The sequence below is a fragment of the Enterovirga sp. CN4-39 genome (assembly GCF_049446235.1).
In the GTDB taxonomy this organism is placed as follows: Bacteria; Pseudomonadota; Alphaproteobacteria; order Rhizobiales; family Beijerinckiaceae; genus Enterovirga.
Genome location: NZ_JBMSEF010000002.1, coordinates 331,753 through 442,909, shown reverse-complemented (window position 1 = coordinate 442,909; position 111,157 = coordinate 331,753). Strand labels below are relative to the sequence as shown.

General features: G+C 68.0%; 113 protein-coding genes and 1 pseudogene. 62 read left to right on the top strand and 52 right to left on the bottom strand.

Features of this window, described 5'->3' with window-relative positions; translation table 11 throughout:
* Positions 1–124: 124 nt before the first annotated feature.
* Positions 125–439: pseudogene (locus ACO2SS_RS05910) on the bottom strand (MucR family transcriptional regulator); the annotation flags it as partial.
* 120 nt (positions 440–559) lie between these two features.
* Positions 560–1,030, bottom strand: coding sequence for a MucR family transcriptional regulator (locus ACO2SS_RS05905; RefSeq protein WP_423276666.1), 471 nt, complete (start codon positions 1,028–1,030; stop codon positions 560–562).
* A gap of 202 nt (positions 1,031–1,232) precedes the next feature.
* Between ACO2SS_RS05905 and ACO2SS_RS05900 the strand changes: the two genes are divergently transcribed.
* From ACO2SS_RS05900 to ACO2SS_RS05880, 5 genes are all read left to right on the top strand, one after another.
* Positions 1,233–2,405 (top strand): IS110 family transposase, encoded by a 1,173-nt coding sequence (locus ACO2SS_RS05900; protein WP_423276665.1) that lies wholly within the window; start codon positions 1,233–1,235, stop codon positions 2,403–2,405.
* Between the two features lie 342 nt (positions 2,406–2,747).
* On the top strand, positions 2,748–2,984 hold the full coding sequence (locus tag ACO2SS_RS05895; protein WP_423276664.1) for a hypothetical protein: 237 nt from the start codon (positions 2,748–2,750) through the stop codon (positions 2,982–2,984).
* Between the two features lie 95 nt (positions 2,985–3,079).
* Entirely contained in the window at positions 3,080–3,589 is a 510-nt protein-coding gene (locus ACO2SS_RS05890) for a DUF3489 domain-containing protein (RefSeq protein ID WP_423276663.1), read from the top strand.
* A 12-nt stretch (positions 3,590–3,601) separates the two neighbouring features.
* On the top strand, positions 3,602–4,075 hold the full coding sequence (locus tag ACO2SS_RS05885) for a DUF2924 domain-containing protein (RefSeq protein ID WP_423276662.1): 474 nt from the start codon (positions 3,602–3,604) through the stop codon (positions 4,073–4,075).
* Entirely contained in the window at positions 4,072–5,607 is a 1,536-nt protein-coding gene (locus ACO2SS_RS05880; RefSeq protein ID WP_423276661.1) for a recombinase family protein, read from the top strand. Before ACO2SS_RS05885 ends, ACO2SS_RS05880 begins: the two co-directional genes overlap by 4 nt.
* On the opposite strand, the gene ACO2SS_RS05875 is transcribed toward ACO2SS_RS05880, so the two are convergent.
* Complete coding sequence (locus ACO2SS_RS05875) at positions 5,608–6,345, bottom strand: CDP-diacylglycerol diphosphatase (RefSeq protein ID WP_423276660.1); 738 nt, start codon at positions 6,343–6,345, stop codon at positions 5,608–5,610. It lies immediately after the preceding gene.
* A 617-nt stretch (positions 6,346–6,962) separates the two neighbouring features.
* On the opposite strand from ACO2SS_RS05875, the gene ACO2SS_RS05870 reads away from it, so the two are divergent.
* From ACO2SS_RS05870 to terL, 4 genes are read left to right on the top strand one after another with little or no spacing between them, the layout of a single operon-like run.
* Positions 6,963–8,279: a DNA modification methylase gene (locus tag ACO2SS_RS05870; RefSeq protein WP_423276659.1), complete on the top strand. Its 1,317-nt coding sequence runs from the start codon at positions 6,963–6,965 to the stop codon at positions 8,277–8,279.
* A 9-nt stretch (positions 8,280–8,288) separates the two neighbouring features.
* On the top strand, positions 8,289–8,732 hold the full coding sequence (locus ACO2SS_RS05865; protein ID WP_423276658.1) for a hypothetical protein: 444 nt from the start codon (positions 8,289–8,291) through the stop codon (positions 8,730–8,732).
* Positions 8,729–9,394 (top strand): hypothetical protein, encoded by a 666-nt coding sequence (locus ACO2SS_RS05860; protein ID WP_423276657.1) that lies wholly within the window; start codon positions 8,729–8,731, stop codon positions 9,392–9,394. Before ACO2SS_RS05865 ends, ACO2SS_RS05860 begins: the two co-directional genes overlap by 4 nt.
* A complete protein-coding gene (terL, locus tag ACO2SS_RS05855; protein ID WP_423276655.1) occupies positions 9,391–10,266 on the top strand; it encodes a phage terminase large subunit in 876 nt (291 codons plus the stop codon). Before ACO2SS_RS05860 ends, terL begins: the two co-directional genes overlap by 4 nt.
* Before the next feature lie 14 nt (positions 10,267–10,280).
* On the opposite strand, the gene ACO2SS_RS05850 is transcribed toward terL, so the two are convergent.
* Both ACO2SS_RS05850 and ACO2SS_RS05845 read right to left on the bottom strand, forming a co-directional pair.
* Entirely contained in the window at positions 10,281–10,490 is a 210-nt protein-coding gene (locus tag ACO2SS_RS05850; RefSeq protein ID WP_423276654.1) for a hypothetical protein, read from the bottom strand.
* Positions 10,487–11,815 (bottom strand): hypothetical protein, encoded by a 1,329-nt coding sequence (locus ACO2SS_RS05845; RefSeq protein ID WP_423276653.1) that lies wholly within the window; start codon positions 11,813–11,815, stop codon positions 10,487–10,489. The genes ACO2SS_RS05850 and ACO2SS_RS05845 overlap by 4 nt, the downstream gene beginning before the upstream one ends.
* 11 nt (positions 11,816–11,826) lie before the next feature.
* Here ACO2SS_RS05845 and ACO2SS_RS05840 point away from each other — a divergent pair, with 11 nt between their 5' ends.
* Positions 11,827–12,072: a helix-turn-helix domain-containing protein gene (locus ACO2SS_RS05840; protein WP_423276652.1), complete on the top strand. Its 246-nt coding sequence runs from the start codon at positions 11,827–11,829 to the stop codon at positions 12,070–12,072.
* Between the two features lie 137 nt (positions 12,073–12,209).
* Here ACO2SS_RS05840 and ACO2SS_RS05835 read toward each other — a convergent pair whose 3' ends face one another.
* From ACO2SS_RS05835 to ACO2SS_RS05805, 7 genes are all read right to left on the bottom strand, one after another.
* On the bottom strand, positions 12,210–12,962 hold the full coding sequence (locus ACO2SS_RS05835) for an NAD(P)/FAD-dependent oxidoreductase (protein ID WP_423276651.1): 753 nt from the start codon (positions 12,960–12,962) through the stop codon (positions 12,210–12,212).
* A 207-nt stretch (positions 12,963–13,169) separates the two neighbouring features.
* Positions 13,170–13,352, bottom strand: a complete 183-nt coding sequence (locus ACO2SS_RS05830) for a hypothetical protein (protein ID WP_423276650.1) — start codon at positions 13,350–13,352, stop codon at positions 13,170–13,172.
* 7 nt (positions 13,353–13,359) lie between these two features.
* Positions 13,360–13,599: a Bug family tripartite tricarboxylate transporter substrate binding protein gene (locus ACO2SS_RS05825; protein WP_423276649.1), complete on the bottom strand. Its 240-nt coding sequence runs from the start codon at positions 13,597–13,599 to the stop codon at positions 13,360–13,362.
* 127 nt (positions 13,600–13,726) lie between these two features.
* Positions 13,727–13,897, bottom strand: a complete 171-nt coding sequence (locus tag ACO2SS_RS05820) for a hypothetical protein (RefSeq protein WP_423276648.1) — start codon at positions 13,895–13,897, stop codon at positions 13,727–13,729.
* Between the two features lie 782 nt (positions 13,898–14,679).
* Entirely contained in the window at positions 14,680–16,059 is a 1,380-nt protein-coding gene (locus tag ACO2SS_RS05815; RefSeq protein ID WP_423276647.1) for an MmgE/PrpD family protein, read from the bottom strand.
* A 101-nt stretch (positions 16,060–16,160) separates the two neighbouring features.
* Complete coding sequence (locus ACO2SS_RS05810; protein ID WP_423276646.1) at positions 16,161–16,781, bottom strand: flavin reductase family protein; 621 nt, start codon at positions 16,779–16,781, stop codon at positions 16,161–16,163.
* Positions 16,782–16,883: 102 nt separating this feature from the next.
* On the bottom strand, positions 16,884–18,110 hold the full coding sequence (locus tag ACO2SS_RS05805; RefSeq protein WP_423276645.1) for an ABC transporter substrate-binding protein: 1,227 nt from the start codon (positions 18,108–18,110) through the stop codon (positions 16,884–16,886).
* A 266-nt stretch (positions 18,111–18,376) separates the two neighbouring features.
* On the opposite strand from ACO2SS_RS05805, the gene ACO2SS_RS05800 reads away from it, so the two are divergent.
* From ACO2SS_RS05800 to ACO2SS_RS05785, 4 genes are all read left to right on the top strand, one after another.
* Positions 18,377–20,446, top strand: a complete 2,070-nt coding sequence (locus tag ACO2SS_RS05800) for a hydantoinase/oxoprolinase family protein (protein ID WP_423276644.1) — start codon at positions 18,377–18,379, stop codon at positions 20,444–20,446.
* Entirely contained in the window at positions 20,443–22,158 is a 1,716-nt protein-coding gene (locus ACO2SS_RS05795) for a hydantoinase B/oxoprolinase family protein (RefSeq protein ID WP_423276643.1), read from the top strand. The genes ACO2SS_RS05800 and ACO2SS_RS05795 overlap by 4 nt, the downstream gene beginning before the upstream one ends.
* A gap of 108 nt (positions 22,159–22,266) precedes the next feature.
* Positions 22,267–23,466: an aspartate aminotransferase family protein gene (locus tag ACO2SS_RS05790; protein ID WP_423276642.1), complete on the top strand. Its 1,200-nt coding sequence runs from the start codon at positions 22,267–22,269 to the stop codon at positions 23,464–23,466.
* A 106-nt stretch (positions 23,467–23,572) separates the two neighbouring features.
* Positions 23,573–25,000: an NAD-dependent succinate-semialdehyde dehydrogenase gene (locus ACO2SS_RS05785; protein WP_423276641.1), complete on the top strand. Its 1,428-nt coding sequence runs from the start codon at positions 23,573–23,575 to the stop codon at positions 24,998–25,000.
* Positions 25,001–25,032: 32 nt separating this feature from the next.
* On the opposite strand, the gene ACO2SS_RS05780 is transcribed toward ACO2SS_RS05785, so the two are convergent.
* Positions 25,033–27,075: an acetate--CoA ligase family protein gene (locus tag ACO2SS_RS05780; RefSeq protein ID WP_423276640.1), complete on the bottom strand. Its 2,043-nt coding sequence runs from the start codon at positions 27,073–27,075 to the stop codon at positions 25,033–25,035.
* Positions 27,076–27,081: 6 nt separating this feature from the next.
* Positions 27,082–28,266, bottom strand: coding sequence for an acyl-CoA dehydrogenase family protein (locus ACO2SS_RS05775; RefSeq protein WP_423276639.1), 1,185 nt, complete (start codon positions 28,264–28,266; stop codon positions 27,082–27,084).
* A gap of 124 nt (positions 28,267–28,390) precedes the next feature.
* Here ACO2SS_RS05775 and ACO2SS_RS05770 point away from each other — a divergent pair, with 124 nt between their 5' ends.
* Positions 28,391–29,332, top strand: coding sequence for a LysR substrate-binding domain-containing protein (locus ACO2SS_RS05770; protein WP_423276638.1), 942 nt, complete (start codon positions 28,391–28,393; stop codon positions 29,330–29,332).
* Between the two features lie 18 nt (positions 29,333–29,350).
* On the opposite strand, the gene ACO2SS_RS05765 is transcribed toward ACO2SS_RS05770, so the two are convergent.
* From ACO2SS_RS05765 to ACO2SS_RS05755, 3 genes are all read right to left on the bottom strand, one after another.
* The gene (locus ACO2SS_RS05765) at positions 29,351–30,559 is read right to left on the bottom strand and encodes an ABC transporter substrate-binding protein (protein WP_423276637.1); all 1,209 of its coding nucleotides are present in this window, start codon (positions 30,557–30,559) and stop codon (positions 29,351–29,353) included.
* 250 nt (positions 30,560–30,809) lie between these two features.
* Entirely contained in the window at positions 30,810–31,580 is a 771-nt protein-coding gene (locus tag ACO2SS_RS05760) for a CBS domain-containing protein (protein ID WP_423276636.1), read from the bottom strand.
* A 327-nt stretch (positions 31,581–31,907) separates the two neighbouring features.
* Positions 31,908–32,768: a GGDEF domain-containing protein gene (locus ACO2SS_RS05755; protein WP_423276635.1), complete on the bottom strand. Its 861-nt coding sequence runs from the start codon at positions 32,766–32,768 to the stop codon at positions 31,908–31,910.
* A 228-nt stretch (positions 32,769–32,996) separates the two neighbouring features.
* Between ACO2SS_RS05755 and ACO2SS_RS05750 the strand changes: the two genes are divergently transcribed.
* The 10 genes from ACO2SS_RS05750 (at position 32,997) to ACO2SS_RS05705 (ending at position 45,284) form a co-directional block, all read left to right on the top strand.
* Positions 32,997–34,931, top strand: a complete 1,935-nt coding sequence (locus tag ACO2SS_RS05750) for a methyl-accepting chemotaxis protein (RefSeq protein ID WP_423276634.1) — start codon at positions 32,997–32,999, stop codon at positions 34,929–34,931.
* Entirely contained in the window at positions 34,924–36,396 is a 1,473-nt protein-coding gene (locus tag ACO2SS_RS05745; RefSeq protein ID WP_423276633.1) for a chemotaxis protein CheW, read from the top strand. Before ACO2SS_RS05750 ends, ACO2SS_RS05745 begins: the two co-directional genes overlap by 8 nt.
* The gene (locus tag ACO2SS_RS05740; RefSeq protein ID WP_423276632.1) at positions 36,393–37,487 is read left to right on the top strand and encodes a protein-glutamate methylesterase/protein-glutamine glutaminase; all 1,095 of its coding nucleotides are present in this window, start codon (positions 36,393–36,395) and stop codon (positions 37,485–37,487) included. Before ACO2SS_RS05745 ends, ACO2SS_RS05740 begins: the two co-directional genes overlap by 4 nt.
* A 1-nt stretch (position 37,488) precedes the next feature.
* The gene (locus ACO2SS_RS05735) at positions 37,489–38,100 is read left to right on the top strand and encodes a HEAT repeat domain-containing protein (RefSeq protein WP_423276631.1); all 612 of its coding nucleotides are present in this window, start codon (positions 37,489–37,491) and stop codon (positions 38,098–38,100) included.
* A 6-nt stretch (positions 38,101–38,106) separates the two neighbouring features.
* A complete protein-coding gene (locus ACO2SS_RS05730; protein ID WP_423276630.1) occupies positions 38,107–38,964 on the top strand; it encodes a CheR family methyltransferase in 858 nt (285 codons plus the stop codon).
* On the top strand, positions 38,951–39,343 hold the full coding sequence (locus tag ACO2SS_RS05725; RefSeq protein ID WP_423276629.1) for a response regulator transcription factor: 393 nt from the start codon (positions 38,951–38,953) through the stop codon (positions 39,341–39,343). The genes ACO2SS_RS05730 and ACO2SS_RS05725 overlap by 14 nt, the downstream gene beginning before the upstream one ends.
* Positions 39,340–41,556, top strand: coding sequence for a chemotaxis protein CheA (locus ACO2SS_RS05720; protein WP_423276628.1), 2,217 nt, complete (start codon positions 39,340–39,342; stop codon positions 41,554–41,556). Before ACO2SS_RS05725 ends, ACO2SS_RS05720 begins: the two co-directional genes overlap by 4 nt.
* 319 nt (positions 41,557–41,875) lie before the next feature.
* Positions 41,876–42,259 carry a response regulator transcription factor gene (locus ACO2SS_RS05715; protein ID WP_423276627.1) on the top strand — a complete coding sequence of 128 codons (384 nt, stop codon included), beginning with the start codon at positions 41,876–41,878 and terminating at the stop codon, positions 42,257–42,259.
* The gene (locus tag ACO2SS_RS05710; RefSeq protein WP_423276626.1) at positions 42,256–42,900 is read left to right on the top strand and encodes a chemotaxis protein CheX; all 645 of its coding nucleotides are present in this window, start codon (positions 42,256–42,258) and stop codon (positions 42,898–42,900) included. Before ACO2SS_RS05715 ends, ACO2SS_RS05710 begins: the two co-directional genes overlap by 4 nt.
* 14 nt (positions 42,901–42,914) lie before the next feature.
* A complete protein-coding gene (locus tag ACO2SS_RS05705; RefSeq protein ID WP_423276625.1) occupies positions 42,915–45,284 on the top strand; it encodes a PAS domain-containing protein in 2,370 nt (789 codons plus the stop codon).
* 289 nt (positions 45,285–45,573) lie between these two features.
* On the opposite strand, the gene ACO2SS_RS05700 is transcribed toward ACO2SS_RS05705, so the two are convergent.
* Positions 45,574–46,167, bottom strand: coding sequence for a TetR/AcrR family transcriptional regulator (locus tag ACO2SS_RS05700; RefSeq protein ID WP_423276624.1), 594 nt, complete (start codon positions 46,165–46,167; stop codon positions 45,574–45,576).
* Positions 46,168–46,368: 201 nt separating this feature from the next.
* Between ACO2SS_RS05700 and ACO2SS_RS05695 the strand changes: the two genes are divergently transcribed.
* Genes ACO2SS_RS05695 through ACO2SS_RS05685 form a run of 3 tightly spaced genes read left to right on the top strand, consistent with a single transcriptional unit; the run spans position 46,369 to position 50,160 of the window.
* Positions 46,369–46,866 carry a (2Fe-2S)-binding protein gene (locus ACO2SS_RS05695; protein ID WP_423276623.1) on the top strand — a complete coding sequence of 166 codons (498 nt, stop codon included), beginning with the start codon at positions 46,369–46,371 and terminating at the stop codon, positions 46,864–46,866.
* A complete protein-coding gene (locus ACO2SS_RS05690) occupies positions 46,863–47,915 on the top strand; it encodes an FAD binding domain-containing protein (protein WP_423276622.1) in 1,053 nt (350 codons plus the stop codon). The genes ACO2SS_RS05695 and ACO2SS_RS05690 overlap by 4 nt, the downstream gene beginning before the upstream one ends.
* On the top strand, positions 47,908–50,160 hold the full coding sequence (locus ACO2SS_RS05685; protein ID WP_423276621.1) for a xanthine dehydrogenase family protein molybdopterin-binding subunit: 2,253 nt from the start codon (positions 47,908–47,910) through the stop codon (positions 50,158–50,160). Before ACO2SS_RS05690 ends, ACO2SS_RS05685 begins: the two co-directional genes overlap by 8 nt.
* On the opposite strand, the gene ACO2SS_RS05680 is transcribed toward ACO2SS_RS05685, so the two are convergent.
* Genes ACO2SS_RS05680 through ACO2SS_RS05665 form a run of 4 tightly spaced genes read right to left on the bottom strand, consistent with a single transcriptional unit; the run spans position 50,138 to position 53,179 of the window.
* Positions 50,138–50,950, bottom strand: coding sequence for a molybdate ABC transporter substrate-binding protein (locus ACO2SS_RS05680; RefSeq protein ID WP_423276620.1), 813 nt, complete (start codon positions 50,948–50,950; stop codon positions 50,138–50,140). The two genes, ACO2SS_RS05685 and ACO2SS_RS05680, sit on opposite strands and share 23 nt — an antisense overlap.
* On the bottom strand, positions 50,947–51,783 hold the full coding sequence (locus tag ACO2SS_RS05675) for an extracellular solute-binding protein (protein ID WP_423276619.1): 837 nt from the start codon (positions 51,781–51,783) through the stop codon (positions 50,947–50,949). Before ACO2SS_RS05675 ends, ACO2SS_RS05680 begins: the two co-directional genes overlap by 4 nt.
* Positions 51,759–52,487, bottom strand: coding sequence for a phosphate ABC transporter ATP-binding protein (locus ACO2SS_RS05670; RefSeq protein WP_423276618.1), 729 nt, complete (start codon positions 52,485–52,487; stop codon positions 51,759–51,761). Before ACO2SS_RS05670 ends, ACO2SS_RS05675 begins: the two co-directional genes overlap by 25 nt.
* Positions 52,484–53,179, bottom strand: coding sequence for an ABC transporter permease (locus ACO2SS_RS05665; protein ID WP_423276617.1), 696 nt, complete (start codon positions 53,177–53,179; stop codon positions 52,484–52,486). The genes ACO2SS_RS05670 and ACO2SS_RS05665 overlap by 4 nt, the downstream gene beginning before the upstream one ends.
* Positions 53,180–53,231: 52 nt before the next feature.
* Between ACO2SS_RS05665 and ACO2SS_RS05660 the strand changes: the two genes are divergently transcribed.
* Complete coding sequence (locus tag ACO2SS_RS05660; protein ID WP_423276616.1) at positions 53,232–54,311, top strand: substrate-binding domain-containing protein; 1,080 nt, start codon at positions 53,232–53,234, stop codon at positions 54,309–54,311.
* Between the two features lie 3 nt (positions 54,312–54,314).
* Here the strand turns inward: ACO2SS_RS05660 and ACO2SS_RS05655 are convergent, their stop codons facing one another.
* Entirely contained in the window at positions 54,315–55,529 is a 1,215-nt protein-coding gene (locus ACO2SS_RS05655; RefSeq protein ID WP_423276615.1) for an ABC transporter substrate-binding protein, read from the bottom strand.
* A 174-nt stretch (positions 55,530–55,703) separates the two neighbouring features.
* Positions 55,704–56,390, bottom strand: coding sequence for a GntR family transcriptional regulator (locus ACO2SS_RS05650; RefSeq protein WP_423276614.1), 687 nt, complete (start codon positions 56,388–56,390; stop codon positions 55,704–55,706).
* A gap of 133 nt (positions 56,391–56,523) precedes the next feature.
* Between ACO2SS_RS05650 and ACO2SS_RS05645 the strand changes: the two genes are divergently transcribed.
* From ACO2SS_RS05645 to ACO2SS_RS05620, 6 genes are all read left to right on the top strand, one after another.
* Positions 56,524–57,516, top strand: a complete 993-nt coding sequence (locus ACO2SS_RS05645) for a TRAP transporter substrate-binding protein (protein ID WP_423276613.1) — start codon at positions 56,524–56,526, stop codon at positions 57,514–57,516.
* A 166-nt stretch (positions 57,517–57,682) separates the two neighbouring features.
* The gene (locus ACO2SS_RS05640; protein ID WP_423276612.1) at positions 57,683–58,201 is read left to right on the top strand and encodes a TRAP transporter small permease; all 519 of its coding nucleotides are present in this window, start codon (positions 57,683–57,685) and stop codon (positions 58,199–58,201) included.
* Positions 58,202–58,213: 12 nt separating this feature from the next.
* Positions 58,214–59,494 carry a TRAP transporter large permease gene (locus tag ACO2SS_RS05635; RefSeq protein WP_423276611.1) on the top strand — a complete coding sequence of 427 codons (1,281 nt, stop codon included), beginning with the start codon at positions 58,214–58,216 and terminating at the stop codon, positions 59,492–59,494.
* Positions 59,495–59,505: 11 nt separating this feature from the next.
* Positions 59,506–60,342, top strand: coding sequence for a 5-dehydro-4-deoxy-D-glucuronate isomerase (gene kduI / locus ACO2SS_RS05630; protein WP_423276610.1), 837 nt, complete (start codon positions 59,506–59,508; stop codon positions 60,340–60,342).
* Positions 60,339–61,094, top strand: a complete 756-nt coding sequence (kduD, locus tag ACO2SS_RS05625) for a 2-dehydro-3-deoxy-D-gluconate 5-dehydrogenase KduD (RefSeq protein WP_423276609.1) — start codon at positions 60,339–60,341, stop codon at positions 61,092–61,094. Before kduI ends, kduD begins: the two co-directional genes overlap by 4 nt.
* Positions 61,095–61,103: 9 nt before the next feature.
* The gene (locus ACO2SS_RS05620; protein WP_423276608.1) at positions 61,104–61,445 is read left to right on the top strand and encodes a cupin domain-containing protein; all 342 of its coding nucleotides are present in this window, start codon (positions 61,104–61,106) and stop codon (positions 61,443–61,445) included.
* 550 nt (positions 61,446–61,995) lie between these two features.
* Here ACO2SS_RS05620 and ACO2SS_RS05615 read toward each other — a convergent pair.
* Positions 61,996–62,997 carry a GntR family transcriptional regulator gene (locus ACO2SS_RS05615; protein WP_423276607.1) on the bottom strand — a complete coding sequence of 334 codons (1,002 nt, stop codon included), beginning with the start codon at positions 62,995–62,997 and terminating at the stop codon, positions 61,996–61,998.
* A gap of 233 nt (positions 62,998–63,230) precedes the next feature.
* Here ACO2SS_RS05615 and ACO2SS_RS05610 point away from each other — a divergent pair, with 233 nt between their 5' ends.
* The 3 genes from ACO2SS_RS05610 (at position 63,231) to ACO2SS_RS05600 (ending at position 67,740) form a co-directional block, all read left to right on the top strand.
* Complete coding sequence (locus tag ACO2SS_RS05610) at positions 63,231–65,582, top strand: penicillin acylase family protein (protein WP_423276606.1); 2,352 nt, start codon at positions 63,231–63,233, stop codon at positions 65,580–65,582.
* Between the two features lie 101 nt (positions 65,583–65,683).
* The gene (locus ACO2SS_RS05605; protein WP_423276605.1) at positions 65,684–66,487 is read left to right on the top strand and encodes an enoyl-CoA hydratase/isomerase family protein; all 804 of its coding nucleotides are present in this window, start codon (positions 65,684–65,686) and stop codon (positions 66,485–66,487) included.
* Between the two features lie 29 nt (positions 66,488–66,516).
* Positions 66,517–67,740 carry a CaiB/BaiF CoA transferase family protein gene (locus ACO2SS_RS05600; protein ID WP_423276604.1) on the top strand — a complete coding sequence of 408 codons (1,224 nt, stop codon included), beginning with the start codon at positions 66,517–66,519 and terminating at the stop codon, positions 67,738–67,740.
* Here the strand turns inward: ACO2SS_RS05600 and ltnD are convergent.
* Complete coding sequence (ltnD, locus tag ACO2SS_RS05595) at positions 67,700–68,638, bottom strand: L-threonate dehydrogenase (protein WP_423276603.1); 939 nt, start codon at positions 68,636–68,638, stop codon at positions 67,700–67,702. The two genes, ACO2SS_RS05600 and ltnD, sit on opposite strands and share 41 nt — an antisense overlap.
* Positions 68,635–69,894, bottom strand: a complete 1,260-nt coding sequence (gene otnK / locus ACO2SS_RS05590; protein WP_423276602.1) for a 3-oxo-tetronate kinase — start codon at positions 69,892–69,894, stop codon at positions 68,635–68,637. The genes ltnD and otnK overlap by 4 nt, the downstream gene beginning before the upstream one ends.
* A 206-nt stretch (positions 69,895–70,100) precedes the next feature.
* Between otnK and ACO2SS_RS05585 the strand changes: the two genes are divergently transcribed.
* Positions 70,101–71,570, top strand: coding sequence for a protein adenylyltransferase SelO (locus ACO2SS_RS05585; RefSeq protein ID WP_423276601.1), 1,470 nt, complete (start codon positions 70,101–70,103; stop codon positions 71,568–71,570).
* Between the two features lie 10 nt (positions 71,571–71,580).
* On the opposite strand, the gene ACO2SS_RS05580 is transcribed toward ACO2SS_RS05585, so the two are convergent.
* Positions 71,581–72,333 (bottom strand): Crp/Fnr family transcriptional regulator, encoded by a 753-nt coding sequence (locus ACO2SS_RS05580; RefSeq protein WP_423276600.1) that lies wholly within the window; start codon positions 72,331–72,333, stop codon positions 71,581–71,583.
* 196 nt (positions 72,334–72,529) lie between these two features.
* Here ACO2SS_RS05580 and ACO2SS_RS05575 point away from each other — a divergent pair, with 196 nt between their 5' ends.
* The gene (locus tag ACO2SS_RS05575; RefSeq protein WP_423276599.1) at positions 72,530–72,775 is read left to right on the top strand and encodes a DUF6894 family protein; all 246 of its coding nucleotides are present in this window, start codon (positions 72,530–72,532) and stop codon (positions 72,773–72,775) included.
* Positions 72,776–72,887: 112 nt separating this feature from the next.
* On the top strand, positions 72,888–73,145 hold the full coding sequence (locus ACO2SS_RS05570; RefSeq protein ID WP_423276598.1) for a DUF6894 family protein: 258 nt from the start codon (positions 72,888–72,890) through the stop codon (positions 73,143–73,145).
* A 16-nt stretch (positions 73,146–73,161) separates the two neighbouring features.
* Here ACO2SS_RS05570 and ACO2SS_RS05565 read toward each other — a convergent pair whose 3' ends face one another.
* Both ACO2SS_RS05565 and ACO2SS_RS05560 read right to left on the bottom strand, forming a co-directional pair.
* Complete coding sequence (locus tag ACO2SS_RS05565; protein ID WP_423276804.1) at positions 73,162–73,389, bottom strand: DUF6894 family protein; 228 nt, start codon at positions 73,387–73,389, stop codon at positions 73,162–73,164.
* Positions 73,390–73,507: 118 nt separating this feature from the next.
* Positions 73,508–73,795 carry a hypothetical protein gene (locus tag ACO2SS_RS05560; RefSeq protein WP_423276597.1) on the bottom strand — a complete coding sequence of 96 codons (288 nt, stop codon included), beginning with the start codon at positions 73,793–73,795 and terminating at the stop codon, positions 73,508–73,510.
* Between ACO2SS_RS05560 and ACO2SS_RS05555 the strand changes: the two genes are divergently transcribed.
* Positions 73,785–74,117 (top strand): hypothetical protein, encoded by a 333-nt coding sequence (locus tag ACO2SS_RS05555; protein WP_423276596.1) that lies wholly within the window; start codon positions 73,785–73,787, stop codon positions 74,115–74,117. The two genes, ACO2SS_RS05560 and ACO2SS_RS05555, sit on opposite strands and share 11 nt — an antisense overlap.
* 81 nt (positions 74,118–74,198) lie before the next feature.
* Here ACO2SS_RS05555 and ACO2SS_RS05550 read toward each other — a convergent pair whose 3' ends face one another.
* From ACO2SS_RS05550 to uxaC, 3 genes are all read right to left on the bottom strand, one after another.
* On the bottom strand, positions 74,199–76,598 hold the full coding sequence (locus ACO2SS_RS05550; protein WP_423276595.1) for a transketolase: 2,400 nt from the start codon (positions 76,596–76,598) through the stop codon (positions 74,199–74,201).
* Between the two features lie 117 nt (positions 76,599–76,715).
* On the bottom strand, positions 76,716–77,798 hold the full coding sequence (locus ACO2SS_RS05545; RefSeq protein ID WP_423276594.1) for an ABC transporter ATP-binding protein: 1,083 nt from the start codon (positions 77,796–77,798) through the stop codon (positions 76,716–76,718).
* Between the two features lie 63 nt (positions 77,799–77,861).
* Positions 77,862–79,265: a glucuronate isomerase gene (uxaC, locus tag ACO2SS_RS05540; protein ID WP_423276593.1), complete on the bottom strand. Its 1,404-nt coding sequence runs from the start codon at positions 79,263–79,265 to the stop codon at positions 77,862–77,864.
* Positions 79,266–79,427: 162 nt separating this feature from the next.
* On the opposite strand from uxaC, the gene ACO2SS_RS05535 reads away from it, so the two are divergent.
* Complete coding sequence (locus ACO2SS_RS05535) at positions 79,428–79,712, top strand: hypothetical protein (protein WP_423276592.1); 285 nt, start codon at positions 79,428–79,430, stop codon at positions 79,710–79,712.
* A complete protein-coding gene (locus tag ACO2SS_RS05530) occupies positions 79,709–80,137 on the top strand; it encodes a type II toxin-antitoxin system VapC family toxin (protein WP_423276591.1) in 429 nt (142 codons plus the stop codon). Before ACO2SS_RS05535 ends, ACO2SS_RS05530 begins: the two co-directional genes overlap by 4 nt.
* On the opposite strand, the gene ACO2SS_RS05525 is transcribed toward ACO2SS_RS05530, so the two are convergent.
* The 3 genes from ACO2SS_RS05525 to ACO2SS_RS05515 all read right to left on the bottom strand — a co-directional run bounded on the left by ACO2SS_RS05525 (position 80,138) and on the right by ACO2SS_RS05515 (position 83,056).
* Entirely contained in the window at positions 80,138–81,049 is a 912-nt protein-coding gene (locus tag ACO2SS_RS05525; RefSeq protein ID WP_423276590.1) for an ABC transporter permease, read from the bottom strand.
* Between the two features lie 178 nt (positions 81,050–81,227).
* A complete protein-coding gene (locus ACO2SS_RS05520) occupies positions 81,228–82,040 on the bottom strand; it encodes an ABC transporter ATP-binding protein (protein WP_423276589.1) in 813 nt (270 codons plus the stop codon).
* Complete coding sequence (locus ACO2SS_RS05515; RefSeq protein WP_423276588.1) at positions 82,037–83,056, bottom strand: ABC transporter substrate-binding protein; 1,020 nt, start codon at positions 83,054–83,056, stop codon at positions 82,037–82,039. The genes ACO2SS_RS05520 and ACO2SS_RS05515 overlap by 4 nt, the downstream gene beginning before the upstream one ends.
* Positions 83,057–83,172: 116 nt before the next feature.
* Here ACO2SS_RS05515 and ACO2SS_RS05510 point away from each other — a divergent pair, with 116 nt between their 5' ends.
* Together ACO2SS_RS05510 and ACO2SS_RS05505 are read left to right on the top strand one after the other, a co-directional pair.
* Positions 83,173–84,552, top strand: a complete 1,380-nt coding sequence (locus tag ACO2SS_RS05510) for an FAD-binding oxidoreductase (protein WP_423276587.1) — start codon at positions 83,173–83,175, stop codon at positions 84,550–84,552.
* Between the two features lie 324 nt (positions 84,553–84,876).
* A complete protein-coding gene (locus ACO2SS_RS05505) occupies positions 84,877–85,458 on the top strand; it encodes an NAD(P)H-dependent oxidoreductase (protein WP_423276586.1) in 582 nt (193 codons plus the stop codon).
* Here ACO2SS_RS05505 and ACO2SS_RS05500 read toward each other — a convergent pair.
* Both ACO2SS_RS05500 and ACO2SS_RS05495 read right to left on the bottom strand, forming a co-directional pair.
* On the bottom strand, positions 85,455–85,808 hold the full coding sequence (locus tag ACO2SS_RS05500; protein ID WP_423276585.1) for a DUF6883 domain-containing protein: 354 nt from the start codon (positions 85,806–85,808) through the stop codon (positions 85,455–85,457). The genes ACO2SS_RS05505 and ACO2SS_RS05500 overlap by 4 nt on opposite strands.
* Positions 85,805–86,047, bottom strand: a complete 243-nt coding sequence (locus tag ACO2SS_RS05495; protein ID WP_423276584.1) for a DUF4926 domain-containing protein — start codon at positions 86,045–86,047, stop codon at positions 85,805–85,807. The genes ACO2SS_RS05500 and ACO2SS_RS05495 overlap by 4 nt, the downstream gene beginning before the upstream one ends.
* Positions 86,048–86,110: 63 nt before the next feature.
* Between ACO2SS_RS05495 and ACO2SS_RS05490 the strand changes: the two genes are divergently transcribed.
* Positions 86,111–86,899 carry a creatininase family protein gene (locus ACO2SS_RS05490; RefSeq protein ID WP_423276583.1) on the top strand — a complete coding sequence of 263 codons (789 nt, stop codon included), beginning with the start codon at positions 86,111–86,113 and terminating at the stop codon, positions 86,897–86,899.
* A gap of 76 nt (positions 86,900–86,975) precedes the next feature.
* Here ACO2SS_RS05490 and ACO2SS_RS05485 read toward each other — a convergent pair whose 3' ends face one another.
* Positions 86,976–88,313 carry a cytosine deaminase gene (locus ACO2SS_RS05485; protein WP_423276582.1) on the bottom strand — a complete coding sequence of 446 codons (1,338 nt, stop codon included), beginning with the start codon at positions 88,311–88,313 and terminating at the stop codon, positions 86,976–86,978.
* 83 nt (positions 88,314–88,396) lie between these two features.
* Here ACO2SS_RS05485 and ACO2SS_RS05480 point away from each other — a divergent pair, with 83 nt between their 5' ends.
* Positions 88,397–88,786 carry a RidA family protein gene (locus ACO2SS_RS05480; RefSeq protein ID WP_423276581.1) on the top strand — a complete coding sequence of 130 codons (390 nt, stop codon included), beginning with the start codon at positions 88,397–88,399 and terminating at the stop codon, positions 88,784–88,786.
* On the opposite strand, the gene ACO2SS_RS05475 is transcribed toward ACO2SS_RS05480, so the two are convergent.
* The 3 genes from ACO2SS_RS05475 to ACO2SS_RS05465 form a co-directional block, all read right to left on the bottom strand.
* A complete protein-coding gene (locus ACO2SS_RS05475) occupies positions 88,764–89,099 on the bottom strand; it encodes a hypothetical protein (protein WP_423276580.1) in 336 nt (111 codons plus the stop codon). The two genes, ACO2SS_RS05480 and ACO2SS_RS05475, sit on opposite strands and share 23 nt — an antisense overlap.
* 57 nt (positions 89,100–89,156) lie before the next feature.
* Complete coding sequence (locus ACO2SS_RS05470; protein WP_423276579.1) at positions 89,157–90,071, bottom strand: metal ABC transporter substrate-binding protein; 915 nt, start codon at positions 90,069–90,071, stop codon at positions 89,157–89,159.
* Positions 90,072–90,223: 152 nt separating this feature from the next.
* The gene (locus ACO2SS_RS05465; protein WP_423276578.1) at positions 90,224–90,484 is read right to left on the bottom strand and encodes a hypothetical protein; all 261 of its coding nucleotides are present in this window, start codon (positions 90,482–90,484) and stop codon (positions 90,224–90,226) included.
* 101 nt (positions 90,485–90,585) lie between these two features.
* On the opposite strand from ACO2SS_RS05465, the gene ACO2SS_RS05460 reads away from it, so the two are divergent.
* Positions 90,586–90,843, top strand: a complete 258-nt coding sequence (locus tag ACO2SS_RS05460; protein ID WP_423276577.1) for a hypothetical protein — start codon at positions 90,586–90,588, stop codon at positions 90,841–90,843.
* A 32-nt stretch (positions 90,844–90,875) separates the two neighbouring features.
* Here ACO2SS_RS05460 and leuC read toward each other — a convergent pair whose 3' ends face one another.
* The 4 genes from leuC to rplS form a co-directional block, all read right to left on the bottom strand.
* Positions 90,876–92,291 (bottom strand): 3-isopropylmalate dehydratase large subunit, encoded by a 1,416-nt coding sequence (gene leuC, locus ACO2SS_RS05455; protein ID WP_423276576.1) that lies wholly within the window; start codon positions 92,289–92,291, stop codon positions 90,876–90,878.
* 272 nt (positions 92,292–92,563) lie between these two features.
* Positions 92,564–93,025, bottom strand: a complete 462-nt coding sequence (locus ACO2SS_RS05450) for a carboxymuconolactone decarboxylase family protein (protein WP_423276575.1) — start codon at positions 93,023–93,025, stop codon at positions 92,564–92,566.
* A 23-nt stretch (positions 93,026–93,048) separates the two neighbouring features.
* Positions 93,049–93,540: an Rrf2 family transcriptional regulator gene (locus ACO2SS_RS05445; RefSeq protein ID WP_423276574.1), complete on the bottom strand. Its 492-nt coding sequence runs from the start codon at positions 93,538–93,540 to the stop codon at positions 93,049–93,051.
* Positions 93,541–93,651: 111 nt separating this feature from the next.
* Positions 93,652–94,056 carry a 50S ribosomal protein L19 gene (gene rplS, locus ACO2SS_RS05440; RefSeq protein ID WP_423276573.1) on the bottom strand — a complete coding sequence of 135 codons (405 nt, stop codon included), beginning with the start codon at positions 94,054–94,056 and terminating at the stop codon, positions 93,652–93,654.
* Between the two features lie 262 nt (positions 94,057–94,318).
* Between rplS and ACO2SS_RS05435 the strand changes: the two genes are divergently transcribed.
* From ACO2SS_RS05435 to hemH, 9 genes are all read left to right on the top strand, one after another.
* Positions 94,319–95,911 carry an ABC transporter substrate-binding protein gene (locus tag ACO2SS_RS05435; protein WP_423276572.1) on the top strand — a complete coding sequence of 531 codons (1,593 nt, stop codon included), beginning with the start codon at positions 94,319–94,321 and terminating at the stop codon, positions 95,909–95,911.
* A gap of 63 nt (positions 95,912–95,974) precedes the next feature.
* Positions 95,975–96,952 carry an ABC transporter permease gene (locus ACO2SS_RS05430; protein ID WP_423276571.1) on the top strand — a complete coding sequence of 326 codons (978 nt, stop codon included), beginning with the start codon at positions 95,975–95,977 and terminating at the stop codon, positions 96,950–96,952.
* Positions 96,952–97,905 carry an ABC transporter permease gene (locus ACO2SS_RS05425; protein WP_423276570.1) on the top strand — a complete coding sequence of 318 codons (954 nt, stop codon included), beginning with the start codon at positions 96,952–96,954 and terminating at the stop codon, positions 97,903–97,905. The genes ACO2SS_RS05430 and ACO2SS_RS05425 overlap by 1 nt, the downstream gene beginning before the upstream one ends.
* A 41-nt stretch (positions 97,906–97,946) precedes the next feature.
* Positions 97,947–98,183: a hypothetical protein gene (locus tag ACO2SS_RS05420; RefSeq protein ID WP_423276569.1), complete on the top strand. Its 237-nt coding sequence runs from the start codon at positions 97,947–97,949 to the stop codon at positions 98,181–98,183.
* Positions 98,184–98,185: 2 nt separating this feature from the next.
* A complete protein-coding gene (locus ACO2SS_RS05415) occupies positions 98,186–98,596 on the top strand; it encodes a type II toxin-antitoxin system VapC family toxin (protein ID WP_423276568.1) in 411 nt (136 codons plus the stop codon).
* A complete protein-coding gene (locus ACO2SS_RS05410; RefSeq protein ID WP_423276567.1) occupies positions 98,593–99,585 on the top strand; it encodes an ABC transporter ATP-binding protein in 993 nt (330 codons plus the stop codon). Before ACO2SS_RS05415 ends, ACO2SS_RS05410 begins: the two co-directional genes overlap by 4 nt.
* Positions 99,582–100,610 carry an ABC transporter ATP-binding protein gene (locus tag ACO2SS_RS05405; RefSeq protein ID WP_423276566.1) on the top strand — a complete coding sequence of 343 codons (1,029 nt, stop codon included), beginning with the start codon at positions 99,582–99,584 and terminating at the stop codon, positions 100,608–100,610. Before ACO2SS_RS05410 ends, ACO2SS_RS05405 begins: the two co-directional genes overlap by 4 nt.
* Before the next feature lie 65 nt (positions 100,611–100,675).
* Positions 100,676–101,467, top strand: coding sequence for a transporter substrate-binding domain-containing protein (locus ACO2SS_RS05400; RefSeq protein ID WP_423276565.1), 792 nt, complete (start codon positions 100,676–100,678; stop codon positions 101,465–101,467).
* Positions 101,468–101,544: 77 nt separating this feature from the next.
* On the top strand, positions 101,545–102,612 hold the full coding sequence (gene hemH / locus ACO2SS_RS05395; RefSeq protein ID WP_423276564.1) for a ferrochelatase: 1,068 nt from the start codon (positions 101,545–101,547) through the stop codon (positions 102,610–102,612).
* A gap of 3 nt (positions 102,613–102,615) precedes the next feature.
* Here hemH and ACO2SS_RS05390 read toward each other — a convergent pair whose 3' ends face one another.
* A complete protein-coding gene (locus ACO2SS_RS05390; RefSeq protein ID WP_423276563.1) occupies positions 102,616–103,017 on the bottom strand; it encodes a hypothetical protein in 402 nt (133 codons plus the stop codon).
* A gap of 70 nt (positions 103,018–103,087) precedes the next feature.
* Positions 103,088–103,399: a DUF1127 domain-containing protein gene (locus ACO2SS_RS05385; RefSeq protein WP_423276562.1), complete on the bottom strand. Its 312-nt coding sequence runs from the start codon at positions 103,397–103,399 to the stop codon at positions 103,088–103,090.
* A 128-nt stretch (positions 103,400–103,527) separates the two neighbouring features.
* Here ACO2SS_RS05385 and ACO2SS_RS05380 point away from each other — a divergent pair, with 128 nt between their 5' ends.
* From ACO2SS_RS05380 to ACO2SS_RS05365, 4 genes are all read left to right on the top strand, one after another.
* Positions 103,528–104,394: a LysR family transcriptional regulator gene (locus ACO2SS_RS05380; protein WP_423276561.1), complete on the top strand. Its 867-nt coding sequence runs from the start codon at positions 103,528–103,530 to the stop codon at positions 104,392–104,394.
* A gap of 84 nt (positions 104,395–104,478) precedes the next feature.
* Positions 104,479–105,474, top strand: a complete 996-nt coding sequence (locus ACO2SS_RS05375; protein ID WP_423276560.1) for an SPFH domain-containing protein — start codon at positions 104,479–104,481, stop codon at positions 105,472–105,474.
* 3 nt (positions 105,475–105,477) lie between these two features.
* Complete coding sequence (locus ACO2SS_RS05370; RefSeq protein ID WP_423276559.1) at positions 105,478–105,918, top strand: NfeD family protein; 441 nt, start codon at positions 105,478–105,480, stop codon at positions 105,916–105,918.
* 100 nt (positions 105,919–106,018) lie between these two features.
* Complete coding sequence (locus ACO2SS_RS05365) at positions 106,019–106,390, top strand: DUF2794 domain-containing protein (RefSeq protein WP_423276558.1); 372 nt, start codon at positions 106,019–106,021, stop codon at positions 106,388–106,390.
* A gap of 68 nt (positions 106,391–106,458) precedes the next feature.
* Here the strand turns inward: ACO2SS_RS05365 and ACO2SS_RS05360 are convergent, their stop codons facing one another.
* The 4 genes from ACO2SS_RS05360 to ACO2SS_RS05345 form a co-directional block, all read right to left on the bottom strand.
* The gene (locus ACO2SS_RS05360) at positions 106,459–106,776 is read right to left on the bottom strand and encodes a hypothetical protein (RefSeq protein WP_423276557.1); all 318 of its coding nucleotides are present in this window, start codon (positions 106,774–106,776) and stop codon (positions 106,459–106,461) included.
* A 102-nt stretch (positions 106,777–106,878) separates the two neighbouring features.
* A complete protein-coding gene (locus ACO2SS_RS05355) occupies positions 106,879–107,661 on the bottom strand; it encodes a Bax inhibitor-1/YccA family protein (RefSeq protein WP_423276556.1) in 783 nt (260 codons plus the stop codon).
* Between the two features lie 201 nt (positions 107,662–107,862).
* Positions 107,863–110,445 (bottom strand): ABC transporter permease, encoded by a 2,583-nt coding sequence (locus ACO2SS_RS05350; RefSeq protein WP_423276555.1) that lies wholly within the window; start codon positions 110,443–110,445, stop codon positions 107,863–107,865.
* 6 nt (positions 110,446–110,451) lie between these two features.
* Positions 110,452–111,144, bottom strand: coding sequence for an ABC transporter ATP-binding protein (locus ACO2SS_RS05345; RefSeq protein WP_423276554.1), 693 nt, complete (start codon positions 111,142–111,144; stop codon positions 110,452–110,454).
* Positions 111,145–111,157 lie beyond the last annotated feature (13 nt).

The window sequence follows — 111,157 nt, the reverse complement described above, 5'->3', positions numbered from 1 at the left end:
GATCCCGACATCGAACATTCCCAAGGTCCGCAATGGGGGCAGACCTTGCCTTCAGGAGCGTTGCTGCGTCCGCGCGCACCGCAGAGTGGACGGCCAAGCTCGGGTCTTGGCCGCCCTCTTCGCGTCAGACCATCCCGGCCGGAGCTGCTGACTTCTTCCTTCCGCGGCTTTTCCCGGGAGGAGCCGGAGCTTCTTCCTTTTTGCGGCCAAGGCCGATCGTCTTGGCGAGCTGCGAGCGCCGCTCGGAATAGGCCGGCGCAGTCATCGGGTAGTCGGACGGCAGGCCCCATTTCAGGCGGTACTCGGCCGGGGTCAGACCTTTTCCTGCAAGGTGACGCTTCAGCGACTTGTACCGGCGACCGTCTTCCAGGCTGATCAGGCAATCCGGCGTAACCGACTTTTTGATCGGGACAGGCGGAGCGAGCTTCTCAGGTCGGGCTCGCGCCAATCCTGCCCGTTGCGGAGGCGCGACTCTGGAGGAGCATTGCTGCCTTCGAACTCGTTCAGAGTAGCGGGAGCTAAGGTCCGGTGGCAGGCTACGTACCTAGCCACCGGATAATCAGGCCGTCTCGGACGTGCCGGCCGGCTTTTTCCTGGTCCGGCTATTCCCGGTCGGAGGCGACTCTTCCTTCTTCCGGCCGAGACCAAGCGTCCTGGCGAGTTGCGATCGCCGCTCGGAATAGGCCGGCGCGGTCATCGGGTAGTCGGACGGCAGACCCCACTTGTGGCGGTACTCGGCCGGGGTCAGGCCTTTGCCCGCGAGGTGGCGTTTCAACGCCTTGTAGCGGCGACCGTCTTCCATGCTGATCAGGTAGTCCGGCGTGACCGACTTCTTGATCGAGACGGGCGGGGTCAGCTTCTCAGGTTCCGCTGCCTTCGGCTGGCCCAGATTGCTCAGGGCGGCATGAACCGTCGAGATCAGGTTTGGCAGATCGCTGATGTGAACCGGGTTTTTCGCGACATAGGACGCGACAAGTTCTGCCGTGAAAAACTGAAGATCGTTCGCCGATGTTTGGTCCTGGCCCTGCAAGTATGCCTCCTTGCTGATCAAGCAGCGTTACCTTGACCCAACATCTGTGGGTCAAGGAGGTTCACTGGTCGCCAACCACGCAGATTTTTCGAGGAGGTCTGCACATTCGACTGGACTGTTGGGGCGAGCAGAGATTCCATGGGGGCCTGACCGGTTTTCGGCGATCCTTCACCTCGGACAACCCGAAGGCGGAGTTCCCATCATGCACACCAGTCGTCACGACGAACCGGTCTCGTCGACCAGCAATATCTTCGCTGCGATCGAGCTCAGCTCGACCTCATGGGTGATCGCGCTTCACATCCCGGGTCGGCCGAAGATCAGCTTCGCGCGCGTCGCGTCGGGTGATGCCGAGGCATTGCTCAACACCTTGCGAGGTGCCCAGGCTCGCGCCGCATGTGCGGGAGCGGATAAGCCGCAGGTTCATAGCTGCTACGAGGCCGGGTACGACGGCTTCTGGCTGCACCGCTTCCTCGTGGCGGAAGGCATTCACAACCAGGTGCTCGACTCGGCGAGCATCCAGGTCAGCCGGCGCCGCCGCAACGCCAAGACGGACCGCATCGACGCGGAGGCTCTGGTCCGGGTTCTCATGGCCTTGCAACGGGGGGAGGCGAAGGTCTGCAGCGTTGTGCGGGTTCCCACGCCGGAGCAGGAGGATGCGAAGCGCCTTCACCGGTCCCGTGAGAACCTCGTTCGCGAACGCGTTCGGCACGTGAACCGCATCAAGGCTCTTCTCAAGCTGCAGGGGATCTTCGGGGTGGAACCCCTCCGAGACGGCTGGCTCGGCAGCCTGTCGGACCTGAAGACACGGGATGGCCGACTGTTTCCGGTGCACCTGATGAGGGAGATCAGGCGAGAGGCGAAGCTTCTCGAGGCGGTGAGGAAGATGCTGCGCGAGGTCGTTGCCGAGATCGACGCGCTGGTCGGCAGCGTCTCAGGAAGGGTTCGCAAGCCGAAGGGTTCGGCCGCCTCTCACGCCGTCGCCGAGAGCCTGATGCGGATCCGCGGCATCGGGCCGACCTTCGCGTCGGTCCTGGCGACGGAGGTCTTCTACCGCAAGTTCGGCAATCGGCGGGCCGTCGCAAGCTATGTCGGGCTGACCCCGACGCCGTACAGCAGCGGTGGGAGCAGCCGGGACCAGGGCATCAGCAAGGCCGGCAACGCCTGCGCCCGTCACTATGCGGTCGAGCTCGCCTGGCTCTGGCTGCGGAACCAGCCGACGAGCAGGCTCGCGGCCTGGTTCAACGAGCGCGTCGCGGCCTTGAAGGGCCGAACGAGGCGTGTCGCGATCGTGGCGCCCGCCCGCAAGCTGATGATCGCGCTGTGGCGCTTCGTCGAGACCGGCCTCGTACCGGACGGCGCGGCGCTGAAGGGATAGGCGACGTCCTCGACGTCGTCTCTGCAGGGGTGGACGTGACCGGACACACGCTTGGGCTTCGTATCGGCAACAGAGATTGGTCCGTCCCCCAGGCCTGCTTCTCGTGGCATGGACGAGAGATCATGGTCTCGACCGCACGGTCGACCGGATACAAGGTTATGCGACCGTGAGGTCGCGGTGGCTCGCAGGCTTGACCCCAAGGCAGGTGGCTCATTGAGGCTGAACGCGGAGGAGAACTCGGAAAATAGAGCAGACGCAGACACTTAGGTCCGGATCGGCGCTTGACTGGTGCCCCCATACAAGCGTGTGTGGGTCCCGTCGAGGGTGACGGGAGACGAAGGTATGAGCGCTGCGGGCCTGAGCATTACGGGGTGTCTGACCGAGATCAGCGCCAGGCTGACCGAGGCGGCCGCGATCGCGAAGGGTGCGGTCGCATGTGCCGAGAGCGGGTCGGAGCGCGAGGCTGTCCGGATCGCGATGGATCTCGACGAGCTCCTTCATCAGGTCGGCACCCTGCACGGTGCCATGTGCCTGCTGGGCCGCATGGGCCGGAAGACCGACCGCACTGCTCCAACCTAGCCGCCTAGCCGCTCATTGCTCCGCCCCGCCGGTCTCCTGGCCGATTGCGGGGCCGGGGTGGTGCCGGGGCTGGTCCCGGCAGGGAAGCCACCCAGATGACCACCATCACGCTCAGCAAGACCGAGACGACCATCCTCCTTGCGGCCGCCGAACGAGGCGGCGCGATCGAGATCCCGGAGGCGACCAAGCCGGCCACCCAGCAGCGGCTCATGGGCCGCTTCGAACGGGAGAAGCTCATCCGCGCCGAGGAGGACAGGCACGTGTTGACCCTCCTTGGCTACCGGGCCATCGGGCTTCGCCCGCCGCGGCAGAAGCGGACCGAGGATGGCGCGCGTAAAGCCAGCAAGCGGACGATGGTCTTGGAACTGCTGGGGCGGGCGGAGGGGGCGAGCATCGCTGAGCTGATGAGCGCGACGGGCTGGCTGCCGCACACGACACGGGCGGCGCTCTCACGGCTTCGCTCGGCCGGCACCTTGCTCCTGAAGAGCTCGCGCGAGGACGGCACGACGGCCTACCGGATCGTGGCGGAAGAGCATGCCGCTCCGAAGCGCCGGTCGCGCGCCAAACAGGTCGAAGGAGAAGCGGCGGCGGCCGCGCTGGCCTAAGTGGCGCCAACGATGTCCCGGAACTCGGAAGATCGGCTCGAGGCCGATCTCGCCCGGCTCGCTGCGATGGACCTTGCCGGCCTGCGGCGTCGCTGGCGCACTCTGTTCGGGCGCTCGGCCCCGGACGGCCTGCCACGTTCGCTCCTGCAGCGCGCAGTGGCCTACCGGGTGCAGGCGGACGCGCTCGGCGATCTCGACCGTGAGACGGTCCGGGCCCTGGAGCGGCTCGGGCGAGGGGAGGGGGATCTGCCCCCTCCCCAGCTGCGTGGCACCAAGCCCGGCACGCTGCTCGTGCGCGAGTGGGCGGGCTATCTGCACCGGGTCATGGTGCTGGAGGAGGGCTTTGCCTGGAACGGGCAGACGTTCGAGAGTCTCTCGAAGGTTGCCCGCGCCATCACGGGCACGAACTGGAACGGCCCACGCTTCTTCGGGCTCAGACAGAAGGAGAACGCCAAGGGATCACAGGATCGGAGGACGGCATCGTGAACGTCCGCCCGACCCTCCGCTGCGCCATCTACACCCGGGTCTCGACCGAGCACGGGCTCGACCAGGACTTCAACTCGCTCGACAACCAGCGGGAGGCTGCCGAGGCCTACATCAAGAGCCAGGCCCAAGAGGGCTGGCGGCTGATCCGCGACCGCTTCGACGACGGCGGGTTCTCGGGCGGGTCGCTGGACCGACCGGCCCTTCAAAACCTCCTCGCGGACATCCAGGCCCGCCGCATCGATGTGGTGGTCGTCTACAAGGTCGACCGGCTGACCAGAAGCCTCGCCGACTTCGCAAAGCTCGTCGAGCTGTTCGATGGGCATGGGGTGTCGTTCGTCTCCGTCACCCAGACCTTCAACACGACGACCAGCATGGGGAGGCTCACGCTGAACGTGCTGCTCTCGTTCGCGCAGTTTGAGCGGGAGGTCACGGGCGAGCGCATCCGGGACAAGATCGCAGCATCCAAGAAGAAGGGTATCTGGATGGGCGGGGTGGTGCCGCTCGGGTACCGGGTCGAGGCCCGCGCGCTCCATATCGTGAAGGAGCATGCGGAGCTGATCCGCACGATCTTTGGCCGCTACCGCGAGCTTGGGTCAGTCAGTGCGCTGAAGGACAGCCTCGATCGGGATGCGATCCTCATTCCGGAGCGGACGGACGGGGCAGGGCGGCATACCGGCGGCAAGCCGTTCAGCCGCGGGCACCTCTACAGAATCCTGGCGAATCCGATCTATGTCGGGCGGCTCACGCACAAGGGCCGGGTCCATGAGGGCCAGCATCCCGCGATCTTGGATCTTGCGACCTTCGAGGCCGTCCAGGCGCAGCTCGCAGGCAGCACACGCAACCATGCCCGCCAGCGGCTTGCCTCCGATCATCTCCTGGTCGGCAGGATCCGGGACGAGGGTGGAAATGCCATGACATCCACCCATGCCCGGAAGGGTCCTAAGCGCTACCGCTACTACGTCTCGCAAGCCGTGCTGCAGGGCCGGGACCGGCAGACAATCACCCGCGTCCCGGCGCCGGAGATCGAGGCTGCCGTGGTCGGGGTTCTCAGGTCGATCATCCCAGCCCACCGGCAGCCGGAGGGTGATGCTGAACTCATCGTGCAGCACTGCAAGAGCGTGACGGTCGAATCGGAGTGCCTCGTCATCACCCGGTCTGATGATCAAAGGATCGAGGTTGCCTGGACCCCGGGCCCGTCCCGTAGGCGACGCGAGATCATCGTCCCGCCCGGGGCCGACACGAAGCTCCGTCCGATGAAGGTCGAGGACCGTACCCGCATCCTGCGTGCGATCGCCAAGGCCCGGTTCTGGACGGGCGAGCTGATCTCATCAACTGTCACCAGCACGGACGCGATCGCCAGCCGGGAGAACCTGACGGAGCGCTCGGTTCGGATGACGCTCTCGCTTGCCTTCCTGTCGCCTGCCATCGTCAAGGCGATCGTCGATGGCCGCCTGCCTCGCGGCATCGGCCTCAAGACCCTGATCGACCTGCCCGTATCCTGGGCCGAGCAGGAGCGGGCGCTCGGGTTGTGATCAGCCCTGCTTCAGGGTGCGCGCGCAGCCGTGGTCGAGGAGGCTCTCGATGCTGCGCCGGCTCGATCGCGTAGCGGCAAGGACGAGGAGGTCGCCAACCTCGATCAGCAGCGCCTTTGAGCGGGATGGATCGCCCCCGGCGCCGGGCATCGCGGCAAGCAGGGCAAACAGGTTCGTGGCGTCGAGCTCCGCTCGCGTCAGGGTGCGAAGGAGATACGGTTCACCCTCCAACGTTGCGCGAAGGCGGCCCCAGCCTGCGTTCGGCGGTGGAGCGGAGGCGCGGAGCGTCGCCAGCACGTTCGGCCGGAAGCACTCGGCATGGATGTGCAGCTGGTCCTGGCTACGGGTGTCCATCGAGTTGAGCGCAAGCCCGACGTCCCTCTCCCGGATGCGCCCGCCTGCGCTCTCGACCACGTAGCGCCGCGCCTCGAACGCTGCCCGCCAATAGGCGCCCGCATCCTCCCGCAGCAACTCCGGGCTCTCGATTCCGGGGATGTGGACGATCGGAGTCAGGATGACGTGGGTGGAGCGATCCGGCGCCCTCACGATGGCGTAGCCGGGCCCGGCGCCCTGGCCGGCATCGACCTTCAGGCAAGGGAAGGGGTTGCCGAAGGTGTCCTGCGCCACGATGCAGGAGCGGACCACGAGCCAGAGCGCATCGCGGGGGAGGGGAAGCGCTGCCGCGCCGAAGGCGAGCAGGGCGAGGCCGAGCGACAGGGGAATGAAGGCGCGTCGCATCAGCATCTTCGGAAACGGGTTTTGGGGGCTCAGAGACTGGGCCGCCGATCGGCCCCAGGAGGACCGGAACTCAGGCCCGGAGACCGCCCGGCCCGGTAAGGCCCTCGGCTAAGTCGCGGAAACCACGGCCATATTCCTGGCCGCCAGGAAACGTGGAGTTTGGGGAGATACCCTGGTGGTGGGGCCAGTCAGGATCGAAACCGTCTCTGGATCCGGCAGACGAAATGGGAACTGAAAATGCGATCGAAATGGAGGCCGGGCGGGCGCAAAGCCGAAAGGGAGGCCTCCCACGACTGATGTTGCCCACAGGATCGTTGAATTAAAGCAGAACGCCTCATTGACGACAGTCGTGCGCAAGCTCACGGTGGTCATGTGAGGCGCGTTGCTCCGGGATCGGATGCGCCTCCAGGCTGGCAGATCGCTCCGATCGGCGACACCGTCGCTCTCCGGAGGGCATTCAGCTCCGTTGAACGCTTACCGAGTAGCCGTGCTTATGCGCGGCGCGGTGATGTTTGGCGGATCGGATGCTCTCCCGGCGGAGCAACGCAATGCCGCAAGTCCCCCGGTCGCCGCGGCGACCCGTCTCTTCTCTCGTTTCCCCCAAGCGACCGTTTCAGATGGCGATCACGTATCGCGATCCGCGCGAGCTTGTACCGTCCTCGCAGACGCTGCGGAAGCCGCTGAAGCGGCGCCAGGAATTCCTGGTGCAGTCGCTGCGGCGTTTCGGAACTGTCGTGCCGGTTCTCCTGGACCCACAGGGCAAGATCGTGGCTGGCCACGGTATTGCCGAGGCAGCGAAGGTCGCGGGGCTCGAAGCGGTCCCTACGACTACCCTCGACCACTTGTCGGACGCCGAGCAGCGGGCGCTGAGGATCTCGCTGAACCGCCTGGCCGAGTTGGCGAGTTGGGATGACGAGGTGCTCAGGGCCGAGCTGGAGTTCCTCGTCGAGTTCGACATCGATCTGGCGACCCATACCGGCTTCAGCTCAGCCGAGATCGATGCTCGCCTCGATGCGCCGGCCGATCCTGACGACGCGTTGCCCTCTCTCGAGAAGGTCGCGGTCTCCCAGATTGGAGACATCTGGGTCTTCGAAGGCGGTCATCGGCTCGGCTGCCTGAACTCGCTGGAGGCGGTAAGCTATGAGGCGGTGATGGCGAGAGAGCTGGCCGCCTTAGCTCTCTGCGATCCTCCGTATTTCGTGCCGATCAAGGGCCACGTGACCAGACGCGCAGATGCGCGTGGGTTCGTCATGGGATCAGACGCGACGAGCCGCGAAGAGGCTATAGCTTTCCTCCGCATCTACCTCGGGCTTCTGCGCGAGAACTGTCGCGATGGGGCGTTGTCGCTCCAATGGATGGACTGGCGCCATATGAGCGAAATGCTGGCCGCGGGCGAGGCGGTTGGACTCGAGCTGATCAATCTAATCGTCTGGTCAAAGTCGAACCCCGGCATGGGGTCGCTCTGGCGCTCGGCACATGAGCTCCTGTTCGCTTGGAAATCAGGAACCTCGTCCCACGTTAACAACATCGAGCTGGGACGCAACGGGCGCAATCGCTCTAACGTCTGGGAATATCCCGGAGCGAACGCCTTCTCGTCGCAGGACGACCGGGAAGGTCTCGCGCACGTAACCCCGAAGAATGTCGCCATGATCCAGGACGCGATCCTGGATGTGTCTCGTCGAGGCGACATCGTGCTCGACTGCTTTGCCGGGAGCGGGACGACCCTGATCGCCGCTCACCGTGCAAAGCGGCGCGGCTTTGGGCTCGAGTTGGACCCGCTCTATGTCGATCTCGCGGTCCGCCGGATGGAGGCCCGGACAAGGGCGCCCGCTCGGCACGCCGAGACCGGGCTGACCTTTGCCGAAACCGCCACGGAGCGAGCATCAGCGCCGCCACCTGTGCCTCGCGCTCGCATGCGCACCCGCCCCCGTTGAGGTGATGCCATGGCGAAAGCGAAGCGCCGCGGCGACGCGCATCGTCGCGAGGGTGCGGTCGGGTTTTGCCGCCCGCCCAAAGAGCATCGGTTCAAGCCCGGCCATCCTGGCAACCCGTGGGGCTGCAAGGGGAAGCCGAAGGCGGACAAGGAGTTCCTGGATGAGCGGCAGCGTGTTCTCATCGACGGCAAATGGCGCTGGCTGACACGCGATCAGCTCATCGACATCGCGCTCTACAAGGCGGTCGTGAAAGACGGGAACGTCTCAGCGGCGAAGTTGCTCGATGCTCGAAAGGAAGCCCGCCTGGCGAAGCTGTCCGTCGACCAGGGGGAAGAGGAATTGTCTCCCGATGAGGAGGCAGCGCTCCTGCGGGCTGCCCAGAGAAGATTGGGCCGAACGGACGCGCAGGGCGGCGGAGAGAAGGACGATCCGGACCCGGAGGACGGCCCGTGACCGGAGATGCGCGCCTCTTTCGCTCATTGCTCCGCACGGACTTCATGGTCTTCGTCGAGCGATGCTTCGCCACCCTGAATCCAGGTGCCCGCTTCCAGGACAGCTGGCACCTTCAGGCTATCGCAGAGGCATTGCGGCGAGTGGATGTCGGCGAGATCCGGCGCCTTATCGTCAACGTGCCGCCACGGTCGGGCAAGTCGATCCTGATCTCGATCGCGTACCCGGCCTGGCGGCTCGGGCACGATCCCCGGACCCGCATCATCTGCGTGTCGAGTGACGACAAGCTGGTGCTGTCGCTCGCAGCTTCGTTCCGGGCCGTAGTCGAGAGCGTCTGGTACCGACGGGCCTTCCCGAACTTCTCGGTGAAGCGGGGCGGCAACCGGGCAACCGAGACCGTTACGACCGTGCGAGGCTACCGGTATGGGGTCTCACTCGGCGGATCGGTCCTCGGCCGAGGGGCGGACCTAATCATTGCGGATGATGCAATGAGCCCGGAAGCGGCATTGTCGGAGGCGGTCCGGCGGCGTGAGCTCGAGATGTGGACCACCAAGTTCCCATCGCGGCTCGACGACAAGGCGAAAGGCGCGATCGTGATCGTGGGCCAGCGCCTGCATCAGCACGATCTCGTCGGGTTCCTGGCGGAAGACGAGGATGAGGAATGATCCGCAAAGGCGAATGGAGCATGCTCGTCATTCCGGCAATCGCGCCCCGAGACGAGACATACCAGATCGGATCGCGCGAGAATGATTTATACCGCCGGCGAGAAGGTGAGGTTCTTCTTCCCGAACGCGAGCCGCGCAACGTGCTCGAAGCCACACGCCGAGAACTCGGCACCATGAACTTCTCTGCGCAATATATGCAGGATCCGGTGCCGCCGGGCGGGAATGTCATCGACCGGAGCTGGCTCAGCTTCTACGATGAAGAACCGGGCAGCTTCGACTACCTGCTTGCGAGCTGGGATCCGGCCTCGACAATTGGGGAGCACAGCAGCTACTCGGTCGGCACCCTCTGGGGCCAGGTCGGCCCTGATTATTACCTCCTTGAGCTCACGCGACGGAAGCTGGAGACGCCAGAGCTTCGAAAGCTGATCCTGGCCTGGGATCGTGAGCATGAGCCGCACGAGACGGTCGTAGAAGGCCCTGGCTTGGGACAAAGCCTCGTCCAGGAAATCAGGCGCACCTCGGACATGAGGATCGGGCTCTACAACCCGAGAGCCGACAAGGAAGAGCGCTTGCTGACCCAATCGGTTCGCTTCGAGGCCGGACAGGTCCACCTGCCACGCCACGCGCCCTGGCTCCGAGCATATATCGACGAGCTTTTGGCGGCCCCGTTCGGTGCATACTGGGACCAAGTCGACTCAACCACGCAGGCCTTAGATGTGCTGATGGCACGTCGAGCAAGGTCGCGGCCGCTGAGGCGGCGCGAGATCACGCGCCGCGAGGTCGCCGGCCGCGAGCCTGAGGCGCCGGAGAGCGATGGTCAGCCAGCGAGGGGCAGGATGCGCCAGTTCGACGGCCCGCCTGGTCTTGGGTAAACTCAGGTTCAACATCAACGCTTCTCGGCTCTGATCCGGCAGAGCCGCCGCTCGTCGCTGTCGCGGATGAGGCTGCATTCGCCAGGCCGGCGCTCGGCTTCGGCGATGCAGGCGCGGCGCTTGTCGGGATCCCGGATGAGCCCGCATTCGGAGCTGCCAGCGTGCGCGGTTTCAGCCGCAGCTAGGACCAGCGTGATCGCCAGGCAGGGGAGGGCGGCTCTCATGCATCCCGCTCGGCTGCAGCAGGCGAGGGAGCTTTGGCCGAAGCGTCCGGCTTGGGGTGGCGCAACTCGCCGACGAACCAATCCATGACCGCCAGGAACGCGGCCGTCGAAGCAGGCGTGAACGGCGCGAGCGGGATAGTCTTGCGCTTCGAGACGGCGTCGGGTGGCAGCCTGATCCCGGGTACGGCGTTCAGGCGGTCGAGCAGCGCTTGTCGGCGAGGGAGGGCGTCGAACACTGGCTTGCCGAGCATATACTCGAAATAGACCACGACCGACGCGTCCGAGTGCAGTCGGAGCGCCGTAATCTCAGCCGCCTCCTTGCGGAACACCGCCCCCATCGAGCCCCAGCTCGGGTTGGCATTGAACGCGACCCGATCAGACCGCGCTCTTATCCAGCTGGCGATCGCGCTCGCGGCTTCGACGACAGCTGAACTTGAGCGGGCCGCAATCTCGGACATGATGGAGACTTCGTCCCAGGCCCGGCTCTGCTTAGGGCCGCTTGCTCCGCCTCCCTTCTTTTGCGCCGCATCCTGCGTCTGCCCAAGCACGATCGGCACGAGGGTCCTCAGTCCCTGGCCTTCGTACTGCCTAAGTTCGATGGCGAGGACCTCAGCAGGATCCATCTGTCGGTTCAGGAACTCGACCACGCGCCGCAGCTCCGGCGGAATACGGTCGGCCACGAACAGGAGGCGGACGCGCCCGGCTTGCAGGTTCGTGCGCACTTGGGCCCAGAAGCCTTCCGGATCGCTGTCCTGACCGATCAGTTCGGCCAAGGCGCTCTCCGGGTCTCGCTTTTCGGCTTGGCAGCGTGAGGACAGCTGCGCCCGAATCGCTTCGACGGGCCAGTGCAGAACAGAGTTTGCCGCGTAGTCCAGCATCTGTCCGATGACCTCCCGCCGAATGCGGGTGTCGGTGCCTCGCTTGACTTCCACAAGTGTCGGGACACCGTCCTGATCCAGGAAGAGATGATCGAGCGACCAGCGGTCCCCCGCTCCCTCTTCGGCCGGTATCCCTTGCTCGCGGGCAATGAGCAGAAACCTGCGTGGCGCTGCAGCATCGATCTGGTCACCGGCTAGTAGCTCCGGGAATGACGCGAGCAGGCGCTGAAAGTCGTCCTCGGTCGCAAAGCTCGCCGCCTGCATGGCGACGAGCGTCGCCTCATCGCGCAGCACGAAGACACCTGTGCCGGCATTCATTATCCCGTCTCCGACCAGGGCAAAGACGCCCGCCCGAGCTGTCGCTCTGCTGGCCGGCGCAGTCCAGCGGAATATCTGCTTTTTGGATAAATGCGCTCGCCTTCTACTTCGCCTGCCGGTTCTCGCCAAAGCGGCCCGGCATGCCTCGATCCCTCAGCTCAGCCCGGCAGAAGCGCCTGGCAGAGCTCCTGATTCAGTACCGGGAGCAGGCTGGGCTCAATCAGGCTGAGGTCGCGAAGGCGCTCGGGCGGCACCAACCATTCGTCTCGAACCTGGAAAGCGGTCAACGACGGCTTGACGTTGTCGAACTGCTCGACCTTGGCGAGGCGATTGGCTTTGATCCGGTGCAGATGATCCAAGAACTCATACGAGTGCCTAAGAGCTAAGGCCAAACTTCAGTGAAGTCAGAGTTTGCGCTTTCCGGAAAATGCACGCCGGCTACCAGGACCGAAGTTAGCCGGAGCGGAACGGCTGCTTCCGAGCTCGCGGCCTGAGAAGTGACCGCTAGTACCAGAGCTCCACTTCAGATTTCGCCGAAACGGCGTACTCCTATTCGGCGCGCGGGATCTACTTGCTCCTGTAGTGGGTGCTGCCGGGAACCAGTGATGGCTGTGGCCACCAGCTCGCCGACGGCGGGGGAGGACATGACTCCCGCTCCCCCCAGCCCCGCCGCCCAGAAGAAGCCGGCGACCAGCGGATCTGGGCCAATGACCGGGGCGTCATCCGGCGAGAATGTTCGATGGCCTGCCCAGCCGCGGGTGACGCGCCGGACCTCGACCGTCGTGAGGCGCTCGACAGCATCGACGATCTCGGCGATCCGGAGATCATCGCTCATGCAATCTCCTGGACGGTCGAGTTCGGCATCCATCAGACTTGCAAGCAGCTGCCCGGCCTCGGGCTTCATGTAGAAGGGCCACGATGGGCAGCGGAAGAACGGCCACTCGTACGGGACGACGGTGGCGGGCAGTGGAATGGCCGCAATGTGCCGCCGCCTCGGCTCGAAGAATCGTTCGACGCCGGCTTGGAACGACCCGCTCGAGAGACCTTGCGCCGATAAGCTGAAAGCCGATGAAGGTACAACCGGTTGGCGGGCGTTCTCCTTTTTCAGGTGGGCTGGATCGCAAGCCGAGCATTCTTTCCGAAACGTCCGCGTACCACGCCCAACGACGGACGTTCGGCCGTTCAGAACGTGTAGGGCTCTGAGCAGCCGGCCCGTCCAGCTGATTGACCGAAATGGGCGCAGTGCGGCTGCCGCATGAAGGCTCCTCGGGCGCAAGCGGCCGGGGAGCCACGTTGATCAGACCTCGGTGCCTTCGGCGAGCATAAGCGCGTCCTCCACGTCTACGCCCAGGTAAGGCGAACCTCCCGGCCCGACGCGTCGCCGCATAGCACGACGCGAGCATCCAGTTCATTGAGAAACACTACTCGGCGCACATCTGGACGCATCGGAGGAACTCGCCCGGCGAGCAGTGCTCAGCATCAACTAGGTCCTGTACTCAACCGTCTTGCGGAAGGGCAGGAGGGTTTGACACAAGGTCGTCGGGAGGTGATGCGTGGGCGACCCGACGCCGGACGAGCCGAAATTCGTAGCCGACCCGGCCCGCTCCAGTGCAGCGACCAGGTCCGGCAGCGTCTTCTGCGGGTACTTTTCGCCTGGGACGATCACCTGCGGATTAGATCGTGACCAGCGTCAGGGGAGCGAAGTCCTTCTCCGGACCGTAGGGCAGCTTTGGATAGAAGCTGATATTGCTGGAATGTGTCGCCGAGGTAGCCATGAAGAGAGTGTAGCCGTCCGGCGCCGATCGCGAGGCATCGGCTGCTCCGATGTTCCCGCCCGCGCCGGGCTTGTTTTCCACGATGAACAGCTGCGCGACCGCCTTCGATCGTTCCTCGGCGATGAAGCGCGCCTGCACGTCGGCGCGTCCGCCGGCCTGAAGGGAACGACGAGGTGGAGGTTCCGGGTCGGCCAGTCCTGTGCCGCGGCGGCGGTCGCCAGAAGCGGCAAGGCAAGAGTCCAGGAAAACAAGCGCCGGAAGCAGTTCATCGGGCGGCCATCTCCAGGAAGAAGTCGAGAACGATTGCGTTGAAGAGCTCTAGTTCCGTGCGGGACAGGGCCTGCCCGCCCTTCGGCACGTAGCGCGCGCGCCCGGGATCGGCCGGGCATATTCCTCGGAGAAGTAGCGCGGCGTAAGGATCGCGTCGTTCGCGCAAAGGACCATGGTGGCAGGCCCAGCCTTCCTAGCTCCGAGCGCCGATCGAATTCCAGCATCGCTTCCATGAGTGAACCGAGCCGCTCTGGCGAATCGAGAGCGACCGAGAAGCCAATCGCTCCACCGGTCGAGTCATCAAGGAAGTGGGCCGATTCAGCCCGGCCGCATCCATCACGGCCAAGACGTAGTCCGCCCCCATCTCTTCGACCGAGTTCACGGGCACACGAGACGACGCTCCCGTCCCACGCTGGATGAGAAGCGCTCCCCCTTTGAGCCGGTACGTTGCAGTTCTCGAGGCCGTCGCGGCGGGAGAAGACCCTCCGGGCCTGAGCGAGATTGCGCAAGCGTCGGGCTTTCCGATCGGAAAGCGCCCACCGACTGGTGGCCGGCCTCCTCTCCGCGAACTTGCTCGTGACGGAGGGGACCACCCGCAAGACATATCGGCTGGGCTCCAGGCTCCTGCGCCTCGTTCACGCAGGAACGGACGAAGACAAGATCCGGGCCGCATGCCGCGGCTTCGGCGAAGGCCATCATGGCCTTCCAACCGCCCGAGTTCGTCAATGCCGTGCCGTCCTAAGTCTCGTCTCGCTCGGCCTCGCCGCCCCGAGCCGGATCCTTCGAAACGGTCTCCGCAGAGTGTGCGATGAACCTTATACGGAAGGCGGCCCAGCAGGACGTCCGTCTCTCCGGAGCCGTGAGAACGGCCGAGATTTACGTATCGGAGTAGGCCGAGACGATACAGCTCTTGCCAGACACGCTGCTTGGCTTGGAGGCGAGCGAGGATTACAGAAGGTTGGCGGACCTCAAGCTCGTCAGGGACATTGTCGCCCGCGGTTGTATTTGCGTCGGCAATTCTTCGCGTTCCCAGAGATCCGCTAGAAGCTCCCGAGCCGGCCCGTCGCCGATCACAGGCGAAACGAGTTCCAAGAATTTGTCCGACAGATCGGCGTCCGAGAGCGGCGCGTCCGGATCCCCGATGCGGGTAGGCTGGAAATGCTCCAGAACCCGACCGTCCCGGAGGGTCACCTCGACCCTAGCCGGGCGGCGCGCCGGATAGACGTCGGCGATATCTGGGTCGAGTTCGACTGACACACGGGACATGATGGCTTTGATGTCGGCAGACCTGAGATATTCCGGCCGATAGGCATCGAGTCGCACGCCTCCGCGGGTGAGCAGGATCGCCGCACAATATTGCGTGCTGAAGCGCGCCTCCTGTTCGGAGGAGACGTGGGGCCGATCACAGACCTCCTTGGTCGCGCGATAGCCGCCGATCCGGATATGCTCGATGTCAACGGCGGCGAAGGCCACCTTCCGCTGGAGATGTCGCAACCCGTCCAGCGCGGGGAAGATATGGCCGCAGCAGCCGTGGTTCTTGAAGGTGATCTCAGTGATTGCCAGGCGCTTTCCGAGGTCGGCCAGCGCGATCTCCCACCTGCCCGTACCGTCGCTCGTCGCCGCAGCAAATCCGGCTGGGCCGTCCAGCACGTCAGGATTTCCTGTGACTCCGGCCGACGCGGCGAGGGCTGCCAGACACCCCGCCTCGGCGGCGTGCCCGGCATGTAGCGGCTTGCTCATACCGCCGCCGCGAAACGCCTGCTGAAGTCCGGCCGCCATCGTGGCTGCGGTGGCGATCGCGTGCGCGATCTGTCCGGTACCGCAGCCGAGGAGTATGGCCGCGGCAGTCGCGGCGCCAAATGTTCCCACCGTGCCGGTCGTATGCCACATGCGATAATGGCTGGGCTGGACTGCCATCCCGATCCGGCACGAGACCTCGTAGCCCGCTGTGACAGCACGAAGCAGCGCCTCCATCGACGCCCCGCGCTCCTGCGCAACCGCAAGAGCGGCCGGGATGGTCGGGCAGCCCGGGTGATAGCCGGAATCCCGATGGATATCGTCAAATTCGATCGTGTGGCTCGCCACCGCGTTGAGGAGCGCAGCGGTGCGGATATCCGTCCTTGATCCGTCGACGTAACACACGGAGCGCCCGCCACGCGAGGCGGCGAGAACTGTCGCGAGGTTCGTCGCAGGTGACAGCAAGCAGCCGGGGAGGAGGGCCGCATACCAGTCGATCAGGGCCCGTCGGGCATGGTGTTGCACCTCTGGCGCCAATGGCCGCGAGTTGATGGATGCTGCCTGTTCGGACAAGGCGATCAGCGGCTGCATCTTCCTATCCATCCCGCCTCCCGATCGCGTTGGCCCGCCGGCTCGTCAAACAGCGGAGTTGGTTGACGTCAGGCGGCCCGGCCGCCGGCTACCGGCTCGGATTAGTCCGGCCTGCGCATGTTGAAGACGCTCGCCTTGTCGACGACGACGTATTCCGAATAGCCGAGCCGCCCAATCGGCTTCAATTTGCCAATGTCTAGGCGACCGTCGGTCATGGCTTCGTCCGCGATATGGATGCCGACGACTGAACCAACGACAAGCGCGTTGCGTCCGCCATCGGGATGGGCCGGCAGATCGATGATCTGATGGACGCGGCATTCCATGTTCACGCCGGAGGCGGCGACCCTGGAGGGGCGGACGAGTAGCGCCGGCACCCTTGTCAGGCCGGCCAGCTCGAACTCGTCGATCTCGGGTTCGACGCCGGCGCACGACTTGTTCATCTCTTCGCGGAGATCCCAGGTCGCAATGTTGACCACGAACTCGGGTACTTCGAGCAAGTTCGTTAGCGTATCTTTGGCTCTGCCGTCGTCGTGGTTCCCGTTGACGCAGACCATCACCATCCTGGGCCACTCAGATACGGCATTGAAGAAGCTGTACGGCGCGAGGTTTTCCACACCGGCCTCGGATACCGTGCTGATCCAGCCGATCGGCCGGGGAGTGATGCAGGCCTTGAACGGGTCTCTCGGCAGCCCATGATCATTCCTGATAGGATCAAAGAACATGAATCGCCTTTAATCGTGAGAGATGGAGATCGTCACGCCTCAAAGGTAAGCGCCGAACCTAGCGTTGGATCGCGACGACCGAGCTCGCAGCACCGTAAGAAACTAATTGGGAGCCTTGACTAGAGGGCATCCAGATGCCGACAGGGGAGCAAAGGCCTCGTCGCCCGGGACCGTGCGAACCAGCCTCTCGTAATCCCAGGGTGCTTTTGACTCGGAGGGCTGCTTCACTTGAACCAGGTACATGTCATGCACGAGCCGGCCATCGGGGCGGATCTTGCCGCTTTGGATGACGTCGTCGTCGATGCCGCGCTCACGCATTACAGGCACAACTTTAGCCGCATCGTCCGTCTTCGTGGCGGCGACTGCCTTGAGATAGGTGTAAGCTGCTGAGTATGCGGCGGCCTGAGTCATCGTGGGTGCGCGGCCGAAAGTCTTAGTGAACTTTGCCGAGAAGCTCTTCGAACGCTCGTTCAGATCAGAATAGAAGCCCGTCACGTACATCAGGCCTTGGGCCTGGGGCAGACCGATTGCGTGAACATCGGTCAGCATCATCAGCAAGGCGACGAGCCGTTGTTTCGGTGTCAACCCGAACTCGGCGGCCTGCTTCACGGCGTTTATGGTGTCGCTGCCCGCATTTGCGAAAGCCACCGCATCCGCCATTGAGCTCTGAGCCGTCAAAAGAAACGAGCTGAAGTCGGGAGTGTTCAGAGGATGACGAGACGTGCCTTTGACCTCGATGCCAGTCGCCGTGGCGGCATCCGCGGCGTCCTTTCGCAGTTGCTGCCCAAATTCGTAATCGGCTGCGAGGAAGTAGATCGACTTGGCGCCGGTACCGTTCAAAGCGCGGATGGACGAGTTTGCCAACGCATACGTATCGTACATCCAGTGAATGCCGTTCGGAACGCACGCGTCGTTGGTGAGTCTTGGAGTTCCAGGACCCGAGAACAATCCAGTCACATGCGTGTTCGACTTCAGGAGGTTTGCGACCCCGATGGCGATCGCGGAATTGGTCACGTCGAGGAAGGCATCGACTTTTTCGACGTCGATCCACTTCCGCGCGATCGTCAGGCCGAGATCCGGTTTGTTCTGGTGGTCCGCAAGAATCACCTCGATCTTCATGCCCGCGCATTCCTTGGCGAGGCAGTCGTTAACGGCGATGCGGGCCGCCGCTGCCGCTCCTTCACCGACGACGTCGCCGTATGGCCCAGTGACGTCGGTCAAAACGCCAATTTTTACCACACCGTCCGATATGCCTTGTGCATGGGCCGAGGAGAACGAGATGGAGGCGGCGAGAGCAAAGGCAGCGATTGTCGACTTGAGCGCAGTCATCCCGACCTCTCCAAAATGCGACGGCATAGCCGGTGCGAGGCGCAACGACGCCGATTCCGCTCTGTTTACATCATGAAAGTCGGAGATCGACATAACTGGAACGCATGCAGGAATGAGTTCTGGTTAGTTGTCCGACGGTTCTGGCCACCACTAACTGCGAGCCTTCCGTACCGGGCTCCCGGCGGAAGGACTTTGGAGAACCAGAGCGCGGGGCGCCTCGGCGCTGACCGAGCCGTGCCGGGCAGAGGTGCAGGGGTGCTGCCAAGATGACTAGACAGGTCGCGTTCGATGTCGGCGGCACGTTCACCGACTTCGCCGTCAGCGACGCTGGCGAAATCCTCAAGACGTTTCTGAAGGTCCCGACAACTTATCCGAACCAAGCGGACGGGGTGGTTGAGGGTTTGCAGTTGTTGATCGCCACTGGTGTGCTGGATCCCGCCGATTGCGACTTGGCTCTGCATGCGACGACGATCGCGACCAACGCGATCTTGGAACGGAAGGGCGCTCGCGTCGCGCTTGTCACCTCGGAGGGTTTTCGGGACATCCTCCTTATCGGCCGCCAGAAGCGGCACCAAACCTACGAGATTGCCGTCAACCGGACGAAGCCGCTGATCTCACGGTCGGCCATTTTTGAAATTCGCGAACGCATTGGGGCCGGTGGTGAGGTTATCACCGAACTTGATCGACATGCACTCGACGCTCTCGTCGAACGGATCCTGGCAGAGGGGTTCGATGCCGTCGCCGTGTGCCTGCTTCACTCGTATGCGAACCCTGTTCACGAACTCGAAGTGGGACAGGCGATCCGGCGCCGGGCTGGCGACCTCCGCATTTCGCTCTCCCATGAGGTCAGCCCGAAGATACGTGAGTACGAGCGGACGAGCACCACGGTTGCGGATGCCTATGTCGGACCATCAGTCGGGCAATACATCACCTCCTTGCAAGAGGCGCTTCGCGGCCTCGAAATCAAGCCAAGCCTGAGCATCATGCAGTCAAACGGCGGCCTCATCGCGACAGAGCTCGCGTGCCGCATGCCGATTCGGCTCGTAGAGTCGGGCCCAGCGGCTGGGGTGCTGCTCTGTGCAGCCATCGGCCGGGACGAGGGTCTTTCAAGCCTGCTCACCTTCGACATGGGCGGGACAACTGCAAAGCTCGGCGCCGTTGACGAAGGTGAGCCTGCCATCGTCTCAGGATTCGAAGTCGATGCGGCGGACTACAAGAAGGGCAGCGGACTACCCCTGAACATATCGAGCATCGAGCTGGTCGAGATCGGCGCGGGTGGCGGAAGCGTGGCACACCCCGTCATGGGGCTGTTGCAGGTTGGACCGAAGAGCGCATCATCATGGCCCGGTCCCGCATGTTACGGACGCGGCGGGATCCATCCGACCGTGACTGATGCCAATCTCTTGCTCGGCTATCTTGCGGCCGAGAGTTTCAACAATGGAACAATGACGCTCGATGTCGAGGCATCTAGGCGCGCAGTCGAACATCACCTAAGCGGCTCTCTTGGCCTTTCCAGTGCTGAAGCGGCCTGGGGAATACACGCGCTCGCCACCAACAACATGGAGCGCGCTCTCCGGATCATCTCGATCGAAAGAGGGCGCGACCCGCGGGAATACACACTGATCGCGTTCGGCGGGGCGGGACCGCTTCATGCCGCGAGGTTGGCCCGACAGGCCTCGGTCGGCAAAGTCCTGATCCCGGTAGGGGCGGGCGTCGGCTCGGCCGTGGGACTTCTGCGCGCCGCTCCGAAGCTCGATGCCCTTGCGACGGAAATCCTCTCGCTCGCCCCCGAAAACGCAACTCGCATGGCCGAGATATTCATCTCGCTCGAAGACAAGATCCGCGACAGCTCGAACGGGATAACCGCCGTCAAGGGCGGGTCATTTAGCCGGTCCATTTACCTGCGCTACAAAGGCCAAGGTTTCGAATTGAAGGTGCCGGTTCCGGTCGGCGCGGTCGACGACGGCTACGTCACCCACGCGCGAGCAGCGTTCGAGGAAACATATCGCCGCATCTACGGCGCGGCGGTTCCCAGTACCGAAATCGAAGCCGTCGACTGGCTCGTTGTCTGGAGTGCCGACGCCCCGGCGCGTCACATGTCGGCTGGCGAGGCGGTCGCATCACCCGCGTCGCCCACCAGGCGACCGGCCTACTTTCCCGAAGCTGGCGGATTCGTGGATTGTAACGTCTATCTCCGCGCGGCGCTGCCGCCCGGCTCGATCGTAACAGGGCCCGCGATCATAGCTGAGCCTGAGACGACGACGATAGTACTCCCGGGCGACAGGCTCGAGGTTACGCGACTAGGAAACCTTCTAATCACGATCGGAGCCGAATGATGTCTCGATCGACTAATGCACGGTCGCCTTGGTCCGCCCCGATCGACGCGGTGTCTGCGTCCGTGATCTCGAGCACGCTGATCGCGATCGCCGAGGAGATGGGAACGGCGCTGCGTAACAGCGCGTACTCGGCCGCCGTTCGCGAAGGGGACGATTTCTCGACGGCGCTCTTCGATCGAAAGGGGCGTCTAGTCGCGCAGGGGAATTTCACCCCTGGTCATCTCGGCTCCATGCCTTACGTGCTCCAGCACGTGTTACGCTTCTATCCGGGCGATGCGTTGAAGCCCGGTGACGGCGTGTTCATGAATGACGCCGCGCTGGGATCGGGGCATTTCCCGGACTGCTATCTCGTTTCGCCAGTTCACCTCGAGGCGGACCTGATCGGCTACGTTGCGAGCATCGCTCATCATGTCGACGTCGGGGGAGCGGCGCCTGGATCCCAGCTCGTCCAGGGAGTCACCGAAGCCTATCAGGAAGGCATACGCGTGCTTCCGGTACGCGCCATTCAGAATGACGAATTCAGTGACGAGTTTCTCCGCATTCTCCTCGCGAATGTAAGGCTTCCCGAGATCGTCCGAGGCGATCTTACAGCCCAGAGGAACGCCAACCACATCGGCAAATCGCGCCTCTTGGAGGTGTTTCGAAAAGTTGGGGTCGAGAAGCTGGAAGCTACGATCGACCACCTCCTCGACGTAGCCGAGGCCGCTGCTCGCGAGGAGATCCGGCGGATCCCGCAAGGGACATATCGTTTCACCGACCACTTCGACGACGCCGGGCCCGGAACCGACCCAATCCGCGTCTCCGTGGCTATTACCGTGTCTGACGGCGAAATCGACTTCGACTTCTCCGACAGCAGCGAACAGGTCGGCGCAGCGCTCAATTCCTACCTCAACTACACGAGGGCCTACTGCTTCTTCGCCGTGAAGGTCTTCACCGACCCACGCTTGCCTCAGAACGACGGCGCGATCCGGCCGATCAGAGTTCACGCGAAGGAGGGCACGTTCTTCAACCCGACCTTCCCGGCACCGAGCGGTGGACGGGCCACCATTCAGGTCCGGATCTTCGAGGCGATCAGCGGCGCCCTGGCGCAGGCTATCCCGTCTAGGGTCGTCGCCGGATTTTCCCACTGGAGCAACCCGAACATCGGCGGGATCGACGAGCGCTCGGGTAAGCCGTTCATCTATTACGATCTAATTATGGGCGGATACGGCGCGATGCAGTGCCGCGACGGCGCGGAGGCGCTTGCGGCCGTGATGAACTGCGCGAACATCCCGATCGAGATGCACGAGAACTCCGCCCCGATCAGGATCAGGCATTTTGGCTTCATTCCGAATTCGGGCGGCGCAGGACGCCATCGGGGCGGCTGCGGCATCCGCAAGGACGTCGAAATCCTAACTGGGACAGCCCGCGCGTCCCTGTTGAGCGATCGGCACGTCTACCAGCCGTACGGTCTTGAGGGCGGTGAGCCAGGCTTGCTCGGCCAGACAATCCTAATCAGGGACGGCGAGCAGATCGTCCTCGCCTCCAAAGAAACCGTCGTCCTGCGCCGGCACGACGTGATCAGCTTCCGGCTGTCGGGCGCAGGCGGGTTCGGAGAAGTCTCGCAGCGTGACGTCGATGCTATTCGACGTGACATCAAGGAAGGCTACGCGACATTGGAAGTGTCGGAGCGTGCGTATCCCCACTTTTGCCTGAATGCCTCCGGCGCCTGACCCGGGCGGATCCGATTCGACGGAGCATCGAACACCGGGCGATCGCTGTCGCCCATTGTTGGAGATCAAATGATGCTAAGCGAAGCTCAGGTTGCACGGGCTCAGGCCGTGGCGAACGGTGAAACCTATTTTCATCCGAATCTGATCCCCACGCACAAGCGATTGCCGGTTGTCTTCACGCACGGGCAGGGTGTCTGGCTCTTCGACGAGGCAAACAGGCGCTACCTCGACATGCTGGCCGGCATCGCCGTGGACACCCTCGGCCATGCCGACCCTCGGCTTGTCGCGGCGATTTCCGACCAGGCCAGCCGGATGATCCACGTCTCGAACGGCTTCCACATTCCCGTCCAGGAGCAGCTCGCTGAGCGGCTGACACGGCTGTCGGGGATGGATAAGGCCTTCTTCTGCAATTCCGGGGCCGAGGCCAACGAAGCCGCAATCAAGCTCGCCCGGCTGTACGGTCACCGCAAGGGTGTCGACTGCCCGACGATTGTCGTCATGGATAAGGCCTTCCACGGTCGCACGCTCGCGACGCTCTGGGCCGGCGGGAACACCAAGATTCAGACTGGCTTTGGCCCTCCCGTCGACGGATTCGTCCGCATTCCGTTCGGGAACGTCTCTGCGCTCGAACAGGCGCTCGGGCGTGATCCGACCATCGTGGCAGTGTTCATGGAGCCGATCCAGGGCGAGGGCGGCCTTAACCTGCTAGACCCGGCAGTGCTGGATCAGATCGCCGAGGTCACCCGATTGCACGGCGCGCTGCTGATGTTAGATGAGGTCCAGACGGGAGTCGCCCGGACGGGGCGAGCCTTTGCGTTCCAGCACAGCTCCATCAAGCCGGATGTGATGACGCTAGCTAAAGGGCTCGGAGGCGGCGTCCCCATCGGCGCCTGCGTCGTGTCTGGAGCGGCCGCGGATGTGTTCGGGATCGGCTCCCATGGCTCCACCTATGGTGGCAACCCGCTGGTCTGCGCGGCTGCCAACGCTGTCCTGGCGGCTGTCGAGGCCGACGATCTCCCGACCCGGGCGCGGGATGTCGGAGACCACATTGTGTCGCTGTTGCGAGCGCGACTCGCGATCCCCGGCGTTCGAGAGGTACGGGGCCGAGGGCTTATGATCGGCATCGAGCTCGACCGTCCGTGCGGGGACATCGTGGGTCTGGCGCTTGAGGCCGGATTGCTGCTCAGCGTCACGGCCGAGCGTGTCGTTCGCATCGTGCCGCCGCTGACGATATCGACCGGGGAAGCCGAGCACGGCGTGGAGATCCTGATCCAGGTCGTGACTGAATTTTTGCGGCGACGGCCGTAACCCGGACCCGAGGGTCCTCGCGTCCCGCTCGGCGGGGGACGAGCCTCTTCCCTTGGGCGGAGCGGCGTGACAGCCGCCGCCAAAGACCCTCCATGGAAATTCCGCGATGTACCCTGACCTGAAGCTGTTCATAGCCGGTCGCTGGAGAGGCGCAGGCAGCGGCGAGACGATGCCGGTCTACGATCCGGCTACGGAAGAGCGCCTGGGCGATTTGCCGATGGCAACCGCCGAAGACCTCGACGAGGCACTTCGGGCGATCGAAGGCGGCTTCCGGGAATGGCGTGCGACTGGTGCTTTTGAACGCGGCAAGATCCTCAGGACCGTCGCATCCCTTCTGAGGGAGCGGTCCGATGCGATCGCAGCCGTCCTGACGAGCGAGCAGGGCAAGCCGCTCTCTCAGGCCAAGATGGAGATCCTGAACTCTGCCGATCTGATTGATTGGTTCGCGGAAGAGGGCAGGAGGGCCTATGGCCGTGTCATTCCCGCGCGGCACGCCGGGGTGATTCAGCTGTCCCTTCGCGAACCGGTAGGGCCCGTCGCTGCGTTCACGCCCTGGAATTTTCCCGTCAGCCAGTCGGTTCGCAAGATTGCGGCAGCTCTCTGCACGGGATGCTCGATTATCCTGAAGGGTCCGGAAGAGACGCCTGGCAGCTGCAGCGCCCTCGTCCGGACGTTCCTGGACGGCGGCATTCCGGCGAACGTAATCTCGCTCGTATTCGGGCGACCGGCCGAAATTTCGAGCTACCTGATATCGCATCCAATCGTAAGGAAGGTGTCCTTCACCGGCTCTACGGCGGTCGGCAAGAGCATCGCGGCGCAGGCGGGACAGTATATGAAACGAGCGACGCTGGAGCTCGGCGGTCACGCGCCTGCGATCATCTTCGACGACGCTGACTACGCGAAAGCGGTCTCTGTGCTCACGACGCAGAAATTTCGCAATGCGGGACAAGTCTGCGTGTCACCGACCCGGTTTCTCGTCCAGCGTGGATTCTACGACAACTTCGTCCGTGACTTCGTCACTTATGCGAAGCAGATCCGGGTCGACAACGGGTTCGCACCGGATGTCGGCATGGGTCCTCTCGCCAATGAACGCCGGCTCACGGCAATGAGCGAGCTAGTGGAAGACGCGGTTAGGACCGGAGCGACGCTGCATTGCGGAGGGCGCCGCATCGGAAATCGAGGCTACTTCTTCGAGCCAACGGTGCTCACCGACCTTTCACCCGACTGCCGCGTGATGAACGAGGAGCCATTCGGCCCCGTCGCTCTCGTCCTACCCTTCGAAGCAGACGGCGAGGCGATCGCGGAAGCCAATCGACTACCGTACGGCCTGGCCGCCTATGCGTATACCAGGTCCACCGCTCGCGCCGAGCGGCTGAGTTCCGAGGTGGAATGCGGGATGCTGTCCATCAACCACCACGGACTGGGCTTGCCTGAGCTACCGTTTGGAGGGGTGAAGGACTCCGGATACGGCAGCGAGGGAGGTTCGGAGGCGCTGGAGGGATACCTGGCGACCAAGTTCGTGTCCCAGGCCTAACTGGCGGGCCGCCGCGGTGGTGCGCCGCCCAACTACCGGGTTGTAACAACCGCATCCACCGCAACTACGCCTTGGCCTTCGGCCAGGACAATGAGCGGATTGATCTCCGCCTCGATGATCTCCGGGCCGGCCTGCGAGATCGCCACGATGGCGTCGGCCAGGGCCGCGAGATCTCCTTTGGGACGCCCGCGATAGCCGGCGAGCGCCTGCAGGGCATTCACCTCGCCGATCATGGCCTCGGCCTCGGTCCGGTCGACCGGCGCAAGACGGAGGCTGCGATCCTCGTGGATCTCGGCCAGGATGCCGCCGGCCGCCAGCATCACGACCAGCCCCGCATCCGCATCGCGATGCACGCTGAGGAGCACCTCGCCGAGGCCACGCGCCATGGACTGAACCAGCAGGCGCTCGACCGCGAGGCCCGGCGCCGCCTTCGGGACGGCCTCGCTGATCCGCCCGACAGCGGCCCGGAACGCGTCGTCGTCGCCAATGCCGAGCACAACGCCGCCGAGCTCCGTCTTGTGCGGCACCTCTGCCGAGAGCAGCTTCACGGCCACCGGGTACGGAACCGGCGATGCCTGCGCGTCCGGCTCGACCACGGCATGCGGTGCGACGGGAAGGCCGAAGCGCGACAGAACCGTATAACCTTCAGCTTCGTCGAGCTGGCGCTCGCGGGTCCGACGGGGCACGGCCGGCGCCATCGGCTTTGCCGCGCGGCGGCCGAAGATCGCCGCCACGGCGTCGCCACAGGCCTCCGGGGTGCGGAAGCACGGGACGCCCGCCTCGGCGAGCCGTCGCAGCGCCTCGGGGGCCTCGGGGGCCGCGAAGGCGACGAGCGGACGATCGGCCTTGCTGGCGGCCCCGGCGATCGCCGGAACCAGGAGTTCGGGCTGGAAGCGCGCCGACGAGCCCGCGACCGCGACCACGAGGTCGAATTCCGGCGCTGCGAGCAGTGTCTCGAGCGCCGCCGACATGATGGCCGGCCGGGTGCCGGCGAGCGTGAGGTCGAGGATCCGGCCGCGCGGCGCCGAGACGCCGCGCTCGGCGAGGGTCACCATCGTGGCCTCGCTCGGGACGGCGACCTCGATGCCGCGCAGGCCGAGCTGGTCGACCACCATGGCGGCGCCGCCGCCGGTCGTCGTGACGACGGCCGTCCGGGGCAGGCGGGGGGCTACGCGCGTGCCGACGCGGCGCAGCAGCGGCAGCCCCTCGATGAGCCCTTCGAGCGTCTCCACGCGGGCGATGCCGCAATCCTTCAGGAAGGCGTCCGCGATGCCGTCCTCGCCGGCGATCGCCCCGGTATGCGACTGCGACAGCTCCGCCGCCTGCTTCGACCGTCCGAGCTTGTAGGCGATGACGGGCTTGCCACGCGAAGCGGCCGCGAGCGCGAAGCGGCGCAGGTCGGCGCCATGCGCGATGGATTCGAGGAACAGCGCGTAGGTCTCGATCGAAGGATCGTCGAGCGTCGCCTCGCAGAGCTCGCCCAGGGTCAGATCGAGTTCGGAGCCGGTCGAGACGAAGCCCGCGAAGCCGAGCCCCTTGCCGAGCCCGCGCGACAGGATCGCACCGATCATGCTGCCGGAATGCGACGCGACGAAGATGCCGCCCTGGCGGATCTCCGGCTCAGCGAAGGCACCGTTCGCGGTCAGCCGGAGACCGTTGGTGGCGTTGACGATGCCGATGCTGTTGGGACCGAGCAGACGGGTCGAGCCACCCGACAGGATGCGCCGCAGCTCGGCCTCGCGGGCGCGGCCCTCCTCGCCCTCCTCGGCGAAGCCACCGGCCAGCACCGTCACGACGGGCACGCCCCGCTCGACGCAGGCTGAAACGGCATCGAGCACGCCGTCGGTCGGCGCCAGGATGAAGGCGTGGTCCGGCACCTCCGGCAGGTCCGCGAGCGACGGGTAGGCGCGCACGCCCTGCACCGTCTCGCGCCGCGGATTGACCGGGTAGATCGCGCCCGCGAAACCCGCATGGCGCAGGAACGCCATCGGGCGCCCGCCGGTCTTGGCCGGATCGTCCGAGGCGCCGACGAGCGCGACGCTCCGCGGCCGAAGAAGAGACTGCCCGAGGCTCATGCCGGACTACTCGGCCGCCTGGGCGGCCGGGCGCTCTGCGCGCGGCGGGCGCTGGTCGAAGCGGCGGTCGAAGACGTGCTCGGCGATGCGATTCTTGAGCATCTCGATCGAGCCGCCAGCGATCATCCAGCCGCGCGTGCGGCGCATGCAGTATTCCGCCAGCGCCTCGGTCGAGTAGCCCATGCCGCCCATCACCTGTACGGCCTCGTTCGCTGCGTCGAACCCGGCCTGGTTGCAGGCGAGCTTCGCCATCGCGGTCTCGGCAGCCGAAGGGAGCTGGCCCTCGGGCGTCGAGGCCGCCCGGTAGAGCAGGAGCTGAGCGGATTCGATCTTCACCGCGAGGTCGGCGAACTTCCATTGCAGGCCCTGGAACTCGCAGAGCGGCCGGCCGAACTGCTTGCGCTGCAGGGCGTGGTCGCGGGCGAGATCGAAGGCGTAGCGGCCGAGTGCGAGGGCGCGGGAGGAATTGCCGAGGCGCTCGACGTTGAAGCCCGCGATCTGCCGCTTGAAGCCGCCCGGCCCGAGCAGGACGTTCTCGGCCGGGATGCGGCACTCCTCGAAATAGAGCTGCGACCATTCCTCGCCGCTCATGAAGGCGGAGGGCTGCCCGATCGTGAAGCCCGGCGTGCCGCGCTCCACGAGAACGGAGCCGATGCCGCCGACGCCGGGCCCGAACCGCACATAGACGAGGAAGACGGACGCCTCGGGGCTGTGGGTCGAGAAGACCTTGGAGCCGTCGATGATGTAGCCGCCGGCACCGTCGGGGCGCGCCGTGGTCTTCAGGTCCGTCGCGGCGGAGCCGGCATCCGGCTCGGACATTCCGAGGCTGATCACGGTGCGTCCGGCGAGGAGGTCGGGCAGGAACCGTGCCTTCTGCTCGGGGGTCGCGTATTCCTGGAAAGTCCGGATGGGCCCGAAATTCCCCGCCTGGATCGCGTCGGCGCTGCGCGGGCAGGCGGCCGCGACCTGCTCGATCGCGATCACGGCGTCCATCAGCGTGCCGCCCTGTCCGCCATCCTCGACCGGCATGGTGATGCCGAGCAGACCCTGCTCGGCGAGCAGCTTCGCGGCATCGAACGGGAAGCCCGGGCGGTGCGCCCGCTCGAGCGCGCCGGGCTTCAGGCGTTCGTCCGCGAAGCGGCGGACCGAATCCCGAAACAGGGCCTGCTCGTCGTTGAGCGCGAAATCCATGGCATCCTCCTGGCGAGGCGGCCAGCCGCCCCGCGCGATCATGCCTCCGGATTGGCGGACCGAGATTTGCCCAGCAAGAGAGCAGGCGTTATCGGGACATGACTTTTACGTAAGCCCGATTGTCATGTCGCGACGGATGCCGCCCCTGAACCCGCTGCACGTCTTCGAGACTGTGGCCCGGGTCGGAGGCTTCGGAAAGGCCGCCGCGGAACTCGGCGTCACGCAGTCGGCCGTGAGCCGCCAGATCGCCGTCCTGGAGGACTTCCTGGGCGTGCGCCTGTTCAACCGCGAGCGCGCCGGCGCGACCCTGACAGAGGCCGGAACGTCGTATGCGGCGGACATCGCCGAGCCTTTCGCCCGCATCGCTGCCGCGACCGCCCGACTGTCCGACGCCAAGACGAGCGACGCCCTGCACGTGCGGGCCTACGCGACCTTCTCGGCCAAGTGGCTCATTCCGCGGCTGCCGGCGTTCAAGGCCCGCTACCCGCGGGCGAATATCCGCGTGTCCAGTATCGTGAAGGCGGTCGATTTCAGCCGCGAGACCGTCGATGTCGCGATCCAGTTCGGCCAGGGACACTGGCCTGGCACCCAGTCGCGCCTGCTGTTCGGGGACCTGCTGCAGCCGGTCACGAGCCCCGATCTGGCTCGCCGGCTTGCCGGGGGTGGGCCGGAGGCACTGGTCCGCGAGACGCTCCTGCACTCGTATTATCGGCGGCGCGATTGGGCGGACTGGCTGAAAGCCGCGGACGTGGAGGCGGTCGACCCGGGCGGCGGGATGGTGTTCGAAAGCTCGGTCCTGACCTACCAGGCCGCCGCGGAGGGCCTCGGCATCGCGATCGGCCAGCCGCTCCTGCTCAAGGACGAGATCGCTGCGGGGAGGCTCGTCCCGCTCTTCGGGCCGCCCATTCTCCGCGACCTCGGATATTACGCGGTGTGGCCGACAGACCGCCGGCTTCCCCGGCGCGTCGAGACCTTCATCAACTGGCTGGAAGCCGTGGCGCGGGAGGACGCCGAATACGCCCTCGCCAAGGCAGGTGTCCGCCTGCCGAAGCCTGCGGACACCTGATCCTGCGGATGCGGCGCGTTACTTGGCGACCAGGGCGCAGCCGCCCTCGGCCATCGGCCGGAACGCCTGCTCGCCCGGAACCGTCGCAACGACCTTGTAGAAGTCCCACGGTCCCTTGGACTCGTCCGGGGTCTTCACCTGCAGCAGGTACATGTCGCGGACGACCCGGCCATCCTCGCGGAGGGTCGCGTTCTTCGTATAGAAGTCGTTGATCGGCTGCTTCCGCATCTCGGCCATCACGACCTTGGGATCGTCGGAATTCGCCGCCTTCACGGCCTTCAGGTAGTGGGTCACAGCCCCGTAGACGGCGGCCTGGAGGCTGCCCGGCGCCTTGCCGTTGAAGCGGGCCATGAAGCGCTTCGACCAGGCGCGGGTCTCGTCGTTCATGTCCCAGTAGAAGCTGTCCGCCAGCAGGAGCCCCTTGGCGTTCTCGAGGCCGAGTGCGTTGATGTCCGGAAGGTTCACGAGCAGGGCGGCCATGTTGACGCCGCTCTGCGGCAATCCGAACTCGGAAGCCTGCTTGATCGCGTTGATCATGTCAGTGCCGGCATTGGCGAGCCCGACGACGCCGGCTCCCGACGACTGCGCCTGCAGCAGGAACGAGGAGAAATCGGCCGATCCGAGCGGGTGGCGGGCCGAACCCTTCACGGTTCCGCCATTGCTCTTCACGACCCGCGCGGCCTGCTCCTCGAGCGCGTGGCCGAAGCTGTAATCCGCCGTGAGGAAGAACCAGTCCTTCTGCCCGCGGCGGACGACCGCGCCGGCGACGACGTTGGCGTACGCATAGTTGTCATAGGCCCAGTGCAGCCCGTTCGGCGAACAGGCCTTTCCCGTCAGGTCGGGCGTGCCGGGACCCGTGGCGAGGAAGAGCTTGTTCTTCTCGCGGGAGATCTGCTGGACCGAGAGCGCGACGGCCGAGGAGACGACCTCCGTGATCGTATCCACCTGCTCGGTGTCGTACCACTTGCGGGCAAGGCTCGAGCCGACATCCGACTTGTTCTGGTGGTCGGCCGAGATGATCTCGATCTTCGCGCCGTTGACGGTGCCGCCGAAATCTTCCGCGGCCATCTGCGCGGCCAGCACGGCTCCCGCGCCGACATTGTCGGCATAGGGGCCGCCCATATCGGTCAGCACGCCGACCTTCACGACGTTGTCGGAGATCTGGGCTGCTGCCGGGAGCGCCGACAAGCAAGCTGCCATCACACCGGCAAGTAGGGCCGCCTTCATCCATTCCTCCCGTGCAGGCGGGCGCGCAGCCTCAGCCTCTCCGGGGCTCATCCCTCGCGGGGTCGATGCGATCAAGTTCGGATCAGGAATGGCAACGTGCGCTAAACTCACATCGCTGTAGCAGGAGGAACGGCCGCGCCCTTCAGCCGCGTCGCGGCGTCCCGGCCGCGCCGTCCAATCGAATGGAGCGGAAGCACCGAGGCGGCCACCCCCACTCGGCTCCCCACACGATCCTCGGCAGGAAAGCGGGCTAGGCGGCCCGCGGCCCCTCGGCCTTCGCGGCCGCCTCGTCCTCCGCCGACGGGATCACGGTTCCCGACATGGGCTCGACCCAGGCCAGATGGTCGCGCACGGCCTTCACGCCGGGCACGTTCTCGACGGCGACTTTCGCGGCGACGCGCTCGCGATCGTCGGTGACGGCGCCGCGCAGTGCCACCACGCCGTCGGTGACGCTCACATCGATGAGCGCCGTCGGAATACAGCCGGAACGGGCGAACTCCGCCTCGATATCGGCCAGGATCTGCTCGTCCGTCCGCGGACCGGCCGGCGCGCCGGTCGCGAAAGCGTGCGCGAGGGCGCGCAGGACATCGGCACGGCTCACCATGCCGATCGGCCCCTCGTTCATCACGATCGGCACGCGCTTGATGCCCTTGCGGCTCATCAGCGCCACGATTGTTTCCAGCGGCGTGTCCTCGGTCGCGCTGACGACCTCCTGGGTCATGACCTGGTTCACCTTGCGGCCGCGGGCCTGGGTATAATCGTCCGCGAGGCGACCGGGGCTGAACAGCATCTGCAGCCAGTGCGGCCGGCGACGCTCGGTACCGATCTCGCTGCGCTGCAGGAGGTCGCCCTCCGTGATCATCCCGACCAGCTTACCCTCGGCATCGACGACCGGAAGGCCGCTGATATGCCGCTCCACCATGAGCGCGACGGCGTCATCGACACTCGCGTCCGAGCGGATCGTAACCACCCGGGGGGTCATGATGTCCCTCGCCTTGATGGCCGTCTTCGGCGCCGTCATCGCACTCTCCCTGCTGGGTCGAACGGGCGTGTCGCCGGCCGCGCCGGCGACGGTGTCAGCGTGAACCTCAATGCGCGCCGCGAGCGTAGCGCGGCCCGAAGAACAGTGTCGCACCGAACGTGGCAAAGATCAGCACGACACCTGTCACAACCACGATGCCTTCCATCGGCATGCCCGCCGCTCCTCTAGCGAGCGGACGATGCCGGGACGGGACCTTCGCGGCGTTGATCTCCCTCAATCCGGGGGCCGATCGGCCTCATTCGCAGAACGACTTGCCCCAGCACGAAGTTCGCCGGACCGCCACTTTGCGCGAACCGATCCCGATTCTCAGCCGCCGCGGCCTCCCCGGCTCCTGGAGGCGCGGACGTCCCAGCCGTGATGGGCCGAAGGCGGAAGAGGGTCTGGAGCGTCTTCCGCCGCGAGCACCCGGTTCCGCCCCGCGGCCTTGGCCGCATAGAGCGCCCGGTCGGCCGCCGCATAGAGTTCGTCGAAGCTCTGGCCGGCTGCGCGCGTCGCGAACCCGGCGGAGATCGTGACGTAGACGCGCTCGCCGCTGCAGACCATCGCGGTTTCGGCGACCTGTGCTCGGAAACGCTCGAGGCGCTCCACGAGCTGCAGCTCCTTCCCGGCGGAGGCCAGCACTGCGAACTCCTCTCCGCCGAGGCGACCGACCTTTCCCAGATCGCCGAGCGTCCGCTCCAGAATATGCGCGACCATCCGGATCACCTCGTCTCCGATGAGGTGACCGTGCCGGTCGTTGATGCGCTTGAAGCGGTCGATGTCGATGATGACGAGCGCAATGATCGCCGGTGCGCCGGCCTCCTCCTCGAACAATGCGCGCCGGTTTAGGAGGCCGGTGAGCGGGTCGGTCCGGCTGAGCTCGTCGACGGCGGCCTTGGCCCGGTAGAGTTCGAGATAGGCCCGGGCGATGATGGAAAGCACCGGCACGGCGATCCCGACGGCGACCACGATCGTGATCGCCCAGGAGCGAAAGGCCACCTCCCAGCTCTGGAAGAAGACGAGCTGGCTCAGGACGTCGACGGCGAGGGCCACCGCCACGCAGACGAGGCTCGTCCGGAAGACATACCGGCGCAGGTCCTTGTCGCTGCGAATATTCGCCCGCGCCCGTAGGGCGAGACCATTGAGGAAAGCCGCCCGGCCTTCGCGGCGGGAATCAGGAGGGAGCAACTTCGGACTATCCAGCGTGACCGGGATGGCTGGCGAAAGATGCTAGCCCACGAACATGAAGCCTTCGTGGATGCGATGACCGACATCTTCTTGCGTCGGGTGGCAGCACCCGGATGTCATCATCTTCGATTCGCCAGTCGCGGAGCGGCCGGCTTGACCAAGCTCGACCGGCCGGCGAGAAGTCGAGCAGGATCCGGCCCCTGCAGATCCCGCGAGAAGAGAGTCTAAATGGCGCTGGTTAAGCGGTCGAGCTTGAGGGCTCCGGATCCGCGGACGGACGACCAGGAGGGCCAGGCGCCGCCCAAGGCGGCCACCCCGGCGCCTGCCGCGCGGGGCGGGCGCGGCACTGGGCGGACGCGCGAGCAGCAGGCGACAGAGCGCATCTCCGCCGCGACCGAGGAACTTGCGGCCGGGATCACGGAAGCGGCGGCCGCGGCCGAGGAGCTGCGGCGCTCCATGGAGCAGATCGCGGCCGGAGCCGAGGAAGCGGCGGGCGCTTCGCAGCAATCGCTGACGGCCGTCACGACGATCGCGGCGACCCTTGGACAGGCGAGGTCGCGCGCTCAGGCCTCCGGGGAGAAGACCGGCCTCGTCCAGCAGCTCCTCGCTGCGGTCGCCAGCCAGATCACGGCCTCCGCGACGGCGATCGTCGCGAACGCGGAACGCCAGGACGCGTCCGTCACCGTGATCGACGAGCTCGAACGGCAGGCCGCCAGCATCGGCGAGATCACCGGGAGCGTCAGCTATACGGCCGACCAGACCAACCTCCTGGCCCTGAACGCCGCCATCGAGGCCGCGCGGGCCGGCGAGCACGGGCGCGGCTTCTCGGTCGTGGCGGAGGAAGTTCGCGCGCTGGCCGAGACGGCCGAGCGGAGCGCGGCCGAGATCGCCACGCTGGCGGAGGAGGTCGCGACCGAGATCCGCGGCATCGCGGGCACGATCCGGGATGGCGCCGCCGCGGCCAAGCGCGAGGCCGAGGCCGGCAGCGAGGTCGCCGAGACCCTGACGCAGGCGCGCATCCGGATGGCAGGCGTCGCCGAGGGTGCCCAGGCGATCATGCTCGCCGCCGCGGAGGCGGAAGGAGCCGCCCGGGAGGCGCAGGTCGGCTCGGAACAGGTTGCGAGCGCGGCCGAGGAGCAGTCGGCCGCCGCCGCCGAGGCGCTGCAGGCCGTCTCCCAGCAGAGCTCCTCCCTCGACCAGAGCCAGCGCGCCGCACAGTCTCTCGCCGGGATCGCGGACCACCTTCGGACCGGGCAAGGCAGTGCCGAGGGCGCGGAGGAGATCGCCTCCGCGGCCGAGGAGCTGTCGGCCACGATCCAGGAGCTGTCCGGGGCGGCGGGCCAGATCCTGGCGGCCGTCGAGCAGATCACGCGGGGGACCGAGTCCCAGAGCTCCGCCGCCCAGCAGGCGAGTGCCGCCATGGGGCAGATCGAGCGTACCGCGACGCTCGCCTCGGCCAGCGCCCGATCCGCGCTCGAGCGGGTGGATGGGCTGGGCCAGGTCCTCGTCGAGGCACGCGACGGCCTGAGCGGCCTCCTGGCCGGCCTCGAGGAGAGCGCGACGACGAGCGAGGCCTCCCTGACGCGCGTCGCCGCGCTCGCCCTGCGCGTGCGGCGCATCGACAAGATCGTCGACCGGATCGCGCTCGTCGCCGTGCAGACGACGATGCTGGCCGTCAGCGGCTCGGTGGAAGCCGCGCGGGCCGGCGAGGCTGGGCGGGGCTTCGCCCAGGTTTCGGCCGATATCCGCGAACTCGCCCGGAGTTCGGCCGACAGCGCCGACAGCATCAAGGACACCGTCCGGTCCATCCAGGACCAGATCGCCGCCGTGCGCCGCGACCTGGAAGTGGTGCTCGCCGGCGCGCGGGCCGAAAGGCAGAAGAGCGGCTCGCTCGTTTCCAGCCTCGACACGATCGGCACCCATGTGGCCGAGCTTCGGACCGGAAGCACCGAGGTGTCCGAGGGCGCGGACCGGATCCTGGCTGCCGCGCGGGAGGCGCTGAAGGGGGCCGAGCAGATCGCGGCCGCTGCCGAGGAGGCCGCACGGAGCGCCTCGGAAGCCGCCAGCGCCGCGCGCCAGCAAGCCCGCGGGGCGGAGGATCTCGCCGCCGCCATCGAGGAGATCGCGTCGCTGGCGGACGAGTTCCAGTCCGCCGATGGCTGACCGCGCCGGAGACGCCGGACAGGGCGAGCGCTTCCTCGTCTTCTCGGTGGGCGGCCGGTCGCTCGCCCTACCCGCAGGTCGCATCCGCGAGATCCTGCGCGTCCCGAAGCTCCAGCGCGTGCCGCAGGCGCCGCCAGCGCTTCTCGGGCTCGCCAATTGCCGCGGCGCCGTGCTGCCGGTCGTCGATATCGCGGGCGGAGGCAGGCCCGCCTCCACGACGGGGGCCGCGCGCCTGCTCGTGGTCGAGGCGGGGACGCCGATGGGCCTGCTCGCGGAAGGCGTCGTCGGCTTCGCGTCCGGGGGTGGCGGCAAGGCCGCATCCGGCAGCCAGGACAGCTATTCGGAGGGCCTGGTCCGTCTGGAGAACGGAGCCGCCGCCCACGTCGTGGCGCTCGACCGGCTGCTTGCCGAACTGTTCCCGGGCTTTCGCCGCCGGTCGGGACGGGTCCCGCCGCCGTCGGCCGAGGACAAGGGCGCGAGCGCGCCCGCCGCGAACCGGGTCGGGCTCGTCACCTTCGAGGTCTCCGGCCAGGATTACGGCCTGCCGCTGGAGCGCGTGGAGGAAGTCATTGCCCTGCCGGCGGATCTCGCGATCGTGCCGCGCTCCGACGATCATGTCGTCGGGGTGGTCCCGGTCCGCCAGGGGCTGCTCGCGGTCGTATCGACCGCTCGCCTCCTCGGGGTCGAGCCCAGGAAGCCGGGCCCGGAATCGAAGATCGTGGTCGCCCGTATCGGCGGCACGCGAGCGGGCCTCGTGGTCGACCGCATGAGCGCGATTCTCAGGATCGAGGAGCATGCCGTGGACCGCGTGCCGGCATTGCTGCGGGGAGACGGCGCCGAGATCCAGGCCATCTGCCGGCTCGATGGCGGCAGGCGCCTGATCTCCGTTCTCGCCACCGAAGGGCTGTTCAACGAGGCCGTCATGCGTCGGATCGCGAGCGATGCGGGAGAGCAGAGGGCCGCGGCGGAAGTCGCGGCGGACAGGATGGACGGCGGACAATTCGTGCTGTTCCGGGTCGCGGAGGACCTGTTCGGCCTCCCGGTCGAGGCCGTCGAGGAGGTGGTCCGGGTCCCGGAGACCCTGACGCGCCTGCCGAAGGCTCCCGCGTTCGTGGAAGGCGTCATGAACCTGCGCGGGACGGCCTTGCCCGTCATCGACCAGCGCAGGCGATTCGACCTCGAGCCCGCCGAGGAAATGCCGGGGCGGCGGATCATCGTCCTCTCGTTCGAGGGCACGCGCGCCGGGTTCATCGTCGACCGGGTCACGGATGTGCGGCGCCTCCCGGCTTCGGCCATCCTGGCGGCGCCCGAGATGGACGAGGATCAGGCGCGGATCGTGCCCCGCGTCGCCTCCCTGGAGGACGATACCCTCGTCCTCCTGCTGGACCCCAAGGCGCTGCTGGACACGACCGAGAGACGCCTCCTTGCCGCGCTGGGCCGCGACAAGGCGCGTCCTGCCGCGTGATCAAGCTCCTCGTCGTCGACGATTCCGCGCTCGTCCGAAAGCTGCTCGGCGGCATCTTCGCCTCCGAGCCGGATTTCAGCGTGTCCTTCGCCCGGAACGGCAGGGAGGCGCTCGAGCTCCTGCCCAAGGTCGAGCCGGATGTCGTGACGCTCGACGTCCACATGCCCGAGATGGACGGCCTGACCTGCCTCGACCGCATCATGGCGGAGCGCCCCTGCCCCGTCGTGATGGTCTCGTCCCTCACGGCCCTGGGTGCGGACGCCACCTTGCGGGCGCTCGACCTGGGCGCGGTCGATTTCGTCCCGAAGCCGTCGGGCGCGATCTCGCTGGAGATCGACCGCATCGCGCCCGTCATCGTCCAGAAGGTCCGCCTCGCGGCCGAGACGCCGATCCGCAAAAGCCTCCGGCTCGCCGAGCGCGTGCGCGCCCGCGTCCGGGCCTTCGAGAGCAGGGCACCGGAGCCGCGCATAGCGGCTGGACGCTCTCCGGCCGCCAGCCGGCCTATCCGGCCGCGACTGGAACGTGGCGCGGTGCTCGTCGGGTGCTCCACCGGAGGCCCGCCCGCCCTCGATACGCTCCTGTCGCAACTGCCGGCGGATTTCCCCCTGCCCGTCGTCGTGGCCCAGCACATGCCCTCGAGTTTCACGGCCGCGCTCGCCCGGCGGCTGGACGGCCTCTGCGCGCTCTCCGTCGTCGAAGTCACCCGGCCGATGCCGCTGGAGCCGGGCCATGTCTTCATCGCTCGGGGCGACGCCGACACGCTTCTGTCCTCGCGGGCCGGCGAGCCCTTCGTGCTGACCGCCCCCGCCAGCCCGGCCTATCTCTGGCATCCGAGCGTGGACCGCATGGTGGCGAGCGCGCTCGAGTTCATGGACCCGGCGGGGCTCGTCGGCGTTCTGATGACCGGCATGGGACGGGACGGCGCCGAGGCGATGACCCGTCTTCACCAGGGTGGCGGTCGGACCATCGCCGAAGCGGAGGAAACGGCCGTGGTGTGGGGCATGCCGGGAGAACTCGTCAAAGCCGGGGGAGCCGATTTCGTGGAGCCGGTCCACCTGATCCCGCAGCGCCTGCTCGCCCTGGTGGGCTGACATGCCGCTCGTCCGGCGGCCCTCCGGGGCGGCAGAACCGAAAGCCACTGAACCGGCCGATGCCGGCGCCGCCCTGTCGAGCCCGGATCCGGAGGTCCGCTGGAGCGCCGCCCGGAGCCTTGGCACGGATCCCTCCGCCATCGGGGTGCTCGGCCGAGCCCTGGATGCCGAAACCGACCCGCGCGTGCGGGAGGCGCTCGCCACGGCCCTGATGCGGATCGGCGGCGACGCGGCGGGCGTGCTGCTCCCACATCTCCGGTCCGAGGACGCTGCCCTCCGTACGCTCGTCATCGAGGCGTTGCAGAGCATGCCTGAGGCGGTGCTGCCGAGCATGCCGGACCTCCTCGCCGATCCCGATCCCGACGTGCGGCTCCTTTCGGCCGAACTCGCTCGCGGGATGCCGTTCGAAGAGGGAAGCACGTTGATCGCCGACGCGCTCGCGGGCGAGCAGCACCCGAACGTGGCGGCCGCCATGATCGAGGTCCTCGCCGAGATCGGGACGGCCGATGCCGTCGATGCGCTGCAGATCGCGCGGCGACGCTTCGCGAACGAAGCCTTCCTACCCTTCGCGGTCGACATCGCGCTGAAGCGGCTCGCCCGCTCTCCCGAGTAGGCCGGGATGTCGGCCCCGCCCGGTCCTCTGCTGGTCTCGGAGGAAGAGTTTCGGCGCTTCCGCGAGTTCTTCTACCGGCGTACCGGGATCGTCTTCACGGAGGCGAAGCGCTACTTCGTGGAGCGCCGCCTCGCGGACCGGTTCGGCAGCACCGGATGCGGCACGTTCGCGGAATATTTCGCCCTCCTGAGAACACGGCCGGAGGAGGTCGAGCACCTCATCAACGCCTTCACGATCAACGAAACCTATTTCTTTCGCGAAGACGACCAGCTTCGCTGCCTGACGACATCGCTTCTCGATGAGGTGGCGCTCCGGAAGGCGCCTGGCGCGACGATCCGGATCTGGTCGAATCCCTGCGCGACCGGCGAGGAGCCCTATTCCATCGCGATCTGGCTGCTCGAGCACTGGCCGAGGGTCGACAGCTTCGACATCGAGATCGTGGGGTCGGACATCGACACGCGCGCGCTCGATGCGGCCCGCCTCGGCATCTACGGAGAGCGCGCCCTGATGCGCGCGTCGCGCGATCTCCTGGACCGCTATTTCGAACCGAATGGCCCGGGGCGCCATCGCATCATCAAGGACTTGCGCGGCTCGGTGCGCTTCGAGGCCGTGAACCTGATCGACTCGAGGGCCATGGCCGCCCAGGGCCGCTTCGACATCGTGTTCTGCCGAAACGTGCTGATCTATTTCGACGATGCGTCCCGGCGCGTCGCCGCGGAGAACATCTACGAGGCTCTCAACCCGGGTGGGTTCGTCTGCCTCGGACACACGGAATCGATGAGCCGGATTTCCCCGCTCTTCGAGCCGTGCCGCTATACCGACGCGATCGTCTATCGGAGGCCTCGACCCCATGGGAACGGCTGATCGGCCCCGGAAAGTCCTGGTGGTGGACGATTCCAATCTCGTCCGGCGCTATTATCGCGCGGCCCTGGAAGGCAGCGGCTTCGCCGTGGAGGAAGCCCTCAACGGGCTCGAAGGGATCGAAAAGCTGCTTCTGGAGACATTCGATCTGGTCATCCTCGATGTGAACATGCCGAAGATGGACGGCTTCACCTTCCTGGCGGACCTGCGGGCCCGGTCTGCACCCAGTGCCGCCGTGCCGGTGCTCGTGATCTCCACTGAGGCGGGCGTGCAGGACCGGGAGGCGGCCCGGCAGGCCGGTGCGAACTACTACCTCGTGAAGCCCGTCGCGGAGGACGACCTCGTGGCCCATGCCGCGGTCCTGACGGGGCGTCCGTCGTGAAGGAGCTCCTCGAGCCGTTCCTCGCCGAGGCTCGCGAACTCCTGGAGAGCGCCGGGGAGGACCTGCTCGCGCTCGAGCGGAACCCGCAGGATGCCGCGCGCATCGAGAACCTGTTCCGCATCTTCCACACGCTGAAGGGTTCGGCCGCCATTCTCGATCTCGCGCCCATGACGGGCGCCATGCACGCCGCGGAAGACCTCCTCGCCGCGATCCGGGCCCGGGAGGTCTCGGCATCGGAGGACCTGGTCGAGGCCTGCCTCCAGGCGATGGACCAGGTCGAAATCTGGCTCGCCGCGATCGAGACCACTGGCGGTCTCCCGCCGGACGCGCAGGAATCCGGGACGGCCCTCGCGCGGCTCCTCCGCGAACCGCTCACGTCCGGGCGAAGCGACGCGAAGGACGCGGCAGCCGGGGAAGGGCTTCCCGGTTGGGCGGAAGCGCTCCTCGTCCGTCATGCCGCCGCGCTCGGGAAGCCTGCCGACGGCTCCACAAGTCTGGTCGCCGCGAAGTACTCGCCGGCGCGGGACTGCTTCCTGAACGGCGATGATCCGCTCGGGATCGTGGGCCGCATACCGGATCCGGTCGCGGTCGACGTCCTGCCTGTCGAGCCCTGGGGCAGGCTCGCCGAAATGGACCCCTTCGCGTGCAATCTCACGGTCGAGATCCTCGCCCGCTGCAGCCGCGAGGATCTTGCCGCGATCTTCCGGCTCGTCTCGGACCAGGTCGAACTCGTGGAAGTCGAGGCGGGCATCGGGCGCGGACCAGGTAAGGAGCCGGGTACCCTCGCGGCCGCTGTGATCGCCGAGCAGCGGGCGGTACTGGCGGCACCGCACGCGAGCGCCCTCCGGCAGGGCGTGGAAGATTCCGTCCTCGCAGCCGTGGCGAATGCCCTCGAGCACGAGGGTCTGAGCGGACGCGCGAAGCGGCTTCGCGCCGCGCGGGCCGAAGGAATGGCGGCCGATGCGGCGATCGACGCGGCGTTGTCCGAGCCGGAAGACGTGGAGCCCGCGCAAGCACCGGCCGTCCAGGAGCCGGGAGGCGTCGCCCGGACGCTCCGGGTGGATGTCGGCCGGCTCGACACCCTGGCCGGGCTCGTCTCGGAACTGACCGTCGCGCGCAACGGGCTCGCACATGTCGTCGCGCAGGCCGGGGCGGGTGCCGGAGCCGACACGATGCTCCGGGCGCTCCGGGAGAACGAGGCGAACATCGGGCGCCTCACGGGCGAACTCCACCGCGCCGTCATGAGCATGCGCCTCGTGCCCCTCGCTGGCGTCTTTCGCCGCTTCGGCCGGCCGGTCCGCGAGACGGCCGCGCAGCTCGGCAAGGAAGTCGACTTCATCACCTCCGGGGGCGAGGCGGAGGCGGACAGGGCTGTGGCGGAGGCGCTGTTCGAGCTTCTTCTGCACGTTCTCCGCAACGCCATCGATCACGGCCTGGAGGCGCCGGAGCTCCGGGTCCAGGCGGGGAAGCCCGCCTGCGGCCGGATCGTTCTCAGCGCTCGTCCCCTGCGGGACCGCGTCGTCCTGGAGGTGAGCGACGACGGCCGGGGGATCGATCCCGCCGTGATCCGGCAGCTGGCCGCCTTGCGGGGGCTTCTAGACCCCGAACAGGCCGCCGCCATGACGGACAGCGAGGCGATCGACCTGATTTTCGCCCCGGGTTTCTCGACGGCGTCCTCCGTCACGGACCTGTCCGGCCGAGGCGTCGGGATGGACGCCGTGCGGGCGGGAGCGCAGCGTCTGGGCGGTCGCGTGGAGGTGGAGAGCACGCTGGGACGCGGGACCACCGTCCGGCTCGTCCTGCCACAGACAATGGCCCTAACCCCGCTCCTCGCCGTCCGGTGCGGCCACGAGACCTTCGGGCTGCCCATGGAGAACGTGCTCGCGTTCCAGCGCGTCGCTCCTGCCCGGATCATCCCGGTGAAATCGGCTCGCGCGGTGGCCTGGCGCGACCGGACGATCCCGGTCGTCTCGCTGCCGGAGCGGATGGGGACCGACGGGGAAGCCCCTGAGGGGGGCGACTTCGAGCTCGTCGTGGTGCGCGCGGGCGGGGAGCCGGTCGGGCTGCTCGTCGATGGCGTGATCGGCCGCATGGAGGCGGTCGTGCGGCCGCTCGGCGGCGTGTTCGCGGGCCTTCCGGGCGTTTTCGGCACCACGGTCCTGGGGGACGGCCGCGTTCTCCTGGTCCTCGACCCCGAGGAGATCCTGCAGTGACGGTACGGCGATCGGGACCGGGGCGTATCTCGCTCGAAGGAGCCTGTCCGGTCGAGGAGGCGGAGACGTTGCTCTCGCTCCTGCTTGCCGAGCCGTCATCGGTGGTCGATCTGTCCGGCTGCACGCGCCTTCACACGGCGCTGGTGCAGGTTCTCCTTGCGGCGAGGCCCGCCACGAGCGGTCCGTGCCGTGATCCGTTCGTGTCGCGCTGGATCGAGCCATTGCTCGGCAGTTTCGGCGGGGGGGCCCTGGCAACCCGGCCCGAATGGGGCCATAGGGTTCGGCTGGCTCATGGACGCAGCTTGGGCGCGGAGCGGATATGGCGCACACGGTTCTGATCGTTGACGATAGCCGGCTGGCCCGCATCGTTGCAGCCAAGATCATTCGCCAGCTCAAGCCGGACTGGGAGATCGTCGAGGCCGCGAATGCCTCCGACGCGCAGGCTGCCATGTCGCGGCAGGCGATCGACGTCGCCCTGATCGATTTCAACATGCCGGGCCAGGACGGACTTCAGCTGGCGCAGGAGTTCCGGAGCAGCCATCCGGAGCTCCCGATCGCCGTCGTCACGGCGAACATCCAAGACGAGGTTGTCGCCCGGGCGCGGGCCGTGAACGCCGCCTTCGTGGCCAAGCCGCTGACCGAGGAGGGCCTGAGCGGCTTCCTGTCGGGCGCGGCGCTTCGTCTCAGGAAGCGCGCGTCGTGACCGAGCCGGACGTCGACCTCTCCGAGCTCGAGATCGACGCCCTGACCGAGCTCGTCAACATCGGCGTCAGCCGGGCCGCCGCAAGCCTGCGCAAGATGATCGGCGTCCAGGTGGTCCTGTCGGTGCCGTCCATCGAGATCGTGTCGCGCGACACGGCGGCCCAGCTCATCGGCGAGCGCGAGGACTCGACGCTCGTCGCCATCCACCAGGATTTCAGCGGCGCCTTTGCTGGCCAGGCCCTCCTCATCTTCCCCGAGCGGAGCAGCCTGGAACTCGTCCGCGCGGTCACGGGCGGCGAGCTGGGGCCGGACGAGTTGGTGGAGCTGGAGCAGGAGGCTCTCGCCGAGACGGGCAACATCATCCTCAACGGCTGCCTCGCCACGATGGCGAACATGCTTGAGCGCTCGCTCACGATGTCCCTGCCGGAGGTGTTGCGGGGGCGAGGGCCCGAGCTGTTCCAGATCTCGCGGGCGCAGCCGCCGGCGTCGACGGTTCTGTTTCTCTACATCAACTTCTCGGTTCGCGAACACGACATCCGTGGTTTCATCGCGATGCTGATGGACCTCCCCTCGCTGACGCAGCTCAAGCTGCTGGTTCGCAACTTCATCGAGCGGGTCGCCGGGTCCGATGCCTTCGGCTGAAAGAGCGGCCGCCCGTGTCTGACCCAACGCAATCCGGAAGCGACCGCCCCGGAATCGGTGCGTTCAGCCTGGATCACCAGCAGCTCCAGCTCGTGCTCACCGCGGCGGGCTCGGTCGGCAGCTGGGACTGGGACCTCGCCGGCGGCCGCCTCTACGCCGATGCGCGCTTCGCCCTGCTTCACGGGGTCGATCCCGCGGAGGCGGCGCGCGGCCTTCCGCCCGAGACCTTCTTCACCCGGATCCATCCCGCGGACCGGTTGAGGGTCAAGATGGCCGTGGCCGGCGTCCTGGAGGGCGCCGAGCTGTTCTCGCGCGAGTACCGCCTCCTTGCTCCCGACGGGACCACCCGCTGGGTCGAGGCGCGGGGCCAGGCCCAGCACGACGAGGAGGAACGCCCCGTCCGGTTCAGTGGCGTCCTGGTCGACATCACGGAGCAGAAGCGGACCGAAGAGCGGCTGCGGATCGCGCAATCGGCGGGCGGAATCGGCACGTTCGAGTACGTGCCCGGCTTCGCCACGGCGGAAGTATCCGAGCAGTTCTGCCGTCTTCTCGGCTTGCGGCCGAGCCGGGTCGTACCGATCCGGCTGGTCAACGCGCTCTCGATGTCGGGCGAGTCGATCTTCGCGCCAGACATGGACAGCGGCGAGCCCGGGCGCATCGTGCATGCCGAGTTCCAGGTCAGGCGTCCCGGAACCCAGGAGGTTCGCTGGGTGGCGCGGCGCAGCGAGGCCGTGGCCGACAGCGAGAATGCGGGCATTCGTCATGTCGGCGTGATCTACGACATTACCGACAGCAAGCTCGCCGAGGCGGAGCTGCGCGCCTTCAACGAGCAGCTCGGCAGCATGGTCGAGAGCCGGACGCGTGAGCGCGATCGCATCTGGCAGAACTCGCGCGACCTCATGGTCGTGGCGGACACCTCCGGGGTGCTGGAGGCCGTCAATCCGGCCTGGAGCGAGCTCCTCGGCTACGACCTGCGCGAGACGGTCGGCAAGCGCCTGCACGACTTCGTCCATCCGGAGGACGTCGAGCGGACCTCCATGGGCCTGGACGCGGCGGGCGACCGCTCGGCGGCGAGCTTCGAAAGCCGGCTGCTGCACCGCGACGGCAGCCCGCGCTGGTTCTCATGGACGGCGTCGTCGGACCGGGAAACCGTGTACGCCAATGGTCGCCACGTCACGACCGAGAGGGCGCAGGCAGAAGCGCTGCGGCAGGCCGAGGACCAGCTTCGGCAGGCACAAAAGATGGAGGCGGTGGGCCAGCTCACGGGCGGCATCGCGCATGACTTCAACAATCTCCTGACAGGCGTGATCGGTGCGCTCGACCTGCTCCAGACGCGCCTCGCACAGGGACGCACGGAGAACCTGGAGCGCTACGCGAAGGCGGCGATCTCGTCCGCCAACCGCGCCGCGGCCCTGACTCATCGCCTTCTGGCCTTTTCCCGCCGCCAGCCGCTCGACCCGAAGCCGGTCCAGGCCAACCAGCTCGTCACGGGCATGGAGGACCTGCTCAGGCGCACGCTCGGCGAGTCGATCCGGCTCGAGATCGTCACCGCGGGCGGGCTGTGGCTGACGCTGTGCGATCCCAACCAGCTCGAGAACGCGCTTCTCAACCTTGCCATCAACGGCCGCGACGCCATGCCGGAAGGCGGCACGCTGACGATCGAGACCTGCAACACGCATCTCGACCGGGCCTATGCGGCGCAGCACCAGGGCGTCTCGGCCGGCCAATACATCTGCGTCAGCGTCACCGATACCGGCACGGGGATGACCCCGGACGTGATTGCGCGTGCCTTCGATCCCTTCTTCACCACCAAGCCTCTCGGCCAGGGAACCGGGCTCGGCCTGTCCATGATCTACGGCTTCGCCCGCCAGTCGGAGGGGCACGCCAGGATCTACTCGGAGGTCGGAAAAGGCACGACGGTGAAGATCTACCTCCCACGCTATCACGGCGAGGTTCCAGACCGGGCGCCGCAAGCCTCCAATGAGAAGCTGCCGTTCTCGCCCTCCGGCGAGACCGTGCTCGTGGTGGAGGACGAGGCCGTCGTCAGGGACCTCATCATCGAGGTGCTGGAGGATCTGGGCTACCGGCCGCTCCAGGCGCCTGACGGGCCTGCCGGGTTGCGAATTCTGGAGACCGACCAGCGCGTCGACCTTCTCGTCACCGATGTCGGGCTCCCGGGGCTCAACGGGCGCCAGCTTGCGGATGCCGCGAGGGTGCGCCGCCCGAACCTCAAGGTCCTCTTCATCACCGGCTATGCGGAGAACGCAGCCATCTCCTCGGGCTTCCTCGAGCCCGGGATGGAGATGATCACCAAGCCCTTCTCCGTCGATGCGCTGGCGCTCCGCATCCGCCAGATGATCGAGGCGCCGGCCCAAAAGAGCTGATCGACGCGGGAGAGCGCATCCCGCGCCCTTCCGGAGTAGCGCCATCGCTGCGCGTACAGGCGACCGGCTTTCGGCTACCTTGGAAGCCGCGGGAAGAGCACCCGCTGGGAACTCGGCGCAGGTAAGAAGCTTGTATCCCTAAACAGATCGTGAAGGGCAGGGAGATGACAACCCTCATTCTCAAGCTGCTGACGTTTCGACGGCGCACGGGAACAGAATTCCAGCGCGACCCCGAGATCGAGCGCAAGATGCTCGAGCTACTCAGCGCCGGCTGAGCTGACCCAGGCGCTCAAACCGTAGATTTCGGGCCCCGGCACATCCCGTCGACAAAGACATCCAGAAGTTTTGTGACGCTCGCCTGCCAGCCAGGCTGGTCGTGCATGTAGCACATCCCGACAAGAGCCCGGAGCACGTCTTCCGGGCTGATATCGGCACGGATCACGCCCGCCTGCGCAGCCCGGTCCAGCAGGCTTCCGACCGAGCTCGTCAGCCGCTCGAACGAGCAGGCGGCGAGGTCGGACGTGTTGTAGGCCGCCAGCGCGAGCGTTGCTGACATCCCCTTCTTCGTCGCCACGAACTCGACGTTCGCCCGGAGCCACTGCCGCAGTGCTTCACAGGGATCGGGCGTGGATTTCAGCTGCTCCGCCAGATCTGCCAGTTGATCGACTTCGCGGCGGTACACAGCCTCGAAGAGAGATTCACGCGTGGGAAAGTGACGGTAGAGCGTGCCGATCCCGAGGCCTGCCTCCATGGCGACTGCTTCCAGAGTCGCGTCTGCGCCGCCCGCACTGAACACGGCTTTTGCGGCCTCGAGCAGACGCTCCCGGTTTCTGACCGCGTCGGCTCTCGGGCGCTTAGGCGGGGGCCTCGGTTCCGCTCTCATGCCTTTTTCCAGTTCCAGACTCTTGGAAAACGGAGGGCGCCTCCGTATCGTTTAGACATCGGGGACAGAGCGGGCAGACGCCCTTCGTCTATCCCTTGCCAGCCGGAGCGGCACTCCCGCCCCCTTACGCGCCGATCCGCACAGGACCGGCCCGTCGCCGCATCTTCTACCTCATAGCAACAGCTCTCAACGGAGCGCGAGATGACCTTACGGATCACGCTCACAGTCAATGGTGCGCAAAGATCGGTCGAGTTGGACGATCCCCGCGTCACGCTTCTCGATCTCTTACGCGAACGCCTGGACCTGACCGGCACCAAGAAGGGATGTGACCGGGGACAATGCGGCGCCTGCACCATTCTGGTCGATGGACGGCGCATCAATTCCTGCCTCGCCTTGGCGGCAAGCTATGACGGCGCCGAGATCATGACCATCGAGGGCCTCGCGCAAGGGGGAGAGCTCCACCCGGTCCAGGCAGCTTTCATCGCGCATGACGGGTTCCAGTGCGGCTTCTGCACGCCAGGCCAGATCATGAGCGCCGTCGGGCTGATCAGCGAAGGCCAGGCCGGCAGCGATCCCGAGCGGGTGCGGGAGGGCATGAGCGGCAACCTGTGCCGCTGCGCCGCCTATGCGGGCATCACGGAAGCCGTCCTCGACGCCCAGGGCGTCATGACGGCCGGCGAGGAAAGGCGTGCGGCATGAACGGGTTCGACTATCTTAGGCCCGCGACCGTCGCGGAAGCCGTCGAGGCAGGTTCGGAGCCCGGCTCGGCCTATCTGGCCGCCGGCACGAATCTCCTGGATCTCATGAAGGGCGGGATCGCCCGTCCGACCCGGCTCGTCGACGTGAACCGGCTGCCGGGGCTCGACGCCATCGAGTTCCTGCCCGACGGGGCCGTCCGGATCGGAGCCCTCGTGCGCAACGCCGACCTCGCTCACGACGCCCGCTTCGCCCGGAGCTTTCCGGCAGTCGCGGAGGCGCTGCTGTCGGGCGCGTCGGCACAGCTTCGCAACGCCGCCACGGTCGGGGGCAACCTCCTGCAGCGGACGCGCTGTGCCTACTTCTATGACCCGGCCAGCGCCTGCAACAAGCGCCAGCCGGGCTCCGGCTGCGACGCGCTCGAGGGCGAGAACAGGCTTCACGCCGTGCTGGGCTGGAGCGGAAGCTGCATCGCCACGAACCCGTCGGACTTCTGCGTGCCTCTGGTCGCCCTCGGCGCCTCCGTCGAGATCGAGGGCCGCGGCGGCCGCCGCGAACTGCCGCTGGAGAGCTTCCACCGCCTTCCGGGCGATGCTCCGCATCTCGAGAGCCTGCTCGAGCCGGGCGAGCTCATCACGGCCGTGCGCCTGCCGGCCGAGGCGGCCGGGTTCGCGTCGCATTCGCGCTACCTCAAGGTCCGGGAGCGAACCTCCTATGCCTTCGCGGTCGTCTCGGCCGCCGCCGCCCTCACGGTCGAGGCAGGCGCGATCCGCTCGGCCCGCCTGGCGCTCGGCGGCGTCGCCCTGAAGCCGTGGCGCGCAAGAGAAGCGGAGGCCCTGCTGACAGGTGCCGAGCCGGGACGGGAGGCGTTCGGCCGTGCCGCCGCCGCTGCGCTCGCCGAGGCACGCCCCTCCGGCGACAACGCGTTCAAGATCGAGCTCGCCCGCCGCATCGTGGTGCGCGCCCTGACGCTCGCGGCAGCCGGTACGCCGGACCGCATCCCCGCCCTTCCCGCCTCGCCCTTCGCATCCGGAGTTCGTCTCGATGGCTGAGCTCGTACTCACCCAGGCGCCGGCGCATGTCCGGCACGGCTCCAATATCGGGCAGCCGCTGACCCGCCGCGACGGCATCCTCAAGGTCACGGGCGGAGCGCGCTACGCGGCCGACAACCACCCGGCCGGCATGGCCTACGCCGTGATGGCCGTGAGCAGCATCGCCAGGGGCCGGCTCGTGTCGCTCGATGTCGAAGCGGCGAAAACGCAGCCCGGCGTGATCGCCGTGATGACGCCCTGGAACGCCCCGCGGCTCGCCGCCGATCCCGACGGGAAGGACATCCCCTTCTCGTTCAAGCTCGACGTGCTGCAGAGCGACGTCGTCCGCTATCCGAACCAGCCGATCGCGGTGGTCATCGCGGAGACCCTCGAGGCGGCCACGGAGGCGGCCGAGTTGCTCTCGCCCCGCTACGAAGCCGAGCCGGCCCGGGTCGGCCTCGATGCGGACGAGGCCTTCGTGCCGCCCATCGTGGGTCCCGGAAAGCCCGCGACGGTCCAGCATGGCGACCTGGAGGCGGGCCTCGCTTCCTCGTCGCGCCGGATCGAGGCCACCTACGAGACGCCGGCGCAGTACCACAATGCGATGGAAACGCACGCCGTCGTGGCCCGCTGGGAGGGCGACACGCTCTCCCTCGACCTGCCGAGCCAGGCGCTTGCGCTGACGCAGTTGCGCCTGGCGCAGCTCTTCGGGATCCCGCCGGAGAACATCCACATCCGCAGCCCGTTCCTGGGCGGGGGCTTCGGCTCGAAGGCCGGTGTCTCCGGCCCGCAGGTGCTCGGCATCATGGCGGCCCGGCTAGTGGGCCGGCCCGTGAAGCTGGCGCTGCGGCGCGAGCAGATGTTCGGCCCGGTCGGGCATCGCGCGCCCACGCGCCAGACGCTCCGGCTCGGAGCCGACGAGAACGGCACGCTCACAGCCATCCAGCACCACACGAGGACCACCTCGAGCTCGTTCGACGACTTCTTCGAGCCCGCCTCCGATGCCTCGCACACGCTCTATGCGAGCCCGGCCATCGCGACCTCCCACGACGTCGTGCGCATCGACACGGGCACGCCGCTCTTCATGCGCGCGCCCGGCGAGGCGACGGGCTCGATCGCCCTCGAAAGCGCCATCGACGAGATGGCCGAGGCCTGCGGCATGGATCCGCTCGCGTTCCGGCTGAAGAACTATGCGGAGGCGGAGCCCATCTCCGGGCGGCCCTTTTCGTCCAAGGCCCTCCGCGAATGCTACGAACAGGGGGCCGAGCGGTTCGGCTGGTCGCGGCGGCCGCTCGCGCCGCGGCAGATGCGCGACGAGGCGGGCCTCCTGGTGGGCTGGGGCGTGGGAACCGCAACCTTCCCGGCCCTGATGTTCCAGGCGCAGGCGCGGGCGGCGATCCGGGCCGACGGCACGGGCCTGATGGAGACGGGCGCGCACGACATGGGCCAGGGCGCCTGGACGGCACTGGCCCAGATCGCGGCAGACGGCCTCGGGCTCGACATCGATCAGGTCGAGTTCCGGGCAGGTACGTCAGATCTTCCGGACGCCGGCATCGCGGGCGGCTCCGGCCACACGGCGACCGCCGGCATGGCGCTGCACTCGGCGGGCGCGGACGTCATCGCGAAGCTCGCCCAGCTCGCGACCTCCGACGAGCGCTCGCCGCTCTTCGGCGGCGGCAATGCCGGCGTGATCGCCCGGGCGGGACGTCTTCACCGTCGGGACGACGAATCCCGCAGCGAGAGCTATGCCGACATCCTCGCGCGCGCCGGGCTTGCCGAGATCGAAGGCCGGGGCAGCGCTTCGGCCGATCCCTCGTCGCAGGAGAGCTACGCGATGCACGCGCATGGCGCGGTCTTCGCGGAGGTGAAGGTCGATCCCGAGCTTGGCCAGATCCGGGCCTCCCGCATCGTCGGGGCATTTGCGGCTGGCCGGATCATCAATCCGCGCCTCGCCCGCAGCCAGCTCTATGGCGGGATGATCTGGGGCCTCTCCTTCGCGCTGCACGAGCACGCGGTGACGGACCGGCGCTCGGGCCGGATCATGAACGCCAATCTCGGCGAGTACCACGTGCCCGTGAATGCCGATGTGCCACCCATCGAGGCGATCCTGGTGCACGAGGACGACCCGCATGTGAACGCGCTCGGCATCAAGGGCGTCGGCGAGATCGGCATCACCGGGTCGGCCGGCGCGGTGGCGAATGCCGTGTGGCACGCGACCGGCGTGCGGGTCCGGGACTTCCCGATCACCCTCGACCGGCTGCTCTGAGAGGCGCCGTGAAGCCGTGGCGGGCCAGGATCGCCTGGCCCTCCCCCGACAGGACGAAGAGGGCGAAACGGTAGGCCGGCTCGCTCGCGCCGGCCATCACGGCAAGGCCGTAATCGGCTCCGACCGCCAGGGGCTCCGGCAATGCCGCGACGGCAGCGCCGGGGACCTCCCGCGCGGCAGCCTGCGCATTCGTGCAGTAGGTCAAGAACAGGTCGGCATCGCCGCGCGCGACGATCTCGCCATAGAGGCTGCGGCCCGGCGACGGCTTCGGGCTGTTCGGTCCGCCGGTGAGCTGGAGCGCCTTGGCCTTCATGACGCTTCGGCTGCCGGGCCGGAGGGCCTCCATCTTGCCGAAAACCTCGAAGGCGTAATCCCCGGAGGGATCGGCCTTCGGGGTCGATGTGCCGACCTTCACGGCCGGATCCAGCAGCCGCTCGACGAGGCTTTCGGTCGAGACCTGCAGGCCCGGCCGCACGAGGGCGCAGAGGCGATTGCTGGCGAAGAGGACCGTCGGTCCGGCCTTGCCCGCGCGTGTGAGGGACGCCGGGTGCTCCATGTTGGCGGAGGCGAAGACCTCCGCCCGTTCGCCCCCCGCGATCGCATCGCGCAGCAAGCCCGATGGTCCGAACTTCGCCTCCACGGCGATCCCGCCGGGGGCCGCTTCGAACGCGCGCGCGACCTCCGTCAGGGCGTCGCGCAGGCTGCCGGCGGCGTGGAGCCGGACGGGCTCGGCGACCGCGCCCTTCGCCATGGCGAGTACCGCCAGCGCCGCAAGCGCCGCCTTGATCACGACCGGGCCGAGCCGGTCGCGTTCGGGAAGAAGAGCTGCTCGCCCTCGATCTTGTAGTCGCCGATCGCGCGCTGCCCCTCGGGCGAGACGAGCCAGTCGATGAAGGCCTGGCCTTCGGCCGTCTTCACATGCGGGTGCTTCGCCGGATTGACCAGCATCACGCCGTATTGGTTGAAGAGCCGCTGGTCGCCCTCCACCAGAACGGCGAGATCGCCCCTGTTCTTGAAGGACAGCCAGGTCCCGCGATCCGCCAGGACATAGGCGTTTTGGGCCGATCCCGCGTTCAGGGCCGGGCCCATGCCTTGGCCGATCTCCTTGTACCAATCGCCCTTCGTGGCCGCGAGATCGACGCCGGCATCCTTCCAGTAGCGGAGCTCGGCCGCATGGGTGCCGGAGCGGTCGCCCCGCGAGATGAAGGGCGCCTTGGCGGCTGCGATCTTGCGCAGGCCCTCCAGGACGTCCTTTCCGGCCGCCTTCGCGGGATCCGATTTCGGGCCGACGATGATGAAGTCGTTGTACATCACCTCCTGACGCTTCACGCCGAAGCCCTCGGCGACGAACTTCTCTTCGGCGGCCTTGTCGTGAACGAAGACGACGTCGGCGTCCCCGCGCCGGCCGACATCGAGCGCCTGCCCGGTCCCGAGCGCCACGACCTTCACGTCGATCCCCGTCTTCTGCGTGAAGCGCGGCAGGAGATGCTTGAAGAGCCCTGACTGCTCCGTCGAGGTGGTCGAGGCGACCGTGATCGAGCGCTGCGGCGCCTGGGCGAGGGCCGGCGTCGCCGCAGCGGCGAGAAGCGCGAGCCCGATCAGGCTGCGGCGAAGGCGATCCATGGCAATTCTCCCTTGATGTAGGCCCGAGCCTCGGGCGTTCTCGGCGCTTGAAGGACGGCCTGGGCGGGCCCGTGCTCGACCGCGCGCCCGGCATCCAGGACCAGGATGTCGTCTGCGAGCCGCGCGACCTGGCCCAGGTTGTGCGAGACGAGGATCACCTTCGTGCCCGCCCGGGCAGCCTGATGGACCAGGCCTTCGATCGCCTCCGTGGCGCCGGGATCGAGATTCGCGGTCGGCTCGTCCAGCAGCAGCAGTTCCGGATCGCCGACGAGCGCGCGGGCGAAGGCGAGGCGCTGCTGCTCCCCGCCCGAGAGCTTGCGGGCCGGATCGCGCGCCCTGCCCCCGAGGCCGACGCGCGCCAGAACGGCCGCGACACGCTCGCGCACGACGCTCCGCCCCAACCCCAGCGGCTGCAGGGCGAGAGCGACATTGGCCTCGACGCTGTCCCGCACAAGGGCCGGCCGCTGGAAGACGAAGCCGCGCCGCACGCGCTCCGCATCCCTCCCGCCGAAGCTGATCGCGCCTGCGCTCGGCTCCAGCAGGCCGTCGATGAGGCGCAGCGTGACGCTCTTGCCGGCGCCGTTCGGCCCCATGATGGCCGTCACGCCCCGAGAGGTGATGGTCGCCGTCAGTCCGTCCACGACGTTGCGTCCGGACGCCCGGAACACGAGGCGGCGCAGCTCGATGGGCAACACCGCGCTCATCCGTAGGCCCGCATGGCGAAGCCCCGCACCGCCGAGGCGAGTGCGTTCACGGCGAGCACGATCCCGATCAGGACGATGCCCAGCGCAAGCGCGAGCGGAAGATCCCCCTTCTGGGTCTCGAGCGAGATCGCGGTCGTCATGGTCCGGGTGGAGCCCGCGATGTTGCCGCCGACGACCAGCACGGCACCGACCTCCGAGATCGCTCGCCCGAAGGCCGCCAGCACGGCGACGACAAGGGAGAAGCGGACGTCGAGCAGCAGCGTCCTGGCGCGCTGCCAGAGGTTCAGGCGCATGGACCGCAGCTGCTCCCCGAGATCGCGGTCGGCATCCTCGACAAGCTGGCGCGTCAGCGCAGCGATCAGGGGCGTCACGAGGACGGTCTGGGCGACGATCATGGCACCCGGGGTGAAGAGCAGCCCCATGGGCCCGAACGGACCGGACCGGGACAGGAGCAGGTAGACGAGCAGGCCGACGACCACGGCCGGCAGCCCCATCATGGCATTGAGGAAGGCGACGACGGCGCCGCGGCCCGGGAAGCGGGCGAGCGCCACCAGCGCGCCTGCCGGCAGGCCGATGATGCATCCGAGCGCCACGGCCGAGAGGCTGACACGCAGCGACAGCAGCGCGATCGCTCCGACCTCCCGGTCGAGCGAGCCGATCAGCGCGACCGCCTCTCCGAGCGTTGCCAGCATGGCGCGATATGAGGAGGTGGCCCTTTAAACTTCAATATGAAACATTGTTCATATGAAGGTACGGCTCGGAATCGGCGGAAGCATCGTGGCCGAGCGAGGACAGCTCGAGATCGGACCGACCCTCGACCTGCTCGACGGTATCGCCGAGGAGCGGACCGTGCGGGGTGCCGCCATCCGGCTTGCGCTCTCCTACCGCTCGACCTGGGGCAAGGTCAGCGAACTCGAGCGGGCCACCGGCAAATCCGTGGTCGTGAAGACCAAAGGTCACGGCACGGTGCTCACGCCGTTCGGCGAGAGCCTCCGCCAGGAACTGCGCTCCACGTTCGAGCGCCTGGAGGCGGCGCTTGCGCGGGAGCAGCGGGACCTCGCGGCGAGGCTCGAGCGCCTCGACCGGCAGATCGCCCCCCGCCTCCAGGTCGCGGCGAGCCACGATCCGCTCCTCGTCCAGGCTCTCGGGGCTGTCTCGGGAATCGAGCTCAGGGTGACGGGAAGCAGCGAGGCGCTGCGGCTTCTCCGGGCGGGCGAGGCGGACATGGCGGGCTGCCATTTCGGCGCCGCGCAAGGGCGGCCCGGATCGTCCCTGGCAGCATCGGCGATGGCGGGGCTCGTCGGCTATCCGGTCTTCAACCGGGACCAGGGATTCATCCTCCCGCGCGGGAACCCGCTCGGCATCCGGTCGGTGCAGGACATCGCCCGGCTGAAGGCGCGGTTCGTGAACCGCCAGAAGGGCTCGGGGACGCGCGCCTGGTTCGATCGCCTGCTCGGACGGGCCGGGATCGGGCCGGACGAGATTGCCGGCTACTCGGTCGAGGAGTTCACGCACCAGGCCGTCGCCGCGACGGTCGCGGCGGGCGGCGCGGATGTCGGACTGGGCGTCAGGGTCGTCGCCGACGTGCTCGGCCTCACCTTCGTGCCGGTCGGCGAGGAGACCTATTATCTCGCCGCCAGGGACGACCGCGTCGCCGACGGCGTGGAGGCGATCGCGGCACAGATTGCGGCCCTGATCGGCTCGTATCCCGGTTACCGCCTGCCGGGCCCGGCCCGCGCCGGGCGAACATCCAGAGGGAAGACTGCCGCCGTTCCATCCGGCCGGGGCGAGAGCCGCCGGCTCGATGCCGGCGGCGGCGACTGAGCCCTACTTCACGAGCGGGCAGCCGCCCTCGCCAAGAGGCCGGAACGCCTGCTCGACCGGGATCGTCTCCATCAGTTCGTAGATGTCGTCCTTGCTCTTGGACTGGTCCGGGCTCTTCACCTTGAACACGTACATGTCGTGGGTCGCGCGGCCGTCAGGACGGACGACCACCTTGCCCCAGAGATCGTCGTTGATGTCCATCTTGCGCATGGCTTCCACGACCTTGTCGCCCTCAATCGCGTTCGCGGCCTTGGCGGCGCGAAGATAGGCCAGGGTCGCAGAATAGGCCGCGGCGTGGTTCACGGTCGGCATGCGGCCGCCCATCCGCTCTGCGAACCGCTTCGACCAGGCGCGGGTCTTGTCGTTCAGGTCCCAGTAGAAAGCTTCGGTCACGATCATGCCCTTCGCCTGATCGAGCCCGATCGACTGCACGTCGATGATCTGCAGGAAGAGGGCCGCGAGTTGCATCCCCTTCTGGATGACGCCGAACTCGTTCATCTGCTTGATGGCGTTGATGGCGTCGACGCCCGTATCGCCGAGCGCGATCACGTCCGCGCCAGAGGCTTGCGCCTGCAGGATGTAGGACGAGAAGTCGGTCGTGCCGAGTGGGTGCTTGACGCTTCCGACGATCGTCCCGCCGGCCTTCTTCACGGCTTCCGACGTGTCGCGCTCGAGCGCCTGGCCGAGGGCATAGTCGAAGGCGATGAAGAACCATTTCTTGCCACCCGCCTTGGTGACGGCGCGGCCGCTCGCATTCCCGAGCGCCCAGGTGTCGTGCGCCCATTGCACGGTGGTATTCTTGCAGAACTTGCCCGTCATGTCGGACGTCGCGGTCGCGGACGCCATCGTGGTGCGGTTCTTCTCGTTCAGCAGCGTCGAGATCGCGAGGCCGACGGCCGAGTTCGGCAGGTCGACCACGGCGGTCACGCCCTCCTGGTCGATCCATTTGCGAGCGATGCCAGAGCCGATATCCGGCTTGTTCTGGTGATCGGCCCCGACGATCTCGACCTTGAGGTCGCCGGCCTCCTTCTGGAAATCCTCCGCCGCCATCTTGGCGGCCGTGAGCGAGCCCTCCCCGGCCTGGCTGGCGAAGGGGCCGGACATGTCGGTGAGGACGCCGACCTTGAGGAGCTTGTTGGGGATCTCCGCCAGGGCGCCCCCGCTGCCGAGCGCGAGCATGGTCGCACCCAGGACCATCGATCGAAGCTTCGAGCCCATCCGTTTCCCCTCTGTCCTTATGCGCATCATTGTCGATGCGGGTGTCGCGTCGTGCAACGGGCCGAACTCGCTGCCGGCCGCAGTGCCGCATCGGATTTTCGGCTTAGATCGTCTGGCGGCCGGCCGGCCATGTCCCGCCCTTAGCGGCCCGGCGCGCCGGCGTGAAGAAGCCCGTCAGGGCGCCTCGAACAGATCCGGGTGTTCCGCCTCGACGCGCGGCATGGCCCGGAGAATCTCCGTCAGATGATCCCGCATGGCCTCCGCCGCTGCGTCCGGGTCGCCGGCATCGATCGCCGCGATGATCGCCCGATGCTGCGCCACCAGCCCGAGCATCGTCGGTGCATCGAACAGGGTGAGCTGGCAGAGGCGGTCCATGTGGCTCTTGATGTCCCGCACGACATCCCAGGCGAGCGAGCAGCCGGCACCCTCGGCCAGAGCCACGTGGAAGTGCTCGTCGTAGCGCTGGAACGTGTCGTGGTCGCCGGCCGCCGCAAAGCGCTCCTGCAATTCGATCAGGCCGTCGATGCGCTCGCGCGCATGCCGGTCGAAAGCCTCGCAGGCCCGCCGCACCACCGCGGTCTCCACGGCCTCGCGCACGAAGCGCGCCTGCATGAGCCGGCCGACGGAGATCTTGGTCACCACCGTCCCGCGCTGCGGCAACACCTCGACGAGGCGCATGCGCGCCAGCCCGATCAGGGCCTCGCGCGCGGGCTGCCGCGAGACGCCGTGGCGCTCCGCGATCTCGGCCTCCGACAAGCGCGCGCCGGGACGCAGCTCGAGCCCGACGATCGCCCGCTTGAGCTCGGCCTCGAGACGCTGGGCGGCTGAGGCAGCCGATCCGTTGGAGCCGCTACCGGCCAACAAACTCTCCTTGACAGTTCTCGGCATCTGTCGACACTACCATACAAGTCCGCGGCGATAATGCCAGCCGGTCCCGGCCCAGCCGGAGAGACCAAGGCAGGACGGGCCCGAGTGGCCAGGGAGGAAACGCGAGATGAAGCGCAGGACGGTTCTCTCTTTGCTCGGCGCCGGGGCGTTCGGCGCAACCTCGATCGGTCATGCGAGGGCCCAGAGCAAGCTGGTTCTCAAGGCGAGCGACGTGCACCCGCTCGGGTATCCGACGGTCGAGGCCGTGGTCCGGATGGGCAAGAAGCTCGATCAGGCCACCAATGGCCGGCTCACCGTCCAGATGTTTCCCTCCATGCAGCTCGGAGGCGAGAAGGAGGCGCTGGAGCAGGCCCAGGTCGGCGCGCTCGCCCTCGCACGCGTCAGCGTCGGCGTGGTCGGCTCCATCGTGGACGACGTGAACGTCTTCAACCTCCCCTTCGTGTTCCGCGACGTCGCGCATATGCGCAAGGTCATCGACGGGGAGATCGGCAAGGAGCTGCTCGACAAGATCAGCAGCAATCCGCAGGCGCGCCTCATCGGCCTGTGCTGGATGGATGGCGGCTCGCGCAACGTCTACAACACCAAGCGGCCCGTCCGCACGGTCGAGGACCTGAAGGGCCTCAAGATCCGGATGATGGGCAACCCGCTCTTCGTCGACACCATGAATGCGCTCGGCGGCAACGGCGTCGCGATGGGCATGGACCAGGTCTACAGCGCCCTGCAGACCGGCGTCGTGGACGGCGCGGAGAACAATCCGCCGAGCTACGACAGCTTCGGCCACTACACGATCGCCAAGCATTACTCGATGACGGAGCACCTGATCATCCCGGAGATCCTGGTGTTCTCGAAGCGGACCTGGGACGGATTGTCGAAGGACGACCAGGAGCTTCTCCGCAAGGTCGCGGTCGAGGCGCAGCAAGAACAGCGCCAGCTCTGGGATGAGCGCGTCGCGGAATCGATGAAGAAGATCAAGGATTCCGGCATCGAGGTCGTGACCTTCCAGGACAAGAAGCCCTTCCAGGACGCCGTGAAGCCGGTCTGGGACAAGTACGGCGCCAAGCACGCGGCGCTCGTGCAGCGCATCCAGGCGGTCCAGTAGCGCTCTACGCCTTCATTCCGGGGCTGCGGCACCCGGAACCCACGACCGGGTGAGCGCGACGGGGTGCGCTCCCTCACGTTCCAGGGAGCCATGGTTTCCGGGTTTTCGCCTGCGGCGAACCCCGGAATGACCGCGCGAGGCGAAGCACCAGCATGAGGAGCTTCGGTTGAAGGCCAGCTATGTCCGGGCGATGGATGCGGTCCATCGCGCCTGCATCGTCGTATGCGGCGTCTGCCTCGCCGTGATCGCGATCATCATCCCCTGGGGCGTGTTCACGCGCTACGCCCTCAACAGCGCCGCCTCCTGGCCCGAGCCGCTCGCCGTCCTCCTGATGATCGTGCTGGCCTTCCTGTCGGCGGTCGTCTGCTACCGGGAATACCTGCATATCGGGGTCGGGATCGTGCCCGGCCTCCTGAAAGGCCCCGCCAAGACCGCGCTCGGCGTCCTCATCGAGCTCTGCATGGCGGCCACGAACGTCTTCATGCTCTGGTGGGGCATCTCCCTCGTCCAGACCACCTGGCACCAGACGATCGGCGAGTTCCCGTCCGTGACGGTCGGGATGTCCTACCTGCCGGTGCCGATCGCCGGCCTGCTCACGCTCCTCTTCGTCATCGAACGGCTCTGGACCGGGGCGCTGTTCCCGGTCGAGCCCGAGGACGCGACCGCCACCGTGTCGCTCGAATAGCCGGACGCACCCATGGACATCCTGGTTCTGATCGGCGGCTTCACGATCATCTGCCTCCTCGGCGTGCCGGTCGCCTACGCGCTCGGCCTCGCCTCGATCCTGGCCGCGCTCTGGATTGACCTGCCGCTCGAGGCGGTGATGCTCAAGACCTCGGACGGGATGGACAATTTCCCGCTCCTCGCCATCCCGTTCTTCGTGCTGGCCGGCGCCATCATGGCCGAGGGCGGCATGGCGGCCCGGCTCATCAACGTCGCCAAGATCTTCGTCGGCTTCATCCGGGGCGGACTCGCGCTGGTGAACATCCTCGCCTCGACCTTCTTCGGGGCGATCTCGGGCTCGTCCGTGGCGGATACCGCGTCCGTCGGCTCGGTGATGATCCCGGAGATGATCCGCAACGGCTATCCGCGGCTCTTCGCCGTGAACGTGACGATCTCCGGCTCGCTGCAGCCGCTGCTGCTGCCGCCCTCGCACAACATGGTGATCTATTCGCTCGCGGCCGGCGGCACGATCTCGATCGCGCACCTCTTCCTGGGCGGCATCGTCCCGGCCCTGATGCTCGGCGCCTCGCTGATGATCCTGTGCCTCCTGATCGCGCGGCGGGAGGGCTATCCACGCGGCGAGGTGATCCCCTTCCGCCAGGCGCTGAAGATCATCGTCGAGTCGATCTGGGGGATGATCACCGTCGTGATCATCATCGGCGGCATCCTCACGGGCGTGTTCACGCCGACCGAATCCGGCGCCGTCGCCTGCGTCTACGCGCTGCTCGTCACCCTCTTCATCTACCGCGACTACAAAATCAGCCAGGTGCCCCTGCTGCTCGCCCGCGTCGTGCGGACGGTCGGCATGGTGATGATCATGATCGGGTTCTCGGTCGCCTTCGGGTACATGATGGCGCTGCTGCAGGTGCCCGCGAAGGCGACCGACTTCTTCCTGCACATCTCAGAAAACAAGTATATGTTCCTCCTCTGGGTGAACATTCTGCTGCTTGTTCTCGGCACGTTCATGGACCTTGCGCCGATGCTGCTCATCTGCACGCCGCTGTTCACGCCCATGCTGAAGACTTTCGGGATCGACCCGGTCCATTTCGGGATCGTGATGATCCTCAATCTCGGGATCGGCCTCCTCACGCCGCCGGTCGGGCCCACCATGGTGGTCGGCTGCGCCATCGGGAAGGTCAGCATGGAGGCGGTCGCCCGCTCCATCATGATCTTCTACATCCCGATGATCATCGTGCTGCTGCTCGTGACCTACATCCCGGGCCTCGTGCTCTGGCTCCCCTCCATGTTCGGCTGAGGACGAGAGGCATGACGATCGATATCCGCCAGGCGAGCCATCCCGAAGCCGTCCGCCATTTCACGACGGCGGAGCTGCGGCGCCATTTCCTGGTCGAGCGGCTCTTCGCCCCCGGCGAGGTGAACCTGACCTACAGCCATATCGAGCGCTTCGTGATCGGGGGCGCGGTGCCGACGGGCTCGCCGCTGTCGCTGCCGGCGCCGAAACCGCTCGGCACGAACAGCTTCCTCGCCCGGCGGGAGCTCGGGATTTTCAATATCGGCGGGCCGGGGCTCGTCCGCGTGGGCGAGAAGGCCTTCGAGCTCGCCCATCGCGACGCCCTCTATGCCGGGATGGGGGCCGGCGAGGTGAGCTTCGAGAGCGCGGACATGCGGGAACCCGCCCGGTTCTACCTGCTCTCGACCCCGGCCCACGCAGCCTACGACACGGTGCAGGTCCGGCTCGCTGAAGCGAAGAGCATGACCCTGGGCGACCAGGCGACCGCCAACCGGCGCACGATCTTCCAGATGCTGCATCCGGATGTCTGCAGGACGTGCCAGCTCGTCATGGGCATGACGAAGCTCGACGAAGGCTCGATCTGGAACACGATGCCGGCCCACGTCCATGACCGGCGATCGGAAGTCTATCTCTACTTCGACCTGAAGGATGACGCCCGCGTCTTCCACATGATGGGCGAGCCCGAAGAGACCAGGCACCTCGTGGTGGCCGACGGGCAGGCGATCATCTCGCCCAACTGGTCGATCCATTCGGGCGTCGGCACGCGCGCCTACACGTTCATCTGGGGCATGGGCGGCGACAACATCGACTATACGGACATGGACCCGGTCACGATGGACATGCTCCGGTGAGCCGGTTCGACCTCACGGGCAGGAGCGCGATCGTCACCGGCGCCAATACCGGGATCGGGCAGGCCATTGCGGTCGCGCTCGCGGAGGCCGGCGCGAACATCCTGGCGGTCGGGCGCTCGCCCATGGATGAGACGGAGGCGCAGTGCCGGCCGCACGGAAAGGGCTTCCTCGCAATCCATGCGGACCTCGCCACGCTGGAGCCGATCGAGCGCATCATGGGATCGGCCGAGGAGCGCTTCGGCCGCGTCGACATCCTGGTGAACAATGCCGGCATCATCCGGCGCGCGGACGCGCTTGATCTCACGGAAGCCGACTGGGACGCCGTGATGGACGTGAACGTCAAATCCGCGTTCTTCCTGGCCCAGGCGGTCGGGCGGCGCATGATCGCGGACGGGGGCGGCGGCAAGATCGTCAACGTGGCCTCGCTTCTCTCCGTCCAGGGCGGGATACGGGTCGCCTCCTACACGGCGGCGAAGAGCGGCCTCGCCGGCCTGACGCGCCTCCTCGCCAACGAATGGGCGCCCAAGGGCATCAACGTGAATGCCATCGCGCCGGGCTATGTCGCCTCGAACAACACGGCGGCATTGATGGCAGACCCCAAGCGCTCTGCCGACATCCTCGCCCGCATCCCGGCCGGGCGCTGGGGCGAGCCCCGCGACATCGGCGGCGCGGCAGTGTTTCTCGCATCCCCGGCCGCGGATTTCGTCCATGGGATCCTGCTGCCGGTCGATGGCGGCTGGCTGGCGCGCTGAGGATTCGCGATGACGTTGAGAAAAGGCGAGTGCTTCGTCCGTGACGCGGAGGCCGAGTGGCAGCCCGCGGGCGAGGGCGTGGTCCGCAAGATCCTCACCTATTCGGACGGGATCATGATGGTGCGGGTGCGGTTCGAGAGCGGCGCGACCGGGCCGGCGCATAGCCACCCGCATGCGCAATGCACGCTGATCGAGAGCGGCGTCTTCGACATCACGATCGCCGGCCGTACGGAGCGCCTCCGGGCCGGCGACAGCTTCCTCGTCCCGCCGAACGCCATCCATGATGCGAAATCGGTCGAGGGCGGAATGCTGCTCGACGTCTTCACGCCGATGCGCGAGGACTTCGTCTGAGCAGACAACCCGCTCCGCTCACACCGGCGAAAGCCGGTGTCCAGGCGAGGGGTGGATCCCGGCTTTCGCCGGGATGGGCGGGTCACGCTCTCTCGTGCGGGAGCGGGTCGGACGGCGCAGCCCACGCCGAGACTTCCCCTCGGGGATCCCGAGAGGGTGGTGCGGGAGGTCGGGCGGCACCGCTCCGACGGGCGGATCGGATGCCGGAAGGGAGTGTCGGAACCCGCGGGCGCTCTCGCCCGGACCTCCCGCACACGGTGTTTGAGGCTTGCTTCGGCGAACCCCCGGGAGGGTGACCTTTCTATCCTCCCGCTGCGTCCTCCTGGACCCGCGAGGGTCCCGGGACAGTGACCGGCAGGCTCAGCCAGCCGGGATTGCCGACTTGGGCCGCCCGGGGTGCCGGTGCGTGACGCCGACCTCCCCGGACCACCGTTCCCGACCCGCATGAGCCACGCTGCGCACACGCCCCTCTGTGGGCCAGGACAGGCAACGATATAGGATAATATTCTGCAACTGTCAAGTGGTCCCGGCCCGACGACCGCGCCCGGCCCTACTGGATGACGAACAGGTAGGACAGCGGCTCCGGCTGCACCTCGGCGGCGATCACCTCGATCCGCGCAAGAGCCCGGTCGAGCGATACCTGCAGATGCCAGCGCAACCGCTCGGCCGCGACGGCGATCCGGCCTGATTCCAGCGCCTGCAGCACCTCCAGGTGCTCCGGCAGGAACGGCTCGGAGACGTAGAGGGCCGGCATCCAGCGATACAGGAACCGGTGCGCGACGAGGAGCGACTGGTAGGAGTGGAGCGCCTCCATCAGGGTTTGCTGGCCGCAATAGCCGAGGAGGCCGACGTGAAGGTCGTTCTCGAGCCCGTCGAGATCGGCGCCCGTCAGTTCCGCCCGTTCCATCGCGCCGGTCAGCGACGCCAGCGCCTCACGGATCCGCTCGCCGGGGATGAACGGCGCCGCCTTCTCCAGCGCCAGCGGCTCCAGCGTCCAGCGCATCTCGTAGAGCTCGGCGACGTGGTCCCGCGTCAGGGCCGGAGCATACCAGTGCGAGCGCTCGTCCTTGCGGATCAGCCCGCGCTGGTTCAGCCGCGCGATGACGTCCCGGGCGATCGTCCGGCTCACGCCGTAATGCTTGGCGATCTCGGTCTCGACGACGCGCCAGTTCCCGTAGGCGGTCCGCGAGACGATGCTCGATTCGATATCGGCATAGATCCGCTCCCAGCCGGCGGCAGGGGAAAGCTGGATGGGGCCCGGCGCCTCGGGCACGGCCTCGCCGGAGCCGCCCAGGTCCGTCACGAGATAGCCGCGCGCGTTGTCCCGCGAGAGCAAGCCCGCCCGCTCCAGCGCCACGAGCGCCTGTCGCGCGGGGGCGCGGCTGATGCCGAACTCTGCCGCGACCCGGGATTCGAGCAGGCGCGTACCGCCCGCGATCGCCCCTGCCCTGATCCGCCATTCGAGGATCTCGGCAGCCTGGTCATGGAGCCGCCCGGTTCCACCCGTCCGGGCGGAGGTGGTGTCGGCGCCGTCCGATGCGATCTGGGGCATTAGCTCAAATCTAGCCTAAGTCTAACGGACCTGCCCAGCGCTGTATTTGTCAACCTACCAACATGTCACATGAACAATCTTCACTAACCTGATCATGATAAATCGCTGGGCGGTGTATACCTGGGACACCCCGCAGGTCCGCTCCGGCCAAGGTCATATGATTGCCCCGCTTGCGCCGCGTGCTCCGATGGCAGAAGCAGCGCAGGTCGTCACGGAACGATCGAGGAGCTGGCTTGAGCCCCACCGCATCCTACCGAGCAGCCGGCCTGCGCGAGCCCGCCGAGATCATCGTCGATCGCTGGGGCGTGCCGCATATCCGTGCCGCCTCGCGGCGCGACCTCTTCTTCGCGCAGGGCTTCAACGCGGCGCGCGACCGCCTCTGGCAGATCGACCTGTGGCGCAAGCGCGGCCTCGGCCTGCTGGCGGCGGATTTCGGGCCCGGCTACCTGGAACAGGACCGCGCGGCGCGCCTGTTCCTCTACCGGGGCGACATGGCGGCCGAATGGGCCGCCTATGGCGTGCCGGACCTGCGCGAGGTCACGCAGGCCTTCGTGGACGGGATCAACGCCTTCGTGGCGCTCGCGGAGGGCGATTCCGCTCTGATGCCGCCGGAATTCGCCGCGATGGGCACCCGCCCCGCCCGCTGGGCGGCCGATGACGTGGTGCGAATCCGCTCGCACGCGCTCGTGGCGAACGTGCTGTCCGAGGCCCTGCGCGCGCAGGTCATGGCGCGTGCCGATCTCGAGACCGACCTCGCCCGCCGCTCGATCGATCCGCCGCACGACGTGCAGGTGCCGGAGGGCCTCGACCCGGCCGACGTCACGGCCGAGGTGCTGGATGACTTCAAGCTCGCCACCGCGCCCGTGACCTTCTCGCCCGAGCGGCTGCGCGCGACGCTGGCGGAGGCGCCACGCTGGCGCAAGGTCGACGAACTCGGCACCGTCACGCTCGATCCCTCCGCGCCGGAGGACGGCTCCAACAACTGGGCCGTCGCAGGATCGCGCACGGCGACAGGCCGCCCCATCCTCGGCAGCGACCCGCACCGGACCTACGCGCTGCCGTCCCTGCGCTACGTCGTCCACCTGACCGCACCGGGCATGGACCTCATCGGCACGGGCGAGCCCGTGCTGCCCGGCATCTCCTTCGGGCATAACGGCCATTCCGCCTTCGCGATGACCATCTTCCCGGCCGACCAGGAGGACCTGGTCGTCTACGAAACCGACCCGGCCGATCCGGAGCGCTACCGCTACGGCGAGGATTGGGAGCGGATGCGGACGATCACGGAGACGATCCCCGTGAAGGGCGCGCCCGACCAGGAGGTGCGGCTCGCTTTCACGCGCCACGGCCCGGTGGTGCACGAGGCGCCATCACGGCATCGCGCCTTCGCGGTCCGGACCGTCTGGCTGGAGCCCGGCAGCGCCGCCTACCTGGCGAGCGTCGGCTCCATGGAGGCCCGCAGCCCCGAGGCCTTCGAGAGCGCGATCCGGCGCTGGAGCGTGCCGCCTGCGAACCAGGTCTATGCCGACGTCTCCGGCAATATCGGCTGGTACGCCTCCGCGAAGGTGCCGCGGCGCCCGGCCCATGACGGGCTGCTCCCGGTGCCGGGGGACGGCCGCTTCGAGTGGAGCGGCTTCCACGATCCGTCCGAGCTGCCGCGCATCGTGAACCCCGCCTCCGGCTTCGTGGCGACCGCGAACGAGATGAACCTTCCCGAGGGTTTCCCGGCCGAAGAGGTGAAGCTCGGCTACGAGTGGTTCGAATATTCGCGCGCGCACCGGATCAGGCAGGTGCTTGGGGCGGACGAGGCGCACACGGTGGACGCCTCCATGCGCCTCCAGACCGACGACCTGTCGCTGCCGGCCCTGCGCGTCCTGCGCCTGCTCGGGGACGTGCCGCGCGGCGGCGGCGCGGCGGCCGGGCTCGAACTGCTCGCCGGCTGGGACGGGCACCTGCACGAGGGCAGCGCCGCTGCGGCGTTGTTCGAGGTCTGGTGGACGAAGCACCTGAAGCCCGCCCTGCTCGCCCGCGCGGCTCCGGATGCGGGAACGCGCGCGCTGCTGCCGCCGGGCGATCACGAGACGCTGCTCGCAGCCCTGGAGCGGCCCGGCTCGCGGCCCTGGGTGCGCGACGAGGCGGACCGGGCATCGCTCCTCGCCGAGACGCTCGCGGCGGCCTGCGCGGCCTGCACGAAGCGCCTCGGCGCAGAGCCGGCGGCGTGGCGCTGGGGCGACCTGCATCACGGCTATTTCGAGCACCCGCTCAGCGCGGGCGTCCCGGGCGCCACCGAATGGCGCGATGTCGGGCCGCTGCCGAAGGGTGGCTCGGGCTCGACCGTGATGAACACGCGCTATCGCGCGACCGATTTCCGGGCGATCGCGGGCGCATCGTTCCGCATGGTGCTGGACGTGGGCGACTGGGACCGCAGCCGCTTCATCAACACGCCCGGCCAGTCCGGCGACCCGCGCTCGCCGCATTACGACGACCTCGCGCCGCTCTGGGCCGAGCGCCGCTACCTGCCGCTCGTCTATTCCCGCGAGGCGGTGGACCAGGCGGCGGAGCTGCGCATCGCGCTCATGCCCGATTGAGCTTCCGAGGATTGCCCTCTCCGGCGCGGGCCTGCAGGATCGCGCCGAACCACGATCAACCCGACCCCTGCGGCCGTCCGGCCCGCCAGCACGAGACCACGATGTCAGCAGCTCTCTCAGTCAGCCCGGACCAGGATCTCCTGTTCGAGATGAAGGACGGCATCGCCAAGGTGACGTTCAACCGGCCTCAGGCCCGCAACGCGCTGACCTTCGCCATGTACGAGCGCCTCGCGGAGATTTGCGGCGAGCTGAACGACGACCCGTCCGCGCGGGCGCTGATCATCACGGGCGCCGGCGGCAAGGCCTTCGCGTCCGGCACGGACATCAACCAGTTCCGCGCCTTCAAGACGCCTGAGGACGCGCTCGAATACGAGTCGCGGATCGACCGCATCCTGTCCGCCATCGAGGCCTGCCAGGTGCCGACGATCGCGGCGATCCCGGGCTTCTGCACGGGCGGCGGCGCCGGCATCGCGGCCTGCTGCGACATCCGCATCGCGACGGCCGACGGCAAGTTCGGGTTCCCCATCGCCCGCACGCTCGGCAATTGCCTCGCCATGTCGAATATCGGCCGCCTGATCGGCCTGATCGGCCCGGCCCGCGTGAAGGAGATCATCTTCACGGCCCGGCTCGTCGGCGCCGAGGAGGCGCAGGCGATCGGGCTGTTCTCCGAGATCCTGCCCGACGCCGACGCCCTCGCGGCGCGGGCCGAGGAACTCGCCCGCACGATCGCGGGCCACGCCCCGCTCACGCTCCGCTCCACCAAGGAGGCCGTGCGCCGGCTCGGCAAGCACGGCTCCCGCGAGGAGGGCGAGGACCTGATCCTCATGTGCTACATGAGCCAGGATTTCCGGGAGGGCATGGACGCCTTCCTCAACAAGCGCCCGCCCGTCTGGAAGGGCGAGTAACGCGGCACGGGTCAGGGACGAGAACGAGAATGGGCCCGCTTGCCGGCTTGAAAGTGGTCGACCTCACGCACGTGATGGCAGGGCCGACCTGCACCATGATGCTGGCCGACATGGGTGCGGACGTCATCAAGGTCGAGAAGAGCCCGACCGGCGACGACACGCGCCTCTCCGTGCCGCCGAAGGTCGGCGACCAGGCGGCCTCCTTCATGATGATGAACCGCAACAAGCGGGGCATCGTGCTGGACCTGAAGAAGCCGGGCGGCGCGGAGGTGCTGCGCCGCCTCGTCCGCAGCGCGGACGTGCTGGTGGAGAATTTCGGGCCGGACGTGATGGAGCGCCTGGGCTTCGGCTACGAGGCCATGAAGGCCGAGAACCCGGCCCTCATCTATTGCTCGCTCTCGGGCTTCGGCCGCACCGGTCCCTATCGCCACCGCCGCGGCTTCGACCTCGTCGCGCAGGCGATGAGCGGCATCATGACCTTCACGGGCGACGGCCCGGACAGCCCGCCCGCGAAATGCGGCCCGCCGCTCTCCGACATCACGGCGGGCATCCTGGCCGCCCTCGGAATTTCCGCCGCCTACGCGCATCGCCTCAAGACGGGCGAGGGCCAATGGGTCGAGACCTCGCTGTTCGAGGCCGCCCTCGTCCAGACCTACTGGCAATCCGCGATTGCGCTCGCGACCGGCGAGGCGCCGCGCGCCATGGGCTCGGCGCACCCCCTGAACGCGCCCTACCAGGCCTTCCAGGCCTCCGACGGCTGGATCGTGGTCGGCGGCGCGAACCAGAAGAACTTCGTCCGCACCCTGGAGGCGCTCGGCGCGCCCGAACTCGCGACCGATCCGCGCTTCGCCACCAACGCGGCCCGGATGGCGAACCTCGCCGTGCTGGAAGAGGAGCTGTCGTCCCGGTTCCGCACGGCGCCTGCCGCGCATTGGCTCGAACTGCTGGAAGGCGCGGGGGTGCCCTGCGGGCCCGTCAACGACATGCTCCAGGCGCTCAACGATCCCCAGACGATCGCGCGCGAGATGGTGGTGGAGGTGCAGCACCCGACCGCCGGTCCCGTGAAGGCGCTCGGCCTGCCGATCAAGTTCTCCTCGACGCCGGGCGGCGTCAGGAAGGCGGCGCCGCTCCTCGGCGAGGACACGCGCGCCGTGCTGAGCCAGTACGGCTTCTCCGATGCGGAGATCGCGGCCTTCGAGGCCGAGGGCGCGGTCACGAGCTCCGGGGCGGCCCCGGCAGCTTCGTCCCGCTGACCTGCGCATAGAGCCGGGCGACGGAGGAGTCGTCGTCCCGGCCCATGCCGGAGGCGGCCGTCATCAGGAACATCTGCAGCGCGGCCGCCGCCATCGGGACCGGGAACTTCGCCCCGTGCGCCATGTCGTGCACGATGCCGAGGTCCTTCACGAAGATCTCGACGGAGCTGAGCGGCGTGTAGTCGCCCGCGAGGACATGCGGGATGCGGTTCTCGAACATCCAGGACGTGCCCGCCGAGGCGGAAATCACCTCGTAGACGCGCGCGATGTCGAGCCCCTGCTTGGCCGCGAAGGCGATCGCCTCGCAGGCGGCCGCGATATGCACGCCGGCCAGGAGCTGGTTGACCATCTTGAAGGCGGCGCCCTGGCCCGGCGCCGAGCCGAGCTCGTAGATCTTCGCGGCCATCGCGTTCAGGGCCGGGCGGGCGGCCGTGAAGGCCGCCTGGCTGCCCGAGGCCAGGAAGGTGAGCGCGCCCTCTGCAGCCCGCTTCGCGCCGCCGCTCATCGGGGCGTCGAGATAAAGGCAGCCGGCCGCCTCGACGCGCGCGGCGAGCCCGCGCACCACCTCCGGATCCATGGTGGCGCAGGAGATCACGACCGCGCCAGGCTTCATGGCGGCGACCGCGCCCTCGGAGCCGAACAGCACCGCTTCCGTCTGGGCCGCGTTCACGACCACGCAGACGACCACGTCGGCCCCCTCCGCGGCCGCGGCAGGCGTCGCCGCGCCCGAGCCGCCGGCCTTCGCGAAGGCCTCCAGGTTCGCCGGGACGACGTCGCAGCCATGGACCTCGAAGCCCGCCCGCAGCAGCGACTGCGCCATCCCGAGCCCCATCGAGCCGAGCCCGATCACGGCCGCGCGGGCCGGAGCCCCGCCGCCCATCCCAACGCCGTCTGTCATCCGAGACGCTCCCAGGCCTTCAGGAAGAAATCGTCCGTGCCGAAATTGCCGGATTTCAGCGCCAGCGCGAGGGGCCGGCGTCCGGCCCCCTCCAGGGTGGCGGTCCAGGGCACGCCCGGATCGATCTCCGGGCCGATCTGGAGCCCGGAGACGCCGAGCGCCCGCACGACGGCGCCCGAGGTCTCGCCGCCGGCGACGATGAGCTGGCCGAACCCGTTCCCGACGAGCCCCTGCGCGATGCGGGCGAGCGCGGCCTCGATCATCTCGCCCGCCCCGGACACCCCGTAGGCCGCCTGGGCGGCCCGGACTTCCTCCGGATCCGCCGTGGCATAGACGAGGATCGGGCCCTCTTGCTCCGCCGCCCAGGCCAGCACCCGGCCGGGGATGTCCTCACCGGATGCGAGGTCCGCCGCCTCGATCCGGAAGCTCGGATGCCGCTCCCGCATGAGGGCGACCTGCCGGCGGGTGGCGGCCGAGCAGCTCCCGGCGATGACGGCCCGCCGCCCGCCCGTGGCGGGCAGCGCATCCGCGGCCGCTCCGGCCGCCACGCCCGAGACATTCGGGCCTAGGCCGAGCGCGAGGCCCGAACCCGCCGTGACCAGGGGAAGGTCGGCGCAGGCCGCGCCGAGCGCCAGGAGATCGGCATCGTCCAGGGCGTCCAGGACCGCGTAGGACACGCCTTCCGACCGGAGCCTGCCGAACCTCTCCCGGATCGCGCCGGGACCGCGCCGGACGACCTCGTACGGCACGAGGCCGACCCGGCGAGGGGTCTGCGCCTGCATCACCCTGACGAGGCTCGCATCCGTCATCGGGGTGAGCGGATGGTCCCGCATCCCGCTCTCGTTCAGGGGCACCTCGCCGACGAAGAGGTATCCCTTGTAGATGGTCCGCGCGTTCGCCGGGAAAGCCGGGCAGACCACGGTGAAGTCGCTGCCGAGGGCATCGAGCAGCGCGTCCGCGACCGGCCCGATATTGCCGGCGGGCGTCGAATCGAAGGTCGAGCAGTATTTGAAGTAGATCTGCCGGGCGCCGGCCTGCCTCAGCCAGGCGAGCGCATCGAGGGAGTCCCGCACCGCCTCGGCGACGGGGCTCGTGCGCGACTTGAGCGCGATCACCACCGCGTCGACCTCGGCCGGAAGATCGCGATCCGGCACCCCGATCAGCTGGACGGTGCGGAGGCCCGCTCTGACGAGCATGCCGGCGAGATCGGTCGCTCCGGTGAAATCGTCCGCGATGCAGCCGAGCGCGACTGACATATCAGCTAGCTCCCCTGCCCGGCGCGCGCGATGGTGGCTTCAGCCTGCACGCAATCCTCCCTGCCCGGTCTCTCGCCGGGTCGTGGCCGTTGTAGCACGAGAGCGCGAGCGGAACATGCGCGCCGCGCAGGGCGACTTCGGGCGTGCCGGGTGAGCGAAACCGGCCTTCAGGCATTATCTGTGAGAGCCTGACGCAACGGATCGCCATGCACATCGCCTTCGCCAACAGCTACGCGACCCTGCCGGACCGCTTCTTCGCGCGCGTCCGGCCCGCCGAAGCGAGCGCGCCGCGGCTCATCAAGGTCAACCGGGCGCTTGCCGAGGAGCTCGGCCTCGATCCCGACTGGCTCGCGAGCCCCGAAGGGGTCGAGATGCTGGCGGGCCGCCGGGTACCGGAGGGCGCGGCCTCGATCGCGACCGCCTATGCGGGCCATCAATTCGGAAACTTCGTGCCGCAGCTCGGGGACGGGAGGGCCATCCTCCTCGGCGAGGTCGTGGACCGGCATGGCCGGCGGCGCGACATCCAGCTGAAGGGCTCGGGCCGCACGCCCTTCTCGCGCGGCGGCGACGGCAAGGCCGCGCTCGGGCCGGTGATGCGCGAATACCTGGTCAGCGAGGCCATGGCGGCGCTGGGCATTCCGACCACGCGCGCCCTCGCGGCGGTGCTGACGGGCGATCCCGTGGCCCGGGAGGAAATCCTGCCCGGCGCGGTGCTGACGCGGGTCGCGTCCAGCCACATCCGGGTCGGCACCTTCCAGTTCTTCGCCGCCCGCGGCGACACGGAGGGCGTGCGGCTCCTCGCGGACCACGTCATCGCCCGGCACTATCCGGAGGCGGGCGAGGCCGAGCGCCCCTATCGGGCCCTGCTCGACGCCGTCATCGCGCGGCAGGCCGCCCTCATCCCACGCTGGCTCCTGGTCGGCTTCATCCACGGCGTGATGAACACCGACAACATGTCGGTGGCGGGCGAGACGATCGATTACGGCCCCTGCGCGTTCCTGGACGAGTACGACCCCGCCAAGGTGTTCAGCTCCATCGACGTGCAGGGCCGCTATGCCTACGGCAACCAGCCCAGGATCGCGCTCTGGAACCTGACGCGGCTCGCCGAGACGCTGCTGCCGCTGCTCGACGACGACCCCGAGCGCGCGGTCGCAGACGCGGAAGATGCCCTGAAGGCCTTCGCGCCGACCTTCGAGCGCCACTACCATGCCGGCCTGCGGCGGAAGATCGGCCTCCTGGATGGGCGCGAAGGCGACCTCGAACTCGCAGGCGACCTGCTCAAGCGCATGTTCGAGAACGGGGCGGACTTCACGCTCACCTTCCGCCATCTCGCCGAGGCGGCCGGGCCGGACGGCGACGCGGAACCGGTCCGCAGCCGCTTCATCGATCCGACGAGCTTCGACGCCTGGGCCGAGACCTGGCGCGCGAGGCTGGCGCTGGAGCCAGCAGAGGCCGGGACCCGCCGGGCTGCGATGCTGGCCGCGAACCCGGCCTTCATCCCGCGCAACCACCGCGTCGAGGCCGCCATCCAGGCAGGGCTCAAGGATGATTTCGGCCCCTTCGAGGAGCTTCTGACGGTTCTGTCCCGCCCCTACGAGGACCAGCCGGAACACGCCGCCTACATGGATCCGCCCGAAGCGCACCAGCGCGTGACGCGGACCTTCTGCGGGACCTGACCGGGAGGCCTCAGGCTTCCCGGTCCGGATCGTCCCGGCGCAGGTGCAGGTAGGTCGGGTCGAACTCGCCCGCCACCTTCAGGCCCTCCCAGTCGAGGACCGTGAGCCTGCCCCCCTCGAAGCTGAAGAGGTTCTTGGAGCGCAGCTCCTGCAGGGTGCGATTGGTGTGCACGGCCGAGAGGCCGAGCGCGTCCCCCAGTTCCTCCTGGGTGATCGGCAGCGGAACCGAGTTGTCCGACGCCATGCCGATGACGTCGAGACGCACGAACATCTCGCAGAAGAAGTTGGCGATGCGCGCCGGCGCGCGCCTCCGGCCGACCCCGGTCAGCCATTCGCGGAAGATCGAGGCATCGATCAGGGTCTCGCGCCAGAACAGGCCCGCCAGGCGCGGATGGCGCAGCATCAACTCGCGCATCACCCGGTGCTGGAGGAACCCGACCCGGGCCGGCGTGAGCGAAGCGAGGCTGTGGTCGAGCGTCCTCAGATACAGGCTCATCAGATCCGGGATCTCCCCGGGCACGTGAAAGGCCAGGATCTGGCGCCGGTCCCCACTCACGATCTTATAGCGGAACGCGAACCCTTCGAGGACGAGGCAGCACTGGGACGGGCGATCCCCCTCGCGCACGATATCCTGGTTGGCGCGCAGGTCCCGCACCGTCATCGGCACCGCAATCAGGGCGTCGCGCTCCACGGAGGTGAGGTCCACGGCGCTTTCGAGCTTGCGGACGAGCGGATGCTGCTCGGTGTCCAGCGGGCGATCCAAAATCTGAGTACCTCGGCACGGCTGAGTGGGACACCCAGCTCCCGTCGAGCCGGCGCGGCTCCATGCAACACCGGCTGGGGTGCCGCGATAACTTAGGTTTGATTCCCGACAAAATCAGATCGGCCTGCGAGCTTTCCGGAGCCTTGCGCGTTGAGGGGAGAGTACCACGGGGATCATCGCACCCGGGGGGAGACACTTGGCGCGTTATTTCTTCGACACCGATGACGGCGAGGAGCGGGTGATCGATGAGATCGGGATCGAGTTTCCCACCCTGGATGCCGCTCGGTCGCAGGCGGTCGCGGCGCTGCCGGGCATAGCAGGCGATTCACCCCGTCTGGAGGACGGGCGGGAAATCGTGACGGTCGTCCGAGACGAGACGGGGCGCGCGATCTTCCGGGCCCGGCTTGCGGTGTCTGGAGAGTGGATCGGCAGCGAAGATTAGCGGTCCTGCACCCGCTGCGTCCTAGGTCGTACCCGCTCCAAGACTCGCTTCAATCAGAAATGTATTTGAGATATATCAAGCGGACCCGCCCTGCCACGCTTGCAAGACCGCCATGCCCCGCTTCTTCTTCGATATCCACGACGGCGCGCGCCACAGCCTGGATGAGGAAGGCACCGTCTTCGCCGACATCGAGGCGGCATCGCGGGAGGCCGTCGCGGTTCTTCCGGCGATCGCCGCCAATGAGCGGGCGGGGGACGATCGCGAGATCGTGGCGACCGTGCGTGACGAAGACGGCGCCGCCGTGTTCCGCGTCCGGCTCATGGTGAAGAGCGAGTGGCTGATCTCCTCGGAAGGTGGCGAGCGGGGCTGATCTCGGCCCGGATCCGCTAAGCCAGGATCTTGCTCACATCGGTGCCGGCCGCCTCGCCAAGCGTGAGGCGCATCACCGGCGCCCCGAGATCGTCGCGGATTACGATGATCCAGTCTCGCCGGTCCTCGCCCTGCGCGAAGCCGTCCTTGAGCGCCTCGAGCGCCCTCGCGCGCGCTTCCGACATGGCCGCGCCGCGATTCGGGAGCTCCCTTCCAACCCGGTCGACGAAATCTCGCTGGCCCATCCGCACCCCAATGATCGCAGCCCTCAACGCGTGATGTTGCGTACGGTTCAAGACATTCGCGTTGTGGCTCTTCCACGGGTTGGGCCCCGGCCTGAACCGGCCGAGGCCCCAATTCGACTCAGGCGTCGCCGCTGCGGGGATTGTGGCTCCGCTTGAGGTTCGACGTATAGGTCGATTCCTGGCCGACACCAGTATCGCTGTAACCGACCTGCCCGCCCTGCACGCCGCCCTCACGCGCGGTCTGATGCTCCGGGATGCTCGTCTGCGGCCCGGCCTCCTGCTTCATGCGGAGGGCCTTTTCGGCGTTCTTCTGCAGGTCCGACTTGCCGCCCTGTCCGGTGCTCGTCGGCTCGCCCTTCTTTTCGGCGCCCAGGGCGGATTTTGCGCGCTCGAGGATGCTCGTCATCTCGTCCTCCTCAACCGTGACCGCGGTTCTGGTGGTGATTGTCGACGCCCTTGTTCGCCTGTCCCTGGCCCTGGGCCTTGGGGGCGCCGCCGGCACCGTCGCCGCCGCCATTGGTGCGGCTGCGGCCATCATGCCGCTCGTCCGTGCCGCTGCGGTCGCTTCCGGATTGGCCACCCTGGTGTCCCTGCGAACGCGCGCGCTGCACGTCGTCGTGCGGGGGCAGGTGGCCCTTCTGTTTCTCGCTTCGATTTTCGTGGTTTCGCGCAACCATCGGCGAATCTCCCGCTCGGCGCCGCTCTCCGGCGCCCATCTGGGGAGCTAACGGCCTGAACGCGCAGGAGGTTCAGTCGGCGGCGCCCCGGCCCGCTTCCGCGCGGGCCGAAGGACGAGGCCGAAGGCAGGCCTAAACGGCCTTCAGGTGACGGATCGGCCGGCCCGGTCCGAGCCCCTGCGCGGCCTTCACGATGCCCTGCGCGTCGATGCCGAAATGGCGGTAGAGGTCCTGGATCGTCCCGGTCTGGCCGAAATGGTCCACGCCGAGGGCGCGCGTGCGGTGGCCGTGGACGGCGCCGAGCCAAGCGAGCGTCGCCGGATGGCCGTCCAGGACGGTGACGATGCCGCAATGCGACGGCACGGCGTCGAGCAGCCGCTCGGCATGCGAGCGGGCGCCCACGAGCCCGTTCTCCCGCGCCCGCTGGGCCGCGTTCCAGCCCGCATGCAGCCGGTCCGCCGAGGTGACGGCGAGCAGGCCGATATCGCGCCTGTCCTCCGCCATGAGGCCGACGGCCTCGATCGCCTCCGGGGCGAGCGCGCCCGCATAGGCGACGACCACCTGGGCGTTCGGGCCCGGCCTGCGCATCCAGTAGGCGCCCTCGACGATGTCGGCCGCGAGCCCGTCCGACATCTCGCGCTGCGGCTGGTCCACCGAGCGCGTCGAGAGCCGGAGATAGACGGCGCCGCCCTTCTCGTCCGCCAGCCAGGAGCGCTCGCCCTCCGGTGAGGCCGGCGCATCGGCCCCGGTGCGCTGCACGTAGTCGAAGGCGAAGCGCATGATGACGGCGAGCTCGTCCACGAAGGCGGGCTCGAAGGACGCCAGCCCGTCCTGGGCAAGGCCGATCAGCGGCGTGTTGATGGATTGGTGCGCGCCGCCCTCCGGCGCCAGCGTCACGCCCGAGGGCGTCGCCGCCAGGATGAAGCGCGCATCCTGGTAGCAGGCGTAGTTCAGGGCATCGAGGCCGCGATTGATGAAGGGGTCGTAGAGCGTCCCGATCGGGATCAGGCGCTCGCCGAAATGGGAATGCGCGAGGCCGAGCGCCGACAGGAGGATGAACAGGTTCATCTCCGCGATGCCGAGCTCGAGATGCTGGCCCTTCGGACCGAAATCCCAGGTGTAGGTGGAGGGGATGCGCTCGGACCGGAACAGGTCCTTCATCTCCGAGCGCGCGAAGAGGCCGCGCCGGTTCACCCAGGGGCCGAGATTGGTCGAGACCGTGACGTCCGGAGCCGTCGTGACGATGCGGTCGGCCAGGGGCTCGGTCGAGCGCGCGAGCTCGTTCAGGATCAGCCCAAAACCCTGCTGGGTGGAGAGCGAGGGCTGTTTCGGGGCATCCAGGCGTGCCGGCACGGGGAGCGGCGCCGCCTCGTAGCGGCGCATGCCCTTCTGGCTGAACGGGACCTTGTCCAGGAAGGTCTGGAGCTCCTCGGGCGAGTGCGAAAGCGCCTCGAACCTGTCCCATTCGTGGCCGGGACGGACCCCGATGGATTCCTGGTAGCCGGCGAGCTGCTTCGGCGTCAGCAGGCCCGCATGGTTGTCCTTGTGGCCGGCGAGCGGCAGGCCGAAACCCTTGATCGTGTAGGCGATGAAGACCGTCGGACGGTCGTGGTCGATGCTCTCGAAGGTCTTCAGCAGTGTCGGCAGGTCATGACCGGCCAAGTTGGTCATCAGCCGGCCGAGTTCCTCGTCGGACCGGCTCTCGACGATGCGGAGGGCTTCGTGATCGTCGGCGAGGTCGACCAGGAGGCGGCGGCGCCAGGCCGCGCCGCCCTGGAAGGTCAGGGCCGAGTAGAGCTGGTTCGGGGCGGTGTCGATCCACTCGCGCAGGCGCGCGCCGCCCGGCTCGCGGAAGGCCGCCTCGAGCAAGGAGCCGTATTTGAGCACGACCACGTCCCAGCCGAAGGCGGTGAAAAGCGCCTCGAAGCGGCTGTAGAGGCCCTCGCGGATGACGGCGTCGAGGCTCTGGCGGTTGTAGTCGATCACCCACCAGGTGTTGCGCAGGCCGTTCTTCCAGCCTTCGAGCAGCGCCTCGAAGATGTTGCCCTCGTCCATCTCGGCATCGCCGAGGAGGGCGATCATCCGGCCTTCCGGCCGCTCCAGCCCCCAGCCATGGGAGCGGACGTAATCCTGCACGAGGGAGGAGAAGAGCGTCTGGGCGACGCCGAGCCCGACCGAACCGGTGGAGAAATCGACGTCGTCCACGTCCTTGGTGCGGGACGGGTAGGATTGCGCGCCCTTGTAGCCGCGGAAGTTCTCCAGCTTCTCACGCGTCTGGTTGCCGAGGAGGTACTGGATGGCGTGGAAGATCGGGCTCGCATGCGGCTTCACGGCCACCCGGTCCTCGGGCTTCAGGACCGCCATGTAGAGCGCCGTCATGATGGTCGCGAGCGAGGCGGACGACGCCTGGTGCCCGCCGACCTTCAGGCCATCGCCGCTCGACCGGACATGGTTCGCATGGTGGATCGTCCAGGAGGACAGCCACAGGATCTTCCGCTCGAGATCCGTCAGGATCGGAAGACGTGGATCCATGCTGTTTCTCCCCCGCCGCAAAGCGCGCGCTTCAACCCTCGCCTGACATTCCACATCAGGCGCCCGCTGTCAGCATGCCGGACGGGGCGCTCCCACTGCACCCTGCCCTGCCCCCCGTCAGGCAGCCTCCCCGGGAAAGACCAGCGTCCGGCTCGGATCGGCCGCGAGCCGGACCTCCGCCCCCTTCTCCAGGGGTGTTTCGGAGCGGAAGAACAGCTCGCTTCCATCCGGCGCTACCGCGCTGCCGAAGAAGGCGCGGCCCCGATACTCGATGGACCGGACCTGCGCGGCAAGGCCGGGGCCGTCCGCATCCGCGACGAAATCCTCCGGCCGGATGGAGACGATCGCGCCGCGCCCTTCCGCGACCGAGGTCCGGACGAGGCCCGAGATCCGCGCACCCGCGACGGCGACCTCCGCCCGCTCGCCCGAGACGGCCACGATCCGGCCCCGGAGCCGGTTGCGGTAGCCCATGAAGTCGGCGACGTCCTCCGTGACAGGACGCTCGTAGAGCTCTTTCGGCGTGCCGATCTGCCGGATCAGGCCGTCGCGCATCACCACGATCCGGTCCGCCATCGAAAGCGCCTCGTCCTGGTCGTGCGTGACGTAGATCGTGGTCGAGCCGATCTCCTCGTGGATGCCGCGGATCTCCGCCCGCATCTCCATGCGCAGCTTCGCGTCGAGGTTGGAGAGGGGTTCGTCCATCAGGACCAGCGGCGGCTCGATCACGATGGCGCGCGCGATCGCCACGCGCTGCTGCTGCCCGCCGGAGATCTGGGCCGGGAGCTTGTCGCCCTGGTCCGTCAGGCGAACGAGCGCCAGCGCCTCCTCGACCCGGCGGGCGATCTCGCCGCGCGGGACGCCCCGCATGACGAGGCCGAAGGCGATGTTCTTGCGGACGCTGAGATGCGGGAAAAGCGCGTAGCTCTGCAGGACCATGCCGAAGCCGCGATCCTCGGGCCGGAGCCCATCGATGCGCCGGTCGCCGAGATGGATCGAGCCGGAATCGAGCGAGAGCAGCCCGGCGATGCAGTTGAGCGCCGTCGTCTTGCCGCAGCCCGAGGGGCCGAGCAGGGCGATGAACTCGCCTGCCCCGATGGCGAGGTCGATGCCGCCGAGGGCGAGGTGGTGGCCGAAGCTGCGCCTGACGCCGCGCAGTTCGAGCGCCCCGCTGCCGGGAGCTGTCTTGGCATGGAGGGTCATCGGGTCCAGCTAGCGGGCGCAGGCAGGTTCCGCAAACGGACAGGATGACACCGGGGAGGCCCGTCAGAGCCGGTATGCGCGTTTCGCAAGCCCGTAGGCGAGGTCGCGCGCGATCTCGGCCGCCTCGTCCTCGTCCAGCCGGTGCTCGGCCACCAGCCGGGCGAGATACGCGCAATCGATCCGTCGGGCGACGTCGTGGCGGGCGGGGATCGACAGATAGGCCCGCGTGTCGTCGTTGAACCCGACCGTGTTGTAGAAGCCCGCCGTCTCCGTCGCGAGCTCGCGGAAGCGCATCATGCCCTCGGGGCTGTCGAAGAACCACCAGGGCGGCCCGAGGCGCAGCGCGGGATAATGCCCGGCCAGCGGCGCGAGCTCGCGCGAATACGCCGTCTCGTCCAGCGTGAAGAGCACGATCGTGAGGTTCGGGTCGTTGCCGACGCGGTTCAGCAACGGCTTCAGCGCGTGGACGTAGTCCGTGGCGGCCGGGATGTCGGCGCCCATGTCGCGGCCGAAGAGCCTGAACAGCGCCGGGTTGTGGTTGCGCACGGAACCGGGGTGGATCTGCATGACCAGCCCGTCCGCCTGGCTCATCCTGGCCATCTCGGTCAGCATCTGCGCCCGGAACAGCTCACGCTCCTCCGGCAGGCCATCCCCGCCCACGACCTTGTCGAAGAGATCGGAGGCCGTGCTCTCGTCGAGATCGGCCGTCCGCGCGGAAGGGTGGCCATGGTCCGTCGCGGTGGCGCCGCGCTCCCTGAAGAAGGCGCGCTTGAGGCGGTGGGCCTCGAGGTAGTTCGACCAGGTCAGCTCGTCGAAACCGGCTGCGCGCAGGAAGGCCGGGACGTTCTCGGGAAAGCCGGGGAAGTCCGGATCGACCACCGCATCGGGCCGGTAGGTCGGTACGACCCGGCCGGTCCAGCCGGAGGCCAGGATGCCGTCGTGCCAGCGCAGATCGTCCAAGGCGGAATCGGTCGTCGCGATGACCTCGATGTTGAACCGCTCGTAGAGGGCGCGGGGCCGGAATTCCGGCCGAGCGAGCTGCCCGGCGATCCGCTCGTAGATCGCATCGGCCGTGCCGGGCCCGAGCCGTTCCGTGATGCCGAACAGGTCCTCGAGGGAGTGTTCGAGCCAGAGACGGGTCGGGGTGCCCCGGAACAGGTGCCAGTGCTCGGCGAAAAGCCGCCAGATCCGGCGCGGATCGGTCTCGACCGGCCCGCCATCTCGGCGCGGGATGCCGAGGTCCTCGAGCCGGACGCCCTGCGAATAGAGCATCCGGAAGATGTAATGGTCCGGCTTGACGAACAGCGTCGCCGGGTCCGGAAACGGCTCGTCCTCGGCATACCAGCGCGGGTCGGTGTGGCCGTGGGGCGAGACGATAGGCAGCCGCTCGACTTCCGCATGAAGTCGCCGGGCGATGCCGCGCGTGCCCGGCTCGACCGGGAAGAGCCTGTCCGGATGCAGGGCCATCGCGACCGCCTCCCATCGCCGCGACAGCGGCTTCTCGTTCGGGGGAGCTTACAACAGATTCGGCCGCGCCGATGCTTTGCGTGACCTGGCACCTGCATCCGATATCCTCGGCAACAAGCGAGTACCGTTTGCCTGCTGCGCCAGTCTCACTAGGATCAGAGCATGTCATCGCGTCCACACAAGGCGCTCGCCCGGACCACGCCCTCCCGCTCTGCGCGAGGCGTCGTGCGGGTCGAGGTCGAAGTGCGCCTGGAAGATGCGCCCCTCATCCGAATGGTCGCACGGGCACTGCGCGATCCCGGCCGAGCCCCCACTGCGCGAGCGATGTTGGACCGTCGTCTTGCTCGGACCGAAGCAGCCGGCCTGAAGGAGCTTCTGGCCTCGGCGCCGCTGGACGGCATAGAGCTGGACAGAAGCCAGGATACCGGCCGGATCGTCGATCTTTGAGGTTCCTCATCGATACGAACGTGATCTCGGAGGTCCGGAAGGGGTCGAGATGCGATCCGCATGTCTCGGGCTGGTGGGCGTCGGTGGAAGACGCGGATCTTGCTCTGAGCACCCTCGTCGTCGGAGAGCTGCGGAAGGGCGTCGACCTCGCGAGACGAAGCGATCCCGCCAAGGCCGAGGCGCTCGAAATCTGGCTGGACAAGGTCCAGGCGGCTTTCTCCGGAACGATCATCCCCATCGACCTGGATGCCGCGCGGGAATGGGGCCGGATGAGCGCGATCCGACCGGTGCCCGTCGTGGACTGCCTCCTAGCAGCGAGCGCCAAGGCTCGCGGATTGACGCTTGTCACCCGAAACGAGGCGCACGTCCGGGATTTGGGAGTCGAGGTGCTGAATCCCTTCGCTCAGATCCAGAAATCCGCCTGATCAGGTCTCCCGCTTGATCGCGCTTTCGTGCCAGCGGCGCAGCAGGATGTGCGAGATCCAGCTCGTGGCCATGAAGATCGCGATGCCGGAGGCGGAGATCAGGAACAGGGCCGCGAACATGCGCGGGATGCGGAGCTGGTAGCCGGATTCCAGGATCCGATAGGCGAGGCCCGAGGCGCTGCCGCCGGTGCCGGCGACGAACTCGGCCACGACCGCCCCGATAAGCGCGAGGCCGCCGGAGATCTTCAGGCCGCCGAGGAAGTAGGGCAGCGCCGCCGGCAGGCGCAGGTACCGCATCGTCTGCCACCGGCTCGCCCGGTAGAGCTGGAACAGGTTCACGAGGTTGTGGTCGGCCGAGTTGAGGCCGAGGATCGTGTTCGACAGCACGGGGAAGAAGGCGACGATCCAGGCGCAGACGAGCAGCGACAGGTTCACGTCGTTGACCCAGATGATGATGAGCGGCGCGATCGAGACAACCGGCGTCACCTGCAGGATCACCGCATAGGGAAAGAGCGACTTCTCCAGCCACTTGGATTGCGTGAACACGATCGCGAGCGCGACCCCGACCGTCACGGCCGCGATGAGGGCCGCAAAGGTGATGCGCAGGGTGACGAGCAGGGAGCCGGAGAGCGTCGGCCAGTCGGAGACGAGGGTCTGTGCCACCAGGATCGGGCCCGGCAGGATGTAGGGCGGGATCTCGCGGAGCCGCACGATCAGTTCCCAGGCCGTCAGCATCAGGATGCCGACTACCAGCGGGGCGATGATCCCCGGCCAGGTCGAGGCCCGGATGCCGAGGATGCGGCGCTCCTCCGCGAAGACGGGACGCGCCTCCGCATCGGTGCCGTCATGTGGGACGGCAACGGCCTGGACGGGCGAGACCACCTCGCCGGAGAGGGGAAGATCTGAGGACATCAGGTCCGCATCGCAAGGTGAGGCGCGGTTCTCTCTCCCCGGAGGGGAGGGCCGAGTCGCGCGTCAGCGCGAGCCGGGGTGGGGATAACCCGGCCGGGAATGTCCCCCTCCGTCAGGCGCTTCGCGCCTGACACCTCCCCCTTCAGGGGAGGAGAAAACGCGGAGTTCGTCCCCGGCGTCACGCCGAGATCGCCCGCTTCAGCGTCTCTGACGCTACGCGGCAGAGATGCGCGTAGTCGGCCGAGGTGCGGAAGAGATCGTCGCGCGGATAGGGGGCGGGGTTCGGCAGGTCCGCCATCACGCGGCCCGGGCGCGCCGCCATGACGACGATGCGGTTCGACAGGTAGACGGATTCGAAGACCGAGTGGGTCACGAACACGGCCGTGAACTTGTGCTTCCACCACAAGGCCAGCAGGTCGTCGTTGAGCTTGTGGCGGGTGATCTCGTCAAGCGCCGCGAAGGGCTCGTCCATCAGGAGGATCTTGGGCCGGGTCACGAGGCCGCGGGCGATCGAGACGCGCATCTTCATGCCGCCGGAGAGTTCGCGCGGATAGGCCTTCTCGAAGCCCTTCAGGCCGACGAGTTCCAGCATCTCGGCCGCCCGGCCCTCGGCGTCGCGCCTGTCGGCACCGTGCAGGATCAGCGGCAGCATCACGTTCCGGATGGCCGTCGCCCAGGGCATCAAGGTGGGGTCCTGGAACACGAAGCCGAGCCCCGGCTCGGCTGCGCCTTTCGCCGTATGGGGCGAGGTCGGCCAGTCCAGCGTGCCGGCGGAGGGTTGGCTCAGCCCCGCGATGATGCGGAGGAGGGTCGATTTCCCGCAGCCGGACGGGCCGAGCAGGCTCACGAATTCGCCCGCCGCGAGATCGAGCTTCACGCCCTGGATGGCGAGCGTGCCGTTCGAGAAGAGCTTCGAGACGTCCCGGATCTTGAGGAGCGGACGGTGGCTCTCGGCGGCGGGTCTCGGCACGGCCGCGACGGCTGCGCTCACGCACCGATCCCCTTGTTCACGAAGTCCAGAGTGTAGGCTTTCGTGACGTCGATCCCCTTCGGGAAGGCGCCCGCATCCGACATGGTGTCGTAGAAGCGCTTCCAGCGCTCGTCCGTCATGGCCCCGATGCCGAGCTTGAGGGCATCGCCGGATTTCACGATGCCGCGCTCGTTCATGACCTTCAGAGCATAGTCGAGCTTGTCCTGGGTCATGTCGGGATTGTCCTTCAGGATCGCGGCATCGGCGGCCTTGTTGCCCTCGCCGGCCTTCAGGTACTCCGCCCAGCCCTCGAGGGAGGCGTTCACGAAGCGCTGCACCAGGTCCTTCTTCTCCGTCATCAGCTTTCGGGAGATGTTGATGGTCGTCTGGTAGTTTTCGAAGCCTGCATCGGCCAGGAGATGGACGACGGGCTGCACGCCGGCCTGCATGATCGCGTAGGGCTCGGACGAGAGGAAGCCCTGCTGCGAGACCGTCTTGTCGGCCAGGAACGGCGCCATGTTGAACGTGTAGGGCCGGACCTGGTCGTCCGTGTAGCCGAACTTCGCCTTGAGGAACGGGAAGTAGCTCGTGCGCCCGCCGGCCCCGATGAGGAGCGGCTTGCCCTTCAGGGCGGGCAATGAATCGTTGCCGACATTCGGGTGCGAGACAAGAACCTGCGGATCCTTCTGGAATATCGCCGCGATGCCGAGGAAAGGCAGGTTCTCCTTGGCGTAATTGATGCACTCGAAGGAGTTCGACATGATCGTGTCGACGCGGCCGCCGAGCAGCAACTGCGACGGATTCTGCTGCGGGCCGCCCATTCGCAGGTCACAATCGACGCCGTATTTCTTGTAGATGCCGTTCACGACCGCATAATAGTAGCCGCCGTGCTCGGCCTGGGCGCGCCAGTTGGTCTGGTGCGAGATCTTGTCGAGACTTTGCGCATTCACCCGGGCGCCGGGCACCGCCACCAGGGTTGCCCCCCCGATCAGGCCCAGGGCTGCGCGACGGTCGATCCGGTACTTCATGGTCGTCATGGCGTTCTCCCCGAAAGCGGGCTGGCCTCCGGCTTGCGTGCCTAATAGGGAAGCAATCGATGTGCCGTGGGCCGCCCTATGCGGCCCCGAGGACCGGGTGCGCAAGGGAGAACTGGATGTCGGCTTCGCGGGCTTTGGCAGGCAACGAGCCTGGCCGCTACGATATCGCCGGGCTCCTCGCCGAGATTGAAGGCGTTCCGGTCACCACGGATTCCCAGATCGTGCGCCGGCGCTCGCGCGACTTCTTCTGGTACAGCCCCGTCCTGAACCGGCAGTTGCACGGGAAGGCGGCGGACGTGATCGTCTCCCCGCGGGACGAGGCGGATGTCGTGCGGGTGGCGGCCGCCTGCACGAAGCGCCGCATTCCGATCACGGTGCGGGCCGGCGCCACGGGCAATTACGGACAGGCCGTGCCGCTGGAGGGCGGCGTGCTGCTCGACGTGTCGGGCCTCGACAAGACGGAATGGATCAAGCCGGGCCTCGTCCGGGTCGGCGCCGGCGCTCGCATCCACGAACTCGACGCGGAGCTCAGGGCCACGGGCTACGAGATCCGCATGCATCCCTCGACGAAGCGCATGGCGACCATCGGCGGCTTCATCGCCGGCGGGTCGGGCGGCGTCGGCTCGGTCACCTGGGGCGTTCTGCGCGATCCCGGCAACCTGATCGCGGCCCGCATCGTCACCATGGAGGAGGAGCCGCGCGTCATCGAGCTCCGCGGCCGCGACGTCCAGGCGATCAACCACGGCTACGGCACGACCGGCATCATCACGGCCCTGGAGCTGCCGACCGCCCCGGCCTGGGACTGGACGGACGTCATCATCGCCTTCGACGACTTCCTGGAGGCGGTCGCCTTCGGGCGCGAGCTCGCCATGGCGGACGGGATCGCGAAGAAGCTCGTCACGCCCATGGACGCCCCGATCACGCAGCATTTCGGGGCGCTCGCGGAATACTGCCCGCCGGGGAAGAGCGTGATCTTCGCCATGATCGCGACGCCCGCCCTCGAGAGCTTCCGCACGCTCCTGGCCGACCGCGGGCAGGTGACCTACGAGGCGCCGTTCGACGAGAGCCCCGGCCACGAGCCGCTCTACGAATATACCTGGAACCACACGACCCTGCAGTGGCTGAAGCAGGACCGCGGCATCACCTACCTGCAATGCCTGTTCCCGGCCGACCGCCTGCTCGAGTCGGTGACCGAGATGCGGGAGATGTTCGGCGACGAGGTGCTCTACCACCTCGAATTCATCCGCTTCGGCGGCAAGGTCACCTGCTCCTCGCTCCCGATCGTCCGCTTCACCACGGAGGAGCGCCTCAACGAGATCATCCGCCTGCACGAGCAGCACGGCGTCTGGATCGCCAACCCGCATGTCTGGACGCTGGAGGACGGCACGCGGCACAAGAAGGCGGATGCCGACCAGCTCGGCTTCAAGGCCGGCGTCGATCCCTACGGGCTGCTGAACCCGGGCAAGATGCGGAGCTTCGTGCCGACGCTCAGCTAAAATACATCTTCAAGTTGCATACACTGTGGTGCATCTTCTCCGGGCGGCAACGCACGGAGCTTCGAATGCAGGCTATCAGGACGCTGAACCAGCTGCTTTTCCCCTTAGGGATGCAATGTCCCCGCCCCGAATGTAGGTCAACGATAGGCTGGTTTGATCGACGCCGGCGGGCCAGCGGCGGCCACACTGTCACTTGCACTGGTTGTGGCTATGAGGCGCCTGCCAGCTCATGGCGGGTCGCCTATTTCACGTGGGGAATGCTGAGGGGGCAGACATCATCAGGCTCGAAAGACCAATAAAGGACCAATAAGGGTAAGGTGAAAATTGCTCGTCCTCTACCTCTACTGCCATCCGCTCGAGGACAGCTTCCACGCGGCGCTCCGCGAGCGGGCGCTCGCGGGCCTGAAGCAGGCGGGGCACGCCGTCGATCTCTGCGATCTCTACGCGGAGGGCTTCGACCCGGTGCTCTCGGCCGAGGGGCGGCGGGCCTACCACGACACGAGCCGCAACCGGACCGGGATCGAGGCCTATGTCGAGCGGCTGCAGGCGGCGGAGGGGCTGGTGCTGCAGTTCCCCGTCTGGAGCTTCGGTCCGCCCGCCATGCTGAAGGGCTTCGTCGATCGCCTCTTCATGCCCGGCGTGGGGTTCGACATCTCCGACCCGGCAAACGTGCGCAAGCTGCTGCGCTACCGCCGGCTCGCCGGCATCACGACCTATGGCCGGCCCTGGTCCCGCGCTTTCGCGGTCGGTAACCCGCCGAAGAAATGGGTGACGCGCTACCTGCGCGTGATGGGCCAGGGACTGGTCAGGACCGACTACCTGGCCCTCTACCACATGAACGTGGCAACCAACGCCCAGCGGGCGGCCTTCATGGAGAAGGTGGAGCGGCGGATGGCGGGGTTTTAGCGTTCGCCGGGATAGGCCGTGACGAAAGTTGCGACACCGGGCGCGATCGGCCTAAGCGCCCAGACCGTTCGGATGTGAATGACCCGGTTCAAGGGCGTGAGCACGCCGCCGGCAATGGCGATGTACTGGCCGTCTGACCGCATCCTAAGACCAATCAGCTCGCCATTCCGCCCATGTTTGCGGAGCGCATGAGCAAGGTCGTCCGGCCGCTCGCGCGAGAAGCCTCGTCCGAGGAAGAATGCCGCCTTCGACGCGCCGGTGGGGTGCTGCAGATCGAGAAGGTAGCCGACCAGCTTCTCCCGGCCGACCACGAAGACCTGGACCCCAATCCGCGGATCCGAGCCGATCACGCGGTCCAGACGACTTCGAACTGAGAGCGGGTCAGGTCTACAAGCGACGGAAACGGCTCGATGAACTCGACGCAATATGCCGGATCACCCTGCCACTTCATGACGATCGTGCCCTGGGCGCCCCTCGGAAGGGTCCCGGTCTCCGTAACGACAGGCTCGAGCAGGCTCACGACATCCAGTTCGGCTGGATCGTGTTCAGCGAGCAGCTTCGATGCGGGCGCCGCGGATGCTATCGTCATCGCCCCAATATAGGCTGAGTGGCGCCGGCGACCAACCGGACCGCTCTTCAACCCCCTCTACACATGCGCAAACACTACTGGTCCGAGCTGACGACGACCGATTTCGCCGCGCTCGATCCCGAGACGACGATCGTCGTCTGGCCGATCGCCGCCACGGAGCAGCATGGGCCGCACCTGCCGGTCATGACGGACACCGCGATCGCGGACGGGATGGTGGAGGAGGTGCTGCAGCGCCTGCCCGAGGACCTCGACATCCTGATCCTGCCGACGCAGGCGATCGGCAAGTCGAACGAGCACCTGCGCTCGCCGGGCACGCTCACGCTCTCGGCGGAGACCGCCATGAAGGCCTGGGTCGAGATCGGCGAGGCGGTGCACCGGGCCGGGCTCGCCAAGCTCGTCATGGTCAATTCCCACGGCGGCAATGTCGACCTGATCTCGATCGTCGCGCGCGAGCTGCGGGTCCGGCTCGGTATGCTGGTGGTCGGCTGCTCCTGGAGCCGCTTCGGCCGCCCGGCCGGGCTCTACACGGACGAGGAGCTCGCGGTCGGCATCCATGCCGGCGACATCGAGACCTCGCTCATGCTACATTTCCGGCCGGACCTCGTGAAGATGGACAAGGCGGGGAATTTCGCGCCCTCCACGATCGAGATCGCCAAGGAGTTCGACCTGCTGCGGCCGACGGGCTTCACGGCCTTCGGCTGGATCGCGCAGGACCTCCATGCTTCCGGCGCCGCCGGCGACGCCTCCCGGGCCACGGCGGAAAAGGGCCGGCTCACGGCCGAGTTCGCGGCCGAGGCCTTCATCAAGCTGCTCTACGACGTGAAGCGTTTTTCGCTCGACCGGCTGGCCTAGAGCGGATGAGGCCGACGCCGTTGCCCCCGGCCGCCGCTCCGTGGATCCCGGCTTTCGCCGGGATGAGCGCGAGCCGTCAACCGCCAAGCCGGTCCAGCTCGCGATAATCGGGAAGGCCCGTGTCGATCGCCTGTCCGGCGACGAGCACCAGGCGGTCCGATTGCGGCCTGGTGACCAGTTCGCCAAACGTCCTGGCCGAGATGAGGACGAGGTCGGCCGGGCCGCCCTCCCGTATGCTCCCCGCCCCGTCCAGCCCCGTGATGGCGGCTGCGGCCGGGCCGAGGAGGCGCGCCCAGGGCCGGTCCGAATGGTCGAGGTGGAGGATGCGGGTCGCCTCCCGGAACACCTCGACCATGTCGAGATCGCCATAGGCGTAGAAGGGGTCGCGCGTATTATCGCTCGCGACCGCAACGGCAACGCCCGCCGCATCGAGCTCGTGCAGGGGCGCGACGCCACGCCAGCGCGGGGTGCGGCCGCCCTGCCTGTCCTGCAGATACATATTGCACATCGGCAGGGAGACGATCGCGATGCCGGCCTCGCCGACCTTGCCGATCACGCGCCGACGGTCTGCCTCGTCGAAGAGGGCGAGCGAGCAGCAATGGCCGGCCGTGATGCGGCCGTGGAAGCGGTTGCGGAGGGCGGCATCGGCGATCCGCTCCAGCGACCGGGCGTCGGGCGAGTCGCTCTCGTCGACATGGAAATCGAGATCGAGCCCGTTCGCGGCGGCGGCCCCCATCATCCGGTCGAGCGCGCGGTCGAGCCGCTCGTCCGGCGCCTCGCCCATGAAGGTCAGGCCGCCGAGCACGCCGCCATGGCGGGCCACCGTCTCGACGATGGACCGGAACTGCGCCTCGTCGCCCTCGACGCATTCGTACGGGAAGAGGGCGACGGCCTGGAGGGCGATCTGCCCGGCCCAGGTCTCCCGCATCTCGGCGAAGACCGGCCAGGTGATGCCGGTCTGCGGGCCGATGCTGTCGAGATGCGTGCGGATCGCCCCCGTGCCGTGCGCAAAGGCGCAGCGCAGCGCGAAATCCATGCGGGCCCGGACGTCGTCGGCCGTCCAGCGCGCCTCGCGATCCGCCGCGACCGTCATGCGGGCGCCCAGGAAGGTGCCGTCCGGGTTCGGCGAGCGGGCCGTGATATGTCCCTTGTCGAGATGCGTGTGCATGTCGACGAAGCGCGGAAGGACGAGGCCGTCGCGCAGGTCGATCGCCGGGATGTCCCCTGCCCCGCCCTCGCCGGGAGGCGCAATGCGGGCGATCCTGCCGCGCTCGACGACGATGTCGGCGGCCGCAATCCTGTCCGGCCCGGAGGCGAGGTGCAGCCCGGGCGCGAGGTCGAGGGGGACCCGAGCATTGGCGATGCGGTAGGCGGCGCCGGTCGGCACGTCTGCCGGGCGGAGGCGGAGGCTCATCGTCGATCCCTGTTGGCGCCGCCTTCTTGGCGCAGGACCAAGTCGCGAGCTAGCCTGATCGCAGCCTTCGCGGACACTCGCTCATGAACCGACCCGTCAACCCGCCCGCCATCAGGGCGCCCTTCAGCCGCTACAGCCACGGGGTCCTGGCGCCGGCGGGTGCCGAGATCCTGGTGACCTCCGGGCAGCTCGGGGTCGGGCCGGACGACCTCGTGCCCGAGGATGTCGAGGCGCAATGCGTTCTCTGCTTCGAGAACCTGTCGGCGATCCTGGCTGAGGCCGGGATGAGCTTTGCGGACGTGATCCGGTTCAACGCCTTCGTGACCGACCGGGCCTATTTCCCGATCTATGGCGCGGTGCGCAGCCGCTACGTGTCCGGCGAGACCTATGCCTCGACGCTCGTCATCGTGAGCGGCTTCACCCGACCGGAATTCAAGGTCGAGGTCGAGATCACGGCGGCCCGACTTCCCTGAGGCCGTAGGTCTCGAACGGGATCGCGGCCTCCGGCAGCGGCACGGCCACCTCGGCGAAGACGACCGGCAAGGCCGTGTCGTCGCCGCCCGACCGGGCGCCGCCGTTGAGGAGCATGCCGGCGCTCGCCGCGACGAGGCCGAGCGTCCAGGCCGTCAGCGCCGTGCCGTAGAGCCGCCGGAGAAGGCCCCCGGGCCGCCGGCGCCGTCGGATGGCGCGCAGCCGCCCAGGCCTGAGGACGAGTTCCTCGTCCGGGACGCTCAGATCGCGGATGACCGGCCCGCGCTGAAACAGGTTTTCGGGTCGTCGTACCAAGGCGAGACACTCCGTCGTGTTCACCTTGTCGTTGTGCAGCGACCGTGCCGGGCGCGGTTAACCACTTGTTAACGCGGACAATAGGGCGGCGAGGTTGTGCCGCATCATGCCGATATAGCTCGCGGCCGGCTCTCCGGGGGTCGCCAGTGCGTCGGAATAGAGCCGCCCGCCGAGCCGCGCCCCGCCCTCGGCCGCGATGCGGGAAGCAAGACGCCCGTCCGAGACGTTCTCGAGAAATACCGCCGGAATCTTCTTCGCCCTGATCTGGCGGATGATGCGCGCGACGTCGGCCGCGCTCGGCTCGCCTCCGGCCGAGACGCCCTGCGGCGCCGTGAAGGCGATGCCGTAGGCGCGGGTGAAATAGCCGAAGGCCTCGTGCGTGCTGATCACCTCGCGCCGGGCGGGCGGGATCGCCGCGATGCCGGTCCGGATGTCGCGATCGAGTTCGTCGAGTTGCGCAAGATAGCGCGCCGCATTCGCCTCGTAGGCCGGGCGTCCCTCCGGGTCGATCCGCACAAGGCCGTCCCGAATGTTGGCGACGTAGAGCTTGGCGTTGGCGACATCCTGCCAGGCATGCGGGTCGACGTCATGGGCGTGCCCGTCGTGCGCGTGCCCACCCTGCGCGCCGTCCTTGAGCGGCGAGACGCCCGTCGAGGCCGTGAGCACCGCTACGGACTTGGAGCCCGAGGATCGCACCAGGCGGTCCATCCAGCCCTCGAGCCCGAGTCCGTTCACGACCACGAGGCGCGCCTCCTTGAGGCGGCGCGCGTCGGCGGGGGACGGCTGGAAGGAATGAAGATCCGCGTCCGGCCCGACCAGGGCCGAGACCTCGACCCGGTCGCCCCCGACCTCCCGGACGAAATCCGCCAGGATGGAGAAGCTCGCGACGACCGGGACTTTCCCCTCGGCAGCCAGGCCCGGTGCGGGCCCGAGCGCGAGAATGGCGAGGAGGGCGAGGACGAGGCGGCTCATGCAGGATTCCCGGGCTCGCCGGGCGAGCGCTCTAAGTAATGTTATTTCGTAACGTTCGATGGATCAAGAAGCCTTCCGGGGATGAGGATCTCCGGCCCCGCCTGGCCAGACCGGTCCGACCGGCGCGGGAGGGCGCCGCGCGCAGCGCCCGCTCACCACCAGCCGAGTTGGAACCCGAGCCACCAGACGAGGCCCGCCGCTACCACGACCGAGATGGCGCGGCCGATGCGGCGGCCCCAGAGCTCGATCGGGTCGGTCCCGCCGCCCTCCGCTTCCCCGATGGCGTCACGGCCGGCGAAATGATCCCCGGTTCGCCGCGCGGCCCGCGCGAGCGAAGACGTGCCAACGGTCTCGCTGTCCCGCCGGACGCGCTCCAGCGCCTCCCGGCTTTCCTCTTCCCGATCCTGGTTCACGGCTCACCTGCCCGGCATGGCGATGCCTGTTCGAGGGAACGCACTCTTTCCTGAGCCGTTCGGGTCCGCAACCGGACATCCCGGTGGATGGAGTTTATCGAATGCTGAGACATGCACTCGCCGCGTCGGCGATCCTCTTTGGGCTGACCATCGGCGCGAACGCCCTCCCGGTCGCGCCGCAAGGCATGGCGGCGGAGGCGCCGATCGTCGAGGTGCAGGGCCGTCACCATGGCCGGCATCATGGCTGGCGCGGCCACCCCAAGCGACACCACGGCTGGCATCGCGGCCACCATCGCGGCTGGAAGAAGCACCACCGCAGGCATCACTACCGGCACCATCACCGCCGGCACTGGTACTGAGCGGGCGGGGCGGCCGAGGCCGCCCCTTCCCCTTACCGGAAGGTCCGGACGTCCACGAAGCGCCCGGCGATCGCGGCCGCGGCCGCCATGGCGGGCGAGACGAGATGCGTGCGGCCCTTGTGGCCCTGCCGCCCCTCGAAATTGCGGTTCGACGTGGAGGCGCAGCGCTCCTCCGGGGCCAGCCGGTCGGCGTTCATGGCGAGGCACATCGAGCAGCCCGGCTCGCGCCAGGCAAAGCCGGCCGACTTGAAGATCCGATCGAGCCCCTCGGCCTCGGCCTGCATCTTCACCACGCCCGAACCCGGGACGATCCAGGCCTCGACGGAGGGATGCACCGTCATGCCCTCGACGACCTTCGCGGCCTCGCGCAGGTCCTCGATCCGGCTGTTGGTGCAGGAGCCGATGAAGACCCGGTCGATCGTGATGTCCGTGACCTTCGTGCCGGGCTTCAGGCCCATGTACTCGAGGGCCCGCTTCTTCGACAGGCGCGTGTTCTCGTCCGTGATCCCGTCCGGATCCGGCACGAAGCCGTTGATCGAAACGACATCCTCGGGGCTCGTGCCCCAGGTGACGAGCGGCGGCAGGCTGGAGGCGTCCAGCCTGATCTCGCGGTCGAAATGCGCGCCCTCGTCGGACGGCAGCGTCCGCCAGAAGCGCACGGCCTCGTCCCAGGCATGGCCCTTCGGGGCCTTCGGGCGATCCTTCAGATAGGCGAATGTGGTCTCGTCCGGCGCCACCATGCCGGCGCGCGCGCCGCCCTCGATCGACATGTTGCAGAGGGTCATGCGGCCCTCCATCGAGAGCGCCCGGATGGCCTCGCCGGCATATTCGATGACGTGGCCGGTGCCGCCCGCGGTGCCGATCTCGCCGATGATGGCGAGGGCGATGTCCTTGGCGGTGACGCCGGCCGGGGCGCGCCCGTCGACGGTCACGCGCATGTTCTTCATCTTCTTCTGGATCAGCGTCTGGGTGGCGAGGACGTGCTCCACCTCCGAGGTGCCGATGCCATGCGCCAGCGACCCGAAGGCGCCATGCGTCGAGGTGTGGCTGTCGCCGCAGACGATCGTCTGGCCCGGCAGCGTGAAGCCCTGCTCCGGCCCGATGACGTGGACGATGCCCTGCCGGACGTCGAGCTCGTTGTAATACTCGATGCCGAATTCCTGGACGTTCTCGGCGAGCGCCGCGATCTGCTGGGCGGATTCCGGATCGTCGATCCCGGTGTGGCGGTCACCCGTGGTGACGTTGTGGTCGACGACCGCGAGCGTCTTCTCCGGCGCATGGACGCGCCGCTTCGCCACGCGCAGGCCCTCGAAGGCCTGGGGCGAGGTCACCTCATGGACGAGATGGCGATCGATATAGAGGAGGCAGGTCCCGTCGGGCTGGCGATCGATGACGTGATCGTCCCAGATCTTGTCGTAGAGCGTGCGGGGACCGTTTGTTGCAGACATCGTGGTGACCTTGAGAACAGGGAGAGCGGCACTTCGGGCACGCTCGGGACAGGGCACAGTCGCGCCTGGTGCGCGTCGTCAGACTGAGCGTCTAAGGTCCGCGAGGATCGCCGCCGTGAACCGGCCGAAGAACCTGGACGGCAGGCGCGCGTGGTCGTGGAGCACCACGAGCCCCGGAGCGATGCGCGCTACCGTCCTTGAAGCCATTCCAGATATCTAATCCGATTGCCTGCGCGCGGCAATGCGGCGCGCAGGCCTCCGTGCCTCCCGCTTCACGCGGCCGGCGCGGTCTTGTCGACCGGATGCTGGGAGCGGAAGCCCACGGCGAGGCGGTTCCAGACATTGATGGTCGCGATGGCCACCGTCAGCTTGACGATGTCCTCGTCGGAGAAGTGCTCTCGCAGGGCGGCATAATCCTCGTCCGGCGCACCCGTATCGGCCAGGAGGGTCACGGCTTCCGTCCAGGCGAGGAGCGCCCGCTCGCGTGCGTCGTAGACGGGGGATTCCTGCCAGACGCAGAGGAGGTTGATCCACTGCTCGCTCAATCCGTCGTGGCGCGCCTCCTTCGAGTGCATGTCGACGCAATAGGCGCAGCCGTTGATCTGGGAGGCGCGAAGCTTGACGAGGTGGACGAAGCGGCGCTCCAGCCCGCTTTTCTGGACATAGGTTTCGAGGCCGAGAACGGCCTTGTACGCGTCGGGCACGACCTTCCCGTAGACAAGACGCTCATGCATTGATGGTCTCCTCGCGAGGCGCCTCAGGATCGCTGGTTTCGGGCGAGGAAGGCGCAACCCCTCGCCGCGATGGCCCCATCGTCGACCGCCGCCAGATCCTCCAGGAGATCGGCCAGCGTGACCCCCTTCAACTCGGCCCGGTAGGCGCGCTCCGCCTTGAGCATGGCGACCTTGATCCCGCATGGCGCCTTGAAATACCGGCCCGGGAGCGGGTTCGGTCCGCGCTGGCGGATCTCGGCGCAGCGGAAGGCAGGCTCGCTCCCCTCGACGGCAAGCACGATGTCGAGCAGCGAGATTTCCTTCGGGGCGCGCGCGAGGCAATAGCCGCCCTTCGGACCCGGAACGGTCCTGAGGATGCCGGCGCGCGACAGCGCCTGGAGGTGCTTGAGCAGGTAGCTCGGCGAGACCCCGTGGAACTCGGCGAGGGCGGCGGCCGAGAGCACGGCCCCCGGCGCCAGCCCCGTCATCATGGCCGCGCAGTGGATCGCCTGCTCGACGCCGTCGCTGAGTTTCACCGCCGGCCCTCGATCATGGATAAAAGACATCCATGATTTGGAGCCAAGGTCAACCGGAGCAACAAAAAAGCCGCCTTGCGGCGGCTTTCGTGGGCGTCCTGGCCGGGCCGATTACTCGGCGGCCGCCGGCGCCTGGGCCTTGGCGTTCTGGTTGCTCGCGCGGCGATCGGTGCGCTCCGCGATACGGGCCGACTTACCGCGGCGGTCGCGCAGGTAGTACAGCTTCGCGCGGCGAACCTTGCCCCGGCGCACGACCTTGATCGAGTCGATCACCGGCGAATAGACCGGGAACACGCGCTCGACGCCCTCGCCGTAGGAGATCTTGCGGACCGTGAAGGACTCGTTCAGCCCGCCGCCCGAACGCGCGATGCACACGCCTTCGTAGGCCTGCACGCGGGTGCGCTCGCCTTCGCGGACCTTCACGTTGACGATGACGGTGTCGCCGGGCTCGAAATCCGGGATCGTCTTGCCGAGGGCCGCGATCTGCTCGCGCTCGAGCTGCTCGATGATGTTCATGGCGAAAAACCTCTGCTGGCGGGCGACGTCGTCATCCCGCAGGATTTCAGCATCCTGTTGTGAATTGCCCGCCGCCATATCCGAAGACGGCCCGGCTGTCGAGCGAATTCGGGTGGCGATGACCGGCCTACGACTTTCTTCGCACGGCGAAAGACCGCTATGCCGCAGACAAGCGGGGCTGGACCGGCTTGTCTGAGACGTTCTAAATTCCCCGCCCAGGCTGGCACCTCCGATCGGTGACGGCTCTCGGAGATCCCATCGCATGAAGTTTCGCAGCGTAATCCTGGCGCTTGCGGCTGCCGGCGCCATTACGGCCGCCCTGCCCGCCTCGGCCGTGACGGTCCGCTATGCCAACCAGGGCGACCTCAAGGCGCTCGATCCCTACACCCTGAACGAGACGACCACGATCGCGCATCTCGGCCATGTCTACGAGGGCCTGACGAAGCGCGACAAGGACCTGTCGATCAAGCCGGCCCTGGCGGAGCGCTGGGAGATCCCCGAGCCGAACCGCTGGCGCTTCTACCTGCGCAAGGGCGTGAAGTTCTCCGACGGCACGCCCTTCACGGCCGACGACGTCGTCTTCTCGGCGGAACGCGTGCGCGCGCCGGGCTCCAACTTCGCGACCCGCCTGCCGCCGGACGCGAAGGTGGTCAAGGTCGACGACCACACGGTCGACATCATCACGGACAAGCCAAACCCGATCCTGAACTACCAGTTCGACGGCTGGTACATCATGTCGAAGGCGTGGTCGGAGAAGAACAATGCCGTCGCCCCGACCCCGGCGGCCGCCACGACCCCGAGCTTCGCCTCCCTGAACGCGATGGGCACGGGCCCGTTCACGATCGAGAGCCACCAGCCGGGCGTCCGCACCGTCTTCAAGAAGAACCCCAACTACTGGGGGAAGATGGAGGGCAATGTCGACGAGGTCATCTTCACGCCGATCGCCAACGACTCGACCCGCGTCTCGGCGCTCCTCTCCGGCGAGGTCGACATCATCGAGCCCGTGCCGCTGCAGGACATCAACCGCGTCAACGGCTCGCCGAACGCCCAGGTGCTGACCGGTCCCGAGACCCGGACCATCTTCCTCGGCATGGACCAGGTGCGCGATGAGCTCGTGAATTCCAACGTGAAGGGCAAGAACCCTTTCAAGGATCCCCGCGTGCGCGAGGCCTTCTACAAGGCGATCGACGTCGACGTGATCAAGTCGCGGGTGATGCGCAACCTGTCGACCCCGTCGGCGCTCATGATCGCGCCCGAATATTTCAGGCTCGCCAAGGACTTCACCCGTCCGAAGGCCGATCCTGACCGGGCCAAGAAGCTGCTCGCCGAAGCCGGGTATCCGGACGGTTTCGAGGTCGGGATGAACTGCCCCTCCGACCGCTACGTTAATGACGGCGACATCTGCCGCGCCGTCATCGGCATGCTCGCCCGCGTCGGCGTGAAGGTGAACCCGATCATCGAGCCGAAGGCGCAGTACTTCGCCAAGATCCTCAAGTCGGGCGGGTTCAACACCTCGTTCTACCTGCTCGGCTGGACGCCGGCGACGGGCGACAGCCACAACGTTCTCTACGAGATCATGGGCTGCCGCGGCCGCAACGGCGCCTCGCGCGGCGACACGAACTCCGGCGGCTACTGCAACCCGAAGCTCGACGAGCTGACGGACCAGATCCTCGTCGAGACCGACCAGGCCAAGCGCGACGGGATGATCAAGCAGGCCTACGAGATCGGCATCGCCGATTACGGCTACATCCCGTTGCACCAGCAGTCGCTGGCCTGGGGCGTGTCGAAGAAGCTGAAGGTGGCTCAGCGCGGCGACAACCAGGTGCGGTTCGAGTGGGTCGTGAAGGGCGAGTAACGGCACCCTTCCTGCATCGCGGACCCGGCCGGCCCGTTCCGGCCGGGACCTGAGTTTTCCTGAATGATTGCTTTCCTGGTCCGGCGCGTCCTCCAGGCCATCGGCGTGTTCCTCGCCGTCGGCGTGATCGCCTTCACGATGTTCCGGTTCGTCGGCGATCCCGTGAACCAGATCGTTTCGCTCGACACGCCCTACGAGGAGCGGATGAAGATCCGCGCCTCGCTCGGCCTCGACGACCCGATCCCGGTGCAGATCGGCCGCTATCTCGGCCGGGCCGTCACGGGCGATTTCGGCATCTCCTACCAGTTCCGCCAGCCCGTCTCGGCCCTCTTCGCCGAGCGCCTGCCGGCGACGCTCGAGCTCGCCTTGTGCGCGACGATCTTCGCGCTCGGTCTGGGCGTCCTGCTGGGCGTGGTGGCGGCGCTGAAACGCGGGACGGCGCTCGCCGCGACGCTCGAGACCGTTTCGCTTCTCGGCATCTCGCTGCCGACCTTCCTGATCGGCATCCTGCTGATCTACGTCTTCTCGGAGAGCCTGCGCTGGCTGCCCTCCTTCGGGCGCGGCGACGTAGTGAACGTGGGCGGCTGGACGACCGGCTTCCTCACCCGGTCCGGGCTGCTTGCGCTGGTCCTGCCCTCCATCACGCTCGGCTTGTTCCAGATGACGCTGGTGATGCGGCTCGTGCGGGCCGAGATGCTGGAGGTTTTGCGCACCGACTACATCCGGTTCGCCCGCGCGCGCGGACTGCGCACCCGCGCGATCCATTTCGGCCACGCCCTGAAGAACACCCTGATCCCGGTGATCACCATCGCGGGCCTGCAGCTCGGCTCGGTCATCGCCTTCTCGATCATCACCGAGACCGTGTTCCAGTGGCCCGGGATGGGGTTCCTGTTCCTCCAGGCCGTCCAGAACGTCGATATCCCGATCATGGCGGCCTACCTGCTGCTGGTCGCCTTCATCTTCGTGACGATCAACCTCGTGGTGGACATCCTCTACACGGCGGTCGATCCGCGCATCACCATCTCCGGGCGGCCCTCCTGATGGCGGTCTCAAGCACATCGGGCGCGGCTGCTGGCGCCAAGCCGCCCGGCTTCCTGGCCCGGGCGCTCGACAGCGACCTCTGGGCCTCCTTCAAGAGCTCCAAGCTGGCGATGGTCGCGGCCTTCGCGACGCTGGTCTTCTTCCTGGCGGCCGTGCTGGCCAATCTCGGCCCGCAGGATCCGTTCGATCCCGCCCAGCTCGAGCTGATCAACAGCCGCATCCCGCCCTATTGGTCGGCGGATGGCCAGTGGCCCTTCCTGCTCGGCACTGACGACCAGGGGCGCGACATCCTCTCTGCCATCCTTCACGGCCTGCGCGTGTCGCTGATCGTGGGCGCGCTCGGGGTGCTGTTCTCGGCCACCCTCGGCATCGCGCTCGGCCTGATGGCCGGGTATTTCGGCGGGGCCGTCGATGCCGTGATCATGCGGATCGCCGACGTGCAGCTGACCTTTCCGGCGATCCTGATCGCACTCCTGGTGGACGGCGTCGCGAAGGCGGTCTCCGGCGGCCAGATGTCGACGAGCGCGATCCTCGGCGTGCTCGTGCTCTCGATCGGGCTGTCCTTCTGGGTCCAGTACGCCCGGACGGTGCGCTCCTCCGTCATGGTGGAGAAGAACCGCGACTACGTGCACGCCGCCCGCCTGATCGGGCTGCCCTCGCCCGTCATCATGGTGCGGCACGTGCTGCCGAACGCGATCGGGCCGGTCTTCGCCATCGCGACGATCAACTTCGCGCTCGCCATCATCACGGAGGCGACGCTCTCGTTCCTCGGCTCCGGCATGCCGGACACCCAGCCCTCGCTCGGCACCCTGATCCGGATCGGCAACCGCTACCTCTTCTCCGGCGAATGGTGGATCGCCGCCTTCCCGGGCCTCACGCTCGCGCTGCTCGTGCTCGCCGTGAACCTGCTCGGCGACTGGCTGCGCGATGCGCTCAACCCGAAGCTGCGGTAAATGCTCCGCTCGCATGACTAGGTGTGCTCGGGGAGGTGACCATGGGAACGGCACTGGTCGTCAAGTCCGACAAGCGGACAACCGTCCTGATGCCCGACGACATCAATCTTCCGGAGGGCGAGATCGACGTCCGCCTCGTAGGGAACGATGTCGTGCTCAGCCCCAAACCCGAGAAGCTCGACGTGGAGAGGCTCATTCAGCTGCTGCAGGCGCTTCCGGACGACGTATTCGAGGGGATCAAGGACGAACGTCCTCCCGAGACGCGCGAGGAGTTCTGAGCTTGGCCGGATTCCTGCTCGACACGGACACGCTGATCCGCCTGCGGCGGCGGCGGCCTGCGGGTCTGGTGAGGCGAGTGGCCGAGCTCAACCGCGTCGACGCCATCGTCTCCGTTATCAGCTACGGCGAACTCCGTGTCGGCGCAGAGAAAAGCGATCAGCGTGTCCATTCGCTTGCGACGCTCGAGAGCTTAATGGCCGTTCTGACACTGGCCGGCATGCCTGCCGCGGCAGCTATCCATTACGGCGAGATCCGCTCGCATCTGGAACGGCGCGGGCAGTTGATCGGGCCGAACGATCTCTGGATTGCCGCCCATGCCCGTTCCGCCGGGCTGACGCTCGTCACCAACAACGAAGACGAGTTCCGGCGCGTGCCCGGCCTCTCGGTCGAAAACTGGGCGATCGCACCGTGACCACACCCCTCCTCCAGGTCCGCGACCTCACGGTCGAGTTCGTGACGCGCCGCGGCACGCTGCGGGCGCTCGACCGCATCTCCTTCGACATCGGCCGCGGCGAGGTGTTGGGCGTCGTGGGCGAATCCGGCGCCGGCAAGTCGGTCACGGGCTCGGCCGTGATCGGCCTGATCGACCGGCCCGGCCGCATCGCGGGCGGCGAAATCCTCCTCGACGGCCAGCGCATCGACAACCTGCCGCCGGAGGAGATGCGCAAGGTGCGCGGCAAGCGCATCGGCATGATCTTCCAGGACCCGCTGACGAGCCTCAACCCGCTCTACCGGATCGGCGACCAGCTCGTGGAGACGATCCGCACGCATACGGACCTCTCCGCCTCGGCGGCCAGGAAGCGCGCGATCGACCTCCTGGCCGAGGTCGGCATCCCGGCGCCCGAGAAGCGCATCGACGGCTACCCGCACCAGTTCTCGGGCGGCATGCGCCAGCGCGTCGTGATCGCGCTCGCGCTCTCGGCCGAGCCCGAGCTCATCATCGCGGACGAGCCCACGACCGCCCTCGACGTCTCCGTCCAGGCGCAGATCATCACCGTGCTGAAGCGCCTCTGCCGCGACCACGGCACGGCCGTGATGCTCGTCACCCACGACATGGGCGTGATCGCCGAGACGGCCGACCGCGTGGCCGTCATGTATGCCGGCCGCGTGATCGAGATCGGCAAGGTGGCGGACGTGGTCGGCAGCCCCCTCCACCCCTATACGCAGGGCCTGATGGGGGCGATCCCGACCCTCACCGGCCATGAGGGCCGGCTCGCGCAGATCCCCGGCTCGATGCCGCGGCTTTCCGCCATTCCCCCGGGCTGCCCGTTCAACCCGCGCTGCCCGCGGGCATACGGGCCGTGCACGACCGTCCGGCCGGACCTCACGAATTACGACCGGCACCCCGTCGCGTGCCATCTCTACGATCCGGCCTATGCGCCGCGGGAGGCCGCCGCATGAGCACCGCCCCGCTCGTGCAGGTGAAGAACCTGCGCCGCGTCTTCGACGTCTCGTCGCCTTTCCTGAACCGCGTCATCGAGCGCGCCCCGAGGCAGTTCCTGCGCGCCGTCGACGACGTGTCCTTCGAGATCGCGCGCGGCGAGACCTTCGCGCTCGTCGGCGAATCCGGCTCGGGCAAGTCGACGGTCGCCCGCATGGTCGTCGGGCTCCTGGAGCCCACGGCCGGCGAGGTCACGATCGACGGCGTCAGCATGACCGGCCGTGCCTCCGCGGCCGACCGCAAGCGCGTGCGCCGGCGCATGCAGATGATCTTCCAGGATCCCTATGCGAGCCTGAACCCGCGCTGGCGCGTGGACAAGATCATCGCCGAGCCGATCCGGGCTTTCGATCTCATCCAGGGCGAGGCCCAGATCCGGGCCCGCGTCGGCGAGTTGCTCGGGCTGGTCGGCCTGCACCCGGACGACGGCGTGAAGTATCCGCACGAGTTCTCGGGCGGGCAGCGCCAGCGCATTGCGATCGCACGCGCGCTCGCCTCGGATGCCGAGTTCATCGTGTGCGACGAGCCGACCTCGGCGCTCGATGTCTCCGTCCAGGCGCAGATCCTGAACCTGATGCGGGACCTGCAGGACCGGCTCGGCCTCACCTACCTGTTCATCTCGCACAACCTCGCCGTCGTGCGGCACATGGCGAGCCGCATCGGCGTCATGTATCTCGGCCGCATCGTCGAGATCGGCGACGGGCGCGGGCTCTTCACCGAGCCGAAGCACCCCTATTCGCGCATGCTCCTCGACGCCGTGCCGGACCTCGCCCATGTCGGGCGGCGGCGCGAGCCGGTGCGGGGCGAGATCCCGAACCCGATCAACCCGCCCTCCGGCTGCACGTTCAACCCGCGCTGCCCCTACGCGAACGATCGCTGCCGAACCGAGATCTCGCCCTTCACGGAGGGCGTCGCCTGCCACGGCTATCACGAGCGCCGCATCCCCACCGGGCCTGTCGCGTCGCTGATCGAGGCGCCCGCCGCCTGAGGGCCTAGCCGGATTGACGCCGGGCTGCGTCTGCAATCCCCTTCCGGAAAGCCTGGGAGGGCGCCATGAGGATTCTGAGTGTCGGACTGGTCGCGATGGCAGGCATGATGGCCGCTTCGGCAGCGTTCGCGGTCGATGGAAGGGCACTTTCCGAGCTGGCCCCCACGGGCAGGATCCGCATCGCGCTCGTCGAGGCGCCGAATTCCGGCGTGTTCTTCGTCGGCCGCGCACCGGACGGCGCCCCGAAGGGTGTGACCCGCGACCTCGGCGACGCGCTCGCCAAGGCCCTCGGGGTACCGGCCGCGTTCCGGATCTTCCCCAATTCGGGCGAGGCCACGGAGGCGACCCGCAAGGCCGAGGTCGACCTCGCCTTCATGCCCGTGGACGCGACGCGGCGCGAACTCGTGGCCTTCGGGCCCGGCTATTACGACCTGGAAAGCACCTATCTGGTGACCGGCGCGTCGGGCGTGAGCGACGTGAAGGAGGTCGACCGCGCGGGAATGCGTGTCGTCGGCATCGCGGGGACGACGACCATCCGGGCCTCGGCCCGCACGCTGACCAGGACCCAGCCCCAGCCGGTCGCATCGGTGGCCGAAGCGATCGCCATGATGAAGAACGGCCGCGCGGATGCCTTCGCGCTGTCGCGGGACTCGCTCGCGCCCGTTCGGGACCAGGTTCCCGGCTCCCGCATCGTCAGCGGAGGCTTCCAGCACACCGCCGTGGCCGTGGCCGTGCCGAAGGACCGGCCCGCCGCGCTCGCCTTTGCAACCGACTGGCTGACGGGCGCCAAGCGGGACGGGACGGTGCGCCGCATCTTCGACGCGCATGGCCTCGCCGAGGAGAAGGTCGCGGACTGACGACGCGATCTCGAAGGTTTGATCCGCGGGCGAAATGTCCCCGGGCAAATCTCGAGCGGCTAGGGTATCAGCGCCTCATGTCTGCGAGCGCCACGCCACCCATCGACCCAGCTTCCGCCGCACACCGTCCGGCCGGGCACCCGCCCGTGCGCTCGGGCCGGCTCGGCGTCCTGCTGATGAATCTCGGCACCCCCGAGGCGACGACCTACTGGCCGATGCGCCGCTACCTGAAGGAGTTCCTCTCCGACCGGCGCGTGATCGAAACCTCGCGCCTCGTCTGGTGGCCGCTCCTCAACGGCATCATCCTGTCGACGCGGCCGAGCCGGAAGGGGCGGGACTACGCCACGATCTGGAACAACGAGCTGGACGAGGGCCCGCTCAAGACGATCACGCGGAGCCAGGCCGAGCAGCTTGCGGCGAGCCTGCGCGAGACGGCGGGCGACCGGATCGTGGTCGACTGGTCCATGCGCTACGGCTTTCCGCGCACGAAGGACAGGATCGAGGCGCTTCTCGCTGAAGGCTGCGACCGCATCCTTCTCGTGCCGCTCTATCCGCAATACTGCGCCGCAACCTCGGCGACGGCCTGCGACCAGGCCTTCCGGGCCCTGATGGACATGCGCTGGCAGCCGGCCGTGCGGGTCGCGCCGCCCTACCACGACGATCCCGTCTATATCGACGCGATCGTCTCCTCGATGCGGCAGGAACTCGCCAAGCTCACCTTCGAGCCCGAGGTGATCCTCGTCTCCTTCCACGGCATTCCGGAGGAGTACCTGAAGAAGGGCGACCCCTATTACTGCCACTGCCACAAGACCTGGCGGCTGATGCGGGAAGCCTTCGGCTGGCCGGAGGAACGCTTCCGGATGAGCTTCCAGTCGCGCTTCGGGCCGGACGAGTGGCTGAAGCCCTACACGGACGAGACCGTGAAGGAGCTGGCCGCCTCGGGCGTGAAGCGGATGGCTATCGTGGCGCCCGGCTTCTCGGCCGATTGCCTGGAGACCCTGGAAGAGCTGAACGGCGAGAACCGGCACTATTTCGAGGGCGGCGGCGGCGAGCATTTCGCCTACCTGCCCTGCCTCAACGACTCGCCGGAGGGCATGCGGGTGATCCGCACGGTCGTGGAGCGCGAGCTCCAGGGCTGGATCTGAACGTCAGGCCGGCACGGGCCGCGAACGCGCCGCATCCTCGAGCAGGGGCGTGAGGTGGCCTGAATACCAGCGCACCATCTCGCGCGCTGCAGCCGCCCCGGGGGCGGGCTCGCCGGCACCGACGAGCTCGGCGCAGGCTTCGGCCACGTTGCGGAGGATGCGGGCGGATTCCGGCAGGTAGGGGCGGTCGACCCCGGCCGCGTTGCGCTCGGCGATCAGCCGGTATCGCACGCTCTCGGGATAGGTCCAGGCGCTGGTGAGGGCGTCGAACACCGAGGCCCTGAACCCGTTCGCCTCGCCCGTCAGGTGACGGTCCTCTTCCCCGAGCCCGAGCGCCTCGAGCCTCTCGCAGCCATCGATCGCACCCATCATCATCTCGCGCACGAGCGCCCAGTCGGTCTGCAACCTCTCCTCCCCGTTCAGGCCGTGGCGCGCGCGAGCGGCCGCGGCCGTTCACGGTAGGGAGGTCGGGCGGTCAGCGCCACTCGGTCCAGCTGATCGGCATCACGGGCCATTCGGCCAGCTCGCGGATCGGCTCGCCCGGCTCGGTGCGCGGCCGCCAGTGCCTGCCCCGGCCGTGCCGGACGGCGCCTTCCAGGCTGCCGCGCGTGAGGCCGATGTCGTGGAGGGCGCGGCCATCCAGCGACTGCAGATGAGCCAGGTCCCGGCGCAGCTGCCACTCGGCCAGAAGGGCTCCGGCCAGCTGGCGGAGCCTCGCCGCCAGCCCTGCCGTGCTGGCCCGGCCAAGGCCGGTCTCTTCCCGGAACGCGACGATCGAACCCGACATGGCGTCCTCCTCGGACCTTCAGGCTGGCCCATGCGGGCCGATGTGATCCTGAGGTAAGACGGCGGCTTGCATAATGGAAACGAATGTTCATTATGTCTCGCATAACGACCTCTAATGCGAGCAGCCGGATGCGCAACCTCGATGTCGGGCAATTGCGAGCCTTCGTGACCGTGGTCGAAGCCGGCGGGATGACGGCGGCCGGGAACGTCCTCAACCTGACCCAGGCGGCCGTGAGCCAGCAGGTGAAAAAGCTCGAGGACGCCTTCGACTGCCAGCTGGTGGAGCGCGAGCGCCGGGGCATCACGCTGACCGATGCCGGCGAGCGGGTTTTCGGCCGGGCGAAGCGCCTGCTCGCACTAAACGACGAGATCTGGAGCGAGATGACCACGGAGGTCTATTCCGGCCAGATCCGGCTCGGCGTCCCGCACGACCTCGTGGCGATTTATCTTCCGGCCGTGCTGCGCGCCTTTTCGCGCGCCCATCCGCGGGTCGAGATCACGCTCGTCTGCAAGGCGTCGCGAGCCCTCAAGGCGGCCCTGATGGCCGGCGAGCTCGACATCGCGCTCGTCGAGGAGCCCGTGGCGGGCGGCGAGGGCGAGTTGCTGGCGACAGACCGGCTCGTCTGGGTGGGGGCGCTGGGCGGGGAGGCCTACGACAAGCGGCCGCTCCCCGTCGCCTCCTGCGAGAACTGCGCCTTCAGGCCCACCATCTTCGAGGCCCTGCGCCAGGCCGACATCCCGTTCCGGGTCGTGACGGACGTCTCAAGCCTCGACGCATCGAGCGCGACCGTGCAGACAGACCTCGCCGTCGTGGCGGCGCTCGCCAGCACCGTTCCGGACGGGGTGACGGTGCTCGGGCCATCCTCCGGTCTTCCGGGGCTGCCGCCCTTCTCGATCAATCTCTACCTCGCCCGCGCGGGCGTCTCGGCGCCGGTCGCCGCGCTGGCGGAGGGACTGCGCGGCGCCTTTGTCGGCCGGAGCCAGAAAGCCGCCTGACGGACACGAGACGGAAACCAAGTTCGGACTAGGACGAGATCACGCCGGGCGCGCAGCCGATCGCACCCGGACCGGAGGCATGGAATGGAGGTCTCGCTCGGGTTGAACGTCTTCGTGGTCGCCCTCGTGATCCTGGTCATCGTGACCATCGCGGCGGGCGTCAGGACGGTGCCCCAGGGGCATGTCTACACGGTCGAGCGCTTCGGCCGGTATTCGCGCTCCCTCTCGGCCGGCCTCGGCCTGATCGTGCCGTATGTCGAGCGGATCGGGCACAAGGTGAACATCATGGAGCAGGTGCTCGACATCCCGAGCCAGGAGGCGTTCACGCGCGACAATGCCGGCGTCAGGATCGATGCCGCCGCCTTCTACCAGGTGCTCGACGCCCCGCGCGCCTCCTACGAGGTCTCGGATCTGCAACAGGCGCTGCTCGTTCTCACGATGACGAACATCCGCACGGTGGTCGGCTCGATGGACCTCGACCAGCTCCTCTCGCACCGGGACGAGATCAACGAGCGGCTGCTGCGCGTCATGGACGCCGCCGCCTCCCCCTGGGGCGTGAAGGTGACCCGCATAGAGATCAAGGACATCCTGCCGCCGGCCGACCTCGCCGGCGCCATGGCCCGCCAGATGAAGGCCGAGCGCGAGAAGCGCGCGGCGGTGCTCGAGGCGGAGGGGCTGCGCCAGGCGGAAGTGCTCCGTGCCGAGGGCCAGAAGCAGGCCCAGATCCTGGCCGCCGAGGGCCGCAAGGAGGCCGCCTTCAGGGACGCGGAGGCTCGCGAGCGCCTGGCCGAGGCGGAAGCCAAGGCTACCGGCATGCTGTCCGACGCGATCGGCCGGGGCGACATAGCGGCAGCGAATTTCCTGGTCGCGGAAAAGTACGTCGAGGCCATGAAGGCGATCGCGACTGCCCCGAACCAGAAAGTCGTCGTGGTGCCGATCGAAGCCGCAGCGCTGGCTGGCACGCTGGGCGGCATCGCCGAGATCACGCGCTCCGTCTTCGGGAGCGACGGAGCGGGCGGCCAGGCGAGGCCGCGCGCAGGCCGGAGCCTGCCGCCCTCCTCGCCCCCGCCGGCGGCCTGAACCATGTGGGACGAGGTCGGGCTGCAGCCCTGGATTTGGCTGGTCCTCGGCCTCCTGCTCATCGGGCTGGAGACCGTGGCGCCCGGGATCTTCCTCCTCTGGCTCGGGATCGCGGCGATCCTCACGGGGCTGGTCGATGCCGCCTTCGACCTGTCGTGGCAGGCCTCCTTCGTCACCTTCGCGGTCCTGTCTCTCGCCGCCGTCCTCATCGGGCGTGCCCTGACCTGGCGCGGCAGCGCGGGCGGCGCCGGATCCCTGAACCGGCGTGCGGAAAGCCTGATCGGCCGGCGCTTCACGCTGGACCGGCCGATCGTCTCCGGCGAGGGGCGGATCAAGGTGGACGACACGGTCTGGCGCATCATCGGGCCGGACCTCCCGGCCGGCCGGGATGTCGTCGTCCGCCGGCTCGAGGGCGCCACCCTCGTCGTCGAGGCCGCGTCCTGACGCGCACGCAGCCGAGCACGCGGACGCGGTCGCTTGCGCGCAGGGCTGGTGAGGCCCATCATCCCGTGACGGGCTCATGACAGCCGAGGCGGGAGGCAGGATGAACGAGGGCGAGCAGCCTGAGATATTGCGCAGCGGCGGCCACGTGGTGCCGTTCCCGGCCGCCGCCCCGAAAACCCAGGTCACCTTCAGCCGTGACGAGTTGCGCCTGATCCTCAACGTCTACGGCCGCATGGTCGCAGAGGGGGAGTGGCGCGACTACGCCATGGATTTCGAGCGGGACCGGGCGGTCTTCTCCGTCTTCCGCCGCGCGTCGGAGATGCCGCTCTACCGGATCGTGAAGGAGCCCTCCCTTGCGCGGCGCCAGGGCGCCTATTCGGTGGTGGCGGCGGGCGGGCGCGTGCTCAAGCGCGGCCACGAGCTCGACCGGGTGGTGCGCGTGCTGGAGCCGCTGCGGGTGGTGGCGAACTAGGGCATGACCCTGCGCGGGATCTGACCACCACGCCGACCGGGCGTGGCTGGATCCCGGACTGGAGCCCGTCAGGCGACGCCGAGCGTGCGCTTCGCGTCCGCCACCCGCCGGGGATCGTCGTCGAAGACGTAGCCCTGTTCGAGCAGCCCTAGCGTGTAGCGCTTGTTGTAGATGAAGGCCCAGACGAGGCCGACCGCGAACCAGAGCAGGCCGGCCGAGAAGGCCGAGGCCACGAGCGAGCCGGCCAGGATCGCGAGCCCGATCCAGACGTCGCCGCGCATCAGCGCCGGGAAGCCGCCGAAGAAGAACGACGTCCAGCTGAAGCCGTAATAGCCGGTCCTGACGATGCCGGACTGGGGGTGGCGCAGACGGACCGCGGTGGCCACTGCATTCTCCTCGTTGATCAGATGGGGTCTCTGCCCCTTGGGCAAAGAAAAACCCCGGCTTTCGGCCGGGGTTTCTGCAAGGCCAGCCTTGAAGCGGAGCCGTTACTCGTTCCGGTTGCCCATGAAAGCGAGCAGGAACTGGAACATGTTGATGAAGTCGAGGTACAGCGTCAGCGCGCCGTAGACGGACACCTTGGCGGCGGTCTCGCCGTCATAGTTGCCGTACAGGTACATCTCCTTCAGCTTCTGCGTATCGTAGGCGGTGAGGCCCGCGAAGATCAGCACGCCGATCGCCGAGATGGCGAACTGGAGCGCGCTCGACGCCAGGAAGATGTTGACCAACGACGCGAGGATCAGGCCGATCAGGCCCATGATCAGGAAGGAGCCCATCCCCGACAGCGAACGCTGCGTGGTGTAGCCCCACAGGCTGAGGCCGCCGAAGGCCGCCGCCGTGACGAAGAATGTCTGGACGACGCTCGCGCCGGTGTAGCGCAGCAGGACCGTCGAGAGCGACGCGCCCATCACGGCCGCGAAGGCCAGGAAGGTCGTGCGCGCCGTCGCGGCGGACATCCTGTCCATCCGGAAGCTGAAGAAGAAGATGAAGGCGAGCGGCGCCAGCGCCACGACCCACATCAGGGGCGTGCCGTAGAGGGTACGACCGAACGCAGTCAAATACTGGCCGTTCATGCGTGCGACGGCCTGGGTGGCGTCAGCCGTGACCGCCAGCTTGTTGACGCCCAGCGCGACCAGCGCGGAGACGGCAAGGCCGAGGATCATGTTGTTGTAGACGCCGAGCATGAAGGAACGGAGGCCCTGATCGACCTCGGCGGTCGTCCGGGCGAACCCCGTGCCGTAGCCGGCCTGGTTCGGGATAAAGGAAGGCATGGGAGTCGTCCTCTGGATGGCTCTCAGCGTGTTTGTTCTCGGGAGGATTGCACGCACCCTCCTGCGCCGGACCTCCGGCGATGGACGGAATATGGGGCCAAGCAGAGTAGACGACAAGGCCTTGCTAAGGTTGTGGCGCCGGAAGACCTCCCTCCCGGCCGGTGCCGAACATCCGACTGCGCGCCAAGGTTAGCGCTTTCCCTATTGGCTGCGCAGGTGGCGGGCGGGCTTCTGGCCGAGGATCCGCCACGTCCCGCCGAGGCCGAGTCCGACGGCGACAACTACCGCCGCGAGCGCCCACGACGCAGCCGATGCCAGATCGGGCGAGAAGCCGAGCTTCATGATTCGCGTGATCACGAAGTAGGCGGCCCCGGAGCCGGCCAGCAGCCCGAACAAGGCCGTCGCGAGGCCGAGCATCCCGTATTCCAGCGCATAGGCGAGGACGAGCTTCGGCCGGGTGGCGCCGAGCGTCTTGAGGATCACGGCGTCGTAGACGCGCGCGCGGTGGCCGGCCGCCAGGGCGCCGGCCAGGACCAGGACGCTCGCGAGCAGTGCGACGGAGCTCGCGATGCGGATCGCGAAGAGGAGCTGGCCGACGATGTCGTTGAAGGCCTCGAGCGCGTCCTTCACCCGGACGCTCGTGACGCTCGGGAAGGCGCGCGCGACGTCGCGCAGGAGGCGCGGCTCCCCGGCGGGATCCGCCCCCCGCGGCATCGTGATCGTCATCAGCTCCGTATGCGGCGCGCCCGCGAAGGTGTTGGGCGAGAACACCATGACGAAGTTGATGCCGAGGCGGCGCCAGTCGATCTTGCGCAGGTTCGCGATGCGCGCCGTGATGGTGCGTCCGAGCACGTTGACGGTCACGGTATCGCCGACGGTCAGGCCGAGGCCGCGGGCGGCCTCGTCTCCGAAGGACACGAGCGGCGGCCCACGGTAATCCGCAGGCCACCACTCACCGGCAACCAGCGAAGAGCCGGCGGGGAGTGCCTTCGCGTAGGTGATGCCCCGGTCGCCGTCGAGCACCCAGGCGACTTCCTGCGCGGCCTTGACCTCGGCAACCGGGATTCCCTTCAGCTCCGTCAGGCGGCCCCGCATCATCGGCACGGCCTCCAGGGCCGAGCCCGGCGCCTTCTCGGCCAGGAAGCGCCCGAAGGCCTCTGTCTGGGCGCTCGGCACGTCGATGAAGAAGAAGTTCGGCGCCCGGTCGGGCAGGGTCGAATGCAGCTCGCGGCTGAGATTGCGGTCGATCACGGCGATCGTGACCAGCAGCGTGATCCCGAGCCCGAGCGACAGCACGAGGGAGGGCGTGAGGGCGCCCGGCCGGTGCAGGTTGGCGATCGCCAGCCGGACGGACGGATGCCGGACATGCGGCAGCCTGCGGGCGATCGCCATCGCGGCTTCGGCCACCACGCGCAGCAGGAGAAAGGCGAAGAAGGCCGCGCCGACGAAGACCATCGCGACCCGCCGGTCCTGCGCGGCAACCACGGCGAGGGCCGTGAGGGCGATCCCGGCGGCGGCCGCCGCGACGAGATAGCGGGCCCGTGGCCAGCGCCGGTCCGGCGCGATCCGGTCCCGGAACAGGCCGGAGACGGAGATGTCGTGCGCGCGGCCCAGCGGCAGGATCGAGAAGGCGAGCGCCGTGAGGAGGCCGTAGAGCACGGCCGCCCCGAGATCGAGCGGAGCCAGCGTGGGGGTGATCGGGAGCGGCAGGATCGAGCCTGCGAGCGCCGCCGTGCCGAACAGGAGCCCTGCCCCGATCGCGAGACCGATCGCGATGCCGATCAGGGCGATCGCCATCACCTGGACGAGAAAGACGCCGATCACCGTGCCGCCGGTCGCGCCCAGGCTCTTCAGGATGCCGACCGCGTTCCGCTTGCGGTCCACGAAGGCCGTCACGGCATTCGCGACGCCGACGCCGCCGACGAGCAACGCGGTCAGGCCGACGAGCGTCAGGAATTGCGAGAAGCGCAGGATGTTGCTGGTGAAGCGCGGATCGGCGTTGAGCCGCGTGCGGACGTCCCAGCCGGCTTCCGGGACAGCCTTCGCGACGGCCTCGACGGTGGCGGCGAGGTCCGCGTCCGTGTCGCGGCCGGGCGGCAGCGACAGCCGGTAGCTCCAGCGGACCAGGCTCCCGGGCTGCAGAAGGCCCGTCGCCCGCAGGGCATCCTGGGACAGGATGAGGCGCGGCCCGAACCCGATGCCGTTGGCGATCTTGTCCGGTTCCGCGACGAGCCGCGCGCGCAGCTCGAAGGCGGCGCCCCCGACCGTGATGCGGGCGCCGGGCTTCAGGTCGAGCCGCTCGAAGAGGACGGGATCCGCGATAGCGCCCCAAACGCCGTTCCGCTCGGCCAGGAGGTCCGCGACCGGGGCCGTGGGCTCCGTCTCGAGCGTGCCGCGGGTCGGGTAGCTCCCGTCCACGGCCTTCGCCTCGACCAGCGCCGCTCCCTCGGGCACGACCGCCATCGCGCGGAGCGTCGCGACCGTCGCGACCTGGCCCTGGGCGGCGAGCGCCGCCTTTTCCCCGGGAGTCGCCTCGCGCTGGATCAGCGAGAAGGTGGCATCCCCGCCGAGAATGGTCCGGCCCTGGCTCGCCACGCCCTCGACGAGGGAGCGCGCGATGGACGCCACCCCGGAGATCGCGCCGACGCCGAGCGCGATGCAGGCGATGAAGACGAAGAAGCCCGCGAGGCCGCCCCGCAGCTCGCGGAGCGCGAGGCGAAGCACGAGCGGCAGCCCGGCCTTGCCGGGGGGCGAGGAGGAGGCGGCCGGGATGGTGCCGTGCATGCTGGCCTAGATCTCCGCCGCCGGGACGGGTTCTGCGATCCGCCCGGCCCGGAGCCCGACGGTACGATCGCAGCGCGCCGCGAGCGAGGGGTCATGCGTGACGAGGACGAGCGTCATGCCGCGCTCGCGCTTCAGCGTGAACAGAAGATCCGCGACGCCCCGCCCGGTCGTCTCGTCGAGATTTCCGGTCGGCTCGTCCGCGACCACGATCGCGGGATCCGGCGCGAGGGCGCGCGCGATGGCCACCCGCTGCTGCTCGCCGCCCGAGAGCTGCGCCGGGTAGTGGTGCAGCCGCGCCCCGAGCCCGACCGTCTCGAGTTCGGCCCGGGCGCGCTCGAATGCGCTCTCGCGGCCGGCGAGCTCGAGCGGCAGGGCGACGTTCTCCAGCGCCGTCATGGTCGGCACGAGGTGGAAGGACTGGAAAACGATGCCGATGCGGCGGCCGCGCACCCGCGCGAGCGCATCCTCGCCGAGCCCGGTCAGATTCGCCCCGTCCAGGACGACCCGGCCGCGATCAGGCCTCTCCAGGCCCGCCAGGACCATGAGGAGCGTCGACTTGCCGGAACCCGACGGGCCAACGAGGCCCACCGCCTCGCCCGCCGAGACCGAGAGGCTGATGCCCCGCAGCACGTCGACGCGCGCGGCTCCATCCCCGAGGCTGAGCTGGACATCCTCGAGTTCGATGATCTTGCCTGGCATTCACGGAGACCCG

Bases quoted from the DNA above. Each gene is read 5' to 3' on its own strand.
- ACO2SS_RS05900 (WP_423276665.1), top strand. From the start codon at position 1,233: ATGCACACCAGTCGTCACGACGAACCGGTCTCGTCGACCAGCAATATC.
- ACO2SS_RS05895 (WP_423276664.1), top strand. From the start codon at position 2,748: ATGAGCGCTGCGGGCCTGAGCATTACGGGGTGTCTGACCGAGATCAGC.
- ACO2SS_RS05890 (WP_423276663.1), top strand. From the start codon at position 3,080: ATGACCACCATCACGCTCAGCAAGACCGAGACGACCATCCTCCTTGCG.
- ACO2SS_RS05885 (WP_423276662.1), top strand. From the start codon at position 3,602: ATGTCCCGGAACTCGGAAGATCGGCTCGAGGCCGATCTCGCCCGGCTC.
- ACO2SS_RS05875 (WP_423276660.1), bottom strand. From the start codon at position 6,345: ATGCGACGCGCCTTCATTCCCCTGTCGCTCGGCCTCGCCCTGCTCGCC.
- ACO2SS_RS05870 (WP_423276659.1), top strand. From the start codon at position 6,963: ATGGCGATCACGTATCGCGATCCGCGCGAGCTTGTACCGTCCTCGCAG.
- ACO2SS_RS05865 (WP_423276658.1), top strand. From the start codon at position 8,289: ATGGCGAAAGCGAAGCGCCGCGGCGACGCGCATCGTCGCGAGGGTGCG.
- terL (WP_423276655.1), top strand. From the start codon at position 9,391: ATGATCCGCAAAGGCGAATGGAGCATGCTCGTCATTCCGGCAATCGCG.
- ACO2SS_RS05850 (WP_423276654.1), bottom strand. From the start codon at position 10,490: ATGAGAGCCGCCCTCCCCTGCCTGGCGATCACGCTGGTCCTAGCTGCG.
- ACO2SS_RS05840 (WP_423276652.1), top strand. From the start codon at position 11,827: ATGCCTCGATCCCTCAGCTCAGCCCGGCAGAAGCGCCTGGCAGAGCTC.
- ACO2SS_RS05815 (WP_423276647.1), bottom strand. From the start codon at position 16,059: ATGCAGCCGCTGATCGCCTTGTCCGAACAGGCAGCATCCATCAACTCG.
- ACO2SS_RS05810 (WP_423276646.1), bottom strand. From the start codon at position 16,781: ATGTTCTTTGATCCTATCAGGAATGATCATGGGCTGCCGAGAGACCCG.
- ACO2SS_RS05805 (WP_423276645.1), bottom strand. From the start codon at position 18,110: ATGACTGCGCTCAAGTCGACAATCGCTGCCTTTGCTCTCGCCGCCTCC.
- ACO2SS_RS05800 (WP_423276644.1), top strand. From the start codon at position 18,377: ATGACTAGACAGGTCGCGTTCGATGTCGGCGGCACGTTCACCGACTTC.
- ACO2SS_RS05795 (WP_423276643.1), top strand. From the start codon at position 20,443: ATGATGTCTCGATCGACTAATGCACGGTCGCCTTGGTCCGCCCCGATC.
- ACO2SS_RS05785 (WP_423276641.1), top strand. From the start codon at position 23,573: ATGTACCCTGACCTGAAGCTGTTCATAGCCGGTCGCTGGAGAGGCGCA.
- ACO2SS_RS05780 (WP_423276640.1), bottom strand. From the start codon at position 27,075: ATGAGCCTCGGGCAGTCTCTTCTTCGGCCGCGGAGCGTCGCGCTCGTC.
- ACO2SS_RS05775 (WP_423276639.1), bottom strand. From the start codon at position 28,266: ATGGATTTCGCGCTCAACGACGAGCAGGCCCTGTTTCGGGATTCGGTC.
- ACO2SS_RS05770 (WP_423276638.1), top strand. From the start codon at position 28,391: ATGTCGCGACGGATGCCGCCCCTGAACCCGCTGCACGTCTTCGAGACT.
- ACO2SS_RS05765 (WP_423276637.1), bottom strand. From the start codon at position 30,559: ATGAAGGCGGCCCTACTTGCCGGTGTGATGGCAGCTTGCTTGTCGGCG.
- ACO2SS_RS05760 (WP_423276636.1), bottom strand. From the start codon at position 31,580: ATGACGGCGCCGAAGACGGCCATCAAGGCGAGGGACATCATGACCCCC.
- ACO2SS_RS05750 (WP_423276634.1), top strand. From the start codon at position 32,997: ATGGCGCTGGTTAAGCGGTCGAGCTTGAGGGCTCCGGATCCGCGGACG.
- ACO2SS_RS05745 (WP_423276633.1), top strand. From the start codon at position 34,924: ATGGCTGACCGCGCCGGAGACGCCGGACAGGGCGAGCGCTTCCTCGTC.
- ACO2SS_RS05735 (WP_423276631.1), top strand. From the start codon at position 37,489: ATGCCGCTCGTCCGGCGGCCCTCCGGGGCGGCAGAACCGAAAGCCACT.
- ACO2SS_RS05730 (WP_423276630.1), top strand. From the start codon at position 38,107: ATGTCGGCCCCGCCCGGTCCTCTGCTGGTCTCGGAGGAAGAGTTTCGG.
- ACO2SS_RS05725 (WP_423276629.1), top strand. From the start codon at position 38,951: ATGGGAACGGCTGATCGGCCCCGGAAAGTCCTGGTGGTGGACGATTCC.
- ACO2SS_RS05715 (WP_423276627.1), top strand. From the start codon at position 41,876: ATGGCGCACACGGTTCTGATCGTTGACGATAGCCGGCTGGCCCGCATC.
- ACO2SS_RS05700 (WP_423276624.1), bottom strand. From the start codon at position 46,167: ATGAGAGCGGAACCGAGGCCCCCGCCTAAGCGCCCGAGAGCCGACGCG.
- ACO2SS_RS05695 (WP_423276623.1), top strand. From the start codon at position 46,369: ATGACCTTACGGATCACGCTCACAGTCAATGGTGCGCAAAGATCGGTC.
- ACO2SS_RS05690 (WP_423276622.1), top strand. From the start codon at position 46,863: ATGAACGGGTTCGACTATCTTAGGCCCGCGACCGTCGCGGAAGCCGTC.
- ACO2SS_RS05685 (WP_423276621.1), top strand. From the start codon at position 47,908: ATGGCTGAGCTCGTACTCACCCAGGCGCCGGCGCATGTCCGGCACGGC.
- ACO2SS_RS05675 (WP_423276619.1), bottom strand. From the start codon at position 51,783: ATGGATCGCCTTCGCCGCAGCCTGATCGGGCTCGCGCTTCTCGCCGCT.
- ACO2SS_RS05670 (WP_423276618.1), bottom strand. From the start codon at position 52,487: ATGAGCGCGGTGTTGCCCATCGAGCTGCGCCGCCTCGTGTTCCGGGCG.
- ACO2SS_RS05665 (WP_423276617.1), bottom strand. From the start codon at position 53,179: ATGCTGGCAACGCTCGGAGAGGCGGTCGCGCTGATCGGCTCGCTCGAC.
- ACO2SS_RS05660 (WP_423276616.1), top strand. From the start codon at position 53,232: ATGAAGGTACGGCTCGGAATCGGCGGAAGCATCGTGGCCGAGCGAGGA.
- ACO2SS_RS05655 (WP_423276615.1), bottom strand. From the start codon at position 55,529: ATGGGCTCGAAGCTTCGATCGATGGTCCTGGGTGCGACCATGCTCGCG.
- ACO2SS_RS05645 (WP_423276613.1), top strand. From the start codon at position 56,524: ATGAAGCGCAGGACGGTTCTCTCTTTGCTCGGCGCCGGGGCGTTCGGC.
- ACO2SS_RS05635 (WP_423276611.1), top strand. From the start codon at position 58,214: ATGGACATCCTGGTTCTGATCGGCGGCTTCACGATCATCTGCCTCCTC.
- kduI (WP_423276610.1), top strand. From the start codon at position 59,506: ATGACGATCGATATCCGCCAGGCGAGCCATCCCGAAGCCGTCCGCCAT.
- ACO2SS_RS05620 (WP_423276608.1), top strand. From the start codon at position 61,104: ATGACGTTGAGAAAAGGCGAGTGCTTCGTCCGTGACGCGGAGGCCGAG.
- ACO2SS_RS05615 (WP_423276607.1), bottom strand. From the start codon at position 62,997: ATGCCCCAGATCGCATCGGACGGCGCCGACACCACCTCCGCCCGGACG.
- ACO2SS_RS05605 (WP_423276605.1), top strand. From the start codon at position 65,684: ATGTCAGCAGCTCTCTCAGTCAGCCCGGACCAGGATCTCCTGTTCGAG.
- ACO2SS_RS05600 (WP_423276604.1), top strand. From the start codon at position 66,517: ATGGGCCCGCTTGCCGGCTTGAAAGTGGTCGACCTCACGCACGTGATG.
- ltnD (WP_423276603.1), bottom strand. From the start codon at position 68,638: ATGACAGACGGCGTTGGGATGGGCGGCGGGGCTCCGGCCCGCGCGGCC.
- otnK (WP_423276602.1), bottom strand. From the start codon at position 69,894: ATGTCAGTCGCGCTCGGCTGCATCGCGGACGATTTCACCGGAGCGACC.
- ACO2SS_RS05585 (WP_423276601.1), top strand. From the start codon at position 70,101: ATGCACATCGCCTTCGCCAACAGCTACGCGACCCTGCCGGACCGCTTC.
- ACO2SS_RS05570 (WP_423276598.1), top strand. From the start codon at position 72,888: ATGCCCCGCTTCTTCTTCGATATCCACGACGGCGCGCGCCACAGCCTG.
- ACO2SS_RS05565 (WP_423276804.1), bottom strand. From the start codon at position 73,389: ATGGGCCAGCGAGATTTCGTCGACCGGGTTGGAAGGGAGCTCCCGAAT.
- ACO2SS_RS05555 (WP_423276596.1), top strand. From the start codon at position 73,785: ATGCTCGTCATCTCGTCCTCCTCAACCGTGACCGCGGTTCTGGTGGTG.
- ACO2SS_RS05560 (WP_423276597.1), bottom strand. From the start codon at position 73,795: ATGACGAGCATCCTCGAGCGCGCAAAATCCGCCCTGGGCGCCGAAAAG.
- ACO2SS_RS05550 (WP_423276595.1), bottom strand. From the start codon at position 76,598: ATGGATCCACGTCTTCCGATCCTGACGGATCTCGAGCGGAAGATCCTG.
- ACO2SS_RS05545 (WP_423276594.1), bottom strand. From the start codon at position 77,798: ATGACCCTCCATGCCAAGACAGCTCCCGGCAGCGGGGCGCTCGAACTG.
- uxaC (WP_423276593.1), bottom strand. From the start codon at position 79,265: ATGGCCCTGCATCCGGACAGGCTCTTCCCGGTCGAGCCGGGCACGCGC.
- ACO2SS_RS05535 (WP_423276592.1), top strand. From the start codon at position 79,428: ATGTCATCGCGTCCACACAAGGCGCTCGCCCGGACCACGCCCTCCCGC.
- ACO2SS_RS05525 (WP_423276590.1), bottom strand. From the start codon at position 81,049: ATGTCCTCAGATCTTCCCCTCTCCGGCGAGGTGGTCTCGCCCGTCCAG.
- ACO2SS_RS05515 (WP_423276588.1), bottom strand. From the start codon at position 83,056: ATGACGACCATGAAGTACCGGATCGACCGTCGCGCAGCCCTGGGCCTG.
- ACO2SS_RS05510 (WP_423276587.1), top strand. From the start codon at position 83,173: ATGTCGGCTTCGCGGGCTTTGGCAGGCAACGAGCCTGGCCGCTACGAT.
- ACO2SS_RS05495 (WP_423276584.1), bottom strand. From the start codon at position 86,047: ATGACGATAGCATCCGCGGCGCCCGCATCGAAGCTGCTCGCTGAACAC.
- ACO2SS_RS05490 (WP_423276583.1), top strand. From the start codon at position 86,111: ATGCGCAAACACTACTGGTCCGAGCTGACGACGACCGATTTCGCCGCG.
- ACO2SS_RS05485 (WP_423276582.1), bottom strand. From the start codon at position 88,313: ATGAGCCTCCGCCTCCGCCCGGCAGACGTGCCGACCGGCGCCGCCTAC.
- ACO2SS_RS05480 (WP_423276581.1), top strand. From the start codon at position 88,397: ATGAACCGACCCGTCAACCCGCCCGCCATCAGGGCGCCCTTCAGCCGC.
- ACO2SS_RS05470 (WP_423276579.1), bottom strand. From the start codon at position 90,071: ATGAGCCGCCTCGTCCTCGCCCTCCTCGCCATTCTCGCGCTCGGGCCC.
- ACO2SS_RS05460 (WP_423276577.1), top strand. From the start codon at position 90,586: ATGCTGAGACATGCACTCGCCGCGTCGGCGATCCTCTTTGGGCTGACC.
- leuC (WP_423276576.1), bottom strand. From the start codon at position 92,291: ATGTCTGCAACAAACGGTCCCCGCACGCTCTACGACAAGATCTGGGAC.
- ACO2SS_RS05450 (WP_423276575.1), bottom strand. From the start codon at position 93,025: ATGCATGAGCGTCTTGTCTACGGGAAGGTCGTGCCCGACGCGTACAAG.
- rplS (WP_423276573.1), bottom strand. From the start codon at position 94,056: ATGAACATCATCGAGCAGCTCGAGCGCGAGCAGATCGCGGCCCTCGGC.
- ACO2SS_RS05435 (WP_423276572.1), top strand. From the start codon at position 94,319: ATGAAGTTTCGCAGCGTAATCCTGGCGCTTGCGGCTGCCGGCGCCATT.
- ACO2SS_RS05430 (WP_423276571.1), top strand. From the start codon at position 95,975: ATGATTGCTTTCCTGGTCCGGCGCGTCCTCCAGGCCATCGGCGTGTTC.
- ACO2SS_RS05425 (WP_423276570.1), top strand. From the start codon at position 96,952: ATGGCGGTCTCAAGCACATCGGGCGCGGCTGCTGGCGCCAAGCCGCCC.
- ACO2SS_RS05420 (WP_423276569.1), top strand. From the start codon at position 97,947: ATGGGAACGGCACTGGTCGTCAAGTCCGACAAGCGGACAACCGTCCTG.
- ACO2SS_RS05405 (WP_423276566.1), top strand. From the start codon at position 99,582: ATGAGCACCGCCCCGCTCGTGCAGGTGAAGAACCTGCGCCGCGTCTTC.
- ACO2SS_RS05400 (WP_423276565.1), top strand. From the start codon at position 100,676: ATGAGGATTCTGAGTGTCGGACTGGTCGCGATGGCAGGCATGATGGCC.
- hemH (WP_423276564.1), top strand. From the start codon at position 101,545: ATGTCTGCGAGCGCCACGCCACCCATCGACCCAGCTTCCGCCGCACAC.
- ACO2SS_RS05385 (WP_423276562.1), bottom strand. From the start codon at position 103,399: ATGTCGGGTTCGATCGTCGCGTTCCGGGAAGAGACCGGCCTTGGCCGG.
- ACO2SS_RS05380 (WP_423276561.1), top strand. From the start codon at position 103,528: ATGCGCAACCTCGATGTCGGGCAATTGCGAGCCTTCGTGACCGTGGTC.
- ACO2SS_RS05375 (WP_423276560.1), top strand. From the start codon at position 104,479: ATGGAGGTCTCGCTCGGGTTGAACGTCTTCGTGGTCGCCCTCGTGATC.
- ACO2SS_RS05370 (WP_423276559.1), top strand. From the start codon at position 105,478: ATGTGGGACGAGGTCGGGCTGCAGCCCTGGATTTGGCTGGTCCTCGGC.
- ACO2SS_RS05365 (WP_423276558.1), top strand. From the start codon at position 106,019: ATGAACGAGGGCGAGCAGCCTGAGATATTGCGCAGCGGCGGCCACGTG.
- ACO2SS_RS05355 (WP_423276556.1), bottom strand. From the start codon at position 107,661: ATGCCTTCCTTTATCCCGAACCAGGCCGGCTACGGCACGGGGTTCGCC.
- ACO2SS_RS05350 (WP_423276555.1), bottom strand. From the start codon at position 110,445: ATGCACGGCACCATCCCGGCCGCCTCCTCCTCGCCCCCCGGCAAGGCC.
- ACO2SS_RS05345 (WP_423276554.1), bottom strand. From the start codon at position 111,144: ATGCCAGGCAAGATCATCGAACTCGAGGATGTCCAGCTCAGCCTCGGG.